The following is a 115,343-nucleotide window of genomic DNA, read 5'->3' as shown; positions in this document are numbered from 1 at the left end:
CAAAAGGTCTAGGCCCTAAGCCTCCAAAAGCTGAAAAGCCAGGCGATATTCCTAAAATCCGTAAACTCGCTACGCTCAAACAGTACGGATTTTTTTACGGAATACCGCCCGGCTTTTCTCCTGCGGAACGCTTTTTCCGGCAAAGGCCGGAGGTTACGGGAGTTACAAGGGTTGCCGGGGTACCATCTTACGACCGCCTGTGGCGGGTTTATACTTGACACCCCTTGTTTTATAAGGCCTCCGCGACTTCCAAAACTTAAAAAACACCTACACATAGGTGTAGGTGTTTTGATCAACCAGCAACTTCCTAATCTCCCAGGCCAATCCAACCAAGTACCTTCGACTACTACGACCGTCCATAGCACCCCATCTGCTTCGTTGTCACTGCGGGCGTCCCCTCCGACGTACTTCCAGTACGACTACGGCGACGTCCTCGCTCCGCCTAGCACCTGGGGCACTCTGAACGTTCTAAACTTTAAGGCAATAAAAAAACACCTATACATATAGTAGGTGTTTTAATCAACCAGCAACTTCCTAATCTCCCAGGCCGTTTCCAACCAAGTACCTTCGGCGTTTGTGGGCTTAACTACTGTGTTCGGTATGGGAACAGGTGGGACCCCACAGCTATCGTCACTGGATTATTCGACATTCGATTGTCGATTTACGACTTTCGATATGTCTATTATGAAGGTGTGTTCCTTCAAAACTTCACAGAAGAAAGACTGCGCATTAGTCTTATCAATGTTTGCACTTCATGCAAACGAGGTTTAAGTCAAGTCCTCGGCCTATTAGTACCAGTCAGCTGCATGGATTACTCCACTTCCACATCTGGCCTATCTACCTTGTAATCTCCAAGGGGCCTTACTTCTTTCGAATGACAGACCTCATCTTAAGGCTGGTTTCACGCTTAGATGCTTTCAGCGTTTATCCTTTCCGAACGTAGCTACCCAGCTCTACTCCTGGCGGAATAACTGGTACACCATTGGTTCGTCCACTCCGGTCCTCTCGTACTAGGAGCAGTTCCCTTCAAGTCTCTTACGCCCGCGATGGATAGGGACCGAACTGTCTCACGACGTTCTGAACCCAGCTCACGTACCACTTTAATGGGCGAACAGCCCAACCCTTGGGACCTACTTCAGCCCCAGGATGTGATGAGCCGACATCGAGGTGCCAAACCTCCCCGTCGATATGGACTCTTGGGAGAGATTAGCCTGTTATCCCCAGGGTAGCTTTTATCCGTTGAGCGATGGCCCTTCCACTCGGTACCACCGGATCACTAAGCCCGACTTTCGTCCCTGCTCGACTTGTCTGTCTTGCAGTCAAGCTCCCTTCTGCCTTTACACTCTTCGCGCGATTTCCATCCGCGCTGAGGGAACCTTTGGGCGCCTCCGTTACTCTTTCGGAGGCGACCGCCCCAGTCAAACTGCCCGCCTGACACTGTCCTCAGTTTCGTTACTTCTTGAGTTAGAATTCCAGTAAATAAAGGGTGGTATCCCAACATTGACTCCAACAAGACTTGCGTCCTATTCTCTCAGTCTCCCACCTATCCTGTACATCATTTACCAAAACTCAATGTCAGGTTGCAGTAAAGCTCCATGGGGTCTTTCTGTCCAGTCGCGGGTAACCTGCATCTTCACAGGTATTTCAATTTCACCGGGTCCCTCGTTGAGACAGTGCCCAAGTCGTTACACCTTTCGTGCGGGTCGGAACTTACCCGACAAGGAATTTCGCTACCTTAGGACCGTTATAGTTACGGCCGCCGTTTACCGGGGCTTCAATTCACAGCTTCGATTGCTCTAACCGCTCCTCTTAACCTTCCGGCACCGGGCAGGTGTCAGCACCTATACGTCAGCTTTCGCTTTAGCAGGCACCTGTGTTTGTGGTAAACAGTCGCTTGGGCCTCTTTTTTGCAACTCATTTTCGCTTCAACCGTTTCAAGTCTACACGATATATAAGCTCCCCTTTTCCCGAAGTTACGGGGACATTTTGCCGAGTTCCTTAACGAGGGTTCTCCCGCGCACCTTAGGATTCTCTCCCCGCCTACCTGTGTCGGTTTACGGTACGGGCACCTATTATCTCACTAGAAGCTTTTCTTGACAGTGTGGGATCAATCAATTCACCGTTATCGCTAACAGCTACCCATTACTTCTCAGGTTCAAGTTGTGCGGATTTGCCTACACAACACCCTACAAGCTTAGACGCGAATTTCCATCCTCGCGCTCATTTACCCTACTGTGTCACTCCATCGCTCAAACGACTTTAGGTGGTACTGGATTTTTAACCAGTTGTCCATCGCCTACGCATCTACGCCTCGGCTTAGGTCCCGACTTACTCTGAGCGGACGATCCTTCCTCAGAAAACCTTAGGCTTTCGGTGGACAAGATTCTCACTTGTCTTTTCGCTACTCATACCGGCATTCTCACTTCTTATCAGTCCACATGTCCTTACGGTCATGCTTCGCTCCGATAAGAACGCTCCCCTACCCATGTCGTTAGACATGCCATAGCTTCGGTTCCGTGCTTTAGCCCCGGACATCTTCGGCGCACAATCTCTCGACCAGTGAGCTATTACGCACTCTTTAAATGGTGGCTGCTTCTAAGCCAACATCCTGGTTGTTTCGGAAATTCCACATCCTTTGCCACTTAGCACGGCATTGGGGACCTTAGCTGATGGTCTGGGCTGTTTCCCTTTTGACTACGGATCTTATCACTCGCAGTCTGACTCCCAGGTTAAAGTATATCCATTCGTAGTTTGACAAGGTTCAGTAATCTATAAGACCCCTAGCCCTATCAGTGCTCTACCGTCTATACTCATTACCTGAGGCTAGCCCTAAAGCTATTTCGGGGAGAACCAGCTATCTCCGCGTTCGATTGGCATTTCACCCCTATCCACAACTCATCCCAAAGCTTTTCAACGCTCACGGGTTCGGTCCTCCACGCATTTTTACCTGCGCTTCAACCTGGCCATGGATAGATCACTGCGGTTTCGGGTCTACAATAACTAACTATCGCCCTATTTAGACTCGCTTTCGCTTCGGCTCCATGTTTTCCACTTAACCTCGCTAGTTACTGTAACTCGCCGGTTCATTCTTCAATAGGCACGCCGTCGACCACATAAGGGTCTTCGACTGCTTGTAGACATACGGTTTCAGGTTCTCTTTCACTCCCCTCCCGGGGTGCTTTTCACCTTTCCCTCACGGTACTATGCGCTATCGGTCGCCAAGGAGTATTTTGCCTTGGAGGGTGGTCCCCCCTGCTTCCCACAGGGTTCCTCGTGTCCCGTGGTACTCTGGATTCTGATCCTCAAGCTCGATCTTTCGCTTACAGGGCTGTTACCTTCTGTGGCCTACCTTTCCAGGTAGTTCGACTAGATCTAGCTTGATTTATATCAGTCCGCAACCCCAAAGAGCAAAGCTCTCTGGTTTGGGCTCTTCCCCGTTCGCTCGCCGCTACTTAGGGAATCTCAATTGATTACTTTTCCTCCGGGTACTTAGATGTTTCAGTTCCCCGGGTGCCCTCCTAACTTACGTTAGGTGACGGTGCATTACCACCGCCGGGTTCCCCCATTCGGAAATCCAGGAGTCAAAGCTTGCTTGCAGCTCTTCCTGGCATATCGGAGCTTACCCCGTCCTTCGTCGGCTCTTGGCGCCTAGGCATCCGCCGTATGCCCTTATTAACTTGACTTAGCTGCAACTGTCTATAAGCCGCCATCTGCTTCGTTGGTCCTCGAAATGTTTGCTTGCGTACGTTAGTACGTGGCGCTGCACACTTCTCCGGTCCGCCTCGCAGCTGACACCTTCTAGCCAGTTTCGCCTGCCTCACACTTTGCTTTCGCTAATGTAAGGACTTTTTTAGAATCCTAATTGCGCTTCGTTAAGTTACTTCTACATATTTGCATATGAGAGGTAATTTTACTTTGCTTTCTTCTGTGCAGTTTTCAAGGAACAGTGGAACATCTATGTTATCAGAACCACTTGTATGTTTCAACAAGTAAGTTTTGGCAACTTTCATTCCAAAACCGGCAACTTCCTAATCTCCCAGGCCGTTTCCAGCCAAGTACCTTCGGCGTTTGTGGGCTTAACTACTGTGTTCGGTATGGGAACAGGTGGAGCCCCACAGCTATCGTCACTGGATATATGGTGGAGACGAGCGGGATCGAACCGCTGACCCCCTGCTTGCAAGGCAGGTGCTCTCCCAGCTGAGCTACGCCCCCATATAAGAATAATTGTGATACCAGATATTAGATGTGTGATATGTGGGTTTTGAATTTGCAAAGCAAATTCGTCTCACGCCCACTTCCAACTTCCCGCATCTCACATCACAAATGGTGGGCCTAAGTGGACTTGAACCACTGACCTCACGCTTATCAGGCGTGCGCTCTAACCAGCTGAGCTATAGGCCCATTAAGGAACTGTTATATTATCATAGCGTACTGTATATTTCAACAAGTACGTTTTGATAATTTGCATTCCCTCAAAACTAAACAATGTAAGAGTATCATCAGCCAAGATGTACCGACCTAGAAGTTAGTTCAGTTGTTACGCTGAACGGTTCTCCCTAGAAAGGAGGTGATCCAGCCGCACCTTCCGATACGGCTACCTTGTTACGACTTCACCCCAATCATCGGCCCCACCTTAGACGGCTAGTTCCATTGCTGGTTACCCCACCGGCTTCGGGTGTTGTCAACTTTCGTGGTGTGACGGGCGGTGTGTACAAGGCCCGGGAACGTATTCACCGCAGTATGCTGACCTGCGATTACTAGCGATTCCGACTTCACGGAGGCGAGTTGCAGCCTCCGATCCGAACTGAGAGCTTGTTTATGCGTTTTGCTTGACCTCGCGGTCTTGCTTCGCTTTGTTTAAGCCCATTGTAGTACGTGTGTAGCCCAGGACATAAGGGGCATGATGACTTGACGTCATCCCCGCCTTCCTCCGTCTTGTCGACGGCAGTCTCCCTTGAGTTCCCACCATTATGTGCTGGCAACAAAGGATAAGGGTTGCGCTCGTTGCGGGACTTAACCCAACATCTCACGACACGAGCTGACGACAGCCATGCACCACCTGTTTTCGTGTATCCGAAGATAGGAACTAATCTCTTAGTCTTTCACTCAATGTCAAGCCCTGGTAAGGTTCTTCGCGTTGCGTCGAATTAAACCACATACTCCACCGCTTGTGCGGGCCCCCGTCAATTCCTTTGAGTTTCAACCTTGCGGCCGTACTCCCCAGGCGGGGTACTTATTGCGTTAGCTTGCGGCACAGAGGGGGTCGATACCCTCTACACCTAGTACCCATCGTTTACGGCTAGGACTACCGGGGTATCTAATCCCGTTCGCTCCCCTAGCTTTCGCGCCTCAGTGTCAGACACAGTCCAGAAAGTCGCCTTCGCCACTGGTGTTCCTCCCAATATCTACGCATTTCACCGCTACACTGGGAATTCCACTTTCCTCTCCTGCACTCAAGATATCCAGTTTCCTGCGCCTATACGGGGTTGAGCCCCGCACTTAGACACACGACTTAAAAATCCACCTACACGCCCTTTACGCCCAATAATTCCGGACAACGCTTGCCACCTACGTATTACCGCGGCTGCTGGCACGTAGTTAGCCGTGGCTTCCTCCTTTGGTACCGTCATTAGAATGCATTATTCACACATCCCACGTTCGTCCCAAACGACAGAGCTTTACAATCCGAAGACCTTCTTCACTCACGCGGCGTTGCTCCGTCAGACTTTCGTCCATTGCGGAAGATTCCCCACTGCTGCCTCCCGTAGGAGTCTGGGCCGTGTCTCAGTCCCAGTGTGGCCGTTCATCCTCTCAGACCGGCTACTGATCGTTGCCTTGGTGAGCCATTACCTCACCAACTAGCTAATCAGACGCAGACCCATCTCTAATCGGTAGCTTATATATAGAGGCCACCTTTCTTATCCTAGTCATGCGACCAAGATACCACATTCGGTATTAGCACCACTTTCGCGGTGTTGTCCCCAATTTAGAGGCAGGTTGTCTACGCGTTACTCACCCGTTCGCCACTAGGAGTTATTACTAACTCCCCGTTCGACTTGCATGTGTTAGGCACGCCGCCAGCGTTCGTCCTGAGCCAGGATCAAACTCTCCAATAAAGTATATTATTGAAGCCATTTGTTGGCTCTATAAATCAATTTAGAAATTGTTTTTGGTTTTGTATGTCGCAAGCGACATACAACCGCACATCTGGCATTTTATGATGCATTACTTACATTGTTCAGTTTTCAGGGAACACTTTGTCGTTCGCATCGCGTCGACAGCTTTTATATATTATCACATCACATTTGACGTGTCAATATATTTTTTGTTTCTTTTTTTGGAATTTTCAATCGCATGTTTTGCGACTTCTAAATACTATCACACATCAGTTAATTTTGTCAACATTTATTTGTGAAGTATATCTGCAAAGACGTCAATCGAACGAGATTTATTTTACCATAATCATTTACAACCGTCAACAGTAAAGGGACTAACCAAATAATATTGGTCAGCCCCTTTGCAACTATTCACGGTGGCGCATATGTGGAAATAAGATTACGTCTCTAATCGAATAGGAATCAGTTATAAACATAACTAACCGATCAATGCCAATGCCTAAACCACCTGTAGGCGGCAAACCATATTCAAGGGCATTAATATAATCCTCATCCATCATATGTGCTTCATCATCGCCAGCCATACGTTGAGCCAGCTGATCAGCAAAACGACCATGTTGATCAATAGGATCATTTAACTCTGAAAAGCCATTGGCAATTTCGCGGCCAAAGATAAAGGCCTCAAAACGATCAGTGATCTCAGGGTTATCCTTATTGCGTTTAGCTAAGGGAGATATCTCTGTAGGATGACCGATAATAAAGGTTGGCTGAATCAGATGCTCCTCGCAAACCTCTTCAAATACATTATTCAAGATACCGCCAATTCCATGTTTTTGTTCATATTTCACACCAAGCTTGTCGGCAATGGCACGAGCTTCAGCCACTGTCTTAACCACGCCAAAATCTTCCCCTGAATATTTTAATATGGCTTCCGGCATAGTGAGTCGATTCCACGGCGGTGTAAGGTCAATTTCCTGCCCTTGATAAGTAATCTTGGTTGTACCTAGGAGAGTCTCTGCAACTCCAGCTACCACGTCCTCTGTCAAACGCATAACATCCTGGTAATCGGCAAAAGCCTGGTAAAGCTCAAGTATAGTAAATTCCGGGTTATGTTTAATATCAATACCTTCGTTTCTAAATACCCGGCCGAGTTCGTATACTTTTTCAAAACCGCCGACAATTAGCCGTTTGAGGTACAGTTCAGGCGCAATCCGCATGTACAGTTTCATATCAAGTGCATTGTGATGGGTAATAAATGGTCGTGCTGCCGCACCACCAGCAATCGGGTGCATCATGGGTGTTTCCACTTCTAAAAAGCCTCGTTCATCTAATTGTTGCCGAACGACCTGAATGATTTTACTGCGCATAATAAAATTATTGCGCACATCTGGGTTGACAATTAGATCAAGATAACGTTGGCGATAGCGAGTCTCAACATCCTTTAAACCATGCCATTTCTCTGGCAGTGGCCGCAACGATTTAGCCAAAAATTCAAACCGATTTGCTTTTATGCTGATTTCACCTTTTTGTGTGGTAAATACTATACCCTCAATACCTACAATATCACCAATATCTAAGAGGCGAAACTGCTCATAAGCTGTTTCTCCCAATACATCTTGACGGAAATAAATCTGAATCCTGCCAGTAATATCCATTACATGACCGAAGCTCGCCTTCCCATGACCACGAACTGCCATGAGACGTCCGGCAATACGGACAGTTTGTCCTTCTAGTTCAGCATACTTATCAATAATTGTTTGCGCATGATGAGTAAAGTCATACTTGCGTCCAAAAGGTTCAATTCCTTGAGCGGCAACTTTATCCATCTTTTCCCTGCGAACCCTCATCAGTTCATTTAATTCCTCGGTTGCTTGCAGATTGTTATCTTGTCCTACTTCTATTTCTGCCATGAAACTTCTCCCCTGTCTTGCTTTCTCAGCTAAAAATTTAGTGGTGGCGTCTGATCTCCATAATTTCATATTTGAGCATCCCTGCTGGCACATTAACTTCTACAACACTACCAACCTTTTGGCCAATTATAGCCTGCCCAACCGGCGATTCGTTGGAAATTTTAAGTTCAGTCGGGTCAGCCTCAGCTGAGCCAACAATGGTATATTCGAATTCATCGTCAAACTCCAGATCCTTAAGTTTGACAGTTGATCCTAAGGCAACAATGTCTGTGCCCACTTCGCCTTCATCAATTACCTTGGCATTACGCAACATCTTTTCCAAAGTAAGAATATCGCCCTCGATAAATGCTTGTTCATTTTTAGCATCTTCATACTCCGAGTTTTCACTGATATCGCCAAATTCAATTGCTTGCTTAATACGTTCAGCTACCTCCCGGCGGCGAACTGATTTTAGATGATCCAGCTTTTGCTCTAACTTCTTCAGTCCGTCAATGGTAAGCATAACGTCTTTTTCCATGGTTCATTCTCCTCTTATTTAGCTATTTGCTAAAAATATTTTGCAAATATTATAAATTTTTCTTTGTAGATAGTGTATTCATTTTGTTTTTAAAATTGCCCTTTTGTTGAAAAAATTTTGATACGCAGGAATTAGACAATATAAATAGTGCCAAGTAGAACTTGACACTGTTACTGGTAAGAGGCACCCTAACATTGTGTGCAGCATCCTCTATTTTTCATTATTATAGGCATAAAAACGTCTTTTGTCAATATTTTCTAAAGCACTCCTTTCTGAATCTGCGAAGTTTTTGCTAGAGCATTGGTTTTAATGGCTGCAAGCTCCTGTAAGGTAACAGCTCGTTCAAAGCTGCGAAACCCTGCCAATTTAAAACCATGTTTAGTTGCTAATTTATCAATGACTTCCACTTGTTTAACCGTTAAATCCCGTCCTAACGTAAAGTTTTCATAGCGACCCTCTAACGCTAATATCATGGTCTCAGCCATACATGCATAGGCGGTTTGCGGCGGAAACCCAAAATTTAGTCTGAAGTCTACATCTCCAGGCACCTCTACGACCCCGCCTTCAAGGACAAGTACATCATTGCGTAGTTCGGCTACCCGTCGCGAGACATTACGCGGCCTAGCTACGTCACAGACAATAGCGCCTGCTTTTAAGTCCTCAGGCTCAATTATGCTATCAGTAGCGCTGGTTACAGCTACTACAATGTCAGCATTTCTAATGGCTTGTTTAGTATTAGCTGTTACCCGAACGGCTAATCCTGTAGCTTTCAAAATCTGCTTGGCAAGTTTTTCAAGCTTAACCTCATCCCGGGCTGCTAGTGTCAAGTATCGTACTTCCCGGGCTAAAATTTGAGCACATGCCGCGCCAATAGACCCAGTAGCCCCTAAGATAAGTACATTAGCCCGCGTTAAGTCAATTCCCATTGTTTTTGCTGCTTGACGCGTACCTTCCAATGCAGTAGCTACGGTATAACTGTTGCCTGTTGTTACGGCAATTTTTAAGTTTTTGGCTATTGTTATGCCTGCGTCACCGACAACAGAAGTAAACGCACCAAGACCCAGAATTTTGGCTCCAAGCTTTTCAGCTACCTTGCCAGTCTTAATAATTTTATTAATTACATATGATTCAGGCATAGCAACCATTTGGCGAGATGTCAGAGGACACCCGACAAACCAGCCTTCTGCCTTATTATGTCCAGAATCAATACCGCTAATGTGCGAGACTTTGAACGGCGGTATGTATTTGATAATACCTTCTACTAACCTGTCAGGCCAAGTACGGGTAAACGAAAATTTCCGACTAAAATCGCTGGCTTCCAAGGGATGAACTACAAAAGCAAACTTTTGCAAATACAAGCGCCTCCTTATGTAAGTTTTTTAAACCTTGGCTCAATTCCTGCTCGTTCAATAAGCTCCAAATAATTTTCAACCGTTAGCTGCGTTGGGTGTTTACCAGACAAGACCGTCAACACTCCTTCTAATATGTTGGTGCCGAAAGATCGTCCACCCATTTCTGGCGTAGTCGTTACCAAGGCAGCAACCCCACGCTCTTTTAGCAAAGCTTCATCTTCTTGCGTTACCGTATTGGTAATGATCAGCTTATCTTTCATTGTGTCTGGCATGTAACGCCTGATAAAATGAAAATCGCCAGCAATTATAGACGCACGGTGAAAATATTTTTCAAATCTAGGTGTTACCTGGGTTTGCTTATTACCTGTAGGATAAAATAAACTAACAGGCAGCTTGGTAATAACAGGAGCTATCAACTTAGCCAAACAAGCCAGACCGCTTAAAGTAGTAATGGGGATTGGCAATCCCAGGCCAAACATTAAATCGCCAAATACGGTTTTACTACCCGCACCCGCTAAAGCTTCGGCTAACCCGAATCGGTCAACCGCACACACAATAAGCGCCTGGCTATCTTTAAATTCAAAACCATATTTAGTACTAAGATAAGGTATTACCCGCCGCTCCAATGTATTCTTGATAGCGCTGCCATCAACTACTGGTGTTATCTTTGCATTAGCAGCTAATGCCGCGGACTCCCGGAAGGTATATCGCCTTTTCCCAGCATAAATATATAAATCAGTACCACCAAGACCAATTGCATCCACCTTGCCATCCAGCTCGCGGATAAGGCCTGCAGCCACCTGTTTATTTCCATCAGTGCCAATTCGCTTAATTTGAAACTGTTGACCACCAAATTCAGTAATAATCGTGCTATTACGTTTTGATGAACCCAGACTGATGCTTACCACCTGTTTCATCCTTGTATCCTCCTGGCTAAAACCTCAGCTGCCTAATAAGCGCACAAATATCTTCTGGATTGACATATTTATCTTCAGAAATCGGCGATTCGCCAATTTGCATACCGATTACTGCTTTATCAAGTAAGGTTTCCATTAATTTAATACGCATATTTGAGCCAATAATAATTACTATGTCATATTTATGGACATTGGCGATTATCTCCATAATAGTATTAAATAATTCGACGCCACTTTTGGTTTGAACAAAATCCAAGCGTTCCTGATTAGACAAAACCAGGCAAAAATCAACGCCTTCTTGTCTGGCTACAGTATATATCTCCTGACAATTTTTTATAGGGAAGCCAATGAGCGCTACACGACCACCTTTACGAATCTCGCCAATTGCCTCGAGGCGTGAAACAAAGGTGCGATCAACACAAATTTGACCTGCCACCTCTTGCTGTGATAAGCCATCTCGCCGCAATTCAAGAATTCTGTCAACAGTGTGATGAATTTTCTGTCGATCAACAATCTTGTCGCCAATACGAAGCAACATGGCTCGTTCATCTCCCCTGTAGTATATGTGCACAACATTGTGTACATACATATTTTAGCATCAACTTTATCAAATAACAAGTTTACCGAAAAATAGGAGCTATATCGCACCAAGAATAAAGAAAAGCCGTTATTCCCAAGGTTCAAAGGGAAAACGGCTAATTACTCTTTTATATGTTTCCAGCTTTAATACAGTATCATCATGAGCCATACCCTTTTTAAGGCCTTGCAGCACGCGAATGCCTTGATTCATGGTAATACCAATGTCGTCAGTAAGCTGTGACATTGTCGTACGACGAGCTTTGTCAATGGACTCATTAAGTGACTTACCGGCCTCAATATTGCTGACAAACTCTTGTGCCAAATAAAATTGAGCCAAATTAGTCATCGGATTCCCACAGGCTCCACTAGCTGTCAAACCAATTGCTTCCGGCATGGTATGTTTAATACTAAACTCTACTGATTTTTTTAACTCAGCGGTTTCCCGGCCCATAGCTTCAACCAATGTTCGTGCCGTGCATAATCCGTACGTAGTCAACGCCCGAATAACCGAGTGTTCAATCGTATGGGCTTGTTCCAACTCAACCAATCCACCTAAGTTAGCCGTTATGCTGATTTGCTCGCCTGACTCAATATCTGCACCATAAATGGTCACAGGTATATCACTTTTATCGCGAAACTCAGTATATCCTCCCTGCGGTGTCCACCCGGCACCTGAGATAGCCGGGTATTCCTTACGCATCTTTTTTAGGTTGATGTATTCAATATCATTCGAATAAAGGTAACTGCCAGCTGTTCGCATAGTGTACCAGCGAGCATGACCTCTACCTTCCAATTTAGCCATAAGTACCGGAATTTCGACCCCTGCATCATCTACAGCCGTCTGATTCCAAATATTCATAATGCGAACAATTACGCCAACAGGATATAAGGCTTGTTCTTCGACAACCCAGGGACAGATAAGGATTTCCCTCCCAACCCCTACATCTAGCAGTAGCTGACCGCCATTTTCAATGATAAACATCCCGGTAATTGTTCCACCCTGCGGCCTTGGCAATACGCCGTTGGCGACAGGCATGATGAGCATATGCATTCTTATCCCCCCGCGGAGACTGCTTATAAACGCCCATCTGCGTTGTTGCTCCTGTGGGCGTTCCCTCCGACGTACTTCCCAGTACGACTGCGGTCACGTCCTCGTCGCGCCTAGCAGCTGAACATTTCTAAGCAGTCTCCGGCTTTTGCACGGTAATGAATTTTTTCAAGTTATAGTAGTATCACGGTAGTTTTCCATTATGTGAATAAAATCTTCTCTGTTTATTGCCTGGTTAAACTTGAGCCTTAACTCGGCTGATTTAGGAAGTCCTTTGGTGTACCAGGCAGCATGACTGCGCATTTCGCGGATGCCGATGTATTCACCTTTGTGTTCGACAATCATATCGAGATGTCTAAGCAGCATGTCGATCCGTTCCTTTAGTCCAGGTGATGGTAATACTTCACCTGTTGCGAGGTAATGGGCAACTTGGCGGAATATCCAAGGATTGCCTTGGGCTCCCCGCCCTATCATTATGCCATCGCAACCAGTCTCCGTCAACATACGCTTGGCGTCTTGTGGTGTACGGATATCACCGTTGCCAATGACCGGAATCCGGACTGCCTTTTTTACCTCCCTGATACTGTTCCAGTCCGCAAAGCCAGAGTAAAATTGTTCCCGGGTACGCCCGTGAACGCTGACAGCTGCGGCTCCAGCTTGTTCTGCCAGTTTAGCAATCTCTACAGCATTCACTGACTTTTCGTCCCAGCCTTTGCGAAATTTCACAGTAACCGGGACCTTACCTGCCGCTGCTACAACAGCAGCAATAATCCGGTAAGCAAGCTCAGGTTTACGCATAAGCGCTGACCCCTCACCATTTTTAACAATTTTAAGTGTCGGGCAGCCCATGTTAATGTCAATAATATCAGCACCCGCACCAGCAACAATTTTGGCCGCCTGCCCCATGCTCTCAGGCTCTGAACCAAATATCTGCAATGCTACCGGTCGTTCCTGTTCCTTGATCGTCAACATTTTTTTCGTATGAGCATTATCATAAATCAATCCTTTGTCGCTCACCATCTCAGAATACACTAAGCCACAGCCCATTTCTTTAGCCAACAAACGAAACGGCAAATCAGTAACCCCAGCCATCGGAGCTAGAATAACGGGATTCGCCAATAAAATTTCACCGATATGCATAGGTCCCTCCTAAACAAGTGAAAGAAAAGCGGCCATAATTGACCGCCTCCTGAACTACAGCTACAAATAAAATTTCTAGCGATTACGTTCGTAAATAAGTCTAAGACCTTCTAACGTCAGAAAAGTGTCTACTTTATCAATAGTATGAGACTCCTTAGCAATTAGATTAGCCAGGCCGCCTGTGGCCACAACAGTGACCTCCCGCTCTAGTTCAGCGCACATCCGGCGGACAATTTCATCCACTTGTCCCACAAACCCGTAGATAATGCCTGACTGCATACTATTTATCGTGTTGCGACAAATGACACTCTTGGGCTTAATAAGCTCAATGCGCGGTAGTTTGGCCGCCCGTTGAAACAAAGCCTCAGTAGAAATCCAGATACCTGGCGCAATCGCTCCGCCCAAGTAATCCCCATTCTCAGCCAAAACGCAGAAAGTAGTGGCTGTACCAAAATCAACAACAATAAGTGGCCCGCCATATTTGGCATAGGCGGCAACGGCATTAACAATCCGGTCTGCGCCCACTTCGCGCGGATTTTCATATTTTATACAAATACCGGTCTTAATCCCCGGCCCCACCACAAGTGGCTTAACATTAAAATACCGTTGACACATCTTGGTTAGAGGCACATCCAACGGTGGCACAACTGAAGAAATCACAATCGCGTCCACATTCTCCATTTTCAGGCCGCGGTACGCAAATAGATTATTAAGCAACATACCATACTCATCACCGGTCTTTTGGCGATCTGTGGAAATTCGCCAGTGATAGAGTAGTTCTTCGCCCTCGTACATTCCTACAACAATATTGGAATTACCAACATCAATTACTAACAGCATTAGAAAATCCCCCTGTATGAGCTACCTAACTGCAACTAGCGCGAAGCAGCCTTGCTCCTTAATCGCTATAATTGTACCTAAAAGCAGGGAAATTGTAAACATTAAAGCCTGCTAACCCCAATCCATAAATAACTGTTAGGCCAACAAGCATGGCGAAGTTTATGGTTTTGTATGTCAATTCACAGTGTTCCGCGACATAACCGACAATATACGTGCATACCTCTAGTAGTTATAGCGACCCCGCCGGACGAATAGACACATCCCCAGCTACTACCCGTTCAACACCTTGTGATGTTTTTACTAAAAGCGCACCATCAGCATCAATGTCAACAGCCAAACCAGTGAAGCTGCACTCAAACCCCTGGACCTTCACCTGCCGTCCCAGTGTAATTGATTCTTGCCGCCAAGCTGCAAGCACTGGCGCAAACCCAGATTTTTTGACAAGCATATACGCATTTTCTAATTCAGCCAAAATGGTGGTTAACAACTTCACCCGAGAAATTGATCGTCCAGCAGCAACCGACAGGGAGGCAGCTGACGCGGCAAGTTCGCCAGGGAACTCCTCAATAGTAACGTTAATCCCCATACCGATAACTACATAATTGATAACATCCATTTCAGCGCTCATCTCAGTAAGAATCCCCACCACTTTGCGATTATTCCACAAGATGTCATTAGGCCATTTAATGCCACAGCCGATACCTGTCACCGCATTGATAGCACGGTTTACACCCACAGCTGCCATCAGCGTACATTTAGCAGCATCCATGGGACCAAATGGCGGCCTAAGCACAACAGACAGCCAAATCCCTTGGCCAAAAGGTGAAAACCAGCCCCTAGAAAGGCGGCCACGCCCGGTAGACTGGGCTTCAGCCACAACGATGGTTCCTTCCGGACAACCGTTTGCTGCCAGTTTTTTAGCCTCAGTATTGGTCGAATCCACCTCACTGAAATAGTGAATTTCCTGCCCCAATATAGTGCTAGTTAACTGCACTCTGATCTCATCAGGCAATAGCCTGTCAGTATTTTGCCGCAACGCATAACCCAGACGAGAATGGGCTTCAATGTCATAACCAGCTTGTTTCAAAGCCCGAATGTGCTTCCATACCGCCGTTCGTGACACATTAAGGTTGCGCGAAAGTTCCTCACCTGAGATATACTCTCCGGCATTACGCTTAAGCAATGCAAGTATCGCTGTCCGCAAGGGTTAATCCCCCCCAAATCGTATTGTTATCCTGATAATAATGTGGAGATTATAATTAATCACGCCGATACCTTGGCGACAATCTTTTTAGTCAAATCATAGATATGCTCTGCCAACGCGACAGGCAGCGCTCCCGTTCCACAGCTAGGTGTCCAAATGATATTTTGCTGCAAAGCGGTGCTATCAACGCCACGGTCAGCTAACTCTGCGCATTGCTGTTCAAACCGCACTACGATAGATTCCGGTGTTTCCTGCCACGCCTCCTCCGAAGTGGGCACAAGACCCCAGGCCAGCTTGCCATTCCGGCTCAAATATCCAGCCAACCCCTCTGCCTGTAATGCCATACCAGTAAAATAGTGATAGGCATCAAAGCTTATTACATCCACAGGTAATGCAAACAAAATGGACCAATCAATACCCGCACAGGCATGTACCCCTACTTTGACATTCTCGGCATGCAATGCATCAATAATAACACCCAAAGCGTCTGCCGCCATTTCCTTAGTCAAGGTAATATAACTAGATGATCCTATGAAACATAACGACGGATCATCAATAAAAATCAGTACTGGTAACCCAAGAGTCTTGAGGCGTCTAGCCTCAAATACAGCCTCAACAGCCAGACACTTTATCAGCATATCTCGCAGTGCTTCATCATAAAAACAAGCCCGTCCCCGCTCATCCTTAATCTGTAATCCCACTGTCAGCGGCCCGCTGACATGCCCCTTCACACCTTCTGCTTGCGGAAAAAAATTGGTAAAGTTGTGCAGGAAACTCTCCATACCAGCGAAAGCTTCCCCGGTTAAAGCAAATGTCTGCTCGGCAGCAGGCTCATTCATAAGAAATGCCATATATTCCTCATAAAAGGCAGCCGCATTCGTATCCCAGTCGGTCTCCATGCGGCAAAACACGGGGTCCTTTAATGGCGGAACCTTTAATACCCCTAGTTTAATGAGCGGCTGAACATATTGCACAACAAAACCCTGCTCTGGCATCTTGGCCGGTAGCTGCGGCCAATGCGGCCAATGCGGCATCGCCGTGGCAATTAGTTTGATTGCTGTCAATTCATCCTGATACGGTAAGCTGCCAAGCCCTGTAGCCCGGCCTGGTTTAATCCAATCCATACATTTTCCCTCGCTCTGCTCTTTATTTTCTATTTAACAGCACAGCTGTTATAATTGCGGTTAGCGGTATAGCACAAATCAGTCCGATACTGCCCGTTAATGCCCGCGCAATCTCAGTTACAATCATATTCAGGTTTAATATTTTTAGCATAGGCGCATTTTGTTGGGCAGCGATAAGCAGCATCAATGGTAACGAACTGCCAACATAGGCTAAAATTAAGGTATTAGACATGGTACCCATAATATCCCGTCCAACATTCATGCCAGCCCGCACTAATTCTTTAAAATTAATGGCTGGATGAACACTTTTTACCTCATATACCGCCGAAGCAATGGAGATTGTGACATCCATAACAGCACCCAGTGCACCAAAAACCATACCGGCAAACAATATCCCTTGAAAGTCAATCCCCGACAACACGGAAGCCTTAAGCACCATAGCTTCTTCGGAGTCTAAGCCTGTCAAATGCATAAGTTTAATAGACAATATCGACAACAAGCCCGCTACCGCCACTCCACCGATAGTGCCCAATACAGCAGCCAGTGTCTTTTTGGAAAAACCACTGACCACAAGTTGTGTCGCCATAGCAATAACTGCAGCTACCACCAGTGTTAGCAATGTCAGGCTGTAGTGGTTAATCATCACTTGTCCAATGAAAAACTTAAATATCACCAGCATAGAAAACGCAATAACTAATACCGACTTGATCCCAATAAAACCGCCAAATACCACTAGTGCCAGCACGAATAACCCGGCCAATATATACACATAATCAAAGCGGTCAAAATCGCTGACATGATAACTAACTTTACCAAAATCATGGGTAACTGCGACAATGACCTTATCGCCAGGTTTGACTCGGATTTCATACGGGGAACGTTCTGAGACAAAGTTAAACGTATCCACAACCGTGCCAGCCTCTGGACCGCTTTTCAACTCAATACTGACCAACTCGCCCTTGCCCATCTGATACTGTTTCTGCATAGATTGATCAAGCGGGCCAACAAATACCACTACACCCTTTTCGTACTCCACTGGTGAAACAGCTGGTGCAGCCTGTAGAATACCAGAAGATAATAGCATGATAAGAATAAAAGCAAACAGCCTCTTCAAAGTATCTCTCCTTGTCCAAACAATTTTTAATTGTAGAATATATTTATACAACGTGTTAAATATTTTTGCAGGTAGGTCAATACATCACCTACCTGCGCCTGCAAACTTCTTGACTGCGGAATATATAGAAAACAGCAGGGGAAGCCCCTGCTGTTTTTGACATCAATAGCGTGATTCAACCAAGCCAAAACTATAAACAATTTTGGGCCCGCTATCATCATTAGGATCAGGTTGGGCCGTGACTGGTGGTATTATATCAGCAGGCGGCGGATTATCATCACTATCTTTTACTTTTTCAGTTATCTTACCGTCGTTTAACAGTTGCGCTAATTGATCACCTTCCAGTGTCTCGTGTTCCAAAAGCGCATTGGCAACCAGGTGCAATTTATCAATATTTTCTTTGAGCATTTCTTCGGTTTTAGTGTAAGCCGCTTCAATCAACCGCCGAACTTCTTTGTCAATTGAGGAGGCTACTTCTTCGCTATAGTTGCGATCCCGAGAAATATCCCGTCCGAGGAAAACCTGTTGTTCTTGACGGCGACCAAAGGTGATTGGCCCTAATACTTCACTCATACCGTACTCGGTAATCATCTTACGTGTCAAATCAGTAGCACGTTCCAAATCATTTTGTGCGCCAGTACTGATTTCACCCAATACAACAGCTTCAGCAACCCGTCCACCAAGAAGCGTATTAAGTTGCTCTAATAGTTCAGTCCTGGTAGCATAGTAACGGTCTTCCTTAGGCAGCATCAACGTATAACCGCCAGCCCGTCCACGGGGAATAATAGATACTTTATGCACAGGATCAGTATGGGTAAGCATCATGCCAACAAGAGCATGACCAGCTTCATGATACGCAGTCAGCCTTTTTTCCTTGTCACTGATGACCTTGGATTTGCGCTCAGGCCCGGCTACGACCCGTTCAACAGCTTCTTCCATTTCCGGCATGTCAATGCGCCGTTTACTGCGCCTAGCTGCTAGCAGTGCCGCTTCATTAACCAGGTTGCTTAAGTCAGCACCCGTAAAACCAGGGGTGCGCCGCGCCAAAACATCAAGATCAACTTGCTCGCCGATGGGTTTGCCTTTAGTATGCACCTTGAGTATTTCCTGACGACCTCTGACATCCGGTTTGTCAACCACAATCTGGCGGTCAAAACGACCAGGACGCAAAAGTGCCGGGTCAAGAATGTCCGGACGGTTGGTAGCGGCAATAATAATAATGCCTTCATTAACGCCAAAACCATCCATCTCTACAAGTAATTGGTTCAACGTCTGCTCACGCTCGTCATGACCACCGCCTAGGCCAGCGCCCCGCTGACGACCAACAGCATCAATCTCGTCGATAAACACAATGCAGGGAGCACTTTTCTTGGCTTGTTCAAACAAGTCCCGCACCCTAGACGCACCAACACCAACAAACATTTCCACAAAATCGGAACCACTGATACTAAAGAAAGGTACGCCGGCTTCACCAGCTACCGCACGGGCTAACAGTGTTTTACCTGTGCCTGGAGGCCCAAATAAAAGTACACCTTTAGGGATACGTGCCCCTAAATCATTGAATTTTTTAGGGTGCTTTAAGAATTCAACGACCTCTTCCAAGTCCTGCTTGGCTTCATCGGCTCCAGCTACATCGCTAAATGTAACCTTAGTCTTATCCTCACCATGCAGTTTGGCCCGGGATTTACCAAAAGACATAACCCGGTTACCGCCACCCTGTGTTTGCTGCATGATAAAAAACCATACACCTATTAACAAGAGAATTGGTAAAATAGATGAAAAGATTGTCGTCCACCACGGTGGCTGCGGCGGCTGTTCCGCCTTAATATCAACACCCTTTTCCCTCAGTTGGTTGATTAGCGTCGGATCGTCTGGAGTAATAGTAGAAAACTCCTGACCATCTTTTAACTTGCCGCGAATGGTATTCTCGACAATGGTTACCCGCTCAACCTGTTGATCTTCAACTTGTTTCAGGAATTGAGTGTAACTAACTTCCTGTTTGGGTGTCGTCCGTGATGAATAGTAGTCGATTATCGATATGGCTATAATGATAATCAACAAATAAAAACTGACATTTCGGAAAAACTTGTTCAACAAGCAGCCTCCTCTCGCTGGACCATAGAAACGGCATTAGAGACATGGTAGCATTCATATCGCATAATTATAGCATACTAAATAAAAATTGACAATTAAGGAAAAACATTTACCCCTCATACGCTTCTGGTTTAAGTACGCCGATAAAAGGGAAATTGCGATATTTTTCCGCGAAGTCCAAGCCATAGCCCACGACAAAGTAATCAGGAATAGTAAAACCATTGTAGGCAATCGGAACCTCTACCTTACGGCGATCAGGCTTATTTAAAAGCGTACAAATCTTAATGCTGGCAGGTTTACGAGACCATAAATTATCCATAAGGTAGTTTAAGGTCAGTCCTGAGTCAATAATATCTTCCACAATAAGCACATGCTTATTTTCCACATCCTCATCAAGATCTTTTAAAATCCGGACAACACCGCTAGAGGAAGTCGCAGCCCCATAGCTGGATACAGCCATAAAGTCAATGGCTACCGGTAATTTGATGGAGCGGGCCAAATCTGACATAAAGATTACGGCACCACGCAAAACGCCAATCATTAATATTTCTTTGCCTGCGTAATCTTTGGTAATAGCTTCACCCAATTCTTTAATTCGACTAGCAACTTCTGTCTCACTAAATAATATCTTTTCCAGGTCATCCATCATATTATTACTCATATTCAAAATTCCTCCCGTTTAGTAATGCTAAGCTGCAAAATTTTTTTGTAGTTTCATCAATCCGCCCATGCTCACTTTGGCGGTAACCGGCCACCCAGATAATTTCTTGTTGGTCAACAACAATAGGAACATCGTCGCGCACCGCTTCAGGAACCTTATGGTCGATAAGAAATTTTTTGAGTTTTTTGCTGCCATTGAGTCCCATGGGACGAAATCTATCACCAGGCAATCGTGACCGCACAATAAGCGGCAAGGTCAGTTTCTCAAGATCGAAGACTGCGGTATTTTCCCCCTTTTTTAGCGGCAGTGCTGTCACCAGTTCTGCCACTATTGTACTACTACCAATAGTCGTACTACCAGGCACTACAAGTGCCACTGGCTCAACCCTTTTTGCAGGTACAGGTTGGGGTTGATACAAAACGCCGTTTTCCACCACAAGACCTGTATATGTTTTTCTGGCAATAAGCCCGCCAGGCAAAGTCAGCAAAGAACCTACCGTACCTGAGAGCGCCATAGTAAGTAATTTTTCCACATGCTCAAAGCTTATTCCTGTTAGTGCCCCCCGTTTTTTCTCAATTGCCTGCCTAATTAACTCTCGCTGCAATGCTGCGGGCAAAGCGGCTAACCCCTGGCTTTCGATAGTGATGCTGTCACCCGCTGTCGCCACCTTCCCCCAGAGCTTGGCAGCTTCTCCGCGAATATAATCGTGTTCAGCTCCTACCAGCGAAGCCAACCGCCAGATGGCCTCCCTGATGGCTGGGTTGTAACTTTCCTCCAAAGCAGGCAATAGCTCTAATCTAATTCGGTTCCTTCGATACTCTGTCGTAAAGTTTGTGCTGTCATGCCGCGGCTGCAGCCCCTGTTCCTCACAATAAGCCTCAATCTCCGGTCGACTGACAGCAAGTAGTGGGCGCATAACATCACCGTTTAGCGGTTTCATCCCCCTCAGCCCCCCACTACCTGCTCCCCGTAAGAAATTAAGCAGCACTGTTTCCACTTGGTCATCGCGGTGATGGCCTGTGGCAATCTGTGCCCCGCCCCACTCGGCAGCAATCCTGCGCAAGTATTGATACCTAAGCAGCCGCGCGGCCTCCTCCTGTGAGGATATTTTATTGGCCTTACTATAGGCTAATACATTGATGTTCGTAACTGAACACGTTAGTCCAAGACTAGTTGCAAAAGCCTCAACAAATTCAGCTTCCTCTGCCGCCTCTGGCCGCAGCATGTGGTTTACATGGGCCACAGCCACACTAAAACCATACTCAGCTTTCAGCCTATGCAAAATATGAACCAGGGCCAGTGAATCCGGTCCCCCTGAACAGGCGGCCAAAATCCGGCTGCCTGGCTTAATAAGCTGGTAGTTGTTAATCCATGTCTTTACCTTATCAAGCATTTACTATCCCCGGCTTCCTACTTGCCTTAGTCTTTGTTGGCATTTTAGTTTTCCATTCGCGCCACAAGCTAAATTTTCCTGCCTCACGCTACCATTTATGCTAGCGTTTGCTGCGTAAAAAAGGAACAGGGCTTATTCGCCCTGTAGCTCAGTGCCTTTGCCTATATACTTGGCAGCTTAGTCTGCCGATATTTTAATAAATCTATAAAGGCTTCCAGTCTTGTCCTAATACCCGCCTCACCGGTCTGCTCATCATATGCCAGTGTAAGTACTGGCATATCAATATCCTGACTAACTTTAGGCAAAATATTCTTGGCTACCACCTCTGGCATGCAGGCAAATGGATATATTTGGATAATCCCGTCATATCCCTGTTGTTTTTTCAAAATAGTATATGCAATACTTTTCAGACCATGGCCACCAACCGAATGCCCCAGATAGGGTTCGGCCATATCCTCCAGTTTTTGGTATAATTCCAAATAGCTTTTGCGTTTCAGCAACTGACCTTTGACATAATCGCTTAAAAGCAATGTCTTGGAGACCTCAATCCCCATGTCACCGAGGCACCGCTCGATATTCTGATTAACAAAGGGTTCCAACATTACATAGATTTCTCCCACTATCGCAATCCGTAACGGCTGTACCACCTGAACTACTGTGACCGCCTGTAGCTTTTGCAACAATTCCGCCCGCAAGACCTTGAGCTCCTGGCAACTTTCTGCCAGATCAATGTCCTGAACAGCTTGTTCCCATAGCTTATTCACCGAACCACGTACAGATTCAACTGCCCTGAGCTGGTTAACCTCACAACTAATATCATCCAATAGATTCATCTTGGCACCTGCCAACTGAAAGGCCTTGTATATTTGACGCCAACTCGTATGAGGAGCAACAACCTTTAGCTGCCGATAAGCTTCTATCAAGTTGGGCTCTACCGTAATCATTCGAAACTGATAACCTAACTGTTGCAAAATTCCTTGTTGAATAACCCCATAATAGCCTAGACGGCAAGGACCAACGCCCCCACAAGTTATAATTGTATCAGCGCCTTGCTCCAGGGCTTCAATAAAATTGCCTAAGGTCAGTTTAAACGGCAGACATACCGTTTCTGGTGAAACCCGCATCCCGAGTTCTAGCGTGTGTTTGGTAATCGGCGGTGGCACCAAAACCTGACATCCCAACTGAGTAAATAGTGTTTTTAAGACAATACTCAATGTACCCATATGAGGAAAAGTTATAAGCACGTATTTTTCCTCCGCTTAACCATGTCAGTAAAGGCCTCTAGCCGTGTGACTAACCCAGCCTCCGCTGTATGCTCGTCAAGTGACAGCTGCATGCAGGGGATATTCAAGTAACTGGCTTGTTGCCGAATAAGCTCTCCTACCATCGCGTCCGGTCCACACGCGAAGCAGGTCATAAATATAATACCACTTAGGGGACGGTTCCCCGCCATGAGCGCCATAGCCGCACCAGCAATCGTATGACTATTAGACCAAAAAAGTTTTTTCTCCAGTCTTGCCGCAGCGCGATTAATTTCCTCAAACTCCACCATTTCCGGAGTAAAAACCTGCATCCCTAGTTTTTTCAATTTTTCCAAAGTGCCCAGACTAACCTGGCGATCATAAATAATATACGGGTGACCGATAAGCGCAAGCCGTGGCCGACCATCATACGCACACTCCACAGGCTGGATTCGTGCTCGATACTGCCAAGCCCGAAACCAAGCATATAGGCTAGTCGCTACACTGCAACCCAACAACTGACCCACAGTAACAATAGCGTGGTACAACTGCCTGCTTTTTTGCCGCATATCAATATTTGTATCAATGATGGGCGGCAGCTGACCCACATTGTTTCTGAGCACATCAGGCATACCAATAATTTTAGGGCAGGTGTACTGCCCCTGTCTAATGCTCACAATCCGTGGCAAAAACAAATAGTCTACCTTATCACGCAAATAACAGGCATGACCGAAAAAAACCTTTGCCGGCAAGCACATCTCATCAAGAACACTCCCACAATCAAGTGTGTGCCGCGAGGTTTCACCAGATAATACCACCTCAGCTCCTAATTCAGATAAAAAACGTTCCAATACAGTTCCATACTGAAAATGCAATAACCCTTGTGGCACGCCCACACGCACGCTCATGTTCCCACACCTGTGCATAAACCTGCTGCCAGTATAACGAGATATATTTTCAAGTTACTCAACTCCTTAAACTCAACATAATGCTACAATCACAATGTTTCTACACATATCAGATGCCGTTTAGGCCACCTGCAATTCCTAGTATGTCATAACATTTCATAATTATGCATAAGTAACTTGCGCAATAATGTATAATAAAATAAGTTACCAACTATATTCGAAAGGACTGAGTTCCACAATGTATATTCGACAACTTGGAATTTCTTCCGTTAAAGTATTACTCGTATTGCTAAGCCTTTGTGCTGCTGCTCTTCCCGCTTTTGCAATCGAACCAATCACCGTGGCCGTTTTACCGCCGATTAACACAGCCAACTTCAAATATAGCGATGATGTTCAAATAATACAGAACACCATAAAAAAGCCCTTCAAGTACCCCTATTATTCATTGTTGCCTGATGATACCGTGAAAAAAGGCACCAGCACCTATTTAGTTGAACATAAAAAATCCCGTTTAACTGATGAAAAAAGCATGGCAGAACTTGCCAATAACCTATCTGCTGACCTTGTAGTTGTTGTTGAATTGTCGCAAGTCAGACAAGATAGAGTACATTCTTTTTGGTATGATGAAACATATATTGACTCTGATATCTTGTTGAAATGTTATGCTTACTCTGCCCTATTAAAGAGGTATGATGTAATTAAAGTAGTCAAATACGACAGAGAATCAGAAAGCGTCGATACAAATACAGATGTGATTTTTAAAGATCTCACCGAGCAACTGTTAGTAAAATTACCTTATAAACGTATTCCGCTTGTAGGCTTTGAGAAGCCAGCTCCAAACCTGTAAAAAAGCAATTTCCAGATTAATAGTCTGGAAATTGCTTTTTTACAACATTCACTGAACAATTCCTGGTCTTTCCGCTACCTTAGCTACCAGTACAGCCATATCATCCTTGGCTATGCCACCAGACAATTGCATGGCCTGATATAATAACCTGTCGGCAATATCTTGCGGACGTTCACTGCCTGTGCGGCGGAGGAAATTAGCTACCCAATTCTCCTTGTCAGCACCATGAACAACATCTGTAACACCATCGCTCACCATAACCACAATATCACCCGGAGCCAGTACGCGTCTGACAGGCTCAATTTCGACATGCTCTAGTATCCCGATTGGTGGCGATACTGGGTTAATCGTCGTTACTTCTCGTACTCGCTTAACATAACTTGGAGCTGAACCTACCTTTAAAAACTCGGTTTCGCCTGTAAACATATCGACTACCGCCATATCAACAGTAGCAAAGATATCGCCTGGCATTTTTATTAACAACATCGAATTAACCATCTTGACCGCCGTATCGACCTCAAATCCGGCAGTGAGCAGCCTCTGCAAAAAGCTAACAGCCTGCCCACTGCTGCTAGCAGCAGCTTCACCACTACCCATTCCATCACTTAAAATGAGTGCTGTCCGTCCCCGGCTGACTGGCTGAACCACACAGGTATCCCCCGAAAGTGAGCTTGCTGCTTTGGCAGCTGTCGCCATACCTGTTTCCACATGATATCGTTCATCCAACTCCATAGTTAGTTTGCAATTTTTATGACAAATTTTATTGCCACAGTCTGCATGTAATACCATTTTCTCCTGCAGCAAATTGGCCGTCACCGGCAAAATCGTATTGACACATTCCCGCGTTCCATTGCAGACCGTTTTTTGTGCTGCTACCCTAACCTTGCCTTGTTCACTAATTACCTGTATTTCACTTAGCGGACACCCTAATACAGCCGCCCGCTCTGCCAACATTTCTGCAACCTCGTTGTCTGTCTGCGGACCCCTTTTCAGTTCTTGTGCCAGATTGCCAATAATTACACCTGTTTCCTGCAGCTGTTCTACCGCTACTTGACGGCACTCTGCGATTTTTTTACGCCAATATATATCGGTCTGATTGCTTTTTGCTGCCTGAATAATAAGTTCGAACAGTGCCTGGCGGTTCACGCACACACTCTTGATAAGATCAGGCATAATCCCGACTTTGAGCTTCCCAGCCTCAGCCAACGCAAACATGTCCAACATGGCTTGATATGTTTGGTAAAAATCCCGCTCCCAACACTCACCCCGCCGTTCACAGGGGCCGCAAATCCGTTCCCCGACAGCGGTAAGCATATATGCTAACTGCTCTTCCTTTATTTTTTCATTATTATTAACTTCCTTTTCGCTGTCGGCACCGTCAGTTTTGGCTAAATCACTTAAGATACCAGCAATATTATTCAGTTTTTCCACAGCCACCTGAATCGTCCTCTGAGCAACCTTCGCATCATCTGCTTCATCAAGATACGTTTCCCGCCACTGGCTAAGTTTAGCAGTAGGAACTAACATAAAGACCGCTCCAGCCGCTGACACCTCGACCAGCACCAACAATAGCTGACTTGGTTGTCCCAAATAGAGCACAGCAATAGCACTACCGAGAATAAACCCAAGCAGCACTGCCGGTTTTCCAAGTTCACGAAATATCCCGCCAATCATTCCCGCCACAGCATACATTGCAATGACCGCAGCCGCATCACTATCACTTAACCCAATAACCAGTCCGGTAATTACCCCCACCGCAGCACCCACGCCTGAACCACCGGTAAAAGCTAGTGTCATGGCAATAAGCGATCCAGCCATATTGCGCAAACTATAGTCATATATCATCAAGCTGCCCAAACCGGCAACCGCTGTAGCTACCATAATTGTGCCGCCAAGCAGATTTTCAGCCCCCACCTGCCGCTCCCCGGTATTGGTCAGAAACAGCGGCACACCATAACGAAAGATGAAGGCCAATACCATACATAATGTCGCATCAAGAATTACCATCAACATACCATATAAACTTAAATCCCGCCACGGCGTTAGCATTGTACCGCTTAAAAACATACACCCAAACAAAAACAGTGGAACTGCCTGTACCTTTTTTCCATACCGCGTCAGCTTGTCTGACAACCGCCAATATAAGAACATTGCGAACAAATATATGATTGCCTCCTGATAAAAGCCCGCACTCAGCACGCCGGCTAGTGCCCATATCCCAACAGCAACTGCCCGCTCTCTGGCCAAACTGGCAACAGCACCAAAAAGCGCTAACCCAAATGGAGCCAACTCACCCAATAACGATACCCTCCCCAGAAGGAGTGCAAGGATATGCAGCGGCAAATTCTGCTGATAAAACAAAGCTTGCCCCCGGGTTCTCACCCAATCCAAGAATTCCCATAAAGCAAAAACCGGCCTTTCTGTTTGTACCAAATTCACCGGCGGCCTCACAGGTGATGTCTGTAGAATTTCTTCAGGCAGCGTAATAACAGATACTTTTGGCATGGTTCTTCACCCCTGTAAAAAAGTGTCTTGCATTTAATTTGAATTTTACATAAATTACCATTAAAGATTTGTCTGTTTACGTCACCTGTGTAACAAAATAATCCGACATATATTCCAATACAAATGCTAAAAAACCACCTGGCGACTCATTGCCAGGTGGTTCCTGCTTATATTATCATTAATTATTCCATTTTTTGTCGATAAAACCCAATCATTATGACTGCTCCGCCCTAACGCGCAACGCCGCCAGCACTCCCGCCACTGCTGCCGCTGCCGCCAGCACCACCGCGACCGCCGCTGCCGCCGCGTTTTGAATCAGTACTGCGCTTCAAATCAGACTGGCGCTCATCGCTGTCTTTTAAAAATTTACTCAGCTTATCCTCAAAGGTTAAGCTGTTCACTCTATTAGGACGACGGAAATCGTTGGTATGCGGTTTTCTTGGCGCAGGAGGTTGCAGTTGCTTAATAGAAAGGCCGATTTTGCCGCGATCATCTACTGATAAGACTTTAACTTTCACTTTGTCCTGTTCTTTCAAAAAATCCTTAACATCGCGGACGTATACGTCAGCAACTTCGGAGATGTGAATTAAACCTACCTTTCCACCCGGCAACTCGACAAAAGCGCCAAAATTAGTTATGCCGGTCACAACTCCCTCAACAACACTGCCAACTTCAATGGACATACTAATCAAATTTCCTCCTTAAAATCTCTCGTACTTTTTATTTATTTTTGGAACCCGCAATCCATATTATACTCTTGCCAGTGAAAATGTGTCAAGAATGACGTTACCGAGAAGGAATATAGGGTACTTCTCCCGGCTTCACCAAACCCAACTGTTCGCGGGCCACCTTTTCGATATAAGCAGCTGTACTTAGCATTTCTTTTTCTGCCGCCAAACTAGTATTGAGCGCAACGGCCTCGTTCATGCGAGTATTTACCAACTCAGCTTCCTGGCGAATTCTGGCAAGCTCAGTTTGTTGACCAATAAAGACATAACAAAAGTATCCAGCCATAACCATGATACATAGTCGAAACCAACTAAATTGTCTTGTTGTCTTATTTTTTTGAATCATTTACATCACCATTATTCCTTGATTGTTACTATATTCGCTCTTTATATAACAAATCCTCTTGTTGTTGGAAATTTATATAAAAAATTATATTGATTATCACGGTGGTGGTATTTCTTCTGGCGGCGGCGGTGGTGGTCGCCAGCTTTTGCACCAACATTTATACTTCCTTCCCATGAATTTCGCTGGCCAAAAAAGCATCCGTATAACCAAAACAGCCGGCCTGATAAAAGTAAAAATAATAATTTTTTTGCTTATATGTAAAGCCCTGGATATTAATTTAAACAAGATTATAATACACTTCCTAACATGGCGGCTGGCCAGGCGGTAATAAAAAAGCATTCCGGAAACTAGCGCTATTACTACATAGAAGCGAAATTCGCCCCAATTGCTAATAAGCAGTGCGGCAAACGCAATTGCCGACGCAAGCAGGCAATAAATTAAATCTGTAACTGAGGTTATTAGCCACTGCGGCCTAAGTCGCCAGCGCAATACCCTGTAGACATCAAACAATACGCCGAGAACTATGCCAGTAGCCGCAATAACCAAAAATGTTTTAACCTGCGTCGAAAGTTCCACCTATTCACCCCCTCCGTAACACCACCCGCCTGTGCCCACAAACTTCTTTATCGCCAATGGAAGCATTGATATCGCCGAAACAAATATCTGCCCACTAACAATAACGCCAAAACAGTCATTCCACTGCTCCAGCCTAGAGCGTGAGCAACCATTACCCAGTTTGCAGCTGTTAACCAACCTGGCGGCACTCGTCCGCTTAGCTGATACCAATAACCCACTACTCGTTCCACATATTCTGTTGTCTCAGGATACGGCGGAATCCCGCCATATTTGTCAACAGCTCCTGGTCCTGCATTATAAGCTGCGATTGCCCATTCCATGTGGCCGTCATAGCGTTTAGCTAGTTGACTCAAATAACATGTACCAATCGCAATATTAAGTTCAGGATTATAAAAACAGTCACTGCTACATTCCCCATCATGACGGCCGCTGCAAACCAGGACCTGACGATTGACTAACCGCCAGGTACCTGGCATAACCTGCATAAGGCCATAAGCCCCGGCCTTAGATAATGCGCGAGATTCGAACGAGCTCTCAGCCTTAATTACAGCAGCAATAAGCCCTGGACTAACCCCGTACCTTGTGCCAGTCTGATTTATGATCGCAGCATAGGGCAAGTCTTTAACTTCTTGCCGATCAGCTGTTTCTGCTGTAAATTTTGCATATAGAGCCTGGCGGCTATAGTCGGCCAAACAGGTTGCGAGACTGTATACCACAGCCTGAGCCACAAATACATACAGCAAGAACAGCCACAGCGACAACGCCCGGCTGCGCATTTTATTTCAAAAACCGTTCCAGCAGGCCTTTTTTCTGGCGTGACTCTTCTTCGTAGTGCATGCCCTTGATTGTTCCATCTATAATAATATTGCCTTGCTCCAGATTGAGTTGCTTAATGTTAAGCGTTTCACCTTTAATGATTAATACCCCCTGCTCAGTTTCCATAACGATTTCTTTTTCATCATAACTGCCTAAGCTGACAACTCCATCCACATTGAGTTCCTCCCGGTCAACCAATGTTAACTGATGCCGCCATTTAGGAGTCTTGTTATCTATCGGCATAAAATTCTCCCTCCTAGCCAATGCTATTTCAGATTATGTATATGCCGAAAAATAAGCTAATAGTACAATGAGATTCCATGTCTACCCTTTCAGTGAATATAAGCTGGACCAGAAAAATCGTCCTGCTGGTCTTTATGGAGGTTTTATAATTGAACAACCTAGCCTATTATTGGCAAAAACTTGCTTACCAAATTGTCCATCAGACTACCTTGTGGGTGCTTATCGTATTTTTCACCACCGCTATTGTTGCCTGGGTGCTTGGATCAGTTTTGGATCAGCATAATGCCCGGGGGCGCGAAGCCAATTTCGCACGCAAAACAGCGGTATTTTATGCCGCCGCTGCGCTTGGTCTGTGGCTGTTTACAATCATCTTTAAATAACTATTTGTGTTCGCCCACCTGAAAAATATTAACATTAACCGAAACCACCATCGGGATTTTGGGGAATATTTCCTCATTCCAGCGTTCTTTTACCTCTTCCCATTTCTTGGGATACTGAATTTTAAGCGCTCTTCCCAAATTCAGACCATCAGCTCTCTGTTCCTGCATCCTCCTCAGCACGAGCTGTACACTCTGTTTAACTTCCTCGGCAAATTGTAGTTCAAGCTTCCGAATATAGTCAGGATTACCTGTGGTACAGTCGCAACCTCCCCTTTCCCCGATCTGGCCATACATAGTAATATCTAGGGTATAGTAAATTGTATCGCCTGATACATGCGCCTGCAGGCGAGTATCGTGGCGAAAGAGTTCGAATGCAAGAATATGCTCCGGATGGTCTTGGCAGTGGGTAGTAATAATGGCCGACTTTTCCACCCCTAATATATATCTTCCTCCAGCGGTCTCTGCATCATTAAGATAACCTACAAGTCTGTTATTTTTCACAACTGCTACACCGCTAACCTTGATAATGCCGTCAGCAAATTCAATTTTTGGTAAAACAAGCGGAATTTTATTATCAAGTTTGATAACAGTAAAACCAAGATCGCTGCGGCCACTGGCGATATGCGGGTCTTTTAGATTGTTACGGGCAATATTGGCCAAAAAAATACCGTTAGCCTCACCGCTCGGCGGCTGATATTCAAGAATGGGGCTGGCATCACCGGGAGTAACATATACATGAATGCGCCAGCGCATTTTACTATCCCTCATAAACCAGTCAAGTAACTGATCCAGTCCGCCGGCCTCAAGGGCAGCTTCGCTGATAATAATAGCCTGAATATGCTCCCAGGATATTATTTTCCCCAGTTGGCCATACATGTCTCTAGTTATTTCCAAAAATGATCTGCCTGTATTAGAAACAACATAGGTCTGATTTCCTGAACCGCCTCCCTGCTCACCCTGGGTAGGCGCAACCTCCAACAGTTGTACACTTAAGCGAAACTGCTTGCCGCCATAAGGCTGCACAAAAGTCTCAACCCCTGTTTCACTGCCATCGGCGACATCAATGGCCATAGCCAGAGCAATGTGTCTGTTCTGCAGCTCCCGCTGATCCCAGCAGCCAGCAAGCAGCAAACATACACTTGACAGCAGCAGCCATCCTAGCAGTTGTTTTGACACAGCAACTAGTAACCACTGTTTAAACTGCTGCTTCATTTATGTTCACCCAATTGATTAATCACCACATTAACCGATACTACCAGCGGGATATACGGGAATAGTTCATCCCAATGGTCTTTGACTTTGGCCCAGGTTTTGGGATGATCACTCTTAAGCTTTGAAGAAAAAGTAAGAATATCTACCCCCATTGACTGGCAGGTATCTTTACCATACAGCACAATCCGCTTGACTTCCTCGGCTGTCTTGACCTCAATCCGTCGGACAAACGCGGGATCACCGGCCCCTTTGACTTTACCGGGCGTCTGGTACTCACCCAAGTTTCCCCACATATTGATATCAAGGGTAAAGTAAATAGTATCGCCCTCTACATGCGCCTCAAGCCGGGTATCGTGCAGGAAGAGTTCAAACGCTACCACCTCGTCAGGGCTATCGCCAGGCACGGTAATAATCGCCGACTTTTCAGAAGCCCGGAGATACTTAGCCCCGGCCACAACTTGCTCATCGACATAACCCACAAACTTATCTTTTTTAAACAACGCCGCGCCACTTGCTTTTACAATATTATTGGTCATCTCCAGACGTGGAATAGCCATGTCCTGTTTATTGCTTAACATAACACTGATATTGCCAAGATCGGTGCGCGCCCCGGCAACATGGACGTTTTTGGGATGATTGCGAAGAATGTTGGCTAGATAGATACCACCGGCTTCCTTGGTTGGCGGCACATATTCAATAATGGGTCTGGCTTCACCTGGCGTTATAAACACCTTTATCCGCCAGCGCATCTCAGCATCGCGTAAAAACAAGTCAAGTATCGGCTCTAGGCCTGCCTGCCGTACAGCCGCTTCACTAATAATAATGGCCTGAATGTGTTCAAAATAAAGTGACTTGCTGCTTTGTCCCAACGTATCGCGCACAATCTCGAACAAAGACTGACCGGTATTTGACAGTACATAGGTCTTACCGCCATTCTTTCCACCATTCTTTCCACTGTCGCCGCCTGCCTGCTGGCTGTCCCCGCCCCCGCCTGACTGTCCCAACCGCAGAATCTGCAGACTGACCCGATACCGTTTGTCGCCATGCGGCTGAACAAAGGTCTCGGTTTGTTTGGCGGCCTGACTTTGTCCGGGTTTTTCACCGGCGTCTGCTGTATCAATAGCTACCGCCAGTACAAAGTTCCTGTCCTGCAGTTCGCGCCGGTCCCAGCAGCCGCCAATAAATATGGAAATCAGCACAACAAGCAGTATACTGCTCAGCCGAACTTTACCCCCCACCTGACGCCACTCCCCGTTTACGCCGCTTAGCCCAAAAATAGACAAGCGGCATGATCCCCCATGACAATGCGAGCCCTAGCCAAGTTACAGCCTTATCAGCCAACTTAACCAGCTCCAGACCGTCAATCACGGTAGCACCAACGAAAATAACCGGTGTCAGCGCCAGCACCCATGGCCGGTGGTCGGCAAATCCCCATATTTTGGCCAGTGTCTGGCTAATAACATAGACAAATATCGCCAGCGTCTTAAAAACCGACGGAATCCAAGCGACAAGCAAGTAGTTTTCCAGACGTTCAATGAAAGTGCCTGGCAGCTCAACACTTCTTACCACCACCAGTGTCGGGTATGACTCACTTTTTACCCCCTCTACCGTCAAAACACCAACTGTTAAAACAACGATAATAATACTTGTCACCACTACAAAAGCAATCGCAACCGCCAGTGCCAGCGTAAGATTACCTTTTGTTCTATCAATCAAGGGAAATAATAGCAGGATTATCTCATAGCCGCCATATACACCCCATATACTGATCGCTCCCTGCAGAATACCGAGTGGCTTGTCTGTCCAAAACGGCATGAGATTTTCCGGTTGAAAATTGAATATCCCCAATACCCAAATGGTGCCCATCATTAGAGTGGAAACAATAAAGGTAAACTCCGCTACCCGGATAATTGTCCCCAAATCCTGGAGCGCGCAGTAAACAACAACACCCAGCATGCCCATAACAATAACATCACTGGGTGTCCGATCAAACATAAAAAACGCTACTGCCTTGCTGAACTGATTAAAGTTCACCCACGTGACCATAAGAAACAGACTGATAAATACACCAATGACAGCCAAGCCGGGCCATTTGCCTAAAAGCTCTGGCAGGTACACTGTAAAGTCACGACCAGGATAAAGTTCTCCCAGCTTCATCATAATCCAGGCGGCGGCGAAAAACACGCCACCACCAAGCATTACACTCACCCAGGCAAACTGTTCGGCTTGGGGCACAATCATGCTTGGCAGCCCAATAATCTGCCCGCCAAACATGGCAGCGGTAACTAACACACCGAACTGGGCAGCCGACATTTTGTTTTTTACTTCAAGATTGGCCATGACCTGTATCGCCACCTCGCCGTTTCTCGTCCTGCGCACCAAACTCAATCAACCTATTTTTCATGAACTTTTGCGGCAGCCGGACAAGCCCGTCTTTCCAGTCAGGCCAAAGAGCAACATCCAGTATACCGCCAAGATAGGACTCGCCGAAATTCCTCAGCGAACATAAGTGAATTGTGACAATAATAACCCCCAGCATAACGCCATATAATCCCAAAGTGGCGGCTAACAATAAGATGGGCACACGCAGTGACCGGAGCGCCAACCCAAAAGAATAATAAGGCATAGCATAAGATGCGATAGCGGTAACCGCAGTGACTACCACCAGGAGCGGATTAACCAGACCGGCCTGGGCGACCGTTGTTCCAATAACAAAGGCCCCCACCATACTGGCTGCGCCGGACAGTTTCTTAGGCAGCCTAGTTACGGCCTCCTGAAACAGTTCTAACAGCGCTTCCATCAAGATGGCTTCTAAAAACGATGGAAAAGGCGTCCGCGCCCTGAGCTCAGCAACCGAAATAGCTAGACCTGTAGGCAGCATGCCGGGGTGATAAGACACGATGGCAATATAGAGCGCCGGCGTATAGATCGCGATAAACGCCGCTATATGACGGCTCAGGCGAACAAGACAAGCCACCGAGGCCGGCATAGTATAGTCCTCCACAGCATGCATAATGCTGGCATAAGTACAAGGCAGCATGATAGCAGCCGGCGTATTATCAACAATCACACCTACTCGTCCTTTATAAATGGCAGCCATCATTTTCTCCGGCCGTTCGGTCGATTCAAGCTGAGGAAACGGCGTCCACGGGTGTTCTACCATGGCATCTTCAACGACTTTGGACACTAACACTTGGTCTACACTCAAGTTTTTTATGCGCCGCTCGACTTCTTCGACAAGCCCCGGTTTGACCAAGTTGGCAGAATATAGGATCGCAACTCCGGTTTTGCTGCGCTCACCTACTTGAACGATGCGTATTTTTATGTTAGGGTCTTTAGCCCGGCGGCGAATAAGCACAATATTGTCCACCAGAGTCTCATTGAAGGCATCCTGCGGTCCCCGAATATTTTCTTCAGTAACCGGTGTACTTACACTTCGTTTAACATGTTTGGTCGCGCCGGCTGACAAAATATCGGAAATACCATCAATCATGATCAGCGCATTCCCGCTCATGACGGCTTCAACGGCGATATTGGCATGTGTCTCAATATTAACGGTCGCCACAGTTAACTTTTCTTCAATAAATTGTTTTAAATCAAAATTGCTCGTATTGGCTTGCATGAGCGGTTTTAAAATATTATCTTCCAGGGTAGGGGTATCGCTCATACCGTCTAAGGAAACTAGCACTGCCTGCCGCCCGGCTGTTTTGAAAAAGCGAAATTTAACATCATCACAATCGCGAAATACCGTTTTTAAAAGCTGAACATTTTGCGCGAGTTTAGGCGTAAAAACAAACATGTCATCGCCCGGAGCCGCCACGGCCCTAAGGTCAGCAACAATGCGAGACATGTCTTCCCCGAGTTCAGCACTGTCCTTAGTCAGTTGCTTTAAATCGGCTAAACGTACCGTTAATTTATCCAGGTTATTGTCTGGCAGAATATCTGACAGTTTGCCAAAAGTACATGGTTTGTCGTTATTGGTTTTTCCCACCGCAGACAGCCTCCTCAACATTCCATGATGACAATGGCTGTCGCCATGTTGACTGATTCACCTTAATTCCAACGTTTTTCTACTTTTACATCTTTGAAGTAATAGGAAACAATCTCTTCTGGCTTTTTACCGTCTTGGGCCATGCGGTTTGCCCCCCACTGGGACATGCCGACACCATGGCCATAGCCCTTACCCGCAAAGGTTACACTTTCTTCACTTACCATGACTTTATCTAATAACATCGACTTTAATTTTGTGCTGTCTAATGCCACCCTAAGCTCTGGTCCGGCTACCTCAACTTCTTTATTAATCATCAGCACAGTCGCCCGCCCTGATGGACCTTTTTGAGCAATTTCTACGCTGCTGATATCTGTTACTTTTTTCCCTATTTTAGCCATTGCACTGATGACATCTTCTTTCGGAAATACAATTGTCCAATTTTTTACGTCTTCCGGTGCCAGATCGTCTGGAGACTGCACTGACTGGATATAGGCAGGCTCGGCGTCTCGGTAGTTAAGCCCTTCTTTTGCTGTTGCGGTAATGCCGCCTGCTGATGCATGAAACCAGCCTTTAATCGGCTTACCCTGATAAGTCATAATCATGCCGCGCGTCATTTCCACAGCTTTTTTGACATTGTCATTTACAGCCTTAGCATTATAGGCTTGAAATTCTTTAATATCTGTAGAGGCCTGGGTACCGCGTTCAGGTACGCCGCCTTTGGTTTCCATTGCCTCCACCGTAAAGGTGCGAGCAATAATAGCTTGCGCTGCCAGAGCTTCTACCGGCCACTCGCTCTTCATCTCTCCTGCCACTACCCCAGCAAGATATTCTTCCATCTTCATGGTTTTCTTTTCCCCTGTTTCATGCATGAAAACAGTTATTTCAGGTTCACTCTGCTGGGCTGCCTGTTTTGGAGTCTGCGGTATTTCAGGTTTTTTCTGTGGCTGCTTATTACAACCAATGAGCAGCATGCACAAAAACACTAGTAAAACTAAATAACTAATACTCTTTCTATTCACCCTAAAGCCACCTCACTAAATATTTTGTGTCTATGTTATTATGGCAGTCAACCGCCTGTTACATACATTTCCAAAAACTTAACAAAATGATTACAAAGCAGTTCGCTGCTTTGAGTTATAATAATCATATAATACGCCACATTCCTAGGAGGGACTTTGGGGTGCCGCTTAAACTGCTTAAAAATATCTACACCAACATACTTTCCGTTAATACGCTATTACTTACCGCAGGCAACCTGCCGTTTTCTGGCAAATCTTTACCGCTAGCGCAATCCTCCACGGCAGCTGACCTTAAAGAAGAGCTTGACCTAATTATTAAAGACAAAAAGATTACCCCTGTGTATCAGCCTATTGTTAATTTGAAAACAGGAATGATTATGGGATATGAAGCCCTAAGCCGCGGGCCGGTGGGTAGTCCCCTTCATTCTCCTACCAAATTATTTAGTATTGCTATAGAAACTAACAGGCTGTTGCCATTAGAACAGGTTTGTCGCGAGGCCGCACTTAACCAAATGACGGCTTTAGGAATAAATCAACGACTTTTTCTCAATATGAATGCCGCGGTTATTAAAGACCCGAACTTTCGCGGCGGTTTAACCAAAGCCTTTTTAATTGAAAACAATCTTAATCCAGCGCAGGTAACCTTTGAAATTACCGAACGAACAGCCATTACTGATTTCGAAAGTTTTACCAAATCTCTAAACCACTACCGTCAACAGGGCTATAGCATTGCTGTAGATGACGCGGGTGCAGGCTATTCCAGTCTGGAAGCCATCACAACACTTAGACCTAACTACATCAAACTGGACCGTTCTATTGTACACGATGTTGATAAAGATCCACTTAAGCAAGCTATGGTTGATGCGATGTCCAGACTAGCTGCCGTTATTAACAGCCAAATTATCGCCGAAGGCATTGAGAATGCTGATGAATTGGCTATCCTCATTAGTAAGGGGGTCCATTACGGCCAAGGCTATTTTTTGGCGCGACCAGGCTTTCCCCCGCCTGAAATATCATCGGAGGTGCTTGAAATGATTGCAGAGCACAACTTCCAGGATGCACAGGCAAAATCCCGTTCCCGTAAAGGACTTGGAGTTAGCATTGGCGAAATTATTGAACAAGTTCCTACAGTTAAACCGACTGCTCCCGTAAACACAGTTGAAGAAATTTTTACTACTCAACAGGTCAATGGGGTTGTTATTGTCGACTCAGGTCGTCCTGTTGGCTTGTTAATGAGAGACAAACTATATTATCAGTTAGGAACAAATTACGGTATATCCCTCTATCATCGCCGTCCTGTTGACCGGGTAATGGAAAAAAGCCCGTTGATTGTGACTGCCGAACTGCCGCTGGAAGCCGTATCACAGATGGCGATGAGCCGGGAAGAATATCATCTCTATGATTTTATCATTGTCGTTAAAGACGGAACGTATGTAGGCGTGGTATCTGTTATGTCACTTCTGAATCGCATAACCAACCTCCAAATCCGCCGGGCCCATAATTCCAATCCACTAACCGGCCTACCGGGAAATCTGGTAATTGACGACCACTTAAAAGAGCTGGTTGAGTCCAAAGAACCTTTTGCCGTTATGTATCTTGACCTTGATAACTTTAAAGCGTACAATGATAAATATGGATTTGAACGCGGCGATCAAATACTGCTTCTAACCTCTCAAATCGTAAGCCGGAGCATCGGCAAATCCGGCTCTACCGATGATTTTCTAGGCCATATCGGCGGCGACGATTTCATAGTCATTACCAAACCTGAATATGTCAAAACTCTAGCGGAAAATATTATTGAACTATTTGATCGCGAGATTAAAAGTCAATATCATCCTACTGATCTAACTACAGGTTACATAGAAGTTAAAAACCGTCGCGGCCAATTGGAACAGTTTCCGATTATATCGATTTCCATTGCTGCCATAAGCAACCAGCTCTACCTATTTACTAACTATCTTGAAATAGCCGAAGTAGCCGCTGACCTAAAAAAATTGGCCAAACAACATCCAGGCTCTTGCGTTGTTTATGACCGACGGAGCGGCGTTACTCAAAAGTCATAGTCAAATAAGGTAAACCGCAACGCGCCGCGCTGATATTGCAAGCCTATTAGCAATGAATGCGCGCGTTTTTTTGTTCTGATAAAAAGTATAATAAATTTAACGTCTCGTTAACGTGGCGTTAACAGTCTAGCATTGGCAACATGGTACGATTATATTGAGGTTAATGACGGGGTGATTACTTTGTCGACAAAAATTTTATTAGTCTCAGCGTCAGTCGGCGATGGGCATACCCAAGCCGCCCTGGCCATCAAAGCAGCTATAGAAACCCAGGGACTAGCCACTGTGCAAGTGGTTGATTTCATGGCTGGCGAAAACTCTTATCTTAATACGTTGGTAAAAGAGGCTTACCTCAAACTCATTGATATTTTCCCTGACATGTATGATCTACTCTATCGTTTTTCGCAAATGCCGTTACCGGGAGGCAAAGTCCAAAGTCTTATGGCTATATCCATGAAACGTAGTATGCTTACACTGATTAATAACTACCGCCCGGATGCCATTATCTGCACCCATCCCTTTCCCTGTGGTGCTGCGGCCTACCTAAAACGTACCCACCGAATTAATCTGCCACTTATTGGTATTATTACCGATTTTGCCATCCATCGTTTCTGGCGCTATAACGAAACAGATATGTATTTTGTTGCTACCCCAGAACTCAAACAGCAATTAGCTACGCAAGGCATTAACCTGCCACGCATTCACGCCACCGGCATACCTGTTAGTCCTAAATTTAGCTATATACCTAATCAAAATGAATTAGCCTTCATTCGCCAGACGCTAGGTTTTTCCAACAACCAACCGATACTGCTTATCATGGGCGGCGGCTTAGGATTAGGCGATCTGGAACATGCCGTAATGGCTCTTGATGCTCTGCCATTACCTTTCAACCTAGTTGTAGTAGCCGGGCGTAATGCAACCCTGCGTCGCAGTCTCTTAGCCAAAACACACGCTTCTGTCCACCCGCTCAAAGTATTTGGCTATACCCAGCATGTTCCTGAACTTATGTCAGTAGCCAATCTCTTAATTACCAAACCGGGCGCCCTTACCATCAGCGAGGCTCTTTCCATGCGACTACCCCAGCTCTTATACCAGGCCATCCCCGGCCATGAAGAAGAAAATGCCAGCTATTTGACCCAAACCGGGGCAGCACTTTGGGCCCACAACAGCCACAGCCTCGCTGCCACCGTTAATGAACTTCTATCAAACCCAGAACGGCTTGACGATATGCGCGAGATGGCTGCCTTAGTTGCTCATCCGGCAGCTTCTCAGGCAATTGCAACTACCCTCTGTCAAGAACTATTTCACACCAGCACAGCGATGTCTCGCTGATCTGGATAAAAAAACCACCATATAGCGACCGAAAATGTCACGAGGACGATATTCTGTCAAAATATCGTCCTCGTGACATTCTTGCAAATAGAGGCGTTTTTCCACTTACAGCGAATACATAAACATAATAATGCGGTTACTTTTTACATACACCATACTCAAGGAGGTGTTTTCCCATGTCCAACACAGAAGCAGAATTGAAATTGCGGCTAACTGATCCAACCTGCCTGAATAACTTACTTAATTCCCCCTTGTTAAAAGAACTGTCGACTCAACCAGCCGATAAACAACTGCTTGATACCACTTATTATGATACCGCTGATCAGCGATTGCTGAAATCACGCCTGTCTTATCGTTTACGATTAGCCGGTGATGACTGGACCGCCACCGTTAAGGCTGATGGCACGAGCGATGGCGGACTTCACCAACGTACTGAATACAATATAGCTGTAGACAACGCCCTCCCCAACCTTATGCCGTTTATGCTTACCGATATTGGTAACCGGCTGACTGAAGCGGTGGGAGAAAAACCATTAGAACCGCTATTTCGCACCCGGTTTGAACGTCATATACTGAATATTACTACCCCAGACGGCAGCAGTATTGAACTGGCGTTGGATGATGGTGAAATTATAGCTGGTGATAAACAACAAAAACTGCTAGAGCTCGAACTGGAATTGAAAGCAGGACAGTCGCAGGCTTTGATTTGGTTAGGAGCGGCTTTGGCGGAGGAATTTCCACTACTGCCAGAACACGATAGCAAGCTGTATCGGGCGACCGTCTTAGCCGGTCTTACTACTATCCAAGATACAGAACTTCCCTCTCCCTTGAAAAAATCAAGTGGGTCCCTGCCTGCTAACCAAGTACTCAACCAATTAATTATCTATAATCTGCATGCAACAATCAGAGCGCAACAGGCCTATTTAACCAATCCTGATGATATAGAAACAATACACGACTTTCGGGTAGCCTTGCGTAGACTGCGAGCGTTGTTTCAGCTTGCCAAGCCGCTGCTGCCTAACGAGGAATATACCGCTTGGCAAGCCCGCCTCACCACCTGGAGTTATAAGCTGGGCCATGTTCGCGATCTTGATGTATTCCGTCTAATCTGGAATGAACTAACGCTTACTCTGACACAGCTGCTTTCTCAGCAAGCCGGCAAACCTGCTTTGACCACCTTAATTGCTAACAAATGCCAATCAGCAAGAGCCAACCTCTATACCGAAGTTGCCGCTGGTCAATGCACACCCGTATTATTAGGTCTGTGGGCTTTTATCGATAACTGTCCTGCCCCAGCTGCCGACGAACCACAGCTAGCCTGTAAAAAATTTGTCCTGGAACGATTGACTCACTGGCTCGCCCGCTTTATCGAACAAGGTGATACACTAGATATTACTGACCTCAGTGCCGCCCATGAGCTGCGAATTGCCAGCAAACGCTTGCGGTATACGCTGGAATCGCTAACACCTATCCTGCCTGACAACACCCGTTTACTCACCCAACGTTTAGAACAACTCCAGGATATGTTAGGAAGAATTCAGGATATCACCTTTACCCCGCCCCTATTACAAGAACTTGTCAAAGCTTCTGCCAGCCGCCTCACCCACCATGATGCCGGTCTGATCACCGGTTGGCAGCTAGCCAAATCAACTGCCGCCATGGAAAGCTGGGACAGAGCATGGACTAAAGTAAAAAAAGCAGCAGCTAAAGCCAAAAAGTTAAAACCGCTCGAAGATGCTGAAATTAACAAAAGAAGTCCTGAGCTATAAGCTCAGGACTTCTTTTGCTAATGACCTCCACTAGCCATTTTTCGTTGGATATATTTACTAGGCAATGCAAACATTAAGTTGAAAATTAAAATTGTTATAATTAACAATGCACCAGTACCGTCGGCAACTGCTACCCGGTCAGGTACGAGGCCAACAGCCATAACATACCACATATGCACTGCCAACGTTTCGCCAGCAGCCATAACATTAAAATCAGGTATGGTACGCGATACTGTAGTACCGGCAGTAAATATCAAAATAGCGGTTTCCCCCAGCGCCCGGCCAGCTGTTAATGTAATACCGGTAATGATGCCCGGCATAGCGTTTGGCAATACTACCCGCCAAATAGTCTGCCACTTGGTTGCCCCCAGCGCCAGACTGGCTTCACGATAATAAGCAGGCACAGTACGAATAGATTCTTCCGTTACCCGCACCAGCACCGGCAGGTTTAACAACATCAAGGTAAGCGAACCACCAATAATACTAAACCCCATGCCAAATATATTGACAAAGATAATCATACCAAACAAACCCAGCACAATTGATGGAACAGTAGCCAAACTCTCGGTACTTAAACGAATCATGTCTGTCAGCCGGTCATTACCAGCGTATTCGGCCAGATATATTCCCGCGCCCACCGCCGCAGGAATGGAAAACAACATCGACAGACCGAGTATATAAAACGAGTTAAACAACTGTGGACCAACACCGCCACCGGCGTTAATGTCACTAGACTTACCTGTGATAAAATCCCAACTCAAAACCGGTAAGCCTTTGATCAACATGTATCCTAGAAAAGTAACTAATATGAGCAAAATAAGCATACCGGCCAACCACATAACAGCGGTAGCCACTTTATCCTGACTTCGTGCTAACGACATTACGCCATCCTCCTTGCTGCAATCTGTCTAATAACTAAAATCATCACAAGCGATATAATCAGTAGAACCAAAGCCATTAAAAACAAGGAATTTCCCCAGGCTGAATCAAAAGGCGTATTACCCATTTCCACAACAATTTCACTAGGGAGAGTCGATGTCGGTGTAAACAGCGATTTTGCCATTTGCGGTGTATTACCGATCACCATTTGCACTGCCATGGTCTCACCAATCGCTCGCGCCATAGCTAAAATAATGGCTGTCAAAATTCCAGGTAACGCCGAAGGCAATAGCACCTTAGCAATGGTCTGCCACCGAGTAGCCCCTAAAGCCAATGAGGCTTCTTCCAAGGTCTTAGGTACAGCCCTCAGGGCATCTTCGGAAATACTGATAATTGTCGGCAATATCATAATTGCAAGAATCAGGGCGGCCGCGAATAAGCCAAAGCCGGTATTAACGTGGAAAAACTCGCGAATAAAGGGAACTAGCAAAGTTAGTCCGACATAGCCGTATACAACCGAGGGAATGGCAACATACAGATCAGTAGCTGGACGCATGATCTCGCGCAGCCAGTCTGGCGCAATCTTAGCCATAAAAATGGCTCCAGCCAGCCCGAGCGGCGCACCAAACAATACAGCCAATACAGTGACATACACCGAGCCCGTAATAAAGCTCAAAGCGCCATATTTTCCTTCTGTCGGATCCCATTTAGAGGATAGGAAAAATTCCATTGGACTGACATCTTTAAAGGTGGCCAACCCTTGTTGACCTACAAAAACAATAATCGACAATATAATTACCGTCATAAGAAAAGCACTGGTAATAAATAGGTAGCGTACATAACGGTCATATAGCAGTTTTCGCTGATGCTCTCGGTTGTCAGCAGTTGTTGCCATCAAAAAGTCACATCCTGTCTAATATAGTTCTTTGCCTCAATTATACTTTACTAGTATCTCTCACTTTGTTAATGCAATGTTAAGATTGTGTTAAGGTTACAAAAGCCCTGAACCGCAAGGTTCAAGGCTTTTGATTACAAACTATTCAGTTGTCTTTTTAAAAAACTACTTCATTTTTGTAATAGGCACAAAACCATTTTTCTCAGCATACGCCTCTTGGAATTCTTTGCTTGTTGCATAATCAATGAACGCTTTTACTGCACCTGTTGGCTCACCTTTGGTAAACATACGGCCATAGGTGAATACCGGATATTTGCCGCTGATCACGTCATTGATACTATATTTAACACCATTATAAGCCAACGCTTTAACCGATTGGTCGGCATAAGCGGCATCAACATAACCAATGGCACCTGGCGTGCTGGCGATAGCGGCCTTTACAGCGCCGTTGGAATCTTGGATAACTGCATCATCGGTGAAGGCTGCGCCTTTAAGCACGATATCAGCAATAGCACCACGGGAGCCAGAGGACTTAGCCCGGTGAATAATAGTGATTTTTTGATCCTTACCGCCAACATCTTTCCAATTAGTCACCTTGCCTGTGAAGATATCGACATATTGTTGTTGCGTCAGATTGTCAACCGCTACATCAGAATTAGCAATAAATACAAACGGAATACCGACAAGTTTGGTTTCCACAAGCCCTTTATCTTTGAGGCTGTCTTGCAGGGGCACATCAGAGTTACCAATATTTACCGAACCGGCACCCACTTGGTTTTGACCGGTAAATGAACCGCCGCCGGCAATATTAACCGTAACTTTTGCATTTTTCTTCTGGAATTCTTCTTGAGCCGGTTTTAAGAACGGCAAGAGTGCTGTCGAGCCCGAAGCAGTTACCGTACCAGATAATTCTGCTGGTGTTTTGGCTGCGTCTTTAGGAGCCTCTTTTTGGCCACCGCAACCAGCCAATAAGCTTACACCCAGTACCATAGCCAACGCACCGGTTAGCATTTTTTTAGATAGTTTCATGGTTAGTATTGACCTCCTCGAAGTTTGTACGCTTTATGTGTTTATTGTAGATTATTTTACGCGTTCTTGTGTTAAGGAATTGTTAAGGGAATGTTAAAGAAAAACAGGTTGGTTTTCAGACATCAAGTACGGTATGATGGTACTACAAATAAACTTGCTATAAGGAGGCAATCTATCATGCTTACCCGTAACCTCCGCAACCGGCTGGTTGTATCTTTTTTAATGCTCATTCTTTTTACATTAATTGCGCTTGGCAGCTATATATTATGGTTTTTCTACCAACACAATATTGCCAGTCTTAACGCTGCCATGCTCAACCAGGCTAGAATCATTGAAGAGTTAATCTACCCAGATATGTCTGGCCCTATCCAAAAAGGGCAGATTGATGAAAAGATTAAGGAACTCAGCGCCCGTATTGATCTGCGCGTCACAGTTGTTGACACCGCTGGCGTTGTCATTGCGGACTCTCAGCAAAATCCAGCGCTCATGGAAAATCATCTGGACCGTTCGGAGATAGCAGCAGCACTTATCGGCAACAATGGCTACAGCATTCGAACAAGCAATACGCAGGACAAATCCCTACTCTATGTGTCTACACCTGTTTATTACCATGATGAAATTACCGGGGTTGTCCGGGTGGCCATGCCGCTTGATCATGTGGATGCAGGCTACTACAAGATATTATCAGCTCTCCTGGCAGCCAGTTGCCTGACCTTCCTGGTAGCTATCGGCTTTAGTCTAGCCCTAGCCTATAAATACACCCGTCCGCTCGAAAAAATTATTGATACGGCTAATGAAATCGCACAAGGTCAACTGGATAAACGGGTTTTTATCAAGACAGGTGATGAGCTGGAAATCCTGGCTCACGCCCTCAATAACCTAACCTCCAGTTTGGAAGACAAAGTCAACGACATCATCGCCCAAAATCATAAGCTGGAACTCATTCTCCAAAATATGGGGGATGCCGTTATCCTGCTTGACCGGTTTGGCAAGGTAACAACCGCCAACAAAGCTGCCATAACAACTTTCGGTATCACCGATCAGATGGTGGGACAACACAATATTCAAGTTATCGGCAATAGCCTGCTGGATCATGCAATCCAAGATACCCTGCAGCTACAGGAAAACAAGCTTATTGACCTAAAGACCAACATTCACGGCAAAAAGCGGGTATTTCAGGTATTTCTGGCCCCGATTATCAGTGCCGAAAATGAATCTACCGGCATATTAACTGTTTTCCATGATATAACAACCCTTCAGGAAATTCATGATCGCCAGGCCGATTTCGTGTCCAATGCTTCGCATGAACTAGCTACGCCGCTTACTGCTATCAAAGGCTTCGCTGAAACCCTGCTTGACGGCGCACTGGCACAACCTGCGCTAGGGGAAAAATTTGTTCGCATTATCTACGACGAATCTGACCGCATGCATCGCCTTATCCAGGATTTACTCCAGTTAGCTCGGCTTAATGCCCCAGAGTACCGTGAACAAATCAAGTTAGAGCCAGTTGACATTGCCGCTGTGTTACTTGCTGCCAAACAGGATATGGCACCACGCTGGCAACAGAAAAACCAAACAGTTACCCTAGAATACAGTCAAGCTAACCTCGCTGCGTTAGCTCACCCTGATTGGCTCAAACAAGTTATTGTCAACCTGTTGGAAAACAGCATCAAGTATACCCCGGCAACCGGCAAAATTAGTTTAACCTGCTGGTCGAACAATAATCAGGTAAAAATAGCTGTCAAAGATTCAGGCATTGGTATCCCGGCTAAAGATCTACCGCTAATTTTCGACCGATTTTATCGGGTAGACAAGGCTCGCACCCGTACGGCTGGCGGTACCGGCCTTGGTCTGGCTATTGTCAAGTTTATCATTGAGATGCTGGCCGGCCACATTGAGGTTGAAAGCACCGTTGATGCGGGAACAACCTTTACGATAACTCTTCCGAGTACTGAAAAGCTGAGTCACTAATAGTGCTACGAGGTTTAAAAGATAAAACAGGCGAGATTGCTTCGCGTTGCTCACAATGACCATAGGGTAGGCAGACTGCCCCGCCTCTCGGTCATTGCGAGCGCCAGCGTGGCAATCTCGCCTGTTCTTATATAAATACATGCTATTTTTTTCGCCGCCGCTGCCCTGTTACTAAATAAACAGTCCATTCTGCGATATTGGTGGCATGGTCAGCAATCCGTTCTAAATAGCGGGCAACAAAGATAAGCTGCGTGGCCTGGGTAATGGTTTTAGGATCTTCCATCATATATGTCAACAGTTCACGGAAAACCTGATAATAGATATTATCGACCTCATCATCGTTTAAACAGACCTGCTCGGCCAGACCAATATCTAATGCAGTATATGCTTCCAGGGAATCTTTAAGCATCTTTTGCGACATTTGTGCCATGCGTGGAATATCAACAAGCGGCTTAATTAAGGGCTGCTTGTTCAGCGCCAGCGCTATTTTGGCTATATCATAAGCATGGTCACCCATTCGCTCTAAATCGGTAGTAATCTTAAGGCCAGTGCCAATAATTCGCAAATCGCGGGCTAAAGGCTGCTGTCTGGCGATTAGCACCATGCATTTATCTTCAATATCGATTTCCATCTGATCAATTTCATCATCAGAATCCATAACCTTATGAGCTAATTCCGTGTCCTGCTGAGCTAACGCAATCACGGCCTCGTCAATCGCTTTGTCTACCGCCTTGCCCATATTCAGTAAAGCCTGGCGCAAGTACGCCAATTCCTGATCATAACTATGCCTAGTTACCATTTTTCAATCCTCCTTTTACCCAAAGCGTCCGGTAATATAATCTTCAGTTCGCTTATCCTGTGGGCGCGTAAAAATATTGTCGGTTTTATCATGCTCTACCAAATCGCCATTTAAGAAAAAACCGGTATAATCAGATACCCTAGCCGCTTGCTGCATATTATGCGTAACCATGACAATGGTATACTTTGATTTTAACTCAGTTACTAATTCTTCAATCTTCATCGTTGAAATAGGGTCAAGCGCGGAGCACGGTTCATCCATTAACAGCACCTCAGGTTCAACTGCCAACAAACGTGCAATACAAAGCCGTTGCTGCTGACCACCAGATAGTCCCATTGCGGAGGAATGCAGTCGGTCTTTAACCTCATCCCAAAGTGCCGATCCAGTCAGGCTCTTCTCGACAATTTCATCAAGCAGCGTCCGCTTAGATTGGCCATGAATACGCGGTCCATAAGCAATATTGTCATAAATAGTCATCGGAAATGGATTGGGGCGCTGAAAAACCATACCCACCCGTTTCCGCAGCATAACTGTGTCAATTTTAGGGTGATATATATTTTCGCCGTCAAGCAATACCTCGCCCTCAATTTTTACACTTTCAATCAGATCATTCATGCGGTTAAGTGTTTTGAGAAATGTCGACTTACCACAACCTGACGGGCCGATTAGCGCCAGCACACTATTTTCCGCAATATCAATCGATATCTTTTTCAGGGCCAGAACATCACCATAATACAGCTTCAACTTATTTACCTGAATTTTATATTTCATGAGACAGTATCCTCCTGTAGTTTCTCATATGCAATATAACATAAATATAGGCGGCTGAATGTTAATATCTTGTTATTTTCTTGTTAATTTTCATGATTAACTATACCCAACAATGCCTAATCTTACTAAGTTTTTGTATAATTGCGTTTAATGGAATACAAGGAGAAGGGGCTTACTTTTGGCATTGCCCCAACAGTAACAAAAGGTCTAGGCCCTAAGCCTCCAAAAGCTGAAAATCCGGGCGATATTCCTAAAATCCGTAAACTCGCTCAAACAGTACGGATTTTTTAACGGAATACCGCCCGGATTTTCTCCTGCGGAACGCTTCTTCCGGCAAAGGCCGGGGATTACGGAGGTATGGGAGGTACGAGAGTTACCGGGGTACCATCTTACGACCGCCGGTGCCGGGTTTTGTACCTGATAGAATCTTTATTATATACCATAGCCCTCAGACAAATCCTTAAACCGATACCCAACGCCGCGTACAGTTTCAATGGCCTCAGATACTTCATTCTCTTGGCCCAATTTTACTCTTAAATGCCTCACATGTACATCGACAGTTCTGGTATCACCAAAATATTCATAACCCCAAACCTTTTCCAGCAGTTGCTCTCTGGTAAATACTTTGCCGGTATTGGTTGCAAACAATTTAAGCAATTCGTATTCTTTGGGGGTAAGCTCCAGCTTGACTGCCCCCAAATAGGCCTCATAACGGGAAAAATTAAGCTTAAGCTTCCCCAGAACCAATTCGCCGCCGACTATGCTTTCTTTGTTGCTGCGCCTGAGGACAGCTTTAATCCTGGCCAAGAGTTCACGCGGACTGAATGGCTTAGTCAGGTAATCATCTGCCCCTAGTTCAAGACCAATTACTTTGTCAATTTCCTCACTTTTAGCGGTAAGCATAATAATAGGAATGGCGGCTGTATCTCTGGAGTTTTTTACAATCCGGCATACTTCAAGACCATCCATGCCTGGCAGCATAAGATCAAGCACAATGAGTTCCGGTTTTTCAGACTTTGCCATATTGACAGCTTGCTGCCCCTCGTCAGCCTCAATTACTTGGTAGCCAGACTTCTCCAAATTAAACTTTATAAGTTCACGGATATTGATTTCATCATCTACTATTAAAATCTTACCTGTCATAAAAGATGTCTCTCCTTATTAATGAGTAAACAAAAACCAGGTTTAAAAAACCTGGTTCATCGTAGGCTTGTCCAGTTTAACTTTACGCGTTTACGATATCTTTTAATCCTTTGCCCGCTTTAAATACTGGATTTTTGGAAGCTGGAATGGTAATCTCGTTGCCAGTTTGCGGATTACGTCCTTTGCGTTCCTCGCGAGTCTTCACTTCAAAAGTACCAAATCCAATAATTTGCACTTTATCATCATTGGCTAGGGCTTCTTCAATAGCGGCAAATACAGAATTAATAGCTTTTTCAGCATCCTTTTGAGTCATATCAGCCTTTTGGGCTACTGCTTTGACCAGATCAGTTTTATTCACATCGTGTCCCCCTAACATAAATCGATTACGTTTAGCTTTATTCGCTACGTAATTTTTTATTCCTGCTATGATTAAAAAATTTGGTAAAAAAACTCATCACTTGGCCTCTTTTTCCTTGGCCTTTTCCCATAACACATCAAGATCAGCCAAATTCGTGTCTTTCCAGGCTATATTTTGTTCTTTGAGCTTAGCCTCAATATAGTTAAACCGTCGCCTGAATTTATTATTTGTCCGGCTAAGTGCTGACTCCGGGTCAATACCCATAAACCGGGCCAAATTGACAACAGCAAACAGCACATCGCCTAATTCATCTTCGGTTTTATCAGCACGCTCGGCTTCAGGTAACGCTGCTGCCTCTCTTAATTCTGCCAGTTCTTCTGCTACCTTATCCCACACTGGGCCAATTTCCGCCCAGTCAAAACCAACCTTAGCTGCTTTCGCTTGCAGTTTATACGCCGCCATCAGGGTCGGCAGACCGATAGGAATCCCGTCAAGCACCCCTGGCCTTTCGCCAGGCTTTTCCCGTTTTTTAATCTGTTCCCAATTAACCATAACCTCAGCCGCATCACGCACCGTTATTTCCCCAAACACATGTGGGTGGCGACGCACCATCTTTTCGGTAACCGTATCCACCACGTCCTGCATACTAAATCTGCCGCTTTCTTCAGCCACACGTGCATGGAATATAATTTGGAGCAATAAATCGCCAAGTTCTTCGCATAATTTGACGCCATCAGCCAATTCAATAGCTTCCAGTACTTCGTACACTTCTTCTACAAGATAGCGGCGCAGCGTAAGATGTGTCTGTTCCATATCCCAGACACATCCACCAGGCGAGCGCAGGCGGGCCATGACGTCCACCACCGGCTTAAGTGAAAATACCGTACTGGACACCGGGCGAGGCGGCACATATACACTGGTAAGGTGATCGATGCCGTCAAGCCGGTCAAGCTCAAGCAGTCTTACTTTGGTTATCTGCTCTGCCGGCAGGCCCAGATGACGAATAACGGTAACCTGGTATTCGTCGCCATAATAGCCCCGTAATGCTGTTTTTGCAGCTGACGCCACTTGGCAGCTATCTACCTGGGTAATAAATAAGCCAGTTACTAGATCAGGGGGTAAAAGCACCCCCTCGCCAGCATCCACAATTGTCACACTGGCGCTTGGCTCCACACCCAGTCTTGTATACAATGCCTCCAAAAGTTTCCTGGTCTCTAGTGCCAGATGTTTACAGCTACCAGGACCAAGTCCGAAAATAGTGATTCCCATAGTTATCGCCTCAACAGTCGTAATTTCGTTAAAATAATCGCCAATTTTTCACCTATCCGCGGCAATTGCTCAATATCACGGCACGCAACCCCACCAACTAATAAAATGACAATACCAAATACTACTCCACCCACACTAATGGCCCCCAAGGTAGCCACGCTATTATGGAGCGTTTGGCTCATGATAGCATCATAACTGAGCAGCACAACACCCCCCATGACAACAGAAGCTGCCCCTGTTTTTAAGGTGTCCTTAATATTGAGACTAAAACCAACATATCGGTATACGAAAAACATATTTAAAAGCGCTGCCACGCCAAAGTCAGCAACAGTGGCCCAGGCGGCCCCCATAATACCCAAGGTGGGCATGGCGGTAAGTACCCAGCTCATAATGATCTTTATCACCGCAGAAACACCCATATTAATAACAGGAATAGCTGTATGCCCCAATCCCTGCAGCACGCCGGTTGTGACCTGGTGTATGCCTAGAAGGAAAATGCCGACCGCTAAAATGGCAATAGACGTGCCCGCGTTGGGTGTACCATACAACATCAGTGAAATAGGTGTAGCCAACAAACACAAACCCACAAAACTAGGAATGGTAATCAGGTTGGAAATCCGCATTGCTGTAGCTATTCGCTGATAAATCAACTGCTTATCACCAAGCGTATAAGCTTCCGATACAGCCGGAACCAAACTTGCAGCAAGCGATGCCGTCAAAATGGTTGCCAAATTGACAAGTGGCACCGCCATACCGGTGAGATAGCCAAACAACTCGGTAGCCTGTTCTACGGCATAACCAGCCACTTCTAACCTGGCTGGCACAATTAACAAATCAATATTTGATACCACTGGCAGCATGATATTAGCCAGCGATACCGGCAATGCCAGCTTCACAATTCGGCTGATAATACTCACACTAGATTCCTGGGTAATCTGAGGCTGGGTTTCCATCTTATGCTTAAAGCCTGGTTTGTGCCGCCAATAAAAATATAACAATACCAACAGGCCGGCGGCAGCGCCCGGCCCGGCCCCAAAGCTGGCTCCAGCAGCGGCAAACTCCAGACCATGCGGCAACAGGATATAGGCAAAGGCAATCATTGTGACAACTCGGAAAAGCTGTTCAAAAATCTGAGAAACTGCCGTAGGTGTCATCATTTGCAGCCCCTGAAAGTAACCTCGATAACTGGATAACACGGTTACAAAGAAGATAGCCGGCGCCAAAGCAGCAATGGCATAGTAGGCGCGAGCATCACGAACAAAGTGCTGTTCAATCAGCCACCCCGCACCATAGTACAATAGAAAAGTAAACACAACGCCGGTAATCGCCAATACCCCCAACGAAATACGGAAAACGCGATTTGCACCGCGATAATCGCTGCGAGCCAGTTTTTCAGCTACAATAATAGAAATAGCGACCGGGATACCAGCTGACGAGATACTAAGCGCCAACAAGTAAATAGGATAAGCCATCTGGTACAGGCCTACCCCCTCACCGCCTAACAGACGAGATAGCAAAATGCGGTTAACCGAGCCGATAATTTTAACAACAATACCGGCTACCGTCAAAATCAACGCACCTTTTAAAAATGTATCTTTACTCAATACCGAGTCATTCCTCTCCAAATCTGGTCTATTTGGCCACTTTACCTATTATAGCAAAATCTTCCTGCCATTAAAACAATAATTAATAACCTTAATGAGTGCGTTAAAATAATATAAAAGTAGCGAACTTAACAGCATTGTTATTGTCCGCTACTTACGTCACTTCGCCTATTTTGTAACTATTATTGAGCCATTTGTTTTGCCAAAAATCCTGCTGCGGTTTCGGCGAGCTTAACCTCCATATCAGACATTTGTATTCCCGGTTCCTTGGAGCAGATAATAACAGCGCCGATGGCATCGCCTTCCACAAGAATAGGAGCTATAACCTCTGCTGTGAATTTACAGGTTTCATCATCGTCGCATTGAGAGGCGCAGCCTTGACAGTGTTTGTACTCACCCGGATTGCTAATTAAAACAGGTTTACGCTCCTCCATCACCTTTTCTACTGCTGGACCAAGAGGCTTACTCAAAAACTCTTTTTTAGCGCCACCTGCGACCGCGACTACATTATCACGATCTGCGATTAAAATAATATGACCAATGGCCTCAAACAAAGACTCAGCATATTCTTTGGCAAAATCCCCCAACTCCCCAACAAGAGAGTATTTTTTGAGAATAACCTCGCCCTCACGGTCGACATATATTTCGAGAGGATCGCCTTCACGGATTCTAAGAGTTCGTCTAATTTCTTTGGGTATTACAACCCGGCCTAAATCATCAATTCTGCGTACAATTCCGGTTGCTTTCACCATTATCCCCCTTTCTACAGCTTTAGCAGACTAGATTTACTTCGAGACAGTTTGAAAAATAAAGTCAGATAAAACCTTGCAAGGCAAACTCCTGATTACTCAGTAACTATCTTACACTTTCATTGATAGTAGTATATATCTGGGGGATGTGTTTTATTCATTTTTCTGGCTACAAAACCAATGTATAAGTTTCAACTTATTCCGAATCTGCAACACCAGCCAAACAGGTAAACAACTTGGTTAAAACTTCTATCAGCGGCAGGGTTAGCCGGGAAGTAGCAAGCCGCATGGTCTCCGGCGGCCCAGGATGCAAGGACAACTTACCGGGAAAAAGGTTCCTGGCTTTGACTAAGCCGCCTTCAGCCACATTAGGCGTATCACCAAAGGTAATTTCCACCCGTCCGCCTTGTTCGGCGATCAAACGAACCCCAAGCTGGCGTGCCAAATTCTTGATCCGGGCGACACCTAAAAGATTGGTGACTGGTAGCGGCGGCTCGCCAAAACGATCAATAAGTTCATCAATAAGCTCTGTCAAATGCTCTTCCTGACGGATAGCGGCAATACGCTGGTATATTTCAATCTTATGCATAGCATCACTGATATAATCACCAGTAAGATAAGCATCAAGCGTGAGTTCAATTGTCGGTTCAGGCGGCAGCAAAGTTATCTTGCCTGTTTTAAGCTCCTCAACGGCTTCATCTAACATCCTACAGTACATCTCAAACCCGACACTAACAATATGACCATGCTGCTCTCGTCCTAAAAGATTGCCAGCTCCCCGTATCTCCAAATCCCGCATGGCAATTTTGAAGCCCGAACCAAGCTCAGCAAACTCTTTGATAGCCTGCAGCCGTTTCTCAGCCACCTCTGTTAATACTTTGTCTTGACGATAGGTAAAGTAAGCATAAGCCATCCGATGAGAGCGGCCAACCCGCCCGCGCATTTGATACAACTGGGACAACCCGAAATGGTCGGCATCATAAATGATAATAGTATTAGCATTAGATACATCTAACCCATTTTCAATAATGCTAGTGCATAATAAGACATCGTCCCGACCTTCATAAAAGTCAAGCATAACCTGCTCCAGCAGTTCTTCCGGCATCTGCCCATGACCTGTTTTAATAGTGGCATCTGGCAATATTTCAGTCAGACGCTGACGTATTTTATCAATGGTTTGTACCCGGTTATACACAAAATATACTTGACCGCCGCGTTTCAATTCGCGAACAATGGCCTCCCGGATAATTTCTTCGTTATACTCAACAACATAGCTTTGCACCGGAAACCGATCCTCCGGCGGAGTCTCAATAATACTCATATCCCGCGCACCTACCAATGACATATGCAGCGTACGGGGGATGGGGGTAGCGCTTAAGGTAAGCACATCCAGATTAGCGCGCCACCTTTTCATTTTTTCCTTTTGTGCCACCCCAAAACGTTGTTCTTCGTCAACAATTAAGAGGCCAATATCCTTAAATACCACATCTGATTGTAATATTCGATGTGTTCCAATAAGCACGTCAACTTGACCGAGGGCTAGTTTTTGCAGGGTTGCCTTTTGCTCGCGGGCACTGCGAAACCGGCTGATAACGTCAACTACAGTACCGAAATCGCCAAAGCGTGAACTAAAGGTTTGATAGTGCTGCTGTGCCAGCACAGTTGTAGGTACCAACACCGCCACCTGCTTGCCACCCATAACGGCTTTAAAAGCAGCCCGAATAGCCACTTCTGTCTTGCCAAAGCCGACATCACCACAAAGCAGACGATCCATAGGACGCGACTGTTCCATATCGTGCTTAACCTCAGCAATAGCCTGCAGTTGATCTGGTGTTTCTTCATAGGCAAACGCATCCTCAAATTCCCGCTGCCAGGGTGTATCTTGGCCAAAGGTATACCCCACCTGCAGTTGCCGCTGAGCATAAAGCACAATCAGCTCTTTAGCCATGTCAGCCACAGCCGCCTTGGCCTTAGTCTTAACCTTCAACCAGTCACTGCCGCCCATTTTGCTAAGGCGAGGCACTTCGCCCTCAGAGCCAATATATTTCTGTAACAGCCCCACCTGATCAGTCGGTACATATAGTTTATCATCGCCAGCGTAGCGAATATGGAGATAGTCTTTGTGAACGCCGCCTACTTCCAGTGTTTCTACGCCGACATATTTGCCGATACCATGATTGACGTGAACCACATAGTCCCCAAGATTGATATCACGGAAGTAGGTAATTTGCTGGTCCTTGCCCACACGAGGCCGCCGTTTTTTCTTCTGCCGTCCGAAAATATCAAACTCAGTCAGCACCACAAGCCTAGCCTGTGAAAATTCAAAGCCGCCAGACAGCGCGCCAGTCAACACCACAACAGCGCCCGGTATCAGCGGCATGGGACCGACCTGCGCCCTAATTGTGGTTATCCCTTCATCAGCCAGATTCCGTTCGATATTAACAGCCTTATCCTCACTGGACATATATAAGGCAATAGTATACCGTTTATCCTGCCAATTTTTGATTTCTGTAACTAGCAGTTCAATCTGACGGTGAAAAGGTGCAATACTTTTAGCAACAATGCTAATAACCTCGGTGGGCTGTGTATGAGGAATCTTTTGCAACAACAACGATAAATAAATTACATTATATGCCTGGCAAGCTGCCACCAGATCGCCCCATGAAAAAACCCGCCGCTTACTATCTGGATTTTCCTTAACCAACTTAGTCATCTGTTCCCTAAGCCGGGCTGGTTCATCCAGAATCGTGGTAGCGCTTACCGGTAAATAAGACACAAATACAGCTGCTTTTCCACTGTGCTCGGCTTCGGTTATCGGCATAATATCGGCCAATGTCATATCTTGCACCGAGCGCTGGCTAACCGGATCAAATTCACGCAGCGAGTCAATTTCGTCACCAAACAATTCAAGCCGGAGTGGTACACTCCGGTTAATAGCAAATATATCAATAATGCCGCCGCGAACACTGAACTGTCCGGCACTATCCACCTGGTCGACCCGTTCATAGCCAAACGCAACTAATGAGCTGATAAGCTCTTCCCGGCTTAGCACACTATCATTAGCTATTGTTATGCGACTGTTTAAAAACTCTTGTTTAGGCAGTACTTTTTGCATCGCAGCTTCGGCAGTGGCCAAAACAATCAACTTTTCACCCCTGGCCAGGCGATTCAAAACATCCATGCGTTTCGCCGCCAACTCAACACTCTTGGCGGCAGCAGCGAAGGTCACCATATCCAGGGCCGGCAGTTCGACTACCGGCACCTCTGGCAAGAGTGCCGCAAAGTCAGTTCTAAACACGTCAAGCGCTTCATGATTGGCCGCTATAATTACAGTTGGCCGCACAGCTGCCTGAAAAGCTGCCGCTAGAAACATACTTTTTTGCGAACCTGTTAGTCCATAAATCAAACTCTGAGCATCAGACAACGCAAATGCTGCCTGAGCCTGGCATAATGCTTTGTCCTCAGATAAAGCTGCCAATAGTGTTAAGCTTGTTTTTTCTCCCATAAAAACCTCATCTGTCTTGGTAGTACAGTACCAAAAGGGCTTTAGCCTAGGCTAAAGCCCTTACATATTTTTTTATATAGTCATTAAAAAATATAGCGCCAAGAATTAGTGAATATACCCTTTATTAATGGCTGACATACCTATTCCAATGGTATCATCCATTCCTATAGCAGTTATGCAGGTATCACATAGTGATTTTACATAGATAGCATTTTGCGTAGTATCAATCTTAATTATATCTTGACGTTCCTGGTCAGTCAAGCAATCAAAACCAAATTTAGCCTCATCTACTGCTTCTACTTCTAATGTATCAATCGGTTCCCCACAATATTCACAAGTATAGAAAATTTTCATGGATTATCCCTCTTTCTTGAATTGTTAGCAGTTTTATTCGCTAATAGCCGTACAATGGTAACATTGTAGGCCAAATGCAACGCAATGCCAGCAGCTAAACACAGCCACAGACTACCTGTCAGTAAGAGAACACCGGCACTACCTGCTCCGAACATACTATGCCCGGCAATACTTAACAGTGGTGCGGCAATTCCCTCCTTACTACCCTGCTGCCAATCATAGCCAGCCTCAATAATACCAAATACCGCATGTACCGTAATAAGGTCAGCTCCCAAATAATAAGCAAACAGCGTTTTGGCCGCTTCCTCAGCGACCGGACCGGCACTAATAATACTTACTGGCCCGAGATAACGCAGGAAGAGGCGGTTAAGCAAAAAGCTCAACCCAGCCATAAGAATGGCAATAATATAGGCCATGTTTTTCCTCGCAATAGTAGCCTGTACTCCGTGTATTTTTGCATAAGTACGACGTCAGGCATATACTTATTATTCCCCGAAAAAACGGTTGTGTATACAACAGGGCTTTCCCTGGTATTTTTTTCGTTTCATAAGTCATTTGGCGACAGGAAAAAATTGCATGAACAGCGAAATTAGTAAAAATACTAAACTATATACAACGTGTTAAAGATTTTTGCAGGTAGGTGGTGTGTTGGCAATGCATCACCTACCTGCGCCTGCAAACTTCTTGCTGCGGAATATATAGTAATTTGGGAGGGATAGCCTTGCAGAAATCTTGTAAATCGTTATTGCGCCTAGTAGCATTGGCGCTAATCGTTATCTGGTGCTTACCAGCCCTGGCGCTGGCAAAAACGAAACAACCTGAATTACCGCCAGCACCAGTTAAAGTAACACTAATGGCCACAGCTAGGGTTAACGGCCATATTATTGACTGGGATTATAAATTTCCCAGAACGGCTGAATTTGGTCTGGTAAAAGTCGCCAGCCTGATAAAAGAGCAACGCCAAAGTAACCCTTATACCATCTTAGTTGATGGCGGCAACATGCTTTCAGGTTCTGCTTTGACCGACTATTTTGCAACAACGCCGTCTAAGCTGCCTAATCCAATGTTCGCCATGTATAACAATCTAGGTTATGATGCGGTAGTGCTTGGTCAAGGGGAGCTTGCCTATGGCTCAGCCTACTTAGCGAAAACACTACCGTTGGCCCACTTCCCCCTATTGTCAGCTAATGCCCGTACCTCAAGTAAAGCCTTGTCAGCCATTAAACCCTATATCATTAAGGAACTTAATGTCGGCAAAGACAAAAAGAAAGAGATAATCCGCATTGGCATTATTGGGGCATCAACTGTCCAACCAGATACTCCTGAGTCTGCCGATCTCAAATTTACTGACCAACAAGCTGCCATTGAGGCTATCACCAAAAAAATTGGCAACAAGGTTGATGCCATCATTATTATCAAAAATGAGGGCTTAGAAGTAAACGGTATTGCAGCTGCCACTCACGGCAAATTTGGCATTACAGCCGCTACCCCTGGCAAGTTCGGCAGCAGCATCAGTAAAACCGACCTAACCTTTGAAAAGATAGGAAAAAGTTGGTTCCTTTCCCATGCTGATACAACTAGTATTCCTGCCGTCACTGCCCCGGCAGATAAGATCATGAGCGATGCAGCCTGGCCATATCATGATGCTACATTACAACACCTAGAAGCTATTAAACAGCCTATTGAAAAGCCCAAATCGTAAGAGTAAAAAAGAGAAGGCCACGTCACATTACATGCGACGTGGCCTTCTCTTTTTTTACGGCAAAAATTCCATCGGGTCGACCGGCTGGCCATCTTTTTGAATTTCAAAATGCAGATGCGGTCCTGTTGAGTTACCTGTACTGCCCATAGAAGCAATGCGCTGACCAGCCCGCACATATTGCCCCTTCTCAACAAAATAGTCATCCAAATGCCCATATAAACTTACATAGCCGCCGCCATGATCAATCATTATGGCATAACCATAGCCGCCCCGCCAGCCGGCCCAAATCACCCGGCCAGCCCGCGCAGACATAACATAAGTACCAATATCATTAGCAATATCGACACCAGCATGAAGCCGTCCCCACCGCCAGCCAAAAGCGGACGATATTTCTCCTTTGGTTGGCCAAATAAAGCGGCTAGCTGAGGCCCGCGCTACCGCCGTATCAGCCCTGCCCCAGCGTGCGCCAGGAATAAAAAGCTGTTCACCAACAGCTACCTGATCACTCGGCTTAGCATTGGCTGATTTAATTGTTTCCACCTGTATACCATATGTATGAGCAATATCCCATAAGGTATCACCGGCATTTACCTGGTGAACAACGCCTTTTGTGGGCAATATAATCAACTGATCACCGGGGTGAATAAGGTCACTACTATTAGGATTTGCTGCCATCAAGGTCTCTACATCAATATCATAGTGCTGGGCTATCCCTGATAAGGTATCTCCAGGTTGCACAACGTAGCGTCTAATTGCCATAGCTTGCGGCAATGGTGCTGACGCTTCCACAAGTGGTTGCTCGGTTGCAGGCGGAACCTTGATAGCTTCTGTCATCAGTGGCTTGGGTCCGCCAGGGGAAGCCCAGATACCGGCTAAAAGTGCAACCCCCCCCAGATAAGCCCATTGTCTAGCCGTGCATTTCGGCAGATGCACATACATCACCTCGCTACTGGTCTAATTTTGACTAACAGCTTGTAATACAAACTGTTAGCATGAACTATCCCCAGTATTAGCATAAGCGACAAATCCATAAAATATGCATAACTTGGATTATTTTTCTGAAGTTCTATATATTATGTTGTTTTTCTGATAGTATTATTCTCTATAATTAAAAAAAATCGAGATGCTTCGCTGCTCTTGCATAGCCCGATACTCAGCAGGCACTACAAACACAACAATGAAGCACTCTCGATTTATAAATTAACAATCCCGATTTTTACAATAGCTATGCCCGTTTAATGAGCATTGGTTTTTTGTCAAACTTATGAATAGCGTCAACAAACCGGACAGTACCTGTCGTGCCGCGCATTACAAGCGAATGAGTGCGGGCACCACCGCCAAAGTAGCGCACTCCGTTTAAAAGATCGCCCTGGGTGATGGCTGTTGCCGCAAAAATCACATCATCCCCCTGAACCAGTTCATCTAAAGTAAGAACCTTATTTATATCAGTAATCCCCATAGCTTTTGCCCGTTCGATATCGGCATCGCCTTCCGGCCATAATCTGCCTTGCATATCGCCACCCAGGCATTTTACAGCAGCAGCAGCCAATACGCCCTCGGGAGCACCGCCGATTCCCAAAAGCATATGTACGCCGGTGCCTTCAATAGCAGCATTGATCGCCGGAGAGACATCACCATCAGTAATCAGTTTAATCCTCGCCCCAGCATCACGGGCTTCTTTAATAATAGCAGCATGCCGTGGACGGTCAAGAATAACTACAGTAATATCTTCCACTTTGCGGCTAAGTGCTGCGGCAACTGCTTTAAGGTTCTCAGCCACTGGCGCGTTGATGTCGATTTTACCTCTGGCCATCGGGCCGACTACAATCTTATCCATATACATATCAGGCGCATGCAACAGGTGGCCGCGCGGAGCGATAGCCAAAACAGCAATAGCGCCTGGCAAGCCTTTGGCTACCAAGTTAGTACCTTCCAGCGGATCGACAGCAATATCCACTGCCGGACCGCCATGTCCCACTTCTTCTCCAATATACAGCATCGGCGCTTCATCCATCTCACCTTCGCCGATAACTACCCGTCCACTGATGTTTACGATATCGAAAGCAGCACGCATCGCATCGACAGCCGCCTGGTCGGCGGCAATTTTTTCGCCACGTCCCATCCACCGGCCGCAAGCAACTGCGGCAGCCTCGGTAACCCGTACAAATTCCAATGCTAATTCACGTTCCATAATACTACATCTCCTTAATTCTTGGAAAAATTATACCGGGCACTTGCCCGGAGCTTATCTCTACATTGAGATTGCCTGTTAAGCAACTCTCGAAATTATCTTACAGATTGGCTTTTTGCCAATCCTCCAGAAAGCGTTTAATACCTGCATCTGTCAGTGGATGATATAAGAGTGACTTTACTACCTTGGCGGGAACAGTGGCAATATGCGCTCCGGCCAGCGCTGCCTGGGTAACATGCTGGGGATGACGAATACTGGCAGCAATAATTTCGGTCTCAATACCATGGATAGCAAAAATATCAGCTATATCCTTAATAAGAGCAATACCGTCCTGACTAATATCATCAAGCCGACCAACAAACGGACTAACAAAGGCAGCTCCTGCCCGCGCCGCTAATAGTGCCTGATTTGCGGAAAAAATCAGAGTTACATTGGTTCTAATCCCTTCAGCAGCCAAGGCACTCGCTGTTTTCAGACCATCCAGTGTTACCGGAACCTTGATTACCACGTTATCGCCCAGCTTGGCCAGTTCACGCGCTTCCGGCAACATCTGTTCAAACTCAGTTCCAATAACCTCGGCACTTACTGGCCCCGGTGTTAGTGAAGCAATTTCCTTGATTACTTCCTTGATATCTTGTTTTTCCTTAGCAATAAGCGATGGATTGGTAGTTACTCCGGCCACAATACCTATTGGCAAAATTTCCTTGATTTCGCCAATATTAGCTGTATCGAGAAAAAATTTCACAGGTAACTCACTCACCTTTTCTCATTATTATCTATAGCAGCGAACATATTCACTTACGGCTGGTGCGCCTGAGTGGAGCTATTTCAATAACCCCCATAGCCGATATTCTCGCCAAATCTTGCTCATCCTTGGCTGAAATCAGCAGTCTCCCTTCGCACTGAGGACAAGAGAGTTCAACAGCGTCGACAAGCACATCAACCTCAACATCAGTATTACCACAAGAGCAGTATACCCCCCCCTGCTCAGCAATATCATGAATTTTATTTAAAATCTCCAGTAAAATTTGTGAATTTTCTACCTCTGAACCGTCGGATTGCCCGGCCATCTCACTGGCCAGACTAGCAACTTCTTGCTTATGCCTAGCAATAGTCGCGGCAATTGCTTCCGCACTACCGACAAAACCCAATTCCAAATTTGCCTGGTCACAATATATTTTACTTGCTTTTGGCTGGCGAAACAGGTTGCTGTCAAGAAAAATTAGATGATTGGTTTCGCATACTACACAAGGAATATCAAGCAGATATTGACGCCGCCCCGCACTAGATATAGCCCCTTGTACTTGACCGCAGCTACAAACAAGTTGACATGCGGCGTTATTGATAGCAAACCGGGAGACATTATGAAGTTCAATTTTGCCGCATCGCGGACAATACAGCGCTAATGTAGAGACAGCGCTAATGACCATGGATATCCCCCCTTTGCTTCCTGTATTTCGCCACCTGCGGAAAAAATCCTGCCTGCTTGCTACAACTTAGCAACAACAGGTAAAAAGTGAACGGCCAACAATAACCCCGGGGATCTCTGCCCCGGGGTTATCTACCGTGAATGTTAGCCAATCATACTCTGACGAGTATCACCAAAAGTAGTACCAATATTATCGTGGATAATCTGGCAAAGAGACATAATATCAAATGGTTTGGTGATATAATCGCGCATGCCGATTTCCCTGGCCTCATTTACCATGTCCAACTCACCATAAGCTGTCATCATAATGACCTGATCACCCTGGCCTTGGCGTTTAAGCTCTTTTAGCGCCGTAATCCCATCCATGCCTGGCATCTTCATATCCATCAAAATGACATTGGGATGGGCACTTTGTGCAGCCTGTATACCCTCGTAGCCATTAGCGGCTGTAATTACTTGATAACCTTCATCCTGGAGAACCTCGGTTAGCAATCTCCGAATCCCAGGTTGGTCGTCAATTACCAGAATGGTTGCTTGGGAATTGCTCATGTAATGCACCTTACTTTCTCGCAGTTTTAATTGAAAAATTAAATTATTCCTCCTTGATGTAGATACTATTCGCAATCAATTAAAATTCTCCTGCTAATTTATGGAAAATTAAGGAAATATTTTTTCGGATTTTTCTAATTTCTGTGAAATACTTCCTAAACTAACCAAAGTTGTGCTACACTTTATAGTGAAATCACTTCGCGAGGTAATTGTATGCAACATAAACTACTAGTACTACGCAAGTTGTTACCCTGGTTTACCAGCCATAAAGCGGCCTTATTTTTTTCCTTTCTGGTAGTGGCTTATGTAACGCCTTTTATTGTTTTACGGCAAAACGCCCATTTTACCATTAATGATAACCTAGACTGGATTACCGCTTGGCTAGTACTTGTTAAAAGCGGTAAGGTATTTGAACTGACCGGAACCGTCAACCAGATGCTCGGAGAACTGCCTCGCAGTTGTCTACCTAGCGGATTTAATGTTATTACCTGGCTTTACCTTATCCTGCCACCTTTTCGCGCTTACCTAATTAATCTCATACTTGTTCATCTTACCGCTTTCGTTGGTATGTATCTTTTGCTTAAGCACTATGTCCTGCCAGCTAACCATCAGACTTGGTTGACTTGGGCTGGTGCCGCTTCGTTTGCTACCCTCCCCTTTTATACTGTCTATGGCCTGTCAATCGCCGGACAGCCCTTACTATTCTATGCAATGTTTAATGCCTATTATGATAGAAAAATGACAGTTACTATTTTCATCATTGTCATTTTTGCATTGTATTCGTCGCTGCCGCTTGTCGGTGTCTTTATTTTGGCAGTTCTAGGACTGGCTGCCTGCTATGATTACTGGCAGCACCGTCGACCGCACCCGAAATTTTGGGGAGCAATCGCTCTCTTAACCTGTTCGTATGTTATAACCGAAATATGGCTGATTTATAATGCCTTCTTCAGTTCAGGCTTTATATCAAGCCGTGAGGAAATTAACCGTCTGCTCTTAGGACAGGCCCGGGACTGGCACGGCGTACAATCGCTTATTGTAGAAAACTTAGTGAATGGCCAGTATCATGCGGTTAGCCTGCATAAATACATTCTCGGTATCGCTGTGCCGCTGGCACTCCTTACTGGCTGGCGACACAAACGCGAATATAAAAGCATCGTGCTGTTATTGACACTCGCGCTCGGTATATCAATTTTTTACGGATTTCGCTATTCGGAATTCTTTATTTCAGCCGTAGCAGGCAGCAGCTTTTTAAATTCCTTCCAAATCCAGCGTTTTCATTGGCTGCACCCACTGTTATGGTATACCATCTTTGCTTTATGCCTGTCCGTTATCGCTAATATCCGCTATATTGGCAAAATACTAGCTGTTCTTCTGATTACTTTGCAGCTTGGTTTTCTGTTTGGCAATAACATTGAGTATGACTTAGTCTTAAAAAAGCAAGCAGGCATCTCAGTTATCGAGAACAGTTGGCTTTACGAAAATATTAGCTATGGCGAATTTTTTGCTGACAGCCTATTTCAAAAAATAGACAACTACATTGGCCGTCCGAAAGAAGACTACCGTATAGCGACTATCGGCATTTATCCGGCCATAACCCAGTATCATGGCTTTTATACCCTAGACGGCCGACTTAATATTTACCCACTTGCTTATAAACACGCTTTCCGCCAGATTATCGCCAAAGAACTTGACAAAAATCAGTTTTGGCAAAACTATTTTGATAACTGGGGCATAACCTGCTACCTATTTCCCGCAGAGCTTGAGTATTATCAGGTACGCAAGGCTTATCAATTAAAGCTCAATCATCTGGAACTGGATAGCCAGGCTTTTAAAAAATTAGGCGGCGAATATATTTTATCCGCCGCCGAAATAACAAACTATCAGGAAAATGGTCTTGAGTTTTTACAACATTTTAGCGAAGGATGGTCAGTCTGGGAAATTTACCTATACCGGGTTCGCTAAAAATGAAGTGGGAATTCTAGTAGGGCTGCGCCGAGAAAAATAACAGCCGCGATAATTGCTCCAATTATCGCTAGCAGAGGAGCAAGGAGCACAAGCACGGCTTTAGCACCAGATAAACCATGTGCACCGCGAATAGCCGCTACACTCAGTGACAGAGTCCAGATAACTACAAGCAAACCGATGAATCCAAAAGCTATGCCTCGCAGGTTATCTGGCAGCAGCGCGGCAATAACTCCCAGCGGTATTACAGCCACCCGCGGCAGGTGGGAAAATCCTAAGGCCGCGAACAGGCCGACAGCGGTTCCGTGACCACCTGCCAACTCAGCAACAAAGTTCAATACTGAGGCGCCCACTACCCAAAAGAACAGGCTGCCGATAAAGTGCAAAACAAACATACTGCCTAACGCTGGCGCGCCTTTAATCCCCGTATATACTGCCCACACCGGGACAAGCATACCAACGGTAAACATTACCAATGCTTGCCCGGTTAGTTTTTTTTGAGCAATCGTTTCCATTGCTGCCCTTGGGTTGAATAAAACATCATAAATAGTTTCCAATAAATTACCCATACAAATCCCCCCTTAATAGCTCTGGGGTACGGCCGCCGGGCCGGCCGAAGAGAGTATTTCCGTAAGCCGCTTAAGTATCAGTTGATCGGGATTATGAGTATCTTGCGCACCTAATAAGGCTTCTATAGCGTTGAGCTTGCCATATTCAACAATTTCCGGTCGCCCCTGAAGACCCACCATGTTTGCAGCACCGTCAATTGCGTCATACATGTTACCTAATTCATCAACAAGGCCTACTTCTTTAGCCTGGCGGCCGGTATAAATGCGGCCATCAGCCAACTCACGCACTTTAGCCGGGTCCAGATGTCGTCCCTCGGCAATGACCTCAACAAATTGGTTATACATATCATCAACCATAACTTGAATAATGGCCCTTTCTTCCTCAGTCAGCTGGCGGTCTGGTGATAAGATATCTTTATGCGGGCCGCTTTTAATTTTTTCCTGACTAACTCCAATTTTTTTGTATAATTCCTCCCAGTTGGAATACGGCATATATACACCAAGGCTCCCGGTAATGGTAGAAGGATTGGCATATATTTTATCAGTGCAAGCCGCCAGCCAGTAACCGCCCGACGCTGCCATGTCAGCCATCGAAGTAATGACCGGTTTGCCAGTAGCGCGAATTTTCTTTAGCTCTTCGCCAACTTCCTGGGAAGCAGGAACCGTACCGCCAGGACTGTTAATTCTAAGGATGATGGCCTTAACAGATTCATCATCGCGGGCAGTATGAAGTTGGCGGATAAGGGCATCTGTACCACCGCCCTCGGTAAATAAACCAACTTGTCCGCGACCACCAACAATCATACCATCAACGTAAACGATGGCAATTTTATCATGGCTGACTAGTTTACTCTGTTTCACCTTGGGAGCAATAAATAGCGCTCCTAACATGGATATGCCGATAATAAAAATCAGCAAAAGTACCACTGAACGTTTAAACATAAGCCTACCTCCTTATGTATTTGTTTGTAAAAGAAAGCTGTTGGAGATCATCCAACAGCTTTCTTTTATTATAATACCCATTTACTATTACTTTCCCAGCTTATTTGCCAGCGTCGCTTTAACAAAATCTCTAAACAGTGGGTGCGGGTTGGTCGGACGCGACTTAAATTCAGGGTGGAATTGCGTCCCTACAAACCAAGGATGATCTTTTATTTCGACAATCTCAACCAAGCGCCCGTTCGGCAAAGTACCGCCAATAACCAGGCCAGCCTGAGAAAGTTTTTCACGATATGCATTATTAAATTCAAAGCGGTGGCGGTGACGTTCATAAATAATCTCATCCTGATACGCTTGATAGGTCAATGTACCTTCCATAACCTTACAAGGATACACCCCAAGCCGCATGGTGCCGCCCTTATCTTCGATCGCTACCTGCTCAGGCATAAGGTCGATGACCGGGTGTGCTGTATTTGGATTAAACTCAGTACTATGCGCATCTGTTAAGCCACATACATTACGGGAAAATTCAATGACGGCAGTCTGCATGCCCAGACACAAGCCAAAGAACGGCACCTTATTCTCCCGTGCATAGCGAATGGCCTTAAGCTTACCTTCGATTCCACGGTCACCAAACCCACCAGGCACCAAGATACCATCAACATCGCCTAAACATGCAGCTAGATCAGTGTCCTCCGCCTCAATATCTTCGGCGTTAATCCATTTTATCTCAATTGCGGTATCATTAGCAATACCACCATGGCGCAGAGCTTCTGACACACTCATATAAGCATCCCGCAGGGCGACATATTTACCGACAATAGCAATCTGCACACTATACCGTGGATTCATGATCTTATCCACCATGTGTTTCCACTGCGTCATATCGGCTCCAGTGTCTTTCAGGTTGAGCTTTTCCATAGCAATACGGTCAAGCCCTTCCTTTTCCAGCATCAGTGGAACCTCATAGATGCTGGCGGCATTTTTATTCTGGATGACTGCATCACAGTCAATGTCACAGAATAAGGCTAGCTTTTCTTTCATCTCCTGCGAGATCTCATGCTCAGTACGGCACACAATGATATCAGGGTGAATACCAATACTTCTCAGTTCTTTTACACTGTGCTGCGTGGGCTTGGTTTTAAGCTCACCGGCTGCCGAGATGTAGGGTACAAGGGTAACATGAATATAGAGTACACCACCCTTGCCTACTTCCTTTTTAACCTGGCGAATGGCTTCTAAAAATGGCTGACTTTCAATATCGCCAACAGTACCGCCGATTTCGGTAATGACAACATCAGCATTGTCTTCTTCGCCTACCCGGTAAATGCGTTCTTTAATTTCGTTGGTAATATGGGGAATTACCTGAACCGTGCTGCCCAAGTAATCGCCTTTACGCTCCTTGCTGATAACTGACCAATATATTTTGCCAGCTGTGACATTTGAGCTTTTGCTTAAGTGAATATCAATAAACCGTTCATAATGGCCAAGGTCAAGGTCGGTCTCGCCACCGTCTTCTGTGACAAATACTTCGCCATGCTGATAAGGACTCATGGTCCCTGGATCAAAGTTGATGTACGGGTCAAACTTCTGGATGGTAACTTTGAGCCCGCGGCTTTTCAAAAGACGCCCAAGTGATGCTGCCGTGATTCCCTTCCCAAGTGAAGATACCACGCCGCCTGTAACAAAAATATATTTAGCCATTTAAAAATCCTCCTACTAACTTCCCACAATTAACTGTTGACAACCCTAATTTGCCAAAAAACCAAGCTCTCTATCCGTTAATTACATGTAGCTGCTTAGCTCAACTAAGCCTCATTTTCTTCGGTTTCTTCCTCATCTAAGTCAGCTTCGCCTTCCAATAAATGATCAGGCTCAGCACTACTCGCAGTACCCTCATTTTCAAAATCCTGTTGAATGGCAGCAAACAGCTTGGCCCGTCTTTGCATATCTTGCGGGGCTGCTGCCGGCTCTTCTGTTTCGAGCACACTAATACGCTGTGGTGACCATTCGTTTAGACCCCACATGCTTTTGCCTGTGTGCACAAACCGACTGTCCAAATTAATCCGGGTATGAACATCAGCAATAATCTGCGCTGATGCACGCATTGTACCGCCCTTAACGGCAATGGCTTGATCAATTAACTCCCGGTAGTATAACGGATGTCCTGCTGCCTTTAAAACTTGATATGCTGAATCGACTTCATCAATAGTATATGCCATAATTTTAACCTCCGCACTTAACAATCCGCGTTTTATATTCAACACCCAGAGGTAAATTCCTCCCGACTGCTATAAAACATTCCTGGAGAGTGAGTGATTTACATTTTTTCAGGAGCAGCCACTCCCAAAATACCAAGTGATTGTTTTACCGTTGACCTTACCGCTGTCACTAGAGCCAGCCGAGCGGCCTGCACCTCAGGCTCAACGCCAATAATCCGGCATTGATTGTAAAAAGTATGGAACAGGCTGGCTAGTTCATGCGCATAGCGGGCGATTCGGTGCGGCGCACGCTCACAGGCGGCACTAGCAACCTCTTCTGGAAACTTGGCCATTTTTTTAATTAAATCAATTTCTGCCTGCTCGGTTAATAGTTCCAGCTTAACTTGCTCCCAAGCAGCCGGCATTGGCAGGCCCGCTTCTGCTACTTGACGAAAGATGCTGGATATTCGGGCATGAGCATACTGAATATAATACACCGGATTCTCATTAGAATGAGATTTAGCTAAATCAAGATCAAAGTCAAGCTGGCTGTCAGTTGAGCGCATAATGAAGAAATACCGAGCGGCATCGCGGCCCACTTCCTCAATAAGTTCACTCAAAGTCACGCCTTGTCCTGTCCGTTTGGACATCTTAACAAGTTGACCATCTTGATAGAGGCTTACCATCTGTAAAATCATTACTTCCAGATTATCCGCATTATATCCCATGGCATTGATAGCAGCCTTAACCCGGCAAATGTAGCCATGATGATCAGCACCCCAGATATTAATAACCTTGTTGAAACCACGGGCAAACTTATCGCGATGGTAGGCAATATCAGCAGCAAGATAGGTAGGTATGCCGTTATCGCGGATAACCACCCGATCTTTATCATCGCCATACGCTGTGGATTTTAGCCACAAGGCCCCGTCTTGCTCATAGATATTGCCATTGGTTTTTAGGAACTCACAGGTAGCGGCCACAGCGCCGCTATCATGCAGCGTGCGTTCGCTAAACCATACGTCAAAGAAAACGCCAAACTGTTCCAAATCCTCTTTAAGGGCAGCCAGCTTTTCTTTCAGCCCCACTTCCTTGAACTCGGCCAGACGCTCCCCCTCTGGCATACTAAGATATTTTTCGCCATGTTTATCAATAATTCGCTGCGCTGTATCGATAATATCTTTGCCGTGATAGCCATCTTCAGGAAACGCAACCGATTGTCCCATAAGTTCTAGGTACCGGGCGTTGACGGAAGCTGCTAGGTTATCCATCTGGTTGCCGGCATCATTTATATAAAATTCTGCCTCCACCTGGTAACCAGCCGTCCTGAGCAGATTAACAAGGGCGCTGCCTACTGCTGCTCCCCGGCCATGACCAACATGCAGCGGTCCAGTAGGGTTAGCACTGACAAACTCTACCTGCACCCGCTGCCCCTGCCCGGCGTTAGTCTGCCCAAAATTATCCCCGGCAACCAAAATATCTGCCAAGTCCTGGTAAAGAAGATCTGACTTAAGATAAAAGTTAATAAACCCAGGGCCGGCAAGCAAGGCTTTATCCAGCCATGGCTCATCAAGACGATCAATAATAGCCTGGGCAATTACCCGCGGATTCATCTTAGCCGCTTTGGCTGACTGCATAGCGAAATTAGTCGCGTAATCACCGAATTCTTTTTGCGGCGGCACTTCCAGTGCTATCTCAGGCAGATGCTCGGCAACAAATACACCGTCAGCTACAGCCCTAGTCGCTGCTTGTCCAATGGCGGCAATCAGCTGTTGTTTAATGTCCATTTTCCTTATCCCCCTGTACAAGGACAGTAAGCGTATTCGCGCTTTGCCACTGTCCGTCTATTTCCAGCTCGTACTCAATATGTATTCCAGTAACCTGGCTATTATCCTCAGCACGGGTTATTGCCAACTGGGTTGTATGTATACTCATTTCCATTGTGCCATAAGGCGTAACATATCTAGAACTGCAGCGTTCCCCGTTACGAAATTCCTGTCGCTGTTCAACGCCGCCCATACGCACCAAAACAACATAATCAGCGTACACTTTTAAGAGTGTTGTGGCACCTTCCATCCCGCTGATTTCGCTTTCTTGATACGTGATATAGTGGACACCATTTTTCGCATACCGCCGCCCATGTGTAAATAATTCAATTGTATCAGCTTCACCATGAGTATCCTGTTGTGAACCTTTCACAGAAATAAGCACATGGCTGATATCGGTATTACCCTGTTTGATCAAACTCAATCCCTTCACAGAACCTTAACTTTATTATTATAGCGTAGTCGAAAGCTATTGCCAATATTCATAAGAGCAATATCGTAAAAAAATCAAAAAAATAAATTGCGCCGCCTGTCCGTGCGTACCAGACAAGCGGCGCAGTCCCCGGGAGGCAGCCGCCATACTGCCTCGCGTAATTAATGTATGCAGAAATTACTATAAAATTCACCTATTTTTAAAAAATCATTGCCACAATTTTTTCACTTCAGTACCAGGATAATAATATTTAATAATATCTTCAGCCTGCTTACCCTCTTTGGCAAAAGTATAGGCCCCCCATTGGCATAAGCCAACACCATTTCCCCAGCCGTTACCTGTAAAAATGAAGTTACCATCTTCATACTTCATTTCTGTAACTAATGTTGATTTAAGAGTATCATAGCCGACAGCCCGGCGAAAATCAGAGCCATACATTTTTTTATCACCAGCTCCAATATAGAGAATTCGCCCTGATGGCCCTTTCTCCACAATGCGGATATCGACCGGGTTACCCTTATAACCGATAGCTGCAGCAACCTCAGAAGCCGGAATTTTTACTGTCCAGGATTCTATATTTTTGGGGGCATAAGTAAAACAGTTATCTTTAACAGGTTGGAAGTACGGGGTATCGTGGGAAATTTCCTTAGGAAAGCTTTCTTCTCTGGTGGCACCAATTTGCCCATTGCAGGAACTATAAATAGCATTAACAAGTCCACCAGCATATAACAGTACTTCACCGCGGGTCCGTGCTACGGCCTGCTTCACACTGTCGTTGACTTTTTGCGGAGCAAAAGCCTGAAGCTCGTCTTTTGACGTACTAACATCAGCATTATGCAATTTCTTTATCGTGCCAGCTTCAATAGCACTGATCGTCAGGGTACGCGAGGCAATCGCCTGTGCCGCTAAGGCCTCTATCGGCCAATCCGGCTCCATCTCCTGGGCAATAACCCCTTCTATATACTTTTCTAGCGGCATAGTCTCAATCGAGCCTTTATCGGCCAGATAGACCCTTACCTGCGGTTCATTAGGATATTTGGCCGCATCAAAGGGCGCAACACCGGGAATCGGCTGTGGTACAGGTGCAGGCGGCATTGGAGCCGGTGCCTGCTCAATCGGTGCTGGTATTGGGGCCGGTGCTGGTTTTTGGGCGGGAGGCCTGAGTAGTGTATACGCTCCCGTGATGAATGCTAACATAATTACTATGACTAGTGCGGTATTCCATGTTTTGTTTTTCATGCGCTCCCACCTCAAACTTAGTATGGCTGGAGATTCTCAAGCTTATGCGTCAGGTAATCCCCATAATTCCACTGTTAGCTGAGAACCCGCCGCATTGGTGAAAACGCGGCTTATCAGACGATGGCGTGTGGTATTAATAAAGCGCAAGTCTTTATCTGTATAAGTAGTGGCATCCCGGCCTGGTGGTACATAATTTACCGGTTGGGAATGAGGATGGCGCTCAGTAACTGTAAGGTTGGCAGCCAATACCGCATTGTATAAAGTGGAGGACACCTGACACATACCGCCCCCAATTCCCTCGGCTTTATTCCCATTATCACCAAATATCGTTGCTGGCTGAAAGCCCCGTGCGGTCGTCGGCTCGCCGGTTAGCTTGTTGAAGGAAAACTCCTGCCCTGATTCAAGAACTGTATTATTAATCAGTTTGGCTGTCAGACGAATATTCGCCAGCCGCCCCGGACTATTATCCAAAATCCGGGTAGTATAACTCCCCAGATTTTGGCTGCGTCTCAGCTTGTCTCCAGTAATATCAGAGATCGACTGCTGATATATTGGCATAACTCTGCTGCCAGCCGCTGCCGCCAGTAATTCGCTAAGCGTAGCCGAAACATCAAGACGCTGACCCGGTCGTTCGGGAATAACCTTTCCGGTGTCGGGATCAAAGCCGGCATTTACTGCTGGCAGATCTTTGGCCTTAGCCAAGTTGGCCAAGACTTTGCTAGCTTCTTCTGCCGTCATGGTGCCTACAGACTGACCCTCAATCGTAACATTCTCTGCCACTAGTCGAACTTCCGGTTTGGGAGCAGGTGTTTTCAAACCACAACCGGCGTTAAGAGCTAGCAGTAAACCAAGCATAAGTAGCGGAAATTGCAAAACTTTTTTTATCTTGTTCACCTCCTGCCGGTAATGGGAATACCATGGAGTATCTTATTGGCTGACAAGGAGGAACTGCTATGCAGGCATTAAAAAGTTGGGTTAGCAAAGCAACGGGAATTACCTGCCATTCGGACATGGTACGACCCGGCTATATTTTTGTTGCTATCTGCGGACGTACCATTGATGGCAATGCTTTCGCCCAAACTGCCGCCGACCGCGGCGCACTGGTTATTGTAAGCGATTGCCCTAATCATCTGCCGCCGTTACGCATGCCAGTCCTTGTTGTCGCTAACGCCAGGCTGGCTTTGTCTGAGTTGGCTGCAGCCTTTTATAAAAATCCATCACACAAATTGAACCTTGTAGGTATAACTGGTTCTAATGGTAAAACTACCATTGCCTGCCTGCTTGAGCATATTTTTATCCTTAATGGCTTCCAGACAGGACTTATTGGCACCGTTCGGGTCAATACCGGAAAAAACGCCATCCCCAGTACCCTAACAACACCAGATGCGGTTTCACTTCAACACTATCTATCACAGATGCTTAGCAACAAAGTTACCCATGCCGCTATGGAGGTATCCGCGCAAGGCGTTGAAATGCATCGCGTTGCTCATGTTCATTTTTCCACAGGCATACTTAGCAATCTCTGTGCCGACCACCTCGATTTCCATGGTAATTTTGCCAGTTATCTTGCGGCTAAAGCCAAGTTCTTAAACTTGCTCACTCCCTCTACGCCCTTGATTGTCAATATCGCTAATCCCTATTGTCAAGTCATTACTTCCCATTTTACCGGTAACCTTATTACCGCTGCGGTCAATAGTCCTGCCGATATTTGCGCCACTATTACCCATTTAACAAGCTATGGCAGTGGCTTTACCCTTACCATCAACAAACCATTAATCGCACTCACTGGCCAACCACTACCTGCCAGTCAATATGCTATGACACTAGCCATTCCCGGACGCCACAATATTGAAAATGCGTTACTTGCCACCGCCGCTGCCCTGCTGCACGGAATTTCACCAGCAGATGTTGCCCAAGCGTTAGCTAATTTCCGGGGCGTTGAACGCCGTATGGATATTTTCCACCTAGACGGACTCATAGTTGTTGATGATACGGCCCTAAATCCAGGCAGTATTGAAGCTGTATTTGATACAATAAGCACATTACGTTATCAACGCCTTGTTGTTGTTAATGCTATTCGCGGTCAACGCGGCCCGGCGATTAATGCCGCCAATGCCGCAGCCCTTGCCAGAGTACGGCGCAAACTGCCATTTTCATTAATCATTACCGACAGTGCCGACCAGGTCGGTCCAGCTGACACAGTAACACCGGAGGAGAGCCTAGCCTTTCAGACAACACTCAACACCCTAAAAACCGACTATACTTACACCAATACTTTGCCTGCGGCGATCACGGCAGCTCTTAGTCATGTTGTTGCTGGTGATCTTATTGTATTAATCGGCGCCCAGGGTATGGATACTGGCCGGCAAGTATTAACCACACTGATGAAATCCCCAAATGCTCACTGTCCTACTCAAATCCATCAACCAATACTAGCCTTACATCCAGATACATGACATTAAAGGGTTACTTCACTTTAGGCTCTTTTTTTATATAGCCTGAGAACATCGCCTGCAGCTTGGCAGGGTCTTCAGTAAACACCAAATACACATGCAGCGGAATGGTTGCCAAAAAAAACATAGTAATGCTGTAAAAAACAATTCGTATTCCCCCAAGGCCGCCAAATGGCCGACTGAGGTAGGAAGCATAAGCTGGAAAAAAATACGGTAACGCGGCAATTCCCGATAACAGGGTAACCAGTCCCCAGCTAGTAAATAACGCCTTTTGCCCCGGGTTATAGCGCCCATAATTAGGGTGATTCTCCGTAATAAACAACGCATACCGAAAAAAGCTGCGCAAGTTGGGGAAATCATGCAGCGTAAATAACAGTTCAGTATACTTACCGGTGGCAAGATAGTAGTAAACCTGCCCCAATAAATTCAAAACAAGTATGATCCCGGCAATAGTATGTGTTTTGCGCATTACGCCATAAGGCAACATTCCCCACGGGTCATGTAGATACAGTCCTGATAAAACAAGATAGCTAATAGTCGCCGCCATAATCCAGTGAAAAATACGCACAGGCAAGGGTTGTAATAATAGTTTCATAAAAATAAAATCCCCCAATTGGGGGATTTTAATGTACTCATAACTTCAAATTTACTTTGGGAATATTTTTCCCATAAAAGATCTCAGCCATCTCCTTTTTGAGACGCTGTTTAATTTTTTTCTTCTCGCCAGCCATAAGTTCCTTTTTGGCTGTTCCAAACAAGTAGTTATCCAGGTCAAATTCCTTTAACAACATCTTGGTGTGAAAAATGTTTTCCTGATAGACATTAACGTCGATCATTTGGTACATGTCCCGATTCTCGCTGGAAATATAGTTTTGGATAGAATTTATTTTATGATCAATAAAATACTTTTTGCCATTCACATCGCGGGTAAAACCTCGCACCCGGTAATCAATGGCCGTAATATCAGGTTGGAAAGTATTAATCAGAAAGTTCAAGGCCTTGAGCGGCGAAATATGACCGCAAGTCGATACATCAATATCTGCCCGAAAGGTGCTGATACCTTCATCCGGGTGGCTTTCCGGATAGGTGTGGACAGTAATGTGGCTCTTATCTAAGTGGCAGACAACCGCATCCGGTTTCAGCTCATTGATCTCGCACTCTCCGCACTCCTCGCTGGTTACAGGTTCTCCCGGCTGGTTGACCGGTTCCTCCGAAATCAGCATGGTAACACTGGCACCCTGCGGGTCATAATCCTGTTTGGCAATGTTCAAGATATTAGCCCCAATTATATTAGCCACTTCTGTTAGAATATTGGTCAACCGTTCGGCACTATATTCCTCATCAATATACTCAATATAAGAATGACGATGCTGCGGAGTCTTCGCATAACAAATATCATACATATTAAAGCTCAGTGTTTTGGTAAGATTATTAAAACCGTAGAGTTTTAGTTTTTTAATTGCTTTAATTTCCATCTTGATCGTCCTTCTCCTTATTGAAATGATTGACTATAGCACTATTTTAGTGTAGCAATATATTTTTCCACCATTTTTACTGGACAATACGATTCCTTAGCTTTGCGCAGACCCTCTAGTCCCATATCCTCTTCCCTGTTGATATAAGGCAGCTGCTGCCACGCGTTAGCACAGAATTGTTGATTAATCACCGGATAGACACCACGAATATCCGCATTGGCCTTTTCGACATGAATAACCGCTGTATCATTGTTTAACTGCTCACCAAAGCTAAAGGCCTCGACTTTTTCGTCAACATAAATTAAGCCGCCAGTCAGCTTCAGCTCATTCCAATGAATAAGCACCTCGATAATTGCGTCTCGTTCTCCCTTTAACAGAGCGTCCTCATCGCAGCCTTTTTTCTTACACCATTCTATTTGGGTTTCCACACAACGCGGCACCCATTCCGGTGTTAGCGGTATATACTGATAGTTGCTGTAATTGCGGAGAAAACTATTAACATGATTTTTCTTACTATGATATTTACGGCCTTTTAATTCAATCAAATCCTTGCTATTATAAACATAATCGTAATTATCCCGGTCAGCAGTAATAGCAAACTGCCCTGGTCGCCATTTTTCGAGAATGTCAACCATAAATTTCTCGATTCCATATAGTTTAAACACCAAGTTATGAGTTACATAATAGGCAGCCATTTCCTCAAGAACACTTTCGACCCCTGCATCAGGACCAAATGGCTGAAGCATAAACTGTTTCTCGTCGCGACCGGCCTTAATAACCAAGTAGCCATCTATTTCTGCCCATTTTATAGAATATAGATTACGCCACATAAATAAATTAGTGAAATTATAATGAGCATTCTCGTAGCGGCGCTGCCTAAAACACTGATCAAACAAGGCTTTTTGCGCCAAAGTAATATCCTGGAAATCGATCGTAATTACCTCCCAAACATTATCAACACTGCTATACTCAGGCAGGAAATGTTTTTATTTAATATTTTCTATTATATGCTGGTTGTAAGTAAGACGCAATATCGAACGGAGGTGATATTATGGGCAAACGCGCACCCACGCTATTATCCGGTGATTGTCCTTATCTGAAAAAACGTCACAGCATTATTGCCATTTACCGCGAAACATCTATCCCCAACCAAGCTGTACCACATTACCAAGTCGATGAGATTGAATGCGATTATAGTGATGAATGCGGTTTAGAAAAATGTCCAATTGCTGAAATCGCACCCAAACACCCTCCGGGCATCGGTCTAGCCTAGTGGCTGGGATGGTAAAGAACGGTTCTTGTTTGCTGGATTAAAAACCAGCAAAACAGGAACCGTCTTTGTTTACTACAGACTTTGTACTAATTCCAAACGTTCACCATCAGGCCCGGTAAAAAACATAATTTTCTTACCGCTAACTACCTTAGGCTGCTCAAATAATAATGTCACATTATGCTGCTGGAGTTTAGCTATTTCGAGCTCAATATCAGTTACCGCAAAGGCAATATGATCAACAATACCTGCCCCACGTACCTGTACACTATCTTCTTGATACTGAATAAGCTCAATTGTTTGCTGACCTGCTTTAACAAATGCCAGGTGAACACGCTCATCCTGGTAACTCTCCTCTAACCTGCACCCCAATACAGTGGTGTAAAATTCCAGAGATTTATCCATGTTTTTAACTACTATTCCGATGTGAGCGACATTGTACATGTCGGTTCCGCCCCCCTGTTGCTATTTAAAATAATTGACACCAGCACTAAACAGCTGCTGATCTTTGCTGCCCGGAATATTGATGGCAACATGATCACCAATGCGTTCAGAATGAGCCATCTTCCCAAGTACCCGCCCATCGGGGCTGGTGATAGCCTCAATTGCCTGGAAGGAACCATTGGGATTAAAGCTAGCGTCATAGGTAGCACGACCATCAAAATCAACATACTGAGTCGCGATTTGACCCTTAGCTGCCAATTGCCCAACTTCCTCAGCCGTGGCATAAAAACGTCCTTCGCCATGCGACGCAGGAATAGCGAATACTTCACCAGCCTCAACATTACTCAGCCATGGTGATAGCGTCGATACTACCTTAGTATTAACCATACAGGAAATATGACGACCGATTTTATTAAAGGTCAGTGTTGGGCTATGCTCAGATAAATCCCGAATTTCACCATAGGGAACCAAACCTAGTTTAATAAGTGCCTGGAAACCGTTACAGATACCAAGCATCAGACCGTCCCGGTGCTTAAGCAGCTCCGTAACTGCTTCCTTTACCCGGGGATTGCGAAACATGGTAGCAATAAACTTACCCGAACCATCAGGCTCATCGCCAGCACTGAACCCACCAGGCAACATGACAATCTGCACATCAGCAATTTTTTGGGCCAGCGCTGCAATTGATTCTTCAATATGGGCGGCAGTAAGATTACGAATAACTAGTGACTGCGCAAGAGCACCGGCCTGCTCAAAAGCCTTGATGGTATCATATTCGCAATTGCTTCCGGGAAATATCGGAATAAGCACCTTGGGCTTCGCGATGACTGCCTTGGGCCGCCGCTTGTTTCTTGCCGTATAACCAGCAAAGTTTTGCGGTTGCTCATTAATAAGACCAGGCCGCGTAGGAAATACCTTCTCCAGCGGCTGTTCCCATGCCGCAAACGCTTCCTCCAAGCTTATCGTAACGCCATTAACGCTGATAACTGGGGTTGACGTTGTCTGACCAAGCAACTGATATTCGATATTACCAAACGCCGTGGCAAGGTCCAGTCCGGCAGGCAGTTCGAGAACCAACGAACCATAATCTGGTGTAAATAGTTCTTGGACATGTGCTTGCTTCGCAAACTCAAGCCCAACGCGGTTACCAAAGGCCATTTTGCTGACAGCCTCGGCAATACCACCTGCTTTAATAGTATAAGCTGCTATTATTTTACCTGTTTGAGCGAGCTGGCTCACTTTATCGTAAGCTGCTATTAAAGCAGCGAAATCAGGCAACTCATCGTTGTTTCGCTTGAGGCGGATAACAGCCACTTGGCTGCCAACCTGCTTAAATTCCTGCGAAATTACTTGCCTTACGTCAACAGGAGTTACCGCAAACGCCACTAGCGTCGGCGGCACGTTAAGCTCGTTAAAAGAACCTGACATACTGTCCTTACCGCCAATTGCCGGAATACCCAGTTGTTGCTGCGCGTAGAAAGCGCCTAACAAAGCACTAAATGGCTTGCCCCATTTGACACTATCTTGTCCCAGTTTTTCAAAATACTCCTGCAAGGTTAGCCGCACTGTGCGGAAATTGCCACCTAAGGCCACCACCTTGGCTACAGCCTCAACAATCGCATAAACAGCACCATGAAACGGGCTCCAGGTTGAAAGATCGGGATTAAAGCCATAGGTCATAATCGTACCTGTGGTAGTATTGCCTGATACCACCGGTAATTTAGCAACCATGCCTTCAGTGGGGGTAGCCTGGTGTTTGCCGCCAAATGGCATCAAAACTGTGCCTGCACCAATGCTGCTGTCAAAGCGTTCCACAAGCCCCTTTTGACTGCCCACATTGATATTTTGCAAGGTTTTCAGCCAAACTTCTTTAGTATTTTGGGAAGTTACCGCATCCGCGATAAGCGTATCCTCAAAATAGCTTGCACTAGCTGGTGCTGCCACCTGGATATTGGTATGCTGTTTGGCTCCATTGGTGTTTAAAAAATCACGGCTAAGGTTGACAATATCCTTGCCACGCCACAGCATCGTCAGGCGATTATCAGCAGTTACCTTGGCAACAAGGGTAGCTTCGAGATTCTCGGCATCAGCGTATTCAATAAATTTCTGAGCATTATCAGCAGTAACTACCACTGCCATTCGTTCCTGTGATTCCGAGATGGCCAGTTCGGTCCCGTCAAGCCCCTCATATTTTTTGGGGACAGCATCCAAGTTAATTTGCAGACCATCAGTAAGTTCACCAATAGCCACAGAAACACCACCGGCGCCAAAATCATTGCAGCGTTTAATCATGGTGCTCACCGCACTATGACGGAATAAACGCTGGATTTTACGTTCTGTCGGCGGATTGCCCTTCTGGACTTCCGCACCACATGTTTCCAGTGACTCTTCAGTATGAGCTTTGGAGGAGCCAGTGGCACCACCACAGCCATCGCGGCCGGTACGGCCACCAACTAGTAGCACAATATCGCCAGGCTCCGGCACTTCGCGAATAACCTGCTCCTTGGGTACAGCCGCCATAACGGCGCCGATTTCCATTCGTTTAGCAACATAACCTTCATGATAGACCTCAGCCACCTGGCCTGTTGCTAAACCAATCTGGTTGCCGTAGGAACTATATCCAGCCGCTGCACTGGTAGTAATCTTACGCTGCGACAATTTGCCTGGCAGCGTACATTCCAAGGGCAGGCGCGGGTCACCGCTGCCGGTAACGCGCATTGCTTGATAAACATAAGCACGGCCTGACAATGGATCGCGGATACAACCGCCCAAACAAGTGGCTGCTCCTCCGAAAGGTTCAATCTCTGTTGGGTGATTATGGGTTTCATTTTTAAACATAACCAGCCACTCTTCTTGCTGTCCATTAATATCAGCCTGAACAACAATACTACAGGCATTAATTTCTTCCGATTCATCCAGATCAGTTAGCTGTCCCTGTTTTTTAAGTTCCTTCATGGCTGTTGTGGCAATATCCATCAAATTGATGTCCCGCTCAGCTGCTTTTTCCCCATAAACATAATTCCTGGCTTTGCGGTATTCTTCCCAAGCTGTGGTGATAGGCTGACTATAATGCCCTGCTGCAATTTCAACTTGTCCAATCTTGGTATGAAAGGTGGTATGGCGGCAATGATCTGACCAATAGGTATCAATTACCTTTATTTCGGTAATTGTCGGGTCACGCTTTTCCGCATCACGGAAATAAACCTGACAGAAAACTAAATCCTCCAGACTCATGGCCAGACCCCGCTCTTGTAAAAACTGACTGAGCGCCGCCTGCGGCAGGTTGTTAAAACCATCAAGCAACGCCACATCGTCCGGCATGGTGGTAGGCACTTCCAAGGATGACGGTTTTTCCAATAAAGCTTCCCTTGCTTCCACTGGATTAATACAGTATTCCTTGATTTTAGTAAGGTCTGCTTCAGAAAGCTGCCCCCCTAAGACCAGTACTTTGGCGGTACGAATCTCCGGACGTTCTTTCTGGGTAAGTATCTGGACAGACTGTGCCGCCCAGTCAGCCCGTTGGTCATATTGGCCTGGCAAGTATTCCATCGCAAACACCTTTGCTCCGGCAGGCACAGCAAATTGTTCAAGATAAACTACATCCACCGGCGGCTCGGAAAAAATAGTATGAAGTGATGCTTCAAACTCAGCGTCACTTATTCCGCTAATATCATACCGATGCAAAATACGCACATCAGCCAAATCGGTTATCCCCAGATGATGTTTTAAATCAGAATATACTCCTTCCGTCTCGACGGCAAAACCAGGTTTTTTCTCTACAAATATACGACGAACGGCGCTCAAGGCACTACCTCCTTAAAAATACAGGCAAAGAATATGTGAAAGCTAACTCCCAGCCTGGGATATTATGCAATTATGCAGCATTTGGCAACATATTATTATCATTATAATGAGTTGATAAATGAATAGCAAGTCGCAAAAAGCAGCCCCCGCTTACGCCGAGCTGCTTCTCTTCGATTATATATTTGATGGTTAGACATGCATGAACAGCGCTAAAAATTTATACATTAGTGCACTAGTTATCGCGCTAAACGGAATGGTTAAAAGCCAGGCAAACAGCATTTGCTGTGCCACGCCCCAGTGTACAGCCGATAGGCGTTTCGATGAGCCTACTCCCATAATCGAGCCAGTTACCACATGGGTAGTACTTACTGGCAGGTGAAGATTAGTAGCTAAAAAAATAACAAGTGATGAGTTCAAATCAGCAGCAAAACCAGTAATGGGCTCAAGCTTAAATATTTTTCCACCCATCGTTTTAATGATTTTCCAGCCGCCAATCGATGTACCGAAAGCCATTGCTGTTGCACAAGACAATTTTACCCACATAGGAACTTCCAAAGTCGGTATCTGACCAGAACTTAAAAGCGCCAGCGTAATAATGCCCATCGCCTTTTGCGCATCATTGGAGCCATGCGAAAATGACATCATACTGGCAGATAACAGCTGCATCTTTCTAAATCCGGTATTAAGTTTACCTGGTTCATGTCTACGAAAAATCCACATCATGGCAATCATCAAAATATAACCGCCAGCCATAGCAATTATTGGTGACAGCACCAGCGATAGTATGATTTTTTCAACACCAACGAGGTTAATAGCCTCAAATCCTGCCCCTACGCTTACTGCTCCCAGAACGCCGCCTACAAGTGCATGGGAAGAACTGCTGGGAATACCAAACCACCAAGTAATCAAGTTCCAAACAATAGCCCCGAACAGTGCCGAAATGATGACCTGCTGGTTAACCATGGAAGCTGCTTTCACCAAATCGCCGCCGATGGTTTTAGCTACACCCGTACTATATAACGCCCCGGCAAAGTTGAGAACAGCCGCTAAAATAACGGCATGTTGCGGCCGCAATGCCCGAGTCGATACTGAAGTAGCAATCGCGTTGGCCGTATCATGAAAACCGTTAATAAAATCAAATGCTAATGCAAAAAATACTACGACGTAGAGCAACGTCAAATCAGGCATACTTTACAATGACTCCCTTTAACAAATTCGCGATATCCTCGGAAATATCCAACGTTTCTTCCAGTTGAAGCAAAATTTCTTTCCATTTGATGATTTCAATCGGGTCGGTGTTTTCTCGAAACAATTTAGCCATTTCCTGGCGATACAACCTGTCACCCATGGCTTCATACTCAATGATCTTAGCACAGCGTTCTTCGAGTTTTTCCCGTTGTTTTTTAATTTCAGGTAAATAGGTAAACGCTTTATCAATTTGTTTGGACGTTTTGGCGACAAGGGAAGCCAATTCTCTGGCCCCTTCGGACGCAACACCGGCATTATATAACTCCATACGCTCAATAACACCCTGAATACAGTCAATAACATCATCTAACTTATGCGCAATTGCATAAATGTCCTCACGATCAAGTGGTGTGATAAAAGTCTTATGTAACAAACCGACAATTTTGGCAGTATTGACATCAGCTCTTTTCTCAAGCTCATCGATCTGAATCATTAATTCAGGCACATCACCTTCTCGATTTAACGCTGCTTGTAGTATATCGGCTGCATCACGAATCAGTTGCGTGTTTTCCAAAAGATACCCGTAAAATTTTTCCTCACGCGGTTTTAAGCCAAATCCCATACTTAGCCTCCTCAATTTAGTCGGATTCAATCTGATTATAGCATAAAACCTCAATCTTTGTTAACTAATTGTAAAAAAATGTTAAGATTCAGTTAATTCCTTATTTTGTGTTACGACTTAGCCACTAATACTATGCCACTCAATATAAGCACCAGTCCTCCCAGCCTAAGCACACTGATTGACTCATGAAAAATAAAATAAGAAGCGATAAATACCAATATATAACCAAGACTAATCAGTGGGTATGCGTAACTAAGTTCTACTGTACGCAATGCATAAATCCAGAGCAATGTACTTACACCATAAAGCGCCAAGCCTGCGATAAGCGGCCAGGCCGCCAGCACCTTTTCCCATAAAGAGCCCGTATCTGGCAGTCGCATCGCACCATATTTTAAACCAACTTGCCCCACAGCTCCAATAAAAATAGAAATCAATAGTATATATAAATCCTTCATTATGACACCATCCTGCCTGTAAAACCGCTGACCAGAACTCCAACGCTTCCTTGATTAGTATATTCCCTTTGCAAGCATGTATTCCTGCAACTACATTATGAACTTCTTGACGGCAATTCATTTGTAATTTATTGTTAGGATAATATACGCTATATCTAAAGGAGGCTGCCCATATTGCCGCAAATTGCCCGCATTGCTGAAATAGATTGTTTCCGGGGAATTGCCCTACTCTTAATGATACTTTTTCATATAGTTTTTGACTTAGCCTACTTTTACAACTGGTCAATCGACTATCTACATGGATTTTGGTACTACCTGGGCAAGGCCTCGGCTATTCTGTTCATGCTGGTATCAGGAATTAGTAGTACCTTTAGCCACAACCCAATACGCCGCGGCCTTACAGTGTTCGGTGCAGGTATGCTAATTACAGTAATAACTTATTACTATATTCCAGCGATGTATATCAGGTTTGGGATTTTGCACTTATTGGGATTTGGTATGCTAGCTGCTCCCTGGTTAACCAAACTGTCTGCTCTGCTGCTGATACTGTCAGGCACAACTTTACTCGTCATGAGCAACTGGACTGCTAACCTAATGGCAACCAATTCCTGGTTACTGCCGCTTGGCATCACCCCTACCGGCTTTGCCTCGCTCGACTACTACCCGCTGCTCCCCTGGCTGAGTGTAATACTCTATGGCCTGGCCATAGGAAAATTGCTATATGTTCGCAAGCAACCCTGCCTGTCTCCAACTGTCACGAACACTCATCCCGCCCGCATTCTAAGTTGCCTGGGCCGCCAGTCGCTACTAATTTATCTTTTGCATCAGCCAATCATTCTCGCACTGCTACTACTCCTATTACAATAAGACAAACAGGCACCCCTTTTATTTTATTACAGTATCAACAAAGCTATTTTTTAAAAAGGATATCCTGAAAAAATGACGAACTATCGAAACAATAACTATTAAATTGGCAAGGAGAGTTAATTATGCAACATGAGGATCAACCCGTAACCAATGAGGCCATTTTAGCTGCCTTTAAACTGGTTCTCCCATACCTAAATCAAATAGTTAGAGAAGACATGGCTGTTGGACTTACTGATTTAAAAGAATATCTTGCTTATTATCGCGCCCGAGAATTTGAATTAGACCTGCCTGCAGGCAAACCCATTCAAGGAATACCTACTGTGGAAAAGTGTATCCGGACCGGTACCAATACCTATGATGATGTTCCACCTGAAGTCTATGGGCGCCCCATAAAAACAATTTTTACGCCGATTTATGGAGTAAATAAAGAAATTATTGGAACATTAAGTTCAGGCATTGATTTAAATCATAGCGTTGATTTGATTAAAAATGTAGAAGAAATGGTTAGCGCAACCGCCCAGGCTGCCGACAGTGTTCATCAAATCGCAGGCAGTGCCAGCGAACTTGCCGCCTCCGGGCAGCGCCTATTCCAATTATCTAGCGATTTAGCAAATAAAAATAAACATTCTGCAGAAATTTTGGAATTCATTAAAAATATTGCAGCCCAAACTAACTTGTTAGGCCTAAATGCCGCCATCGAAGCTGCCCGGGCCGGTGAACATGGCCGGGGCTTTGCAGTTGTTGCCGAAGAAGTCAGAAAGCTTGCCGACCAATCCCAGGAGGCTACAAAGAATATCCAGCGTAATTTACAGGAAATGACCCAAGCTGTTGCTGAGCTTAATACTTCGATCGAAGCATCTGGAGCAATCAGTCAGGAGCAAGCAGCCACCACCCAAGAAATTTCGGCTGTATTGGAGCGTCTCAATGCCGGTGCTAAAATGCTGGAAAATCATGTAGGCCAGTACAGATAGTTGGAAAGAGAGATGCTTTACTTTTGGCATTGCCCCAAAAGTAACAAAAGGTCTAGGCCCTAAGCCTCCAAAAGCTGAAAAGCCGGACGATATTCCTAAAATCCGTAAACTCGCTACGCTCAAACAGTACGGATTTTTTAACGGAATACCGCCCGGCTTTTCTCCTGCGGAACGCTTTTTCCGGCAAAGGCCGAGGGGCTACGTGGTTACGAAGGTTACGGAGGTTACGGAGGTTACGAGGCGTAAACAGTACGATCGCCTGTACCAGTTTCGTATTTGGAATCCCGCCTTTATACCCGAACAATTTCGTATCTATTGCTTTTATCCCCAACTTGGGTATCCGCAGTTTGGTTAAAGGCAAATCCGGGATTAAGAATATTGACAAAGCTAGCTAACCATTCATTATAGAGCTTTTTCATGACTTTACCGTCAACTCCAGCCCGGTTCCAGTTGGGTTCCTGCAGACATCCCGAACTCTCCCATACCATCTTGTCGGAAGTGCTTTCTATAATAGCATCTGCCTGATCACATGGCATACCATTCAGATAATAATCGTTAATAGCCTTGTAAATGCCAGGAGCAGTGGAGGTTTCATATTTACCCTGAGCATCAGCATGACGGGCAGCGTGAACTCCATGCTCACGGAAGGCTGTTTGCGCTACATCAATCGCAGCATCACCGCAATTGTCTATTAGCGCCTGGACAAAAGCAGCTTCCCGGCTTTCGGCCACATTAATCTGCCGCTGTAGCCAACCATGGATATTGCTTTGGTCAATATACTCTTGTAACTCCCCCTCAGGTAAGGGCTCGCCATAGCTTTGCCACGCCTGCGAGCGCGCTTCTTCGGCTGTACCACCACAGAGGTTCTCGGCCGTTTTAAAGATGACTTGCTCACGTTCAATAACGCAGCGAATTTTGTTATATAACCAATAATGGATTGGTGCTAAAAATGCACTCATAAAATTTTCCTCCTTCTGTTTTGAGACTAGTTATTGGCTGAAACTACTTTGTTGAGCGCGGCCAACAGTTCAGGTACATTGAGACCATGGATTTCTGCCGCTTGGGTAACAGGCTCGCCAGCTGAAGACGGACAACCGAGACAACCCATGCCAAAGGAGCGAAACACGGGAATGGTTTGCGGGTAAACCCGGATAATATCACTAATAACACTGTCACTGGTAATAGCATCGCCAAATACCAAGTTGCCTTCGGTTAAACCACCAGGTAATGGTACAATCTTTTCTCCCGCCGCAGATTGTGCCACCGTTGGCTCGATTGCGTCACTTTTTTCGCCATAAAATTCTGCCAGCACATCGGTTTGGAATTTGTCCAAACCAATACGTTCAATAAATTGACCAATACGTTCAATATCAGCATGTTTTTGATAGTAGCGCATGACAATATCGATAATTCGCAGAGTATCCTCATAATCCAAGCTTTCTATGAGCTTATCAGCCAGGCGGGGGTGTGAACCAGCGCTGCCACCGACGTAGACATCCCAGCCGGCTTCTGTTCCAATGACACCGACATCTTTGACGTAAGACTCGGCACAAGAATTAGGGCAGCCTGATACCCCCAATTTAATCCGACTAGGCATTTCTTTTGTGATATATCGTTTGTCAAGTTCTAAGCCTAGTTTAATACTGTCTTGCTTGCCGCGTTTGCAAAAAGCAATGCCTGGGCAAATCTTAACACTGCGTACACAATTGGCAAAGCCTAACGCTGGCTGCATCCCCAGTTCTTCCCAAATACTTTCGATATTCTCGGCTTTAAGGCCAGTAATCATAATCCGCTGAGCCGAAGTCAGCTTCATGGTCCCACCATATTTTTTGGTAACATCCACATATTTTTGCATAACCTCAGGTTTGATAAAACCACCAGGAAGATGCGGGGTTATCGCATATGTACGGTTTCCCTCCCGAATTTTTTGCAGGTTTGCTCCTTTGGGCAGCATACTGCCACCTCCTCAAGTTATTTTTTTTGCTTTTTTAACCAGCTATCCAGTCATGACTACAAAGTACATTTTTAACACCTAACATCTACCGCATTTATTGCTTGAAATCATTGTATTATAAAAATGACTGCCATTCGTTGGCGTATGTCACAGTTTGCTGTGATTCTCATCACAGCATTGTTACCGCTATAACTATATCTAGTTTGTCATTTTCAGGTTGAAACTAAACTTAAAAAAACCTTCTGAAATAATGGACAATACAAAAAAGGCTGTACTTTTCAGCACAGCCTTTTTTGTATATTCTTCATAGAAAATGGCACCTTAACTTGTCAGCAGCAGCTACATTGTTCCAGTTTCCATAAACCGGCAGTGCCAGGACAACGCTTCCGCTAATAGATGCGGCGTCTGTGCTGCTCCCGTCGCTTTTTTCGCTCTTTCAAAATAATCCAGTAAACGTGGCCGGTAACTGGGATGAGCACAATTATTGATAATCACACGGGCGCGTTCTTTCGGACTTAGGCCCCGAACATCAGCCACTCCTTGCTCTGTTATGAAAACATCCACATCATGTTCGGTATGGTCGACATGGGAACACATGGGCACGACGCTGGATATAGCACCGTTTTTGGCCACAGAACTACTAAAGAAGATAGTTAAATAGCCATTACGGGCAAAGTCACCAGAACCGCCAATACCATTCATAATTTTACTACCCATAATATGAGTTGAATTTACATGGCCATAGATATCAAATTCAATGGCAGTGTTCATGGCTATAACACCAAGACGACGGGCTATTTCCGGACTGTTGGAAATCTCCTGCGGCCGCAAAACAATCTTTTCTCTATACCTGTCAATGTTTTGATAGAATCTTTGTAGCCCTTGAGGAGACGGTGTCAAAGCTGTACCTGAGGCAAAAACAAGTTTGCCATCATCAATTAAATCCAGTATGCCATCCTGTATAACCTCAGTATAAACCGTTAGGTCAGAAAAGTTTGAGTGCACAAATCCTGCAATGACGGCATTGGCAACAGAACCCACTCCAGATTGCAGAGGCAAGAGATTGGCAGGCATTCTTCCCTTCTTAATTTCGCTATACAAGAATTCAATGAGATGACCGGTCATAGCCTTAGCATCATTGTCAATAGCCGCTAAAGGCCGTACATCATCGGTTATATCGCTTACAACAATCCCGGCAATTTTCTCTATTTGACAGGGAATATAGGGTACACCAATCTTGTCTGATACTTGTACCAAAGGAAAAGCTTCACGGTGAGGCGGATCGTTAGGTATGAAAACATCATGCATACCCTCTAGGGCTAGCGGCTGCGCTAAATTAAGCTCAATAATTACTTTATCGGCACTTTGTACAAATGAGGCTGCATTGCCTACCGAGGTAGTGGGAACTATGTGCCCCTCTTCCGTAATAGCACATGCTTCAACAATAGCAATATCTACCTTGCCACCGGCAAAACCGCACCGGGACATTTGGGCTGTATGGCTTAAATGCAAGTCAATATACTGGATGCGACCACTATTTATGGCCTGCCTGGTAATTGCATTGGTTTGGTAAGGTAACCTTTGTCCAATACCATCCACCTCAGTCAAGGCCGCATCAAGCTCTTTTCCCACCGATGCCCCTGTCCAAAGGTTTATTTTAAATTTTTCTTGCTGTATTCTTTTTGCCAAGGCTAATGGCACTACCTTGGGATAACCGGAAGGAGTAAACCCGCTTGTGCCAATATTCATGCCTGGCTTTATTAGCGCAGCCGCTTCTTCTGCCGATATAACTCGCTGCTGCAACATTCTATTTCGGATTCTTTGCAATACTTCACTCATTTGGGGTGAATTCAATGCGTTAGATGTTGTTTCCAACTAGTAAACCACCTAATCATATTGATATTTTTTTATTCAGCATCCAAATTGATTATACATGCTGCTAGTAGTTTGGCCCGCTCAAACAAGCTTTCCACAATGGCGAACTCTTCCGGGCTATGGTTTCTGCCGCCCTTAACCCCCATGGCGCAAACAGTGGGTACGCCGGCCATTACGCTGTATGCCGAATCTGACCCACCGCCGACCAATTTTGCATACGGAGTCCCCAGCTCCATTTCCTCGTAGGTTTTTTTGACGATGGCAAAAAGTTCATCAACGCCTGATGTTCTTTTCATCGGAGCAATACCCGGAATCTCAGCAACCGTGGTAGTCGTCCCCTGGACATAGGTTTTAGCAGCGACTTCCTGCACTTGTCGGCGAATCTCCGGCAATAATGCAGGCTCAAGATACCGAACATCCACGACGATTTTCGCCTGACCTGGTACTGCGTTGGGAACTGTTCCACCCTGAATCAGACCGACATTAAACGTTGTACCTGTTTCCCAGTTTGTCAAATTCTGAATATCAATTACTTTGTGGGCTATTTCCAAAATAGCACTCCGCCCGTTTTCCGGCTCGTTGCCAGCGTGTACAGCAACACCTTTAATTTCTATTTCAAATAAAGCGCTCCCCTTTCGCCCGACAACGATCGCATTATCCGTAAATCCTGTTTCACAGTTAAACGCAGCTGCCGATCCCTGTGCTTCTGTCATAAATGCGTCAGCTGCATTGGATTTCACATGGGCTATCTCTTCATCACCAGCCAAAATCATCTTTAGCGGCCGTGCACTGTATTGGGCTGCCTGCAGCGCCTTCATGGCATATAGTGCAGCCACAATCCCGCCTTTCATATCAAGGACACCGGGCCCATAAGCAACACCGTCTCGAATCGTAAATGGCCGCTTAGCAACAGTCCCCACTGGAAAAACTGTATCCATATGACCAAGAAATAAAACTTTCGGTTTTTTTCTATCAGCGCCAATCTCACCGATCATCATGTTTCCGGCTTGCTCCATCTCAATTATCTGAGTAACTGCCCCTTCGTCTGCCAACACTTGCTGAATTTTGCTTGCAACAGCATCAATTCCTGGCTTATTCTGTGACCCGCTTTCCATGTTGACAAATTCCTGCCACAACGTTACCATTTCATCCCGGTGCTCATCAATAAACTGGAAAGCTTGCTCTTTCTGACTATTCATGTACTCACTCCTAACTTTTTTTGGTTAAGTAACGACAACTCGCGCTATTAGCTAAAATCTGTCCATTGCGCCGCAGGCTAATTATGGATAATACCAAAGGCCTTTTAAAACTAAAAGACCTTCGGTATTACATGTTACGTATTTCTATTCATCTTTTGCCATGGAAAGCAGTTTTTGGCCAACATACTTTAATGTTATTACCCTTTCGGTAATAGACTCAGTCGCCTTGGCTTGTTCTTTGGTTATACCCGCTGTTTGCTGAGTATGATTAATAACCATTTCCATCGACGACTTTAACTCCTGGAGTGTAGCCTTAATATCTTTGGCGGAATGCTGACTCTGATCGGAGAGTTTGCGAACCTCTTCAGCTACGACAGCAAACCCTCTGCCGTGCTCACCAACTCTGGCAGCCTCAATCGCGGCATTAAGACCGAGCAGATTCGTCTGACTAGCTATCTGCTGAATGGTTGATATAACAGTATCGGTATTATTGACATTAGCTGACACGCTATCAGATAAATTAGCGACATCCTGCATCGTGGCAGCTAGGTCCTCCTGAGAAGCATTCAATTCCTCGATAGTAGCTGCGATATTTGTGATCGAATCGTTAACTTGCTGGGCTTGATCGAGCAACATTTCCTTGTTTTCCGCCGCCTGTATCTCCCATCGAATGATACCTGTAGCAATTTGGGCGATAGGTTTTGAATAGATAGGGTCTCCGCCTATACCGAAGCTACCAACCCACTCGTTTTTATACACAATAGGCAGATGAACACCCATTTTAATAGTCCCACCCGAACGTTGCTCATCTTCAGCGGTTACAATTCGATGCTCGATTTTCTCGGTAAGTACCTTTTGAGATCCACTGTGAACTTTGCCCACTCTTGAACCATCTTTAGCTGCAACAATTATCCCTTCATGGTCACAGATAACCGCACTTAATCCTGTTTCTTGAAAAATAAAATCCATAATTTTGTTAGCAATAACCTTATCCAATGTCTCCTCCTCAGCTAAGGGCCCCCAGTTTAATATCCATGGTTATGTCTTAGGATTGTAGGTGAGAATAGTAACTAACATCCACCCGCTTGTATGTAATGGGAAAGAACGCTGCAACATCGGTAAATGCGTAAGATATGTAGGCTGCTGCTGTATTTCCGTCCATTGTTTTCATTTTTCTTTTCATAGTCTTCGTCAATCCTCCAAATCAAGCATGTATTGCGTTTCACTCATAGTTACAAAACCAAGGGGGCAGGCTTGTCTGGTTTAGCATACAAATTCTGCCCCCTCATCTCTCCCTGTAGAAATTATCCGTTTAATCCCATAACATTCAAAACCAATCTGGTCAACAACATAACAACCGCAGCATCTACAAGTGGAACACATATTAGCAGCGCATGCCATTTTCTATTGACGTTTGAGACAATTACAATACGCACAAAGTGACCAATCAGCGTTCCCATGGTTACACACGCTGGAAACAAGATAGTCGCCTGGGCAGCAGTGATAACGCCTTTAGAATATAGGGTAGCCGCGGTAGCACAGCCTGCGGCCTTAGCAAAGAAGGCAGCAACCAGAGCAAACACAGCCTCACCCGGCAGACCGAATACTGCCATTACTGGCTCAAGTATGCTACCTACAATCTTCATTAACCCGGTGATATCTAAAAATTGAATGAGTACATACGCCAAAACCATGGCCGGAGCAATCATTTCTGCGCCAATATAAAAACCTTTTTTAGCTCCCGCCACAAATTCTTCAACTATACTGGGTTTAACTTTCTGCAAATCCATTCCTGCGGCAGTCTGATTAGCCATTTGCTTCGCTCCCTTCTACCCTGTTTTTGGATGCATGCCATCTTAGATACAAGCGGACCAAATTAGCACCCATAACTTTAACAATAAAGATCAGCCCAATAATAATCCCCACCGGCAAAACGCTGATTGGCAGCAAGGCGGCTCCAGTGCCGAAGGTATTGGTAACCGGGGCGGACCCGGCATACTGGTAGGCGACAAATACTGCTCGTTCTTCTTCCGTCATCATCTCATCTTCCACTAATCCCTTAGTCATTACCGCCGCCACATCAGAACTGGTGAAGCTGCTGACGAAGGCCAGCCCGCTAGCACCCGGAATCCCCATGAAAGGTCGTAAAATAGGACGAAATAATACTTCAGCCGCCCGCAAAGCGCCAAGTGACTCGGCTACTTGAATACATCCCAGTGCAAACATCAGCGTCGGGAAAAGCGTCAAAGCAAACATGAAACCATCTCGTGCCCCGACACCTCCTTTGCCAGTAAAGATAACCCCCTTGGCTACTTGCCCAAAATCTCCAGTTAGTACCTGAAAATCCAACGCCCTCAAAGGGCCCTCAACCTTCGCAAACACCCCGGAAAAAGAAATAATCAAAATGATTAATGCTAACCAGCCCTTCCAGGTAACTTTGTACTTTTCCTGATTTTGCTCTGCCATGTGCTCTCCTCCTTAAATTAAAATATCTAATACACTAACAAAAATAATTACTCTGTATCCCAAATTTAGATAACTAAATGTTATCTAAATTAAGTACACAGGCAATTAACAGTTTGGCTCTTTCAAACAGGCTTTCGACAATGGCATATTCCTCCGGACTGTGATTGCGTCCGCCTTTTACTCCCATAGAACATACCGTCGGCACCCCTGCCAAAACCGTATAGGCCGAATCGGAAGCACCGCCCACCATCTTCGCATACGGCGTTCCAAAACCGTTTTCTTCATATGCTTTTTTCACTACTTCAAATAACTGTTTAACTCCATCCGTTGTTTTCATCGGCTTCATACCGTCCATAAAGGTCACCGTGGTGGTCGTACCTTCAATGTAAGTTTTGTTGCCAACGTCTTCGAGCTGTTTAATAAATTCAGGTAAGTTATCCGGGTTTTTATAGCGTACATCGATAAAAATCTTCGCATAATCGGGAATAGCAGTCGAGGTCTTTCCCCCTTGCATTACGCCTACATTAAAGGTGATGCCCTTTTCCCAATCCGTTAATTTTTGTACGTCGATAATCTTATGTGCTATTTCCAGGATTGCGCTCCGACCGTTTTCCGGATCATTGCCTGCATGTGCGGCGACACCTTTCACTTCCATCATAATCCGGGATACACCCTTACGCCCGACAACAATTCCATCGTCTACAAAGCCTGTCTCCATATTAAATGCCGCCCCATAGCCTTTTGCTTCCTTCATTAATAGATCCGGGGCATTAGAATTGGCGTGTAAAACCTCTTCATCCCCCGCCAAAAGGACTTTAATCGAACGTGAATCATAACCAATGGATTTCAAGGCTTTTACAGCATAAAGAGCAGCCACAATACCGCCTTTCATGTCGAGAACACCCGGTCCATAAGCTTTGCCGTCTTTTATAGTAAAAGGCCGCTCTGCAATTGCCCCTGCCGCAATAGCAGTATCCATATGTCCCAGAAAAATTATGCCTGGCTTGGAATGATTTTCACCAATCTCGCCAATCAGCATGCTACCGGCTTTTTCGAACTCGATCGTACGTGAAGCTGCTCCTTCGCCATCCAGAATCTTTTTAAAGCGGGCGGCAACTTTGTTAATTCCTTCTTTTTCATGCGGGCCGCCCTCCATCGTTACAACTTCCTTCCACAGTGATACCATTTCCTCACGATGGTCATCTACAAACTGAAATGCTTCCTGCTTTTTGTTAGTCATTTTTATCCTCCTATTATCTTTTTATATATTGGGAACGCTTTCTTACGTCCCAATATATCAATCAACGGTTAATTCTCAATATTTGAAGTTAATATATATTCTGTTAATTTTGCTGTAATAAAAGGTGCTTCAAACGAAGATGTTCTTTACTATTCTCCATTTAAAGCACCATTGCTTTACAAATAACCCTACAATCCTTTTTCTCGGAAACTGTTGATAGATATCACTAAACTACTTAAAATCTAAAATACGGATACCATAGGTCGATATTATTGTTTTTATGTCTTCAATTTTTGCATCATTGGGAGTTGTGAAAGTCTGACTATGACCTCCAACGGCACTGTACTTCGACTCACCAAAATCATGATAAGGAAGAAGTTCGACACCTTTCACCCGCGTATTTTTCTTAAGAAATTCGCACATACTTTTGATATTTTGCTCATTAGCGTTAACTTCTTCCATAAGCGGAACACGAACAATTGTATTCGGATGTATCTGCGATATCTGTGCGATGTTTTCTAAAATCGTATGGTTACTGACTCCAGTCATTTTCTTATGAGTCTCGTCGTCCATATGCTTGATATCCACAAAAATGCAATCTAAATATTCAATGATGTCTTTTACTTGCTCAAAATCAAAGTAAGCGCTCGTTTCGACAGCAGTATCTAATCCGAGTTGGTTACAAGCTACCACAAGTTGCCGCAAAAATTCAGGTTGAGCAAATGGTTCTCCCCCGGAAAATGTGACTCCACCTCCGGACTCCCGATAAAAGATAGCATCTCTTTTGATTACTTTTAGAACGTCTTCGACCGTCACTGTAGACCCTATTATCTTACGAGCACCTGTTGGGCATACTTCACAACACTTAGCACAGCCACAACATTTTTCACGATTAAAATGATTTATAGCTTTCTCTATCGTAATTGCGTTCGTACTACAAACAGAAATACAGCGATTACAGCCAACACATTTTTCTTGAAAAAACAACACTTCAGGTTTTTTATTCCAAGACTCCGGATTTGCACACCATTTACATCGCAGTGGACAGCCTTTTAGAAAAACAGTACTTCTAACTCCTTCGCCGTCATTAATCGACCATCGCTGTATTTGAAATATAGTACCTTTACATTGTTTCATAGGTAGTTCTTTCAATAATCGCATTCTGAGCTTCACGGGAAAGGTTGACAAATTGTGTACTATAACCTGCTACTCTGACAAGCAAGTCTTTGTAGTTTTCTGGGTGTTCCTGGGCTTTTCTCAATACTTCAGTGGAAATTACGTTAAATTGAACATGAAAAGCACCAAGTGCAAAATAGGCTCTAATGAGAGCTGCCAAATTTTTCAGGTTTCTGTCCGATTTCAATAGATCAGGAGCAAATTTCATATTCATCAATGTACCGCCAGAATGTACATCATGATTGATTTTAGCAACAGAACGCATTGAGGCAGTAGGACTTGTCAAATCAGTACCCGCATGTGGTGAAACTCCTTCAGTCAATGGGGTCTTTGCTTTTCTACCGTCTGGAGTTGCACCAATCACACTTCCACATGGAATATAATTGGAAATTCCCATGAATGCCGAAGTAAAAGGTGTTCCGAAATAATCTTTATAGGAATGCACTTCTCTATAATAAAAGTCAGTTATTTCTACAGCAATTGAGTCAACATAGTCATCATCATTGCCATACTTCGGACAAGCAAGTACTGCTTGTCTCATTTCCTCGTAACCTTTCCAGTCGGCAGCTAACGCTCTGTCAATCTCTTCTACTGTATATTTTTTATCCTCAAATACTAGTTTCTTAATCGCCGCCAAAGAGTTGGCCGAGTCAGCCACCCCAATTCCAGTAAATACTGGCGAAAGATTGTATTTAGCACCACCTTTACTAAGGTCCTTTCCCTTCTCCATGCAGCCATCGACAAGCATAGAGATATATGGTCTAGGCACCATTTCGGCATGAACCTGCTGAAGAGTAACTGAGCCGATAGCAGAATGCTTTATCAGGTAAGCAAGTTGTCTATAAAAGGCTGCTTTTACTTCTTCATAGCTCTTGAACTCAGAGACGGGGACTTCCTGGAGTCCCATATTTTCTCCTGTAATGCGGCTTCTGCCGCCATTCAATGCGTATTCAAGGGCAGCGGCCAAATTAATATTAACTGCTGACGTCCACTGGCCTATTTTTCTAAAGTGCGGTACTACACAGCCGCAGTTACTCCAGTCCCGCGCATCTTCAGGTGATAGTCCCTCCGCCAACAGCATTTGGGAACCAACCTTGTCGTTGTGTACTGCTGGAAACCCGGTCCCGACTCGAATCAGTTTACACACTGCTAATAGAAATTCATCCGGACTATCAGGATGAATTCGCACACTCAAACCTGGCTGATGTGTTTTTACGTTTTCAGTTGCTTTCAGACACATATAAGAAAGATCATTTGTTGCATCCCGACCATCTCTTGTTCTGCCACCTACGGTCAAATTTTGGAATGCATTATACCCAGCAAAAAATTTAGCCGTGTTACTTGAAATAGCCCATACCCATTCAGAAAGCTTAATCCAAAGTGCCTCAATCAGTTCTTGAGCTTCATCTTTAGTAATAGTACCTGCTTTTATATCATTGGAGTAATACGGATACATATATTGATCAAACCTGCCCAAATTTAATGCCAGGGAGTTTTCGGACAGTACTGAGCCCAGTTGAGTAAACCATACGGTCTGCAAAGCTTCGTAAAAATTTTCTGGGGGATGTTCCGGCACTTTCCGGCAAATTTTGGAAATTTCAAGCAGTTCTTCTTTTCGACAATCATCTGTTTCCGTTTGTGCCATTTCCATTGCTTTATCCGAATAGCGATGGGCCAGAGTGACAATTCCATCACAGACCAAAATGGCAGCACTGTAAAAATCAATCTTTTCTATTGCTTCAGCAGTAATCGGTTCCAAACTTGCCAAATGCTTGAGTGCCTCTTCTTTGAGCCCCTCAAACCCTTTTTTGAAAACGATATCTTGATAATCAGCAGTAATTTCGCCAACTGCGTTTCTCCACTTGGAATCATTGTCAATAATTCCAGTATCAATCAAAATTTTCGCCGTTTCTTTATTAAGGCGAGATAGAAAAGTTTCCTCCAGCGACTTGCCTTTCCAGTAAGGAAAAATTTCTTTACGCAATGTATCTTTTGCCTCCGCATCAATGCGGTAGGGGTCCTGATCCCGACTTTCAAACGAGTCCATTTCCTCTTCAACCCATTTCCAGGAATATTCCGGACAAACAACACCCGCCTTCAAAAATTCGCCGACGACCCCAACAATAAGTTCATTATCAAAAATGGTTACTGGAATACTTTTACATACAGCTTGAAATGCTTTCGCTCGCCGTATAATAACTGATTCACCTTCAGTATTTTTGTATGATGTCGTAAAAGCCACTGCCCGATGAACACTGATAGACGGCTTGGCATCTATATACGACTTCTTAAAACCTTCAATTCGTTTACTCGACATATATTTGTCCCTCCTTAAATTTGGATACACTTCTCAAAAATATACTAGTGCTAATTATTATTTTCGATTTTCGAAAATCGAAAATAATAATTAAAAGAATACCAAGTTAACCGCTTAACTTAAGTATTCAATTAAATTAACACTCGCATCAGCCATATGTTTGCGTAATAATTTTTGAGCACCTTTGATATCGCCTTTAGTGCAAGCATTTAGTAATGCGTGATGCTCTTCTTGCGATTTTGTCTGATAGTGCATCGCTGATAAGTATAAGCGCATATAACGTTCAACATTGTTATGCATATTTTGAATTAACGTAAGTAGTTTTGGCCTATTTGCGGGCCGATACAAAGTTTCGTGAAACTGCCAATTTAGTTCACCCCAGTGTTCACTCTGAGTTTCTTCATCTGCTTTTCTTAAAATTTCGTGCGCCTCAGCCAAATCTGCATCAGTCAAATTAGGAATAGCCAACTCTAGTGCCCCTAATTCTAAAAAAAGCCGTATGTCAAATATCTCCTTAGCTTCATCCGCGGATAATTCACTAACCACCGCCCCGCGGTTAGGATAAAAGCTCACCAATCCCTCTGCTTCCAGGCTTTTCAATGCTTCCCGCAGGGCACTCATGCTTACGTTAAATTTTGTAGCTAATTCTTCCTGCTTGAGCTGAACTCCCCCGCTAAGTTCCCCAGATAGAATGGATTCGCGAAGAATATTGGTAATCATACCAGGTAGCGTACGATATGATGTTTTTATCTGATTATTGAGTTTATAATTTTTCATGTCTTTACTATATAACTTTTTCTTGCGCATGTAAACCACATCTTCGAATGTATACATTATACATTCGAAGATGTGGTTGTATCACACTAACCATCTGTGCTCAAAGACTATTTTTAATAGACAACAACCTCTGGCGCTTAACTGCCAGAGGTTGTTGTTCACTTATACTGCCTGATAACCAATTTGCAATGCCTGTTTATTCATTTCCTCAGTACCTTTAGGTACGCGGGCAAGCACAGCTTTTTCGATAGCCTCAAGGCTGACAGCACTCGTAAGTTTGGTAATTGTCCCTAGTGCAACAATATTGGCGAACAGTTCCCGACCACATTTCTCTTTGGCCAATTGGGTGATAGAAACTGTATGTACATTTTTAAATCGCTCCGGTACTTCCCGGACAAGTGTACTATCTACAATGAGCAGTCCGTCGTCCTGCAAATCGGCACCGTATTTATTTAATGCTTCCTGAGTCATAGCCAGAAGCAGATTGGGGTTGGTTACTTTGGGATAGTGGATGCGTTTATCACTAATGATAACCTCTGACTTACTGGAGCCACCACGAGCTTCTGGTCCATAAGACTGGGACTGGATAGCTTCTTTACCATCACCAATGGCTGCCTCGGCAAGGATGATGCCGGCAAGAATTAATCCTTGACCGCCAGAGCCGCTTAATCTGATTTCCATCATACTAACGCCCCCCTCCCATCGCTTGTTTTATGACCTTGGCATATTCAGTAACATATTCAGGAGCAACTTCCTCATGTAAGAGGCCAATGAGAATTTTCCCGGCCACTTGTTCGGGGTTAAGCTTAGCGGCAGCTTCCACGGTAATAGTATTATCCCGCTGCCAGGCTAAAAGAGCGGCAGGTTTTGCTATCTTGTTCTGCCTGCCAAAAGAAATCGGGCAGCCTGTCATGGCTTCAACTACAGAAAAGCCTTCATGTGAAATTGCTTTGGCCACAAGTTCGGACAGTTGTTTAGCGTGATAGGTCGTTGACCGGGCAACAAAGGTAGCCCCTGCACCTTTAGCCAGCTGAGCTAAATCGAAGGCACGGTCGACGTTGCCATAAGGTGCCGTGGTGGCTTTCGCCATATGGGGTGTTAACGGCGAATATTGTCCGCCAGTCATACCATAGATATTGTTGTTATATACAATAAGAGTAATGTCGATATTCCTTCTAGCAGCATGGATGAAATGATTGCCGCCAATAGCAGTTGCATCGCCATCGCCACTGATAACAATAACTTTGTGATCTGGCTTGGCCAGCTTAATCCCAGTAGCAAACGGCAGTGCCCGACCATGTGCAGTGTGCAAGGTATCAAAATGCAGATAGCCGGGTGCCCGTGATGAACAGCCGATACCTGACACAATGGTTGTTTTATCCTGATCAAGTCCAAGCTTATCAATTGCCTTAACAATAGCGGCTGTTACAATGCCATTGCCACAGCCTGGACACCACATATGCGGCAGCTTGGGACGATAATATTTTTTCAATAATTCTTCCATGTTTGTTCCCTCCTTAGTTGGCCTCTTTAATGGCTGCTACCATTTCAGCAGGTGTGATTGGATCATTATTCCACTTGGGCAAGGACACAACCTTGGCCTGTCCGGCAACAATACGTTCTACCTCACCAACATACTGCCCATAGTTAAGTTCAGCCACAATAATGGTTTTAACTTTTTTCGCCAAAGCTTTAAGCTGTTTTTCCGGTGATGGCCAGATGGTGATCGGCCGGAATAAACCTGCCTTAATACCCTGCTCACGCGCCATTTCAATAGCAGCATAGGCTGTCCGGGCGGTGCCGCCGAAAGCCACTACGGCAATGTCAGCATCGTCAAGATTCTGCTCTTCAAAAGTAACAATATCATCAACATGATCATTGATTTTAGTATGCAGTCTGGCAATCAATTCATGGGAGGTGCTATTGGCGCCACTAGGGAAACCAGTATAATCATGAGCCAATCCGGTAACATGGAAACGGTAACCGTCGCCATAGGCCGGCATCGGCGGTACACCATCCTCCTCTGGCTTGTAGGGAAGAAACTCGCCTGGCGGCAACGTAGGTTTTTTACGGTTAACAATTTTCAGGCTGGCTTGGTCGGGAATCTCGATTTTTTCCCGCATATGACCAACAATCTCGTCAAGCAGGAGTACCACTGGTGTACGATATTTCTCGGCAAGATTAAATGCTTCTACTGTCAACGTGTAGCATTCCGGCACACTGGACGGACTGAGCGCAATAACGCCCCGGTCACCATGCGACCCCCAGCGTGCTTGCATGATATCAGCCTGCGCTGGTGAAGTCGGCTGACCAGTACTGGGACCAACCCGCTGCACATTGACAATGACACAAGGAACCTCAGCCATTGATGCATAACCAATTAATTCTTGTTTTAACGAAAATCCTGGGCCGCTGGTGGCCGTTAAGGACTTAACTCCGGTTAAGGCTGCGCCGATAGTAGCTGCCATCCCGGCAATTTCGTCTTCCATCTGGATAAAAGTACCGCCAACTTGCGGTAATCGTTTGGCCAATAGCTCAGCCACCTCAGTGGACGGTGTTATCGGATAGCCGGCAAAAAACCTGGCTCCGGCGGCAAGTGCGCCTTCTGCACAAGCACTATTTCCCTGCATAAGTAATGCTTTTGCCATAAGTACATTCCTCCGTTCGTTATAAGTTATTTATCTGTAATTAGATAGATAGCATAATCAGGACATCTGAGTTGACATTGCCCACAAGCAACACAATCATCAGGATTAGCAACCACAATCTTACCAAGTTCATCAAGCTTTAATACCTTTTTGGGACAAAGCTCGACACATATTGCACAACCTTTACAATATTTGGGCACGGTTTTTAGCATTTTGGTTCCTCCCATATCATGATTTCCAGCAAGCGCTGCTATGCAGTAAATAGCTTGCCAGGATTTAATAACCCTTGCGGGTCAATAACATTTTTGAGCGTTTTGCCAACAGCAAAACCTGTTTTCCCTGTCTCCCACTCTAAGAACGGAGCTTTCATATAACCAATACCATGTTCGCCTGACAGCGTGCCACCCAGTTCTAAAGCGGCCTTGAACAATTCCTCTACGGCCTGCTCTACCCGCTCCATTTCTTCGTGGTCATGCTTATTGCTTAAAATATTGGGATGGAGATTACCGTCACCTGCATGACCAAAAATAACCATCTTTAAGTTGTATTTTTGGGCTATCTCCCGCAGGCGGCGAACCATGGCCGGAATTTGACTGCGCGGTACAGTAGCATCCTCGGAAATTTTCGTCGGATTTATCTTGCCACAGGCTGGTGAAATAGCCCGGCGGGCGCGCCACAATTTATCAATATCTTCCGGCGTCGAAGCCGTCTGTATCTCGGTCGCACCGCATTTCTGGCACACCTTGATAACATGCTCAGCCTGTTTGACAATAGCCTTCGCACTGCCATCGACCTCAATTAAGAGAATGGCTTCCGCACTCACCGGCAGTCCTACCTTAAGATAATCCTCCACCGCCCGAATTGTCAAGTTGTCCATAATCTCCAGCGTAGTCGGTATGGTACCTGAGGCAATCATCTCACTTACCGTGCGAGCGGCATCATCAAGGCTGGTAAAAATGGCTAATAAGGTTTGTTTGGCACTCGGTTTGTCGACAAGTTTCAGATAAACCTTAGTAACAATACCCAGCGTTCCTTCAGAGCCAACAAGCAGCATTCCCCAGTCGGGACCAGCCATCTCGCTGTCAAATTTATTACCCAATTCGACGACACTGCCATCAGGTAAAACTACTTCCATCCCTAGCACATAGTCCCTGGTAATGCCATACTTAACTCCGCGAGGCCCACCGGCACATTCAGCAATATTGCCACCGATGGTTGAGGTTTTGGCACTGGCCGGATCAGGCGGATAGAAGAGCCCAGCCTGGGTTACAGCATTAACAAAATCCTGGGTAATCACACCTGTCTCCACTACAGCCACCCGGTTTGCCGTATCAATATCAATAATCTTGTTAAGCCGGGTGAGAACAAGACTAATTCCACCCTTTAGCGGAACTGACCCACCAGATAAGCCGGTAGCCGCCCCTCTAGCCGTTATCGGCACATTGTAATTTCCGGCTAACTTGACAATATCAGCAATCTCAGCCACACTACCAGGTTTAACGACCACATCTGGGGGAAAGTCCCGAAAAGTGGCATCAAATGAGTAACAAATTCGATCTTCTAGCTGATCCATAACATATTGAGCACCAACCAAACGTCTTAGCTCAACAATCACTTGTTGCTGCATCTTCTCGTCCTCCTAATCCAGGCCGTAAGCCTTAGCAATAATTTCGGCTGTATGTACTACCTTCATCTGGCTGTGTCGCTGACCTAGGCCGTCAGTAATATGCATCCGACAAGCCGAACAGCCGGTAGCCAAAATTGTGGCTCCCGTCTTTTCAGCGTTATCTAGCTTCCAATCATTGATAGTACGAGAAACATCATAGTGCGACATGCTGAAGGTACCACCTGCGCCGCAGCATTTGGCAGCATCCTTCATTTCGGTGTAGTCCACGCCCGGAAGAGCCTGCAGCAGCTGCCGTGGTTCTTTCGACACTCCCATACCTCTAACAAGGTGACAAGGATCATGATAAGTAATCTTAGCTCTTACCTCGCGCAAATCCTGCTTGATTCCTTCACTAACAACAAATTCTGTTATATCTTTTACTTTTTCCGACATATTTTCCCACAATTGTTTTATTTCTGGATCTTCAATAATAGCACCATATTCGTGCTTTAAAGCCGCGCCGCAGGACGCACAGCCCGTAATGATACCATCGTAATTGCCGGCTGCAAGCAGCTTAACGTTTTCTTCTGCTAAATATCGTCCTACCTGATAGTCGCCAGAGGTAAAGGCTGGTGTGCCGCAGCAACTTTGCTTGGCTGGAATAACTACCTCGACATTATGAGCCTTAAGAATTTTGACAATAGCTTCGCCTGATTCGGGATAGACGTAGTTGAGCATACAGCCTGTATAAAATGCCACCCTGGCCTTAGGCGCAGCTACCGTATTGATTTCCGGTAACCGACTTCGCAAGGGTGTGGTTGCAAGTGGTGGAATGATTCGCCGTTGTCCGAGTCCAGCGCCAGGCAAGGGAATCCGTGCCAGCTTTCCCCTGCCATCAGGAGCATCTTTAAAGACAAGCCCCTGGAACAAGGAACCCATTTTGAGTCCCAAATCAAACAGCTTGCGATAGGTCAGGCCGGTAAACGCCAGTCTTTTCACCAATGGTAACCCGTTTTGGACAGCCAGAGCCCTCCTGGCGCTTAAGAATAGCTCGTCTGTTTTTACACCTGACGGGCAGCCTACAGCACAGGCTTTACATAATAAGCATTTAGACATTCTGGCTTGCAGTTCAGGCGTTAACGCTAATTTTCCTTCACTAACAGCTTCTAACAGTTTAACCTTGCCTCTAGCTGTGGTATTTTCATTATCTGAGACTTGAAATACCGGGCAGACAGAGCGGCATGTGCCGCAGCGAATACACTTAACCAATTGTTGTTGCCATTCTTCATACTTGCGCTCCATTTATTTCACCCCCGGTAAAATCAGGCGGTTTAATATCTGTTTCGGGTCAAATGCAATTTTTGCCTGCTGCTCAAGTTCTGCCAGGACGCCACTTGCTCCTTTGCCGGTAAGACGGTCATATTTGCCAGAAGAAATACCGCTAACCTGCTTTACTGCTGTAGTAACCAACTCAAGGAAAGCATCGTTTGGCTCGGCCGCTGCAAATGCAATGTTGAGCTTACCTTCTGACGCTTGGCCAAACAGACCGGCTTGAACACCACTATTCTTAGTTATTTCGTAAAATGCCTTGATAAATTCTGCCTGGCAGGTAAAAGGTAGTTTATATTCATCGGTTAGTATATATTTGTCGGAAGAACGATAGAGCACGCTCCACTGAGCCGGCATTTGCCCAACTCCCTCATAAGACTCCCGGATTGTCCCGTCATACTTATTGCTAAGGATTGTTGCACTATGATGTTGTTCTGCTGCTTCTTCCTGCAAGCCATCAAATTCCAGCATAACAAGCTGCCCTTGTAAATCATTTTGAAAAACAGCTTGCACATTGTGGTCAATCCAGAGCAAGTAAGCCGGAACCATATGGCTTTCCTTAAGGTCTTTGACAAAGGCAAGCATTTCGTCCACGCCGACAAAAGTAATCGCCAACCCTCTACGCGTTTCAGGTAAGGGCAGCAGTTTCAGCAAAAACGTAGCCGCTATCCCATAATCGGTAAATGGCGCATTAAAAAAACGGGTAAAATCATAACCGGTAACATTCTTGACGGTTTTCCCACCTGTTTTCAAAAGCTCACCTGTCGGCAGCACAACCTCTGACCCCATCAGGAAATGCTTAGTGTTCCCATACTTTAAACTGGATAGATTAGAACAGCCTTCATAAAATAACTGCCCTACTGTTTTGTCATGGTAAAATGGGGTGTCCGCAGGCAAAAAACGCAGACCTTGCTTAGCTAATCTGCCTGCCAGCGTACCCAATTTGACACCTGGTCTGACAGTTGCAACAAGGTTAGCCGCATCAATTTCCAGAATTTCATCCAACTTTGACAAGTCGATGGTTACTCCCTCAGGCTGGCCTTGCCTGTAAACATATAGTAGACTGCCCATCTCAGATGCTGTCCGTAACACGTGCTGCAGCTCCTCAATGGACTGAGGATACACTGATTGGCTCACGTGAATACCTCCTTTAAGAGCTAGTTCTGTACGCGGTAAGTACTCCTAATACGTTCTTTTCACAAGGCCAGCCGTACCTTTCGGTACGGCTGCCTTGTAATAAGACTTTAGTTTCAGCGCTACCACCCTAAGCTGGTAGTACAGCTATATTTTCACGAGACGGACCCGTGAAATCCCTTCCACACCGCCTAGAAATGCCAGGGTCTCTTTAGAAACTTCTGTGTCAACAGCCAACACCATCATGGCTTGTTGTTCTGTAACCTTGCGTCCAAGCTGCATTGTGGCAATATTTACTTTGGCAACCCCCAATAAGGTTCCCATTTGTCCCACAACACCTGGTTTATCATGGTTTTCGGCCACCAGCATGTAAGGTGTGGGGTTAACATCAAATTCGTAGCCATTGATTTCCACAATTCGCAGTTCCCCTTTGCCAAAGGTGGTACCACTAATAGTAAACTCTTTGCCTTTGGATATAACCTTAAGTGTAATCAATGTCATGTAATTCTTCAAGTTGGATTCTTTGCTTTCGGTTACAACAACGCCCCGGCTATCTGCAATAACACTGGCATTTACATAATTTATCCGTTCTTTAAGGACAGGCTCAAACAGACCTTTCAATATGGCAAGTGTGATAACCGAAGTTTCCAGTGCCGCTACTTCTCCGCGATACAGAACCTCTACTTTCTCAATAGCTTCTTTTTCCAACTGATAGTACATCTTGCCCATGGTCTCTCCCAATTTTAGATACGCTTTTATGGTATCAAACTCCTGCATTGGCAAGGTAGGAAGATTGACAGCGTTGGGCACCATTTCTCCTCGCAGCGCGGAGATTACCTCTTGCGCCACAGTAATGCCAACATTATCTTGCGCCTCCACCGTGTCAGCGCCAGCATGAGGCGTTACAATGACATTGTCAAGATCAAGCAGCGGGGAAGTGGCGTGAGGTTCTCCCTCTAACACATCAATTCCAACCCGCTTAACGATTTTTTCTTTCAATGCTTCTATTAGCGCTGCCTCGTTCACAATCCCAGCCCGAGCACAGTTGATGACAGTCAGCCCTTTTTTAGCAGCTTTAAATTGTTCTTTGCCAATTATACCATATGTCTCTTCGGTTTTGGGAGTATGCACAGTAAGGATATCACACTCGCTCATCAGGTCTTCCAGTTTTTCCTTCTTCTCCACACCAAACTTTTTGAAGCGGGCATCACTGATATAAGGGTCGTAGGCGATAACATTCATCCCAAATGACTTCATGCGAGTTGCCACCAGTGACCCAATCCGCCCCAAGCCCACAATACCTATTGTTTTACCCTGAAGTTCCATCCCTTTAAGACCAGCGCGATCCCAAACCCGCTCTTTAAGCCGGTTATGCAGTTGCGGAATGTTGCGGCAAGTCGCAAACAGCAGACCAATAGTAAGTTCAGCCGCCGACACGACATTGGATTCAGGAGTGTTAACGACAATAATGCCGCGTTTGGTAGCTCCTTCCATTTCAATATTATCGACACCGTTACCAGCACGTCCAACGACTTTTAACCTAGTGGCTTTTTCATATAATTCTTCATTGACTTTGGTGTTGCTTCTAACAATCAGACCGTCATACTCACCAATAATTTTTAAAAGTTCCTCTCGCGAGAGACCAGACTTTACATCAACACTCACACCTTCTTGCGTAAGTTTTTCTACACCTTTTTGCGCAATCTGCTCAGAAATTAATACTTTCATCATCTTACCTCCATTTGTATACTTTGCCCTTGTAGCCTCGTTTTTTGCATTAGGTAACAAAAAAACTCACCCCATGAATATTGGGGCGAGTTTTTAACCCGCGTTGCCACCCAGCTTAGACCAAAAAACAATATAGGTGTGGCCAATTGGATAATAAAAAAGCCCTCCATCCCTCCAGGGACGAGAACTATTCCCGCGTTGCCACCCATGTTGCCTTCCGGCCAACTTTAGCCGCTGTATTGGGCGGATCCCACTCTGATTCTTCACCAGTCACTCCCAGGCGGAACCTTCCTGTTCGGTGGACCGGCTTGCACCAACCGCCGTCTCTCTGAACACCTTACATTTGGCTTCCTGTTCATCATGTTATATATTACGTTGAAATGATTATACCGTGTATCAAACTGTAAGTCAAGTGTATTTTATACAAGAGCATTCTTCCGTGAGAACGCTCTTGCCTTTTACAAACATTATCTTTCCTGATACTGTTCAAGTCTGTTTTCATCTAAAATAATAATCTGCTGCTCGGCAAAATCAATGACTTTGTCTTTTTTCATCGAGCTCAGCACCCGGCTCATAGTCTCGCGGGTTGTCCCCACCAAATTGGCTAAATCCTGGCGCGTCATATCAATAGCAATCTGAACACCACCAGCAACCGGATGTCCATACTGCTGGGTTAAGCGCACAAGAATTTGGGCGGTACGCGAAAATGTATCTGACAGCGCCAGTGTTCTAATCTTCATCTGCGCATGGATTAATTTTTTACTCATCACCCGGATAATATGTAAGGCAATACGGCTATTTTCGGTCACTACGCTTTCCAGGTCACTATTTTTTATAATACCGATAACTGAGTCTTCAATGGCAACCGAAGTGGCTGGATATGAGCCCCGGTTAAATAGCAATACTTCGGCGAAAACCTCGCCCGGCCCCAAAATATTAATAATATGTTCTCTGCCATCCTGCGCCATCTGGGTAATCTTTACTTTACCACTTTTAATATAATGAAATCCCTCGCCAGGCTCACCCTCCATAAAAATAATCATATTCTTCTTGTAGCGTCGTTCAATAGTAACTTTATTAATAGCAGCCAAATCGTTTGGAGCCAATTCCTCAAAAATTGGTATATTCTTTAAATATTCCAATTCCAACAAATATATCTCTCCTCTCGCATCACCAGCGCATTGCTTATTTTAATTTTTATACGCTTTACTCCATTATATAGGAAAAAGTCCAGCTCGCAAGCTGGACTTTTGTCACATCAGGCAAAACGGCTACTCGGCTGGGCTGATGGCATCTACTGGGCAAACAGCAGCACACGCACCGCAGTCAATGCAAACACCGGGGTCAATCTCATACTGAGTATCGCCTTCGGAAATAGCCTCAACCGGGCAGACCGGCGCACAGGAACCACATTGGACACATTCGGAACTAATTTTATAGGCCATGGTTTTCCCTCCTTTTGCTTGCGGCCGCCTTAGAGCGGCCTACATTAACTATACCTCTCTGCAACACCTAAGTCTGTGACGAAAATCATGGATTTGTTACTGCCAGCTTACATAGTAGTATCTGCAACTTGGTTTATTTTTAGAAAATTGCCAGTAAGGAAATTGTTGCTTTTTATGATATAATTAAGTATATTTTTGACAATATAAAAGGAGATATGCTCATGCGCAACCTTTTTCAACTGATTACTGCTATAGTAGTAGCTGTTCTTCTGACAAATCCAGTTAATGCCGCCTCGATTATTAATGGCGAATATGCCAGCTTTGCCCCTGGGCCTGATGATGATGTCAAAGTTACCTGTGACGTTGACGATGACTATGACCGTTTCACTGATTACGCAAACGGCTATTCCCTGCTTGCCCCGCATGGACTGACGGTTGATGCTTCTTTATCGCCGGTAATCACTGTATTGTCAAATGATACTCTGCGTATGGAAATTTTTTATGATAATTTCGCCGGTACTGCAAAAACCAGCGCCGAATATATGAGCTATAGCAACAATTTCATTAATAATACCCGCGACCATATACTGCTCTCAGAGGAAACCTATCAGCAAGATGAATTTGCTATCCACCTGCTACATTGGACGCGCCGTAAACTTGTCCATGTACCTAATGACAAAAACTATTATGCCAGTATTGAGATCGCTCCAAATGCAAGTGAGGTTTACACAGTTGTTATTAAATCCACCCAACCTATTGAAAACGCCGCAGAAATCGCTGCCAGTTTCACCCTTACAGAACGCCGGGGAACACCGCATTTTAACCGGCCTACCGGCCAGGGGCACACACCCTTCAATGCCGAAACGCGCGCGTTTTATGATAAGTTTTTCAGTGCAGCCAGCCCATTGCGCTGGGGTATTTTTGAACCGGCCGCACCCCAGACCTTTGAAAACCTGGATATTATAGAACAGCAGCTTAACTATACCTTTCCGGTATTACTTCGCTATCAGTCGTTTGATGAAAGGCTGCCTATCCTGGCCCTTAACGCCGCCTATGAGCGGGGGCGCACTGTCGAACTGACACTACAAACCACTTACAATTTTACCGATAATTCTGGTGCTATCTACGACATTTTATCCGGAAAATATGATGACTATTTCAATATATATGCTGAACAGCTAAAAGCCTTTAATCACCCCATTCTCTTTCGCCTAAACAACGAAATGAACGGCGATTGGTGTTGGTATTCAGCTCACTATTATAGTAAAGATGCTGAGCTGTATAAAGCCATGTGGCGGTATATTCGCACTGTATTTGATAATCACGGTGTTGATAATGTCATTTGGGTATGGAACCCCCATGATATGTCTTTCCCGAATTTTAAGTGGAATCACTATTTGATGTATTATCCTGGTGACGAATATGTGGATGTTATCGGTCTGACAGGCTATAATACTGGTAACTATTTTGCCGGGGAGAAATGGCGGGAATTTGATGGTATTTATCCGCAAGTTTACCGCGACTACGACCAGCATTTTGCCAAGCCATTTATGATTACCGAGTTTGGTTCTAATTCAGTGGGCGGCAATAAGACAGCGTGGCTGAATCGCATGTTTGACCAAATCGGTCAATTTAATAAAATAAAAATCGCTATCTGGTGGAACGGGATTGACTACGATACCAATGGACAACCTGGGCGCATTTATATGCTGGACGAAACTGAGGAAACGACAGCTGCTTTCCGGCAGGGCCTCACCAAGTTCAGCCGCCAATAATAATAGTGCATTAAAATGTTGCAGACGGGTGAACAATCCATTCACCCGTCTGCAACATTATTTTATGCGGAATATATATCATGGTTTTTGACGCTGGCGTTTGATTGACACCATAATAAATTTGCGGGCTTCTACCCGGTTAATGGCTTTGCGACTCTCCATATCATGGTCAGCTCTCGCCCAGACCGCTGTAAGGCTTTCCCCCAGCTCAGCAGCAGCTGCTCCGGTTGTTATACTTAACGGCAACTCCGGTTGACGCAAATTATGAAGATCACTGTAGTATTTAATATCTTGTTTGATGTCTTTCAGCATATCTGACGAAACACCTGTTACCAATGCAGCAAAGCGGTCACCGGCAAAACGGGCAGCTATACAACCAGGACCGGCAACCGTTTTAACAATATCAGCAGTTACGGTAACAAGAGTATCACCAGCTGGTTTGCCTAAAAAATCATTAATTACCTTCATCCCGTCAATACTCAGGACAACGATTGCACTGTCAGGCTGGGTTTGTTGGGCGGCTATTTTTTTTTCAAACTCTGATTGGGTGTACAAACCAGTTAATTCATCAAGAGCAGGTAAATCTGCTTTGAATTCTTGCACAATCACCGGTTGCTCCGACTTGGGCTCGCACTCTGGCACCACTGTTGGCACAGGCTCGTTGATTGATGAACTGGCAGGTGGCTGGTTAGCTGTCGTTTTTATTCCTTTGTATGCGGCAACAGCCAAGACCCTATCGATCACCGCAGCAGGCGTCGCATCAGCCGGATTAGATATAGTATCCGTATCTGCAGCAATTATCGCGGCTATTTTTCTGACAGCAATGGCTTCCGGAGTCTCTACGGCTATAGCATCTGCCAATTCTTTTCTTACCGAAGCCGGTTCTTGATCATCAGTAAACAGTAGTCTTTGCCTGTTTGCGGGCATTTTATCCTCGATAGTGATTAACCGCTTTTTATCGGCAACCGGTTTTTGAGGTATAGCGGCTGCCGGTGTTCCCCTAGGTAACTCATGGCGGCGCAGCAAGTAAACCAAGAATAATAGCGGTATAAGACCAATGAAATACACTCCGCCTAACCAGGCTAGCCAGCGGCCGACCTCCTGCTGTTCACTACTGACAGCAGGCACAAACTCTGCTGATACTGCCGCAATGGCCTCCGGCGAAAAGACACCATAAACAACACCCCTTACCGCTCCATTGGTAGCAACAGGCACGGCTACCACGGTAACGTCCTCGTTCACCAGCCACTCCGCTCCGGATACCTGGCCAGTGAATTCTCGGCCAGCAACCGCTTCCGTAAAATAGTTCCGGTCAGAGATATCGCGGCCGATACGGCTGCTGCTGCCACCGGTATCACTCTTAATTTTCCCATTATTTTCTGCATAACCAAGGGTTATAAAATCATTAGTGCGAAAAGTATGAAATTCGTTACTCACAGCCTCCTGCTCATCAACAGTAACTGCGCTCACCTTTGCAATACCTCTCACATAGGCTACCTGACTTGCCAGCCAGACAGCCTCAGCCTCAACCCTACGTTTGGTAAGCTCCTCCGTCTGGGCCTGATTAATGTCCTTTATATGCTGGGTTTCCACATATGTGACTTCAGCAATGAAAATTAACGGTAGTAATACGGCTACAATTACCAAATACGTTATGTATTTTCCCGCTATATTGATTCTTAGCATGTTGTCCCCCCTTGTCAGATTAACTTCTAATTCACCTCCGGCATAGAATATATAAGATTATGGGGAGGTGGATATAGTATGGCTTTGTTCCGCGCTTATAAAAAACCGTCTAAAACTAAAATCCTCACACAAACTGACCTAGTCTGCCCTGAGGATATTTGCCCCAATCATCCGGATTTATTGCTGTTACGGGATGCTGCCGCCGATGAGCGTAATGCTATTGCTTTTTACCTAGAGGCAGCTCGGGCTTCCTGTATGCCTCGGTTGTTTCTGGATGTAGCTGAAGACGAAATGGAGCACTATGTAGAAATCATGCGGGAAATTTCCCGTTTGGATCCAGTTCAAGCGCAAATGTTCAGCAATGAGGAGCTTGATATGTTGTTAATGACCCGGCCATTATTTAAACCCCAAACTAAGGACGCGCTCCGCAAAGAAACGGAAGCCGGTGATACCCAGATTGTCCCACCCGGTCGCAAGGAAATGCCAACCGTAGTCCTTTTGACCAAAGCCCTCAATGATGAACTCCAGGCTACTAATAAATATCAACGGTACATGGAAACTGCCGAAGATCCTGCCGTACAGCGGCTATTCTGTCATCTAATGAACGACGAAAAGGAACATATTGCCGAATTTACTGCTGCCCTGTTTGAGCTCACCCATGAACCACTGCCGCTCGAGCACGACTAGTAAGTAAAAAGGATAGGCTTTTGCCTATCCTTTTTACTTACTACCGCGGCGTACAGGCTGTTTCCCGCTTGGTTCTGCTGCTTTAGTTTTAACCTTAGCCGGTACTGCTGCTAGTATTACCTGATTGCCCTGGCAAGAAACCTTTATCTGATAATCCACAATTCCTTGCTTGTAAAGATTGAGTTTGAGTTCAAGCAACGCTTTGCCTACTGATTCTTGGATCTCTGGTGTAAAATAAGCGCTGTTAATGTCTGCTGCTGGCTCCTTCTTTGCCGACTTGACCGGCAGTCGGACAGGCTCATCATCAACAATCTCGGTCTCAAAGGTTGGTTGTTCATGCCAGCCTTTGAACATATCGCTGTCACTTAGATTTTTTTTGATCTTGGTCAAAATAACTTACCTCCTAGAAAACATAACGCTAGATTCTGCAACTATAGTTGCTACCATGTCAATCATCCTATTTTCTGATAGGTACCTTTCAGATATTCTAGTATTTCTTTACCTATACCGACAAATCCTGCAAAAAAACCAGTAGGAATTTCGGCTAGCGTCGAAATTCCTACTGCTCCTTGTAAATCAATCTTCCCGGATAGTACCATCTGTGCCAATTACCACAACACGCCAGGGAATCATTTTACCGCTCTGTACCTGTGCCTCTTTAACGGCATTCACTAAACCGCCGCAACAAGGAACCTCCATTCGCACTACAGTAAGGCTTTTAATTTCATGTAATTGTAGTATTTCCGTTAACTTAGCGGTATAATTCGCCTTATCCAGTTTTGGACAACCAATAACAGTAATTCGATTACGCATAAACTCAGCATGGAGATTTGCATAAGCATAAGCCGCACAATCAGCCGCCACCAACAGGTGAGCATTATCAAAATAGGGAGCGTTTGCCGCTACTAACTGCAATTGGCAAGGCCATTGCCGCAACTCTGATTCAGTTGTAACAGCAGCCTCCTTCGGAGTAGCCACAGGTGTTTTTTTAAGCTCCTTAGCCATACTTCCCGGGCACCCGCAGGCCATTGGCGGCAAACTGTCCGGAAGCTTGCTGGCAATATGTTGCTGAACCGCACCTTCATCAAAGGCCGGTGCTTCCCGCTCAATGATATTGATGGCCCCGCGGGGACAATCTGGTAAACAAGCTCCCAGGCCATCACACAAGTTGTCTGATACCAATTTAGCTTTTCCATTAACCAACTGTAAGGCCGCTTCATGACATGCTCCAATACAAAGTCCACAACCATCACACTTTTCTTCATTGATTGTAACAATTTTACGCAACATATTTATTCTCCTTTATCGCCATATACAACGCGTTGAAGACATTTGCAGGTAGGTGGTGTGTTGTCAATGCACCACCTACCTGCGCCTGCAAACTTCTTTACCGCGGAATATATAGTTGAAATACGTTATTTAGCTCTAGATAAAGGATACCCCAAAACCAACTGTTTATCGGTGATTAAAATCACAGTACTGCGATTTTAGCAAAAAGAAGACAATTTTCATCAATATTAATTAAATTGAATATATAGCGGTAGTCCACCTTACTTTAATGGTGACACTTTACCAATTAACTCCATACTAGCTACAACATCCATTTTGCTGAAATAATTATTACTAACCGCTACTATAACAGCCGTGCTAGGCCCACCTGATCTTATAATGTCAACCTTTATATTGTCGTTTACACTAAGCTTCAGTTGATTATTTTGCGCTAATACTTGCATCTCATGCAATATACCTTTAGAACCTACAGGAATTATTTCATATACTTCCTCTGCTTGAAGTAACTGTTTTATCAAGCTATAGTCAACAATATCCTCCCGCTTACTGTCTAAAACCTCTTGACCAACTTTGGGCTGTCCGATGACAACCAATAAAGCCTCACCTTTTACATTGTTCACCTTTAACTCCTGAGTTGCAATAAGACCAACTGCCGTGATCCCCAGACCAGTTGCCATTGTTGAAAAATTTTCTTCGGTGCTACCCGTCAGGACAACCTTGCCAATCCCTGCTTCCTTTAGTTCTTCTTCAATGCCTTGGATAATTTCTTTGCCTGTGGGGTTCATTTCATTACAAATTGTATTGGTCAAACAAACTACTTCCGCCCCTGTACATAGAACTTCCAAAACAGCAACTCTGGTAGTATATTTACTAATAATAAAAGGGGGGACTTTAAGTACGTCGCCTGCTTTCATGCCGATGCCGCCACAACTGTCACAGGCAATGACCAAGGTTTTTCCCTGCCCCAGATCCACTAAGGTTAAGTCTCTAACTTTTTTTATGTTCATCGTTATATATGTCCTTACACTTTCGCCACAGCTTTGCCCAGCAACCGATATAAAATAAATGCTAAAGAATAGTATTTGACCGCACGTTCAATATTCTTCCTCCCGCC

The 115,343-nt window shown here is 45.2% G+C and carries 100 protein-coding genes, 2 tRNA genes and 4 rRNA genes; 14 read left to right on the top strand and 92 right to left on the bottom strand.

The genetic code is table 11. The features are described from left to right. Positions 1–521: 521 nt before the first annotated feature. The 22 genes from rrf (ACZ449_RS24685) to ACZ449_RS24580 form a co-directional block, all read right to left on the bottom strand. A 5S ribosomal RNA gene (gene rrf, locus ACZ449_RS24685) occupies positions 522–638 on the bottom strand. Positions 639–768: 130 nt separating this feature from the next. Further along, positions 769–3,683, bottom strand: a 23S ribosomal RNA gene (locus ACZ449_RS24680). A gap of 332 nt (positions 3,684–4,015) precedes the next feature. After that, positions 4,016–4,132 (bottom strand): 5S ribosomal RNA (rrf, locus tag ACZ449_RS24675). A gap of 4 nt (positions 4,133–4,136) precedes the next feature. Beyond that, positions 4,137–4,212: transfer RNA gene (locus tag ACZ449_RS24670), tRNA-Ala, on the bottom strand. Positions 4,213–4,324: 112 nt separating this feature from the next. Next, positions 4,325–4,401 (bottom strand) — tRNA-Ile (locus ACZ449_RS24665). A gap of 159 nt (positions 4,402–4,560) precedes the next feature. Continuing rightward, positions 4,561–6,116 (bottom strand): 16S ribosomal RNA (locus tag ACZ449_RS24660). The 16S, 23S and 5S rRNA genes sit together here with 2 tRNA genes alongside, the layout of an rRNA operon. A gap of 407 nt (positions 6,117–6,523) precedes the next feature. Beyond that, complete coding sequence (gene lysS / locus ACZ449_RS24655; RefSeq protein WP_464258688.1) at positions 6,524–8,026, bottom strand: lysine--tRNA ligase; 1,503 nt, start codon at positions 8,024–8,026, stop codon at positions 6,524–6,526. A 37-nt stretch (positions 8,027–8,063) separates the two neighbouring features. After that, positions 8,064–8,543, bottom strand: coding sequence for a transcription elongation factor GreA (gene greA / locus ACZ449_RS24650; RefSeq protein WP_464258687.1), 480 nt, complete (start codon positions 8,541–8,543; stop codon positions 8,064–8,066). A gap of 257 nt (positions 8,544–8,800) precedes the next feature. Next, positions 8,801–9,895, bottom strand: a complete 1,095-nt coding sequence (locus ACZ449_RS24645; protein ID WP_464258686.1) for a saccharopine dehydrogenase NADP-binding domain-containing protein — start codon at positions 9,893–9,895, stop codon at positions 8,801–8,803. A gap of 14 nt (positions 9,896–9,909) precedes the next feature. Next, the gene (locus tag ACZ449_RS24640) at positions 9,910–10,812 is read right to left on the bottom strand and encodes a quinate 5-dehydrogenase (protein WP_464258685.1); all 903 of its coding nucleotides are present in this window, start codon (positions 10,810–10,812) and stop codon (positions 9,910–9,912) included. A gap of 16 nt (positions 10,813–10,828) precedes the next feature. Then, positions 10,829–11,350, bottom strand: a complete 522-nt coding sequence (locus tag ACZ449_RS24635) for a transcriptional regulator (RefSeq protein ID WP_464258684.1) — start codon at positions 11,348–11,350, stop codon at positions 10,829–10,831. Positions 11,351–11,479: 129 nt separating this feature from the next. Beyond that, a complete protein-coding gene (locus tag ACZ449_RS24630) occupies positions 11,480–12,442 on the bottom strand; it encodes a hypothetical protein (protein WP_464258683.1) in 963 nt (320 codons plus the stop codon). A gap of 165 nt (positions 12,443–12,607) precedes the next feature. Then, positions 12,608–13,579, bottom strand: coding sequence for a tRNA dihydrouridine synthase DusB (dusB, locus tag ACZ449_RS24625; RefSeq protein WP_464258682.1), 972 nt, complete (start codon positions 13,577–13,579; stop codon positions 12,608–12,610). A 75-nt stretch (positions 13,580–13,654) separates the two neighbouring features. Next, a complete protein-coding gene (locus tag ACZ449_RS24620; protein ID WP_464258681.1) occupies positions 13,655–14,419 on the bottom strand; it encodes a type III pantothenate kinase in 765 nt (254 codons plus the stop codon). A gap of 229 nt (positions 14,420–14,648) precedes the next feature. After that, a complete protein-coding gene (locus ACZ449_RS24615) occupies positions 14,649–15,623 on the bottom strand; it encodes a biotin--[acetyl-CoA-carboxylase] ligase (protein ID WP_464258680.1) in 975 nt (324 codons plus the stop codon). 59 nt (positions 15,624–15,682) lie between these two features. Next, positions 15,683–16,747: a uroporphyrinogen decarboxylase/cobalamine-independent methonine synthase family protein gene (locus ACZ449_RS24610; protein ID WP_464258679.1), complete on the bottom strand. Its 1,065-nt coding sequence runs from the start codon at positions 16,745–16,747 to the stop codon at positions 15,683–15,685. Between the two features lie 22 nt (positions 16,748–16,769). Beyond that, positions 16,770–17,861: a YibE/F family protein gene (locus tag ACZ449_RS24605; RefSeq protein ID WP_464258678.1), complete on the bottom strand. Its 1,092-nt coding sequence runs from the start codon at positions 17,859–17,861 to the stop codon at positions 16,770–16,772. 162 nt (positions 17,862–18,023) lie between these two features. Further along, on the bottom strand, positions 18,024–19,955 hold the full coding sequence (ftsH, locus tag ACZ449_RS24600; protein WP_464258677.1) for an ATP-dependent zinc metalloprotease FtsH: 1,932 nt from the start codon (positions 19,953–19,955) through the stop codon (positions 18,024–18,026). A gap of 109 nt (positions 19,956–20,064) precedes the next feature. Further along, on the bottom strand, positions 20,065–20,604 hold the full coding sequence (hpt, locus tag ACZ449_RS24595; RefSeq protein WP_464261940.1) for a hypoxanthine phosphoribosyltransferase: 540 nt from the start codon (positions 20,602–20,604) through the stop codon (positions 20,065–20,067). A gap of 4 nt (positions 20,605–20,608) precedes the next feature. Further along, complete coding sequence (gene tilS, locus ACZ449_RS24590) at positions 20,609–22,009, bottom strand: tRNA lysidine(34) synthetase TilS (RefSeq protein ID WP_464258676.1); 1,401 nt, start codon at positions 22,007–22,009, stop codon at positions 20,609–20,611. 161 nt (positions 22,010–22,170) lie between these two features. Next, positions 22,171–23,253, bottom strand: a complete 1,083-nt coding sequence (locus ACZ449_RS24585; protein ID WP_464258675.1) for an acyl-CoA dehydratase activase-related protein — start codon at positions 23,251–23,253, stop codon at positions 22,171–22,173. Next, positions 23,244–24,158, bottom strand: a complete 915-nt coding sequence (locus ACZ449_RS24580; RefSeq protein ID WP_464258674.1) for an acyl-CoA dehydratase activase-related protein — start codon at positions 24,156–24,158, stop codon at positions 23,244–23,246. Before ACZ449_RS24580 ends, ACZ449_RS24585 begins: the two co-directional genes overlap by 10 nt. A 238-nt stretch (positions 24,159–24,396) precedes the next feature. Between ACZ449_RS24580 and ACZ449_RS24575 the strand changes: the two genes are divergently transcribed. After that, a complete protein-coding gene (locus tag ACZ449_RS24575) occupies positions 24,397–25,005 on the top strand; it encodes a hypothetical protein (protein WP_464258673.1) in 609 nt (202 codons plus the stop codon). Between the two features lie 48 nt (positions 25,006–25,053). On the opposite strand, the gene spoIIE is transcribed toward ACZ449_RS24575, so the two are convergent. From spoIIE to yabP, 6 genes are all read right to left on the bottom strand, one after another. Then, positions 25,054–27,510, bottom strand: coding sequence for a stage II sporulation protein E (gene spoIIE, locus ACZ449_RS24570; protein ID WP_464258672.1), 2,457 nt, complete (start codon positions 27,508–27,510; stop codon positions 25,054–25,056). A 230-nt stretch (positions 27,511–27,740) separates the two neighbouring features. Further along, positions 27,741–28,193, bottom strand: a complete 453-nt coding sequence (locus ACZ449_RS24565) for a S1 RNA-binding domain-containing protein (RefSeq protein WP_464258671.1) — start codon at positions 28,191–28,193, stop codon at positions 27,741–27,743. A gap of 103 nt (positions 28,194–28,296) precedes the next feature. Beyond that, on the bottom strand, positions 28,297–28,584 hold the full coding sequence (locus tag ACZ449_RS24560; protein WP_464258670.1) for an FtsB family cell division protein: 288 nt from the start codon (positions 28,582–28,584) through the stop codon (positions 28,297–28,299). A gap of 96 nt (positions 28,585–28,680) precedes the next feature. Beyond that, on the bottom strand, positions 28,681–29,160 hold the full coding sequence (gene yabQ, locus ACZ449_RS24555) for a spore cortex biosynthesis protein YabQ (protein ID WP_464258669.1): 480 nt from the start codon (positions 29,158–29,160) through the stop codon (positions 28,681–28,683). Between the two features lie 47 nt (positions 29,161–29,207). Then, complete coding sequence (locus ACZ449_RS24550; protein ID WP_464258668.1) at positions 29,208–29,936, bottom strand: lytic transglycosylase domain-containing protein; 729 nt, start codon at positions 29,934–29,936, stop codon at positions 29,208–29,210. A gap of 1 nt (position 29,937) precedes the next feature. After that, a complete protein-coding gene (gene yabP / locus ACZ449_RS24545) occupies positions 29,938–30,219 on the bottom strand; it encodes a sporulation protein YabP (protein ID WP_464258667.1) in 282 nt (93 codons plus the stop codon). Positions 30,220–30,368: 149 nt separating this feature from the next. Between yabP and ACZ449_RS24540 the strand changes: the two genes are divergently transcribed. Further along, complete coding sequence (locus ACZ449_RS24540; protein ID WP_464258666.1) at positions 30,369–30,599, top strand: hypothetical protein; 231 nt, start codon at positions 30,369–30,371, stop codon at positions 30,597–30,599. On the opposite strand, the gene ACZ449_RS24535 is transcribed toward ACZ449_RS24540, so the two are convergent. The 5 genes from ACZ449_RS24535 to ACZ449_RS24515 form a co-directional block, all read right to left on the bottom strand. Further along, positions 30,600–31,811: a Ger(x)C family spore germination protein gene (locus ACZ449_RS24535; RefSeq protein ID WP_464258665.1), complete on the bottom strand. Its 1,212-nt coding sequence runs from the start codon at positions 31,809–31,811 to the stop codon at positions 30,600–30,602. Next, a complete protein-coding gene (locus ACZ449_RS24530) occupies positions 31,808–33,049 on the bottom strand; it encodes a Ger(x)C family spore germination protein (RefSeq protein WP_464258664.1) in 1,242 nt (413 codons plus the stop codon). Before ACZ449_RS24530 ends, ACZ449_RS24535 begins: the two co-directional genes overlap by 4 nt. Further along, complete coding sequence (locus ACZ449_RS24525; protein WP_464258663.1) at positions 33,039–34,151, bottom strand: GerAB/ArcD/ProY family transporter; 1,113 nt, start codon at positions 34,149–34,151, stop codon at positions 33,039–33,041. Before ACZ449_RS24525 ends, ACZ449_RS24530 begins: the two co-directional genes overlap by 11 nt. After that, entirely contained in the window at positions 34,138–35,802 is a 1,665-nt protein-coding gene (locus ACZ449_RS24520) for a spore germination protein (protein WP_464258662.1), read from the bottom strand. The genes ACZ449_RS24525 and ACZ449_RS24520 overlap by 14 nt, the downstream gene beginning before the upstream one ends. Positions 35,803–35,864: 62 nt before the next feature. After that, positions 35,865–36,821 carry a SpoIID/LytB domain-containing protein gene (locus tag ACZ449_RS24515; RefSeq protein ID WP_464258661.1) on the bottom strand — a complete coding sequence of 319 codons (957 nt, stop codon included), beginning with the start codon at positions 36,819–36,821 and terminating at the stop codon, positions 35,865–35,867. 161 nt (positions 36,822–36,982) lie between these two features. Here ACZ449_RS24515 and ACZ449_RS24510 point away from each other — a divergent pair, with 161 nt between their 5' ends. The 3 genes from ACZ449_RS24510 (at position 36,983) to ACZ449_RS24500 (ending at position 41,982) form a co-directional block, all read left to right on the top strand. Then, a complete protein-coding gene (locus ACZ449_RS24510) occupies positions 36,983–38,884 on the top strand; it encodes an EAL domain-containing protein (protein WP_464258660.1) in 1,902 nt (633 codons plus the stop codon). Between the two features lie 180 nt (positions 38,885–39,064). Next, a complete protein-coding gene (locus ACZ449_RS24505) occupies positions 39,065–40,213 on the top strand; it encodes an MGDG synthase family glycosyltransferase (RefSeq protein ID WP_464258659.1) in 1,149 nt (382 codons plus the stop codon). A gap of 176 nt (positions 40,214–40,389) precedes the next feature. Next, positions 40,390–41,982: a CYTH and CHAD domain-containing protein gene (locus ACZ449_RS24500; RefSeq protein ID WP_464258658.1), complete on the top strand. Its 1,593-nt coding sequence runs from the start codon at positions 40,390–40,392 to the stop codon at positions 41,980–41,982. A gap of 17 nt (positions 41,983–41,999) precedes the next feature. Here the strand turns inward: ACZ449_RS24500 and pstA are convergent, their stop codons facing one another. From pstA to ACZ449_RS24485, 3 genes are all read right to left on the bottom strand, one after another. After that, on the bottom strand, positions 42,000–42,863 hold the full coding sequence (gene pstA, locus ACZ449_RS24495) for a phosphate ABC transporter permease PstA (protein ID WP_464258657.1): 864 nt from the start codon (positions 42,861–42,863) through the stop codon (positions 42,000–42,002). Beyond that, the gene (gene pstC, locus ACZ449_RS24490) at positions 42,863–43,756 is read right to left on the bottom strand and encodes a phosphate ABC transporter permease subunit PstC (protein WP_464261939.1); all 894 of its coding nucleotides are present in this window, start codon (positions 43,754–43,756) and stop codon (positions 42,863–42,865) included. Before pstC ends, pstA begins: the two co-directional genes overlap by 1 nt. A 165-nt stretch (positions 43,757–43,921) precedes the next feature. Further along, entirely contained in the window at positions 43,922–44,785 is an 864-nt protein-coding gene (locus tag ACZ449_RS24485) for a phosphate ABC transporter substrate-binding protein (RefSeq protein ID WP_464258656.1), read from the bottom strand. 177 nt (positions 44,786–44,962) lie between these two features. On the opposite strand from ACZ449_RS24485, the gene ACZ449_RS24480 reads away from it, so the two are divergent. After that, on the top strand, positions 44,963–46,756 hold the full coding sequence (locus ACZ449_RS24480; protein WP_464258655.1) for an ATP-binding protein: 1,794 nt from the start codon (positions 44,963–44,965) through the stop codon (positions 46,754–46,756). Between the two features lie 142 nt (positions 46,757–46,898). On the opposite strand, the gene phoU is transcribed toward ACZ449_RS24480, so the two are convergent. The 10 genes from phoU to ACZ449_RS24430 form a co-directional block, all read right to left on the bottom strand. After that, positions 46,899–47,555: a phosphate signaling complex protein PhoU gene (gene phoU / locus ACZ449_RS24475; RefSeq protein ID WP_464258654.1), complete on the bottom strand. Its 657-nt coding sequence runs from the start codon at positions 47,553–47,555 to the stop codon at positions 46,899–46,901. A 15-nt stretch (positions 47,556–47,570) separates the two neighbouring features. Further along, positions 47,571–48,326, bottom strand: a complete 756-nt coding sequence (pstB, locus tag ACZ449_RS24470) for a phosphate ABC transporter ATP-binding protein PstB (protein WP_464258653.1) — start codon at positions 48,324–48,326, stop codon at positions 47,571–47,573. A gap of 432 nt (positions 48,327–48,758) precedes the next feature. Further along, the gene (locus ACZ449_RS24465) at positions 48,759–49,469 is read right to left on the bottom strand and encodes a response regulator (protein WP_464258652.1); all 711 of its coding nucleotides are present in this window, start codon (positions 49,467–49,469) and stop codon (positions 48,759–48,761) included. An 82-nt stretch (positions 49,470–49,551) separates the two neighbouring features. Then, a complete protein-coding gene (locus tag ACZ449_RS24460) occupies positions 49,552–49,827 on the bottom strand; it encodes an HU family DNA-binding protein (RefSeq protein WP_464258651.1) in 276 nt (91 codons plus the stop codon). A 96-nt stretch (positions 49,828–49,923) separates the two neighbouring features. Then, positions 49,924–51,096, bottom strand: coding sequence for a nucleoside triphosphate pyrophosphohydrolase (mazG, locus tag ACZ449_RS24455; protein ID WP_464258650.1), 1,173 nt, complete (start codon positions 51,094–51,096; stop codon positions 49,924–49,926). Positions 51,097–51,098: 2 nt separating this feature from the next. Then, a complete protein-coding gene (locus tag ACZ449_RS24450) occupies positions 51,099–52,700 on the bottom strand; it encodes a putative polysaccharide biosynthesis protein (protein WP_464258649.1) in 1,602 nt (533 codons plus the stop codon). A gap of 182 nt (positions 52,701–52,882) precedes the next feature. After that, on the bottom strand, positions 52,883–53,452 hold the full coding sequence (gene spoVT / locus ACZ449_RS24445) for a stage V sporulation protein T (RefSeq protein ID WP_464258648.1): 570 nt from the start codon (positions 53,450–53,452) through the stop codon (positions 52,883–52,885). A gap of 193 nt (positions 53,453–53,645) precedes the next feature. Beyond that, entirely contained in the window at positions 53,646–56,954 is a 3,309-nt protein-coding gene (mfd, locus tag ACZ449_RS24440; protein WP_464258647.1) for a transcription-repair coupling factor, read from the bottom strand. 105 nt (positions 56,955–57,059) lie between these two features. Continuing rightward, a complete protein-coding gene (locus tag ACZ449_RS24435; RefSeq protein WP_464258646.1) occupies positions 57,060–57,308 on the bottom strand; it encodes an anti-sigma-F factor Fin in 249 nt (82 codons plus the stop codon). Then, on the bottom strand, positions 57,305–57,724 hold the full coding sequence (locus tag ACZ449_RS24430) for a hypothetical protein (RefSeq protein WP_464258644.1): 420 nt from the start codon (positions 57,722–57,724) through the stop codon (positions 57,305–57,307). The genes ACZ449_RS24435 and ACZ449_RS24430 overlap by 4 nt, the downstream gene beginning before the upstream one ends. Before the next feature lie 305 nt (positions 57,725–58,029). On the opposite strand from ACZ449_RS24430, the gene ACZ449_RS24425 reads away from it, so the two are divergent. Beyond that, positions 58,030–59,010: a bifunctional UDP-sugar hydrolase/5'-nucleotidase gene (locus ACZ449_RS24425; RefSeq protein WP_464258643.1), complete on the top strand. Its 981-nt coding sequence runs from the start codon at positions 58,030–58,032 to the stop codon at positions 59,008–59,010. A gap of 54 nt (positions 59,011–59,064) precedes the next feature. Here ACZ449_RS24425 and ACZ449_RS24420 read toward each other — a convergent pair whose 3' ends face one another. The 5 genes from ACZ449_RS24420 to ACZ449_RS24400 form a co-directional block, all read right to left on the bottom strand. Beyond that, on the bottom strand, positions 59,065–59,943 hold the full coding sequence (locus ACZ449_RS24420) for a peptidoglycan DD-metalloendopeptidase family protein (protein ID WP_464258642.1): 879 nt from the start codon (positions 59,941–59,943) through the stop codon (positions 59,065–59,067). A 292-nt stretch (positions 59,944–60,235) separates the two neighbouring features. Then, positions 60,236–61,201: a class II fructose-bisphosphatase gene (gene glpX / locus ACZ449_RS24415; RefSeq protein ID WP_464258641.1), complete on the bottom strand. Its 966-nt coding sequence runs from the start codon at positions 61,199–61,201 to the stop codon at positions 60,236–60,238. A 100-nt stretch (positions 61,202–61,301) separates the two neighbouring features. After that, a complete protein-coding gene (gene fsa, locus ACZ449_RS24410) occupies positions 61,302–61,946 on the bottom strand; it encodes a fructose-6-phosphate aldolase (RefSeq protein ID WP_464258640.1) in 645 nt (214 codons plus the stop codon). 49 nt (positions 61,947–61,995) lie between these two features. Continuing rightward, positions 61,996–62,631: a hypothetical protein gene (locus ACZ449_RS24405; RefSeq protein ID WP_464258639.1), complete on the bottom strand. Its 636-nt coding sequence runs from the start codon at positions 62,629–62,631 to the stop codon at positions 61,996–61,998. 143 nt (positions 62,632–62,774) lie between these two features. After that, on the bottom strand, positions 62,775–63,179 hold the full coding sequence (locus ACZ449_RS24400; protein ID WP_464258638.1) for a response regulator: 405 nt from the start codon (positions 63,177–63,179) through the stop codon (positions 62,775–62,777). Between the two features lie 213 nt (positions 63,180–63,392). Between ACZ449_RS24400 and ACZ449_RS24395 the strand changes: the two genes are divergently transcribed. Then, complete coding sequence (locus ACZ449_RS24395) at positions 63,393–65,141, top strand: DUF6044 family protein (RefSeq protein WP_464258637.1); 1,749 nt, start codon at positions 63,393–63,395, stop codon at positions 65,139–65,141. On the opposite strand, the gene ACZ449_RS24390 is transcribed toward ACZ449_RS24395, so the two are convergent. The 8 genes from ACZ449_RS24390 to ACZ449_RS24355 all read right to left on the bottom strand — a co-directional run bounded on the left by ACZ449_RS24390 (position 65,138) and on the right by ACZ449_RS24355 (position 73,242). Then, positions 65,138–65,710, bottom strand: coding sequence for a Yip1 family protein (locus ACZ449_RS24390; protein WP_464258636.1), 573 nt, complete (start codon positions 65,708–65,710; stop codon positions 65,138–65,140). The two genes, ACZ449_RS24395 and ACZ449_RS24390, sit on opposite strands and share 4 nt — an antisense overlap. 12 nt (positions 65,711–65,722) lie before the next feature. Continuing rightward, complete coding sequence (sppA, locus tag ACZ449_RS24385) at positions 65,723–66,652, bottom strand: signal peptide peptidase SppA (RefSeq protein ID WP_464258635.1); 930 nt, start codon at positions 66,650–66,652, stop codon at positions 65,723–65,725. Positions 66,653–66,739: 87 nt separating this feature from the next. Beyond that, complete coding sequence (locus ACZ449_RS24380; RefSeq protein ID WP_464258634.1) at positions 66,740–68,353, bottom strand: CTP synthase; 1,614 nt, start codon at positions 68,351–68,353, stop codon at positions 66,740–66,742. Positions 68,354–68,457: 104 nt separating this feature from the next. Then, positions 68,458–68,871, bottom strand: a complete 414-nt coding sequence (rpoE, locus tag ACZ449_RS24375; RefSeq protein ID WP_464258633.1) for a DNA-directed RNA polymerase subunit delta — start codon at positions 68,869–68,871, stop codon at positions 68,458–68,460. A gap of 98 nt (positions 68,872–68,969) precedes the next feature. After that, positions 68,970–70,637 carry an arginine--tRNA ligase gene (argS, locus tag ACZ449_RS24370; RefSeq protein ID WP_464258632.1) on the bottom strand — a complete coding sequence of 556 codons (1,668 nt, stop codon included), beginning with the start codon at positions 70,635–70,637 and terminating at the stop codon, positions 68,970–68,972. Further along, positions 70,627–71,094 (bottom strand): YwiB family protein, encoded by a 468-nt coding sequence (locus tag ACZ449_RS24365; protein ID WP_464258631.1) that lies wholly within the window; start codon positions 71,092–71,094, stop codon positions 70,627–70,629. The genes argS and ACZ449_RS24365 overlap by 11 nt, the downstream gene beginning before the upstream one ends. A 222-nt stretch (positions 71,095–71,316) precedes the next feature. Continuing rightward, positions 71,317–72,348: a SpoIID/LytB domain-containing protein gene (locus ACZ449_RS24360; RefSeq protein ID WP_464258630.1), complete on the bottom strand. Its 1,032-nt coding sequence runs from the start codon at positions 72,346–72,348 to the stop codon at positions 71,317–71,319. 42 nt (positions 72,349–72,390) lie between these two features. Then, entirely contained in the window at positions 72,391–73,242 is an 852-nt protein-coding gene (locus tag ACZ449_RS24355; protein WP_464258629.1) for a VanW family protein, read from the bottom strand. 59 nt (positions 73,243–73,301) lie between these two features. On the opposite strand from ACZ449_RS24355, the gene ACZ449_RS24350 reads away from it, so the two are divergent. After that, on the top strand, positions 73,302–74,804 hold the full coding sequence (locus ACZ449_RS24350; protein WP_464258628.1) for a Mur ligase family protein: 1,503 nt from the start codon (positions 73,302–73,304) through the stop codon (positions 74,802–74,804). A 10-nt stretch (positions 74,805–74,814) separates the two neighbouring features. On the opposite strand, the gene ACZ449_RS24345 is transcribed toward ACZ449_RS24350, so the two are convergent. Genes ACZ449_RS24345 through ACZ449_RS24335 form a run of 3 tightly spaced genes read right to left on the bottom strand, consistent with a single transcriptional unit; the run spans position 74,815 to position 77,187 of the window. Beyond that, complete coding sequence (locus ACZ449_RS24345; protein ID WP_464258627.1) at positions 74,815–75,396, bottom strand: cytochrome b/b6 domain-containing protein; 582 nt, start codon at positions 75,394–75,396, stop codon at positions 74,815–74,817. Positions 75,397–75,433: 37 nt separating this feature from the next. After that, complete coding sequence (speD, locus tag ACZ449_RS24340; RefSeq protein WP_464258626.1) at positions 75,434–76,276, bottom strand: adenosylmethionine decarboxylase; 843 nt, start codon at positions 76,274–76,276, stop codon at positions 75,434–75,436. 41 nt (positions 76,277–76,317) lie between these two features. Beyond that, positions 76,318–77,187, bottom strand: a complete 870-nt coding sequence (locus ACZ449_RS24335; protein ID WP_464258625.1) for a DUF2156 domain-containing protein — start codon at positions 77,185–77,187, stop codon at positions 76,318–76,320. Between the two features lie 140 nt (positions 77,188–77,327). On the opposite strand from ACZ449_RS24335, the gene ACZ449_RS24330 reads away from it, so the two are divergent. After that, positions 77,328–77,549 (top strand): hypothetical protein, encoded by a 222-nt coding sequence (locus ACZ449_RS24330; RefSeq protein WP_464258624.1) that lies wholly within the window; start codon positions 77,328–77,330, stop codon positions 77,547–77,549. A 72-nt stretch (positions 77,550–77,621) separates the two neighbouring features. On the opposite strand, the gene ACZ449_RS24325 is transcribed toward ACZ449_RS24330, so the two are convergent. From ACZ449_RS24325 to ACZ449_RS24305, 5 genes are all read right to left on the bottom strand, one after another. Further along, entirely contained in the window at positions 77,622–77,990 is a 369-nt protein-coding gene (locus ACZ449_RS24325) for a VOC family protein (RefSeq protein ID WP_464258623.1), read from the bottom strand. A gap of 21 nt (positions 77,991–78,011) precedes the next feature. Next, a complete protein-coding gene (locus ACZ449_RS24320; RefSeq protein ID WP_464258622.1) occupies positions 78,012–81,794 on the bottom strand; it encodes a phosphoribosylformylglycinamidine synthase in 3,783 nt (1,260 codons plus the stop codon). Between the two features lie 189 nt (positions 81,795–81,983). Beyond that, positions 81,984–82,982, bottom strand: a complete 999-nt coding sequence (locus ACZ449_RS24315; RefSeq protein ID WP_464258621.1) for an anion permease — start codon at positions 82,980–82,982, stop codon at positions 81,984–81,986. Then, on the bottom strand, positions 82,975–83,604 hold the full coding sequence (locus tag ACZ449_RS24310) for a DUF47 domain-containing protein (RefSeq protein WP_464258620.1): 630 nt from the start codon (positions 83,602–83,604) through the stop codon (positions 82,975–82,977). Before ACZ449_RS24310 ends, ACZ449_RS24315 begins: the two co-directional genes overlap by 8 nt. A gap of 110 nt (positions 83,605–83,714) precedes the next feature. Further along, positions 83,715–84,059 carry an EamA family transporter gene (locus ACZ449_RS24305; RefSeq protein ID WP_464258619.1) on the bottom strand — a complete coding sequence of 115 codons (345 nt, stop codon included), beginning with the start codon at positions 84,057–84,059 and terminating at the stop codon, positions 83,715–83,717. 174 nt (positions 84,060–84,233) lie between these two features. Here ACZ449_RS24305 and ACZ449_RS24300 point away from each other — a divergent pair, with 174 nt between their 5' ends. Next, positions 84,234–84,926, top strand: a complete 693-nt coding sequence (locus ACZ449_RS24300; RefSeq protein ID WP_464258618.1) for a heparan-alpha-glucosaminide N-acetyltransferase — start codon at positions 84,234–84,236, stop codon at positions 84,924–84,926. 122 nt (positions 84,927–85,048) lie between these two features. Beyond that, positions 85,049–85,897, top strand: coding sequence for a methyl-accepting chemotaxis protein (locus tag ACZ449_RS24295; RefSeq protein WP_464258617.1), 849 nt, complete (start codon positions 85,049–85,051; stop codon positions 85,895–85,897). Between the two features lie 290 nt (positions 85,898–86,187). Here ACZ449_RS24295 and ACZ449_RS24290 read toward each other — a convergent pair whose 3' ends face one another. From ACZ449_RS24290 to ACZ449_RS24190, 21 genes are all read right to left on the bottom strand, one after another. Next, positions 86,188–86,856: a hypothetical protein gene (locus ACZ449_RS24290; protein ID WP_464258616.1), complete on the bottom strand. Its 669-nt coding sequence runs from the start codon at positions 86,854–86,856 to the stop codon at positions 86,188–86,190. A gap of 26 nt (positions 86,857–86,882) precedes the next feature. Continuing rightward, positions 86,883–87,851: a DUF1858 domain-containing protein gene (locus tag ACZ449_RS24285; RefSeq protein WP_464258615.1), complete on the bottom strand. Its 969-nt coding sequence runs from the start codon at positions 87,849–87,851 to the stop codon at positions 86,883–86,885. A gap of 339 nt (positions 87,852–88,190) precedes the next feature. Next, positions 88,191–89,690 carry an acetyl-CoA hydrolase/transferase family protein gene (locus ACZ449_RS24280; protein WP_464261938.1) on the bottom strand — a complete coding sequence of 500 codons (1,500 nt, stop codon included), beginning with the start codon at positions 89,688–89,690 and terminating at the stop codon, positions 88,191–88,193. 68 nt (positions 89,691–89,758) lie between these two features. Next, positions 89,759–90,925 (bottom strand): M20 family metallopeptidase, encoded by a 1,167-nt coding sequence (locus ACZ449_RS24275; protein WP_464258614.1) that lies wholly within the window; start codon positions 90,923–90,925, stop codon positions 89,759–89,761. Positions 90,926–91,069: 144 nt separating this feature from the next. Then, positions 91,070–91,921: a methyl-accepting chemotaxis protein gene (locus ACZ449_RS24270; RefSeq protein ID WP_464258613.1), complete on the bottom strand. Its 852-nt coding sequence runs from the start codon at positions 91,919–91,921 to the stop codon at positions 91,070–91,072. 308 nt (positions 91,922–92,229) lie between these two features. Next, positions 92,230–92,739, bottom strand: a complete 510-nt coding sequence (locus ACZ449_RS24265; protein ID WP_464258612.1) for a nucleoside recognition domain-containing protein — start codon at positions 92,737–92,739, stop codon at positions 92,230–92,232. Then, positions 92,732–93,391, bottom strand: coding sequence for a nucleoside recognition domain-containing protein (locus ACZ449_RS24260; RefSeq protein ID WP_464258611.1), 660 nt, complete (start codon positions 93,389–93,391; stop codon positions 92,732–92,734). Before ACZ449_RS24260 ends, ACZ449_RS24265 begins: the two co-directional genes overlap by 8 nt. A 73-nt stretch (positions 93,392–93,464) precedes the next feature. Beyond that, positions 93,465–94,631: a M20 family metallopeptidase gene (locus tag ACZ449_RS24255; RefSeq protein ID WP_464258610.1), complete on the bottom strand. Its 1,167-nt coding sequence runs from the start codon at positions 94,629–94,631 to the stop codon at positions 93,465–93,467. A gap of 231 nt (positions 94,632–94,862) precedes the next feature. Then, positions 94,863–95,768 carry a glycyl-radical enzyme activating protein gene (locus tag ACZ449_RS24250; RefSeq protein ID WP_464258609.1) on the bottom strand — a complete coding sequence of 302 codons (906 nt, stop codon included), beginning with the start codon at positions 95,766–95,768 and terminating at the stop codon, positions 94,863–94,865. After that, the gene (locus ACZ449_RS24245; RefSeq protein ID WP_464258608.1) at positions 95,755–98,124 is read right to left on the bottom strand and encodes a glycyl radical protein; all 2,370 of its coding nucleotides are present in this window, start codon (positions 98,122–98,124) and stop codon (positions 95,755–95,757) included. The genes ACZ449_RS24250 and ACZ449_RS24245 overlap by 14 nt, the downstream gene beginning before the upstream one ends. Positions 98,125–98,238: 114 nt before the next feature. Continuing rightward, the gene (locus ACZ449_RS24240; RefSeq protein ID WP_464258607.1) at positions 98,239–98,931 is read right to left on the bottom strand and encodes a GntR family transcriptional regulator; all 693 of its coding nucleotides are present in this window, start codon (positions 98,929–98,931) and stop codon (positions 98,239–98,241) included. A gap of 132 nt (positions 98,932–99,063) precedes the next feature. Continuing rightward, positions 99,064–99,585, bottom strand: a complete 522-nt coding sequence (locus ACZ449_RS24235; protein WP_464258606.1) for a 2-oxoacid:acceptor oxidoreductase family protein — start codon at positions 99,583–99,585, stop codon at positions 99,064–99,066. Position 99,586: 1 nt separating this feature from the next. Then, positions 99,587–100,405 carry a 2-oxoacid:ferredoxin oxidoreductase subunit beta gene (locus ACZ449_RS24230; protein ID WP_464258605.1) on the bottom strand — a complete coding sequence of 273 codons (819 nt, stop codon included), beginning with the start codon at positions 100,403–100,405 and terminating at the stop codon, positions 99,587–99,589. 13 nt (positions 100,406–100,418) lie between these two features. Next, positions 100,419–101,549: a 2-oxoacid:acceptor oxidoreductase subunit alpha gene (locus ACZ449_RS24225; protein ID WP_464258604.1), complete on the bottom strand. Its 1,131-nt coding sequence runs from the start codon at positions 101,547–101,549 to the stop codon at positions 100,419–100,421. A gap of 26 nt (positions 101,550–101,575) precedes the next feature. Next, a complete protein-coding gene (locus tag ACZ449_RS24220; RefSeq protein WP_464258603.1) occupies positions 101,576–101,761 on the bottom strand; it encodes a 4Fe-4S dicluster domain-containing protein in 186 nt (61 codons plus the stop codon). A gap of 38 nt (positions 101,762–101,799) precedes the next feature. Beyond that, the gene (locus tag ACZ449_RS24215) at positions 101,800–103,176 is read right to left on the bottom strand and encodes an FAD-binding oxidoreductase (protein WP_464258602.1); all 1,377 of its coding nucleotides are present in this window, start codon (positions 103,174–103,176) and stop codon (positions 101,800–101,802) included. 12 nt (positions 103,177–103,188) lie between these two features. Next, positions 103,189–104,457, bottom strand: a complete 1,269-nt coding sequence (locus tag ACZ449_RS24210; protein WP_464258601.1) for a (Fe-S)-binding protein — start codon at positions 104,455–104,457, stop codon at positions 103,189–103,191. Next, positions 104,458–105,621, bottom strand: coding sequence for an FAD-binding oxidoreductase (locus ACZ449_RS24205; protein WP_464258600.1), 1,164 nt, complete (start codon positions 105,619–105,621; stop codon positions 104,458–104,460). Between the two features lie 144 nt (positions 105,622–105,765). Continuing rightward, complete coding sequence (serA, locus tag ACZ449_RS24200; protein WP_464258599.1) at positions 105,766–107,349, bottom strand: phosphoglycerate dehydrogenase; 1,584 nt, start codon at positions 107,347–107,349, stop codon at positions 105,766–105,768. Positions 107,350–107,813: 464 nt separating this feature from the next. Next, complete coding sequence (locus ACZ449_RS24195) at positions 107,814–108,497, bottom strand: Crp/Fnr family transcriptional regulator (RefSeq protein WP_464258598.1); 684 nt, start codon at positions 108,495–108,497, stop codon at positions 107,814–107,816. Between the two features lie 120 nt (positions 108,498–108,617). After that, positions 108,618–108,791, bottom strand: coding sequence for a DUF362 domain-containing protein (locus tag ACZ449_RS24190; RefSeq protein WP_464258597.1), 174 nt, complete (start codon positions 108,789–108,791; stop codon positions 108,618–108,620). Between the two features lie 221 nt (positions 108,792–109,012). Between ACZ449_RS24190 and ACZ449_RS24185 the strand changes: the two genes are divergently transcribed. Continuing rightward, on the top strand, positions 109,013–110,566 hold the full coding sequence (locus ACZ449_RS24185; RefSeq protein WP_464258596.1) for a glycoside hydrolase family 26 protein: 1,554 nt from the start codon (positions 109,013–109,015) through the stop codon (positions 110,564–110,566). 78 nt (positions 110,567–110,644) lie between these two features. On the opposite strand, the gene ACZ449_RS24180 is transcribed toward ACZ449_RS24185, so the two are convergent. Beyond that, positions 110,645–112,252: a GGDEF domain-containing protein gene (locus tag ACZ449_RS24180; protein WP_464258595.1), complete on the bottom strand. Its 1,608-nt coding sequence runs from the start codon at positions 112,250–112,252 to the stop codon at positions 110,645–110,647. Between the two features lie 78 nt (positions 112,253–112,330). On the opposite strand from ACZ449_RS24180, the gene ACZ449_RS24175 reads away from it, so the two are divergent. Further along, positions 112,331–112,939 carry a hypothetical protein gene (locus tag ACZ449_RS24175; protein ID WP_464258594.1) on the top strand — a complete coding sequence of 203 codons (609 nt, stop codon included), beginning with the start codon at positions 112,331–112,333 and terminating at the stop codon, positions 112,937–112,939. 33 nt (positions 112,940–112,972) lie between these two features. Here the strand turns inward: ACZ449_RS24175 and ACZ449_RS24170 are convergent, their stop codons facing one another. The 3 genes from ACZ449_RS24170 to ACZ449_RS24160 all read right to left on the bottom strand — a co-directional run bounded on the left by ACZ449_RS24170 (position 112,973) and on the right by ACZ449_RS24160 (position 115,236). Next, entirely contained in the window at positions 112,973–113,329 is a 357-nt protein-coding gene (locus ACZ449_RS24170) for a hypothetical protein (protein ID WP_464258593.1), read from the bottom strand. Positions 113,330–113,515: 186 nt separating this feature from the next. Next, positions 113,516–114,229, bottom strand: a complete 714-nt coding sequence (locus ACZ449_RS24165; protein WP_464258592.1) for an ATP-binding protein — start codon at positions 114,227–114,229, stop codon at positions 113,516–113,518. A gap of 260 nt (positions 114,230–114,489) precedes the next feature. Beyond that, positions 114,490–115,236 carry an AIR synthase related protein gene (locus tag ACZ449_RS24160; RefSeq protein WP_464258591.1) on the bottom strand — a complete coding sequence of 249 codons (747 nt, stop codon included), beginning with the start codon at positions 115,234–115,236 and terminating at the stop codon, positions 114,490–114,492. Between the last annotated feature and the right edge of the window lie 107 nt (positions 115,237–115,343).

The sequence above is a fragment of the Desulfosporomusa polytropa genome (assembly GCF_055380075.1).
Note: the sequence above shows the minus strand (reverse complement) of the source record. Positions and strands in the feature narration are given on the sequence as shown.

Coding starts and splice junctions, on each gene's coding strand:
- ACZ449_RS24380 (WP_464258634.1), bottom strand. CDS start 68,353: ATGGCTAAATATATTTTTGTTACAGGCGGCGTGGTATCTTCACTTGGG.
- greA (WP_464258687.1), bottom strand. CDS start 8,543: ATGGAAAAAGACGTTATGCTTACCATTGACGGACTGAAGAAGTTAGAG.
- rpoE (WP_464258633.1), bottom strand. CDS start 68,871: ATGGCATATACTATTGATGAAGTCGATTCAGCATATCAAGTTTTAAAG.
- ACZ449_RS24405 (WP_464258639.1), bottom strand. CDS start 62,631: ATGGTCATTAGCGCTGTCTCTACATTAGCGCTGTATTGTCCGCGATGC.
- ACZ449_RS24185 (WP_464258596.1), top strand. CDS start 109,013: ATGCGCAACCTTTTTCAACTGATTACTGCTATAGTAGTAGCTGTTCTT.
- ACZ449_RS24500 (WP_464258658.1), top strand. CDS start 40,390: ATGTCCAACACAGAAGCAGAATTGAAATTGCGGCTAACTGATCCAACC.
- ACZ449_RS24535 (WP_464258665.1), bottom strand. CDS start 31,811: ATGAAGCAGCAGTTTAAACAGTGGTTACTAGTTGCTGTGTCAAAACAA.
- ACZ449_RS24640 (WP_464258685.1), bottom strand. CDS start 10,812: ATGAAACAGGTGGTAAGCATCAGTCTGGGTTCATCAAAACGTAATAGC.
- yabP (WP_464258667.1), bottom strand. CDS start 30,219: ATGCCGATAGATAACAAGACTCCTAAATGGCGGCATCAGTTAACATTG.
- ACZ449_RS24160 (WP_464258591.1), bottom strand. CDS start 115,236: ATGAACATAAAAAAAGTTAGAGACTTAACCTTAGTGGATCTGGGGCAG.
- ACZ449_RS24525 (WP_464258663.1), bottom strand. CDS start 34,151: ATGGCCAATCTTGAAGTAAAAAACAAAATGTCGGCTGCCCAGTTCGGT.
- dusB (WP_464258682.1), bottom strand. CDS start 13,579: ATGCATATCGGTGAAATTTTATTGGCGAATCCCGTTATTCTAGCTCCG.
- ACZ449_RS24295 (WP_464258617.1), top strand. CDS start 85,049: ATGCAACATGAGGATCAACCCGTAACCAATGAGGCCATTTTAGCTGCC.
- serA (WP_464258599.1), bottom strand. CDS start 107,349: ATGATGAAAGTATTAATTTCTGAGCAGATTGCGCAAAAAGGTGTAGAA.
- ACZ449_RS24245 (WP_464258608.1), bottom strand. CDS start 98,124: ATGTCGAGTAAACGAATTGAAGGTTTTAAGAAGTCGTATATAGATGCC.
- pstB (WP_464258653.1), bottom strand. CDS start 48,326: ATGAAATATAAAATTCAGGTAAATAAGTTGAAGCTGTATTATGGTGAT.
- ACZ449_RS24325 (WP_464258623.1), bottom strand. CDS start 77,990: ATGTACAATGTCGCTCACATCGGAATAGTAGTTAAAAACATGGATAAA.
- ACZ449_RS24235 (WP_464258606.1), bottom strand. CDS start 99,585: ATGATGGAAATCAGATTAAGCGGCTCTGGCGGTCAAGGATTAATTCTT.
- ACZ449_RS24310 (WP_464258620.1), bottom strand. CDS start 83,604: ATGGGATTTGGCTTAAAACCGCGTGAGGAAAAATTTTACGGGTATCTT.
- ACZ449_RS24260 (WP_464258611.1), bottom strand. CDS start 93,391: ATGGCAGAGCAAAATCAGGAAAAGTACAAAGTTACCTGGAAGGGCTGG.
- ACZ449_RS24435 (WP_464258646.1), bottom strand. CDS start 57,308: ATGAAAATTTTCTATACTTGTGAATATTGTGGGGAACCGATTGATACA.
- tilS (WP_464258676.1), bottom strand. CDS start 22,009: ATGCTTGATAAGGTAAAGACATGGATTAACAACTACCAGCTTATTAAG.
- ACZ449_RS24215 (WP_464258602.1), bottom strand. CDS start 103,176: ATGCAGCAACAAGTGATTGTTGAGCTAAGACGTTTGGTTGGTGCTCAA.
- ACZ449_RS24610 (WP_464258679.1), bottom strand. CDS start 16,747: ATGGATTGGATTAAACCAGGCCGGGCTACAGGGCTTGGCAGCTTACCG.
- ACZ449_RS24620 (WP_464258681.1), bottom strand. CDS start 14,419: ATGCTGTTAGTAATTGATGTTGGTAATTCCAATATTGTTGTAGGAATG.
- ACZ449_RS24180 (WP_464258595.1), bottom strand. CDS start 112,252: ATGCTAAGAATCAATATAGCGGGAAAATACATAACGTATTTGGTAATT.
- lysS (WP_464258688.1), bottom strand. CDS start 8,026: ATGGCAGAAATAGAAGTAGGACAAGATAACAATCTGCAAGCAACCGAG.
- pstA (WP_464258657.1), bottom strand. CDS start 42,863: ATGTCGTTAGCACGAAGTCAGGATAAAGTGGCTACCGCTGTTATGTGG.
- ACZ449_RS24630 (WP_464258683.1), bottom strand. CDS start 12,442: ATGCATATGCTCATCATGCCTGTCGCCAACGGCGTATTGCCAAGGCCG.
- ACZ449_RS24480 (WP_464258655.1), top strand. CDS start 44,963: ATGCTTACCCGTAACCTCCGCAACCGGCTGGTTGTATCTTTTTTAATG.
- ACZ449_RS24350 (WP_464258628.1), top strand. CDS start 73,302: ATGCAGGCATTAAAAAGTTGGGTTAGCAAAGCAACGGGAATTACCTGC.
- ACZ449_RS24315 (WP_464258621.1), bottom strand. CDS start 82,982: ATGCCTGATTTGACGTTGCTCTACGTCGTAGTATTTTTTGCATTAGCA.
- ACZ449_RS24575 (WP_464258673.1), top strand. CDS start 24,397: ATGTATATTCGACAACTTGGAATTTCTTCCGTTAAAGTATTACTCGTA.
- ACZ449_RS24230 (WP_464258605.1), bottom strand. CDS start 100,405: ATGGAAGAATTATTGAAAAAATATTATCGTCCCAAGCTGCCGCATATG.
- ACZ449_RS24210 (WP_464258601.1), bottom strand. CDS start 104,457: ATGGAGCGCAAGTATGAAGAATGGCAACAACAATTGGTTAAGTGTATT.
- ACZ449_RS24550 (WP_464258668.1), bottom strand. CDS start 29,936: ATGCGCAGCCGGGCGTTGTCGCTGTGGCTGTTCTTGCTGTATGTATTT.
- ACZ449_RS24580 (WP_464258674.1), bottom strand. CDS start 24,158: ATGAGCGTGCGTGTGGGCGTGCCACAAGGGTTATTGCATTTTCAGTAT.
- ACZ449_RS24240 (WP_464258607.1), bottom strand. CDS start 98,931: ATGCGCAAGAAAAAGTTATATAGTAAAGACATGAAAAATTATAAACTC.
- ACZ449_RS24290 (WP_464258616.1), bottom strand. CDS start 86,856: ATGAGTGCATTTTTAGCACCAATCCATTATTGGTTATATAACAAAATT.
- ACZ449_RS24345 (WP_464258627.1), bottom strand. CDS start 75,396: ATGAAACTATTATTACAACCCTTGCCTGTGCGTATTTTTCACTGGATT.
- ACZ449_RS24560 (WP_464258670.1), bottom strand. CDS start 28,584: ATGATTCAAAAAAATAAGACAACAAGACAATTTAGTTGGTTTCGACTA.
- spoVT (WP_464258648.1), bottom strand. CDS start 53,452: ATGGTGAAAGCAACCGGAATTGTACGCAGAATTGATGATTTAGGCCGG.
- ACZ449_RS24390 (WP_464258636.1), bottom strand. CDS start 65,710: ATGGGTAATTTATTGGAAACTATTTATGATGTTTTATTCAACCCAAGG.
- ACZ449_RS24275 (WP_464258614.1), bottom strand. CDS start 90,925: ATGAATAGTCAGAAAGAGCAAGCTTTCCAGTTTATTGATGAGCACCGG.
- ACZ449_RS24220 (WP_464258603.1), bottom strand. CDS start 101,761: ATGCTAAAAACCGTGCCCAAATATTGTAAAGGTTGTGCAATATGTGTC.
- ACZ449_RS24485 (WP_464258656.1), bottom strand. CDS start 44,785: ATGAAACTATCTAAAAAAATGCTAACCGGTGCGTTGGCTATGGTACTG.
- pstC (WP_464261939.1), bottom strand. CDS start 43,756: ATGGCAACAACTGCTGACAACCGAGAGCATCAGCGAAAACTGCTATAT.
- ACZ449_RS24330 (WP_464258624.1), top strand. CDS start 77,328: ATGGGCAAACGCGCACCCACGCTATTATCCGGTGATTGTCCTTATCTG.
- ACZ449_RS24265 (WP_464258612.1), bottom strand. CDS start 92,739: ATGGCTAATCAGACTGCCGCAGGAATGGATTTGCAGAAAGTTAAACCC.
- ACZ449_RS24565 (WP_464258671.1), bottom strand. CDS start 28,193: ATGTCCATTGAAGTTGGCAGTGTTGTTGAGGGAGTTGTGACCGGCATA.
- sppA (WP_464258635.1), bottom strand. CDS start 66,652: ATGTTTAAACGTTCAGTGGTACTTTTGCTGATTTTTATTATCGGCATA.
- ACZ449_RS24250 (WP_464258609.1), bottom strand. CDS start 95,768: ATGAAACAATGTAAAGGTACTATATTTCAAATACAGCGATGGTCGATT.
- ACZ449_RS24225 (WP_464258604.1), bottom strand. CDS start 101,549: ATGGCAAAAGCATTACTTATGCAGGGAAATAGTGCTTGTGCAGAAGGC.
- ACZ449_RS24430 (WP_464258644.1), bottom strand. CDS start 57,724: ATGGCCTATATTATTGCCATTCTTATGGCTGGGTTGAGCTTTTTGCTT.
- ACZ449_RS24285 (WP_464258615.1), bottom strand. CDS start 87,851: ATGCTGCCCAAAGGAGCAAACCTGCAAAAAATTCGGGAGGGAAACCGT.
- ACZ449_RS24175 (WP_464258594.1), top strand. CDS start 112,331: ATGGCTTTGTTCCGCGCTTATAAAAAACCGTCTAAAACTAAAATCCTC.
- speD (WP_464258626.1), bottom strand. CDS start 76,276: ATGGAAATTAAAGCAATTAAAAAACTAAAACTCTACGGTTTTAATAAT.
- ACZ449_RS24305 (WP_464258619.1), bottom strand. CDS start 84,059: ATGAAGGATTTATATATACTATTGATTTCTATTTTTATTGGAGCTGTG.
- ACZ449_RS24255 (WP_464258610.1), bottom strand. CDS start 94,631: ATGACTAACAAAAAGCAGGAAGCATTTCAGTTTGTAGATGACCATCGT.
- ACZ449_RS24465 (WP_464258652.1), bottom strand. CDS start 49,469: ATGACAGGTAAGATTTTAATAGTAGATGATGAAATCAATATCCGTGAA.
- ACZ449_RS24395 (WP_464258637.1), top strand. CDS start 63,393: ATGCAACATAAACTACTAGTACTACGCAAGTTGTTACCCTGGTTTACC.
- ACZ449_RS24165 (WP_464258592.1), bottom strand. CDS start 114,229: ATGTTGCGTAAAATTGTTACAATCAATGAAGAAAAGTGTGATGGTTGT.
- ACZ449_RS24360 (WP_464258630.1), bottom strand. CDS start 72,348: ATGAAAAACAAAACATGGAATACCGCACTAGTCATAGTAATTATGTTA.
- mfd (WP_464258647.1), bottom strand. CDS start 56,954: ATGGGAGAAAAAACAAGCTTAACACTATTGGCAGCTTTATCTGAGGAC.
- argS (WP_464258632.1), bottom strand. CDS start 70,637: ATGGACATTAAACAACAGCTGATTGCCGCCATTGGACAAGCAGCGACT.
- ACZ449_RS24635 (WP_464258684.1), bottom strand. CDS start 11,350: ATGTTGCTTCGTATTGGCGACAAGATTGTTGATCGACAGAAAATTCAT.
- ACZ449_RS24280 (WP_464261938.1), bottom strand. CDS start 89,690: ATGAGTGAAGTATTGCAAAGAATCCGAAATAGAATGTTGCAGCAGCGA.
- hpt (WP_464261940.1), bottom strand. CDS start 20,604: ATGATGGATGACCTGGAAAAGATATTATTTAGTGAGACAGAAGTTGCT.
- mazG (WP_464258650.1), bottom strand. CDS start 51,096: ATGGGAATCACTATTTTCGGACTTGGTCCTGGTAGCTGTAAACATCTG.
- spoIIE (WP_464258672.1), bottom strand. CDS start 27,510: ATGCCAAAAGTATCTGTTATTACGCTGCCTGAAGAAATTCTACAGACA.
- phoU (WP_464258654.1), bottom strand. CDS start 47,555: ATGGTAACTAGGCATAGTTATGATCAGGAATTGGCGTACTTGCGCCAG.
- glpX (WP_464258641.1), bottom strand. CDS start 61,201: ATGGAACGTGAATTAGCATTGGAATTTGTACGGGTTACCGAGGCTGCC.
- ACZ449_RS24400 (WP_464258638.1), bottom strand. CDS start 63,179: ATGAGCAATTCCCAAGCAACCATTCTGGTAATTGACGACCAACCTGGG.
- ACZ449_RS24190 (WP_464258597.1), bottom strand. CDS start 108,791: ATGGCCTATAAAATTAGTTCCGAATGTGTCCAATGTGGTTCCTGTGCG.